Origin of the sequence: Dactylosporangium sp. NPDC006015 (genome assembly GCF_040614215.1) — a bacterium.
Lineage (GTDB): Bacteria > Actinomycetota > Actinomycetes > Mycobacteriales > Micromonosporaceae > Dactylosporangium > Dactylosporangium maewongense.
Genome location: NZ_JBEXUD010000003.1, coordinates 113,921 through 218,843 on the forward strand (window position 1 = coordinate 113,921; position 104,923 = coordinate 218,843).

85 protein-coding genes, 4 tRNA genes and 3 pseudogenes are annotated in these 104,923 nt (G+C 70.4%); 53 read left to right on the top strand and 39 right to left on the bottom strand.

Annotated features, from left to right (window positions below; genetic code table 11):
• The first annotated feature begins 130 nt into the window (after nucleotides 1–130).
• A complete protein-coding gene (locus ABZ321_RS06740) occupies nucleotides 131–2,029 on the top strand; it encodes an adenylyl cyclase (protein WP_344501232.1) in 1,899 nt (632 codons plus the stop codon).
• 175 nt (nucleotides 2,030–2,204) lie between these two features.
• Nucleotides 2,205–4,298, top strand: a complete 2,094-nt coding sequence (locus tag ABZ321_RS06745) for a sigma-70 family RNA polymerase sigma factor (RefSeq protein ID WP_354889835.1) — start codon at nucleotides 2,205–2,207, stop codon at nucleotides 4,296–4,298.
• A gap of 502 nt (nucleotides 4,299–4,800) precedes the next feature.
• On the opposite strand, the gene ABZ321_RS06750 is transcribed toward ABZ321_RS06745, so the two are convergent.
• The gene (locus tag ABZ321_RS06750; RefSeq protein WP_344501230.1) at nucleotides 4,801–5,208 is read right to left on the bottom strand and encodes a hypothetical protein; all 408 of its coding nucleotides are present in this window, start codon (nucleotides 5,206–5,208) and stop codon (nucleotides 4,801–4,803) included.
• Between the two features lie 45 nt (nucleotides 5,209–5,253).
• Here ABZ321_RS06750 and ABZ321_RS06755 point away from each other — a divergent pair, with 45 nt between their 5' ends.
• Nucleotides 5,254–6,132, top strand: coding sequence for a helix-turn-helix transcriptional regulator (locus tag ABZ321_RS06755; RefSeq protein WP_344501229.1), 879 nt, complete (start codon nucleotides 5,254–5,256; stop codon nucleotides 6,130–6,132).
• A gap of 62 nt (nucleotides 6,133–6,194) precedes the next feature.
• Here ABZ321_RS06755 and ABZ321_RS06760 read toward each other — a convergent pair whose 3' ends face one another.
• On the bottom strand, nucleotides 6,195–6,395 hold the full coding sequence (locus ABZ321_RS06760) for a DUF397 domain-containing protein (protein WP_344501228.1): 201 nt from the start codon (nucleotides 6,393–6,395) through the stop codon (nucleotides 6,195–6,197).
• Nucleotides 6,396–6,513: 118 nt separating this feature from the next.
• On the opposite strand from ABZ321_RS06760, the gene ABZ321_RS06765 reads away from it, so the two are divergent.
• Genes ABZ321_RS06765 through ABZ321_RS06785 form a run of 5 tightly spaced genes read left to right on the top strand, consistent with a single transcriptional unit; the run spans nucleotide 6,514 to nucleotide 13,147 of the window.
• Nucleotides 6,514–7,458: a BTAD domain-containing putative transcriptional regulator gene (locus ABZ321_RS06765; RefSeq protein ID WP_354889838.1), complete on the top strand. Its 945-nt coding sequence runs from the start codon at nucleotides 6,514–6,516 to the stop codon at nucleotides 7,456–7,458.
• A complete protein-coding gene (locus ABZ321_RS06770; protein WP_354889840.1) occupies nucleotides 7,455–9,683 on the top strand; it encodes a hypothetical protein in 2,229 nt (742 codons plus the stop codon). The genes ABZ321_RS06765 and ABZ321_RS06770 overlap by 4 nt, the downstream gene beginning before the upstream one ends.
• On the top strand, nucleotides 9,680–10,570 hold the full coding sequence (locus tag ABZ321_RS06775; protein ID WP_344501225.1) for a hypothetical protein: 891 nt from the start codon (nucleotides 9,680–9,682) through the stop codon (nucleotides 10,568–10,570). The genes ABZ321_RS06770 and ABZ321_RS06775 overlap by 4 nt, the downstream gene beginning before the upstream one ends.
• 35 nt (nucleotides 10,571–10,605) lie before the next feature.
• Nucleotides 10,606–11,805, top strand: coding sequence for an OmpA family protein (locus ABZ321_RS06780; protein WP_344501224.1), 1,200 nt, complete (start codon nucleotides 10,606–10,608; stop codon nucleotides 11,803–11,805).
• 13 nt (nucleotides 11,806–11,818) lie between these two features.
• Entirely contained in the window at nucleotides 11,819–13,147 is a 1,329-nt protein-coding gene (locus tag ABZ321_RS06785; protein ID WP_344501223.1) for a hypothetical protein, read from the top strand.
• A gap of 431 nt (nucleotides 13,148–13,578) precedes the next feature.
• On the opposite strand, the gene ABZ321_RS06790 is transcribed toward ABZ321_RS06785, so the two are convergent.
• Together ABZ321_RS06790 and ABZ321_RS06795 are read right to left on the bottom strand one after the other, a co-directional pair.
• A tRNA-Arg gene (locus ABZ321_RS06790) sits at nucleotides 13,579–13,651 on the bottom strand.
• A 44-nt stretch (nucleotides 13,652–13,695) separates the two neighbouring features.
• A tRNA-Ser gene (locus ABZ321_RS06795) sits at nucleotides 13,696–13,786 on the bottom strand.
• 182 nt (nucleotides 13,787–13,968) lie between these two features.
• Here ABZ321_RS06795 and ABZ321_RS06800 point away from each other — a divergent pair.
• Nucleotides 13,969–15,669, top strand: a complete 1,701-nt coding sequence (locus ABZ321_RS06800) for a hypothetical protein (protein ID WP_354889843.1) — start codon at nucleotides 13,969–13,971, stop codon at nucleotides 15,667–15,669.
• Nucleotides 15,670–15,672: 3 nt separating this feature from the next.
• Here the strand turns inward: ABZ321_RS06800 and ABZ321_RS06805 are convergent, their stop codons facing one another.
• From ABZ321_RS06805 to ABZ321_RS06815, 3 genes are read right to left on the bottom strand one after another with little or no spacing between them, the layout of a single operon-like run.
• The gene (locus ABZ321_RS06805; protein WP_354889845.1) at nucleotides 15,673–18,798 is read right to left on the bottom strand and encodes a S8 family serine peptidase; all 3,126 of its coding nucleotides are present in this window, start codon (nucleotides 18,796–18,798) and stop codon (nucleotides 15,673–15,675) included.
• A gap of 29 nt (nucleotides 18,799–18,827) precedes the next feature.
• The gene (locus ABZ321_RS06810) at nucleotides 18,828–19,565 is read right to left on the bottom strand and encodes a CPBP family intramembrane glutamic endopeptidase (RefSeq protein WP_354889847.1); all 738 of its coding nucleotides are present in this window, start codon (nucleotides 19,563–19,565) and stop codon (nucleotides 18,828–18,830) included.
• 57 nt (nucleotides 19,566–19,622) lie between these two features.
• Nucleotides 19,623–20,735, bottom strand: a complete 1,113-nt coding sequence (locus ABZ321_RS06815; protein ID WP_344501219.1) for a globin domain-containing protein — start codon at nucleotides 20,733–20,735, stop codon at nucleotides 19,623–19,625.
• Between the two features lie 245 nt (nucleotides 20,736–20,980).
• Here ABZ321_RS06815 and ABZ321_RS06820 point away from each other — a divergent pair, with 245 nt between their 5' ends.
• Nucleotides 20,981–21,427 (top strand): pyridoxamine 5'-phosphate oxidase family protein, encoded by a 447-nt coding sequence (locus tag ABZ321_RS06820; RefSeq protein WP_344501218.1) that lies wholly within the window; start codon nucleotides 20,981–20,983, stop codon nucleotides 21,425–21,427.
• 66 nt (nucleotides 21,428–21,493) lie between these two features.
• Here ABZ321_RS06820 and ABZ321_RS06825 read toward each other — a convergent pair whose 3' ends face one another.
• Complete coding sequence (locus ABZ321_RS06825; RefSeq protein ID WP_354889851.1) at nucleotides 21,494–23,047, bottom strand: peptide deformylase; 1,554 nt, start codon at nucleotides 23,045–23,047, stop codon at nucleotides 21,494–21,496.
• 358 nt (nucleotides 23,048–23,405) lie between these two features.
• Between ABZ321_RS06825 and ABZ321_RS06830 the strand changes: the two genes are divergently transcribed.
• The 5 genes from ABZ321_RS06830 to ABZ321_RS06850 all read left to right on the top strand — a co-directional run bounded on the left by ABZ321_RS06830 (nucleotide 23,406) and on the right by ABZ321_RS06850 (nucleotide 26,947).
• Nucleotides 23,406–24,197: a hypothetical protein gene (locus ABZ321_RS06830; RefSeq protein WP_354889853.1), complete on the top strand. Its 792-nt coding sequence runs from the start codon at nucleotides 23,406–23,408 to the stop codon at nucleotides 24,195–24,197.
• A gap of 94 nt (nucleotides 24,198–24,291) precedes the next feature.
• Entirely contained in the window at nucleotides 24,292–25,101 is an 810-nt protein-coding gene (locus ABZ321_RS06835; RefSeq protein WP_354890206.1) for an MEDS domain-containing protein, read from the top strand.
• 49 nt (nucleotides 25,102–25,150) lie between these two features.
• A complete protein-coding gene (locus tag ABZ321_RS06840; protein WP_344501215.1) occupies nucleotides 25,151–26,077 on the top strand; it encodes a sensor histidine kinase in 927 nt (308 codons plus the stop codon).
• Nucleotides 26,078–26,112: 35 nt separating this feature from the next.
• On the top strand, nucleotides 26,113–26,619 hold the full coding sequence (locus tag ABZ321_RS06845) for an NUDIX hydrolase (protein ID WP_354889855.1): 507 nt from the start codon (nucleotides 26,113–26,115) through the stop codon (nucleotides 26,617–26,619).
• Between the two features lie 142 nt (nucleotides 26,620–26,761).
• Entirely contained in the window at nucleotides 26,762–26,947 is a 186-nt protein-coding gene (locus ABZ321_RS06850) for a hypothetical protein (protein ID WP_354889857.1), read from the top strand.
• Nucleotides 26,948–27,057: 110 nt separating this feature from the next.
• Here the strand turns inward: ABZ321_RS06850 and ABZ321_RS06855 are convergent, their stop codons facing one another.
• A complete protein-coding gene (locus ABZ321_RS06855) occupies nucleotides 27,058–29,109 on the bottom strand; it encodes a carboxypeptidase-like regulatory domain-containing protein (RefSeq protein WP_354889859.1) in 2,052 nt (683 codons plus the stop codon).
• A gap of 184 nt (nucleotides 29,110–29,293) precedes the next feature.
• On the opposite strand from ABZ321_RS06855, the gene ABZ321_RS06860 reads away from it, so the two are divergent.
• The 5 genes from ABZ321_RS06860 to amcA all read left to right on the top strand — a co-directional run bounded on the left by ABZ321_RS06860 (nucleotide 29,294) and on the right by amcA (nucleotide 34,035).
• The gene (locus ABZ321_RS06860; protein WP_344501211.1) at nucleotides 29,294–29,647 is read left to right on the top strand and encodes a sterol carrier family protein; all 354 of its coding nucleotides are present in this window, start codon (nucleotides 29,294–29,296) and stop codon (nucleotides 29,645–29,647) included.
• Between the two features lie 184 nt (nucleotides 29,648–29,831).
• Entirely contained in the window at nucleotides 29,832–31,391 is a 1,560-nt protein-coding gene (purF, locus tag ABZ321_RS06865) for an amidophosphoribosyltransferase (RefSeq protein ID WP_344501210.1), read from the top strand.
• A 57-nt stretch (nucleotides 31,392–31,448) separates the two neighbouring features.
• On the top strand, nucleotides 31,449–32,603 hold the full coding sequence (gene purM, locus ABZ321_RS06870; protein WP_344501209.1) for a phosphoribosylformylglycinamidine cyclo-ligase: 1,155 nt from the start codon (nucleotides 31,449–31,451) through the stop codon (nucleotides 32,601–32,603).
• 159 nt (nucleotides 32,604–32,762) lie between these two features.
• Complete coding sequence (gene amcB / locus ABZ321_RS06875; RefSeq protein ID WP_344501456.1) at nucleotides 32,763–33,854, top strand: cyclophane-forming radical SAM peptide maturase AmcB; 1,092 nt, start codon at nucleotides 32,763–32,765, stop codon at nucleotides 33,852–33,854.
• Nucleotides 33,838–34,035, top strand: coding sequence for a multiple cyclophane-containing RiPP AmcA (amcA, locus tag ABZ321_RS06880; RefSeq protein ID WP_354889862.1), 198 nt, complete (start codon nucleotides 33,838–33,840; stop codon nucleotides 34,033–34,035). Before amcB ends, amcA begins: the two co-directional genes overlap by 17 nt.
• Before the next feature lie 138 nt (nucleotides 34,036–34,173).
• On the opposite strand, the gene ABZ321_RS06885 is transcribed toward amcA, so the two are convergent.
• Both ABZ321_RS06885 and ABZ321_RS06890 read right to left on the bottom strand, forming a co-directional pair.
• The gene (locus ABZ321_RS06885) at nucleotides 34,174–34,404 is read right to left on the bottom strand and encodes a DUF3073 domain-containing protein (RefSeq protein WP_033365009.1); all 231 of its coding nucleotides are present in this window, start codon (nucleotides 34,402–34,404) and stop codon (nucleotides 34,174–34,176) included.
• A gap of 197 nt (nucleotides 34,405–34,601) precedes the next feature.
• A complete protein-coding gene (locus ABZ321_RS06890) occupies nucleotides 34,602–35,660 on the bottom strand; it encodes a Glu/Leu/Phe/Val dehydrogenase dimerization domain-containing protein (RefSeq protein WP_344501207.1) in 1,059 nt (352 codons plus the stop codon).
• A gap of 99 nt (nucleotides 35,661–35,759) precedes the next feature.
• On the opposite strand from ABZ321_RS06890, the gene ABZ321_RS06895 reads away from it, so the two are divergent.
• Entirely contained in the window at nucleotides 35,760–36,599 is an 840-nt protein-coding gene (locus tag ABZ321_RS06895) for a hypothetical protein (RefSeq protein ID WP_344501206.1), read from the top strand.
• A 424-nt stretch (nucleotides 36,600–37,023) separates the two neighbouring features.
• Nucleotides 37,024–37,233, top strand: a complete 210-nt coding sequence (locus ABZ321_RS06900; RefSeq protein ID WP_033365012.1) for a BldC family transcriptional regulator — start codon at nucleotides 37,024–37,026, stop codon at nucleotides 37,231–37,233.
• Between the two features lie 117 nt (nucleotides 37,234–37,350).
• Here the strand turns inward: ABZ321_RS06900 and ABZ321_RS06905 are convergent, their stop codons facing one another.
• A complete protein-coding gene (locus ABZ321_RS06905; RefSeq protein WP_344501205.1) occupies nucleotides 37,351–37,731 on the bottom strand; it encodes a PPOX class F420-dependent oxidoreductase in 381 nt (126 codons plus the stop codon).
• A gap of 102 nt (nucleotides 37,732–37,833) precedes the next feature.
• On the opposite strand from ABZ321_RS06905, the gene ABZ321_RS06910 reads away from it, so the two are divergent.
• Both ABZ321_RS06910 and soxR read left to right on the top strand, forming a co-directional pair.
• A complete protein-coding gene (locus ABZ321_RS06910) occupies nucleotides 37,834–38,532 on the top strand; it encodes a glycosyltransferase family 2 protein (protein ID WP_344501204.1) in 699 nt (232 codons plus the stop codon).
• 5 nt (nucleotides 38,533–38,537) lie between these two features.
• Nucleotides 38,538–39,008: a redox-sensitive transcriptional activator SoxR gene (soxR, locus tag ABZ321_RS06915; RefSeq protein ID WP_354889865.1), complete on the top strand. Its 471-nt coding sequence runs from the start codon at nucleotides 38,538–38,540 to the stop codon at nucleotides 39,006–39,008.
• Here soxR and ABZ321_RS06920 read toward each other — a convergent pair.
• Nucleotides 38,989–39,939, bottom strand: coding sequence for an NAD(P)H-quinone oxidoreductase (locus ABZ321_RS06920; RefSeq protein WP_344501202.1), 951 nt, complete (start codon nucleotides 39,937–39,939; stop codon nucleotides 38,989–38,991). The two genes, soxR and ABZ321_RS06920, sit on opposite strands and share 20 nt — an antisense overlap.
• Before the next feature lie 101 nt (nucleotides 39,940–40,040).
• Here ABZ321_RS06920 and ABZ321_RS06925 point away from each other — a divergent pair, with 101 nt between their 5' ends.
• Both ABZ321_RS06925 and ABZ321_RS06930 read left to right on the top strand, forming a co-directional pair.
• The gene (locus ABZ321_RS06925; protein ID WP_354889868.1) at nucleotides 40,041–40,571 is read left to right on the top strand and encodes a hypothetical protein; all 531 of its coding nucleotides are present in this window, start codon (nucleotides 40,041–40,043) and stop codon (nucleotides 40,569–40,571) included.
• Nucleotides 40,572–40,737: 166 nt separating this feature from the next.
• Nucleotides 40,738–40,825, top strand: a tRNA-Ser gene (locus ABZ321_RS06930).
• Nucleotides 40,826–40,981: 156 nt separating this feature from the next.
• On the opposite strand, the gene ABZ321_RS06935 is transcribed toward ABZ321_RS06930, so the two are convergent.
• Nucleotides 40,982–42,193 (bottom strand): ISAs1 family transposase, encoded by a 1,212-nt coding sequence (locus ABZ321_RS06935; protein ID WP_354889870.1) that lies wholly within the window; start codon nucleotides 42,191–42,193, stop codon nucleotides 40,982–40,984.
• 462 nt (nucleotides 42,194–42,655) lie between these two features.
• On the opposite strand from ABZ321_RS06935, the gene ABZ321_RS06940 reads away from it, so the two are divergent.
• Both ABZ321_RS06940 and ABZ321_RS06945 read left to right on the top strand, forming a co-directional pair.
• Nucleotides 42,656–44,287 carry a PD-(D/E)XK nuclease family protein gene (locus ABZ321_RS06940; protein WP_354890209.1) on the top strand — a complete coding sequence of 544 codons (1,632 nt, stop codon included), beginning with the start codon at nucleotides 42,656–42,658 and terminating at the stop codon, nucleotides 44,285–44,287.
• A complete protein-coding gene (locus ABZ321_RS06945) occupies nucleotides 44,287–45,084 on the top strand; it encodes a hypothetical protein (protein WP_354889872.1) in 798 nt (265 codons plus the stop codon). Before ABZ321_RS06940 ends, ABZ321_RS06945 begins: the two co-directional genes overlap by 1 nt.
• Here ABZ321_RS06945 and ABZ321_RS06950 read toward each other — a convergent pair.
• A complete protein-coding gene (locus tag ABZ321_RS06950) occupies nucleotides 45,081–46,202 on the bottom strand; it encodes an ImmA/IrrE family metallo-endopeptidase (protein ID WP_354889874.1) in 1,122 nt (373 codons plus the stop codon). The two genes, ABZ321_RS06945 and ABZ321_RS06950, sit on opposite strands and share 4 nt — an antisense overlap.
• A 544-nt stretch (nucleotides 46,203–46,746) precedes the next feature.
• Here ABZ321_RS06950 and ABZ321_RS06955 point away from each other — a divergent pair.
• Both ABZ321_RS06955 and ABZ321_RS06960 read left to right on the top strand, forming a co-directional pair.
• Nucleotides 46,747–46,835 (top strand) — tRNA-Ser (locus ABZ321_RS06955).
• A 66-nt stretch (nucleotides 46,836–46,901) separates the two neighbouring features.
• Nucleotides 46,902–48,290 carry a Fic/DOC family N-terminal domain-containing protein gene (locus tag ABZ321_RS06960; protein WP_354889876.1) on the top strand — a complete coding sequence of 463 codons (1,389 nt, stop codon included), beginning with the start codon at nucleotides 46,902–46,904 and terminating at the stop codon, nucleotides 48,288–48,290.
• Nucleotides 48,291–48,489: 199 nt separating this feature from the next.
• Here ABZ321_RS06960 and ABZ321_RS06965 read toward each other — a convergent pair whose 3' ends face one another.
• The 9 genes and pseudogenes from ABZ321_RS06965 to ABZ321_RS07005 form a co-directional block, all read right to left on the bottom strand.
• Nucleotides 48,490–49,248 carry a 2-phosphosulfolactate phosphatase gene (locus ABZ321_RS06965; RefSeq protein ID WP_344501199.1) on the bottom strand — a complete coding sequence of 253 codons (759 nt, stop codon included), beginning with the start codon at nucleotides 49,246–49,248 and terminating at the stop codon, nucleotides 48,490–48,492.
• 2 nt (nucleotides 49,249–49,250) lie between these two features.
• Nucleotides 49,251–51,710: pseudogene (gene purL / locus ABZ321_RS06970) on the bottom strand (phosphoribosylformylglycinamidine synthase subunit PurL); the annotation flags it as partial.
• A gap of 11 nt (nucleotides 51,711–51,721) precedes the next feature.
• On the bottom strand, nucleotides 51,722–52,402 hold the full coding sequence (gene purQ / locus ABZ321_RS06975; RefSeq protein WP_354889879.1) for a phosphoribosylformylglycinamidine synthase subunit PurQ: 681 nt from the start codon (nucleotides 52,400–52,402) through the stop codon (nucleotides 51,722–51,724).
• Nucleotides 52,399–52,659 (bottom strand): phosphoribosylformylglycinamidine synthase subunit PurS, encoded by a 261-nt coding sequence (purS, locus tag ABZ321_RS06980; protein WP_344501196.1) that lies wholly within the window; start codon nucleotides 52,657–52,659, stop codon nucleotides 52,399–52,401. Before purS ends, purQ begins: the two co-directional genes overlap by 4 nt.
• A gap of 161 nt (nucleotides 52,660–52,820) precedes the next feature.
• Entirely contained in the window at nucleotides 52,821–54,239 is a 1,419-nt protein-coding gene (gene purB / locus ABZ321_RS06985) for an adenylosuccinate lyase (RefSeq protein WP_344501195.1), read from the bottom strand.
• A gap of 23 nt (nucleotides 54,240–54,262) precedes the next feature.
• Complete coding sequence (locus ABZ321_RS06990; RefSeq protein WP_344501194.1) at nucleotides 54,263–54,691, bottom strand: hypothetical protein; 429 nt, start codon at nucleotides 54,689–54,691, stop codon at nucleotides 54,263–54,265.
• Nucleotides 54,692–54,728: 37 nt separating this feature from the next.
• Nucleotides 54,729–55,295, bottom strand: a complete 567-nt coding sequence (locus ABZ321_RS06995; protein ID WP_344501193.1) for a helix-turn-helix domain-containing protein — start codon at nucleotides 55,293–55,295, stop codon at nucleotides 54,729–54,731.
• Between the two features lie 54 nt (nucleotides 55,296–55,349).
• Nucleotides 55,350–56,939 carry a sugar ABC transporter permease gene (locus ABZ321_RS07000; RefSeq protein WP_344501192.1) on the bottom strand — a complete coding sequence of 530 codons (1,590 nt, stop codon included), beginning with the start codon at nucleotides 56,937–56,939 and terminating at the stop codon, nucleotides 55,350–55,352.
• 33 nt (nucleotides 56,940–56,972) lie between these two features.
• A complete protein-coding gene (locus ABZ321_RS07005) occupies nucleotides 56,973–58,247 on the bottom strand; it encodes an acetyl-CoA C-acetyltransferase (RefSeq protein ID WP_354889882.1) in 1,275 nt (424 codons plus the stop codon).
• An 88-nt stretch (nucleotides 58,248–58,335) separates the two neighbouring features.
• On the opposite strand from ABZ321_RS07005, the gene ABZ321_RS07010 reads away from it, so the two are divergent.
• From ABZ321_RS07010 to ABZ321_RS07030, 5 genes are read left to right on the top strand one after another with little or no spacing between them, the layout of a single operon-like run.
• The gene (locus ABZ321_RS07010; RefSeq protein ID WP_354889884.1) at nucleotides 58,336–59,649 is read left to right on the top strand and encodes a 3-oxoacyl-ACP reductase; all 1,314 of its coding nucleotides are present in this window, start codon (nucleotides 58,336–58,338) and stop codon (nucleotides 59,647–59,649) included.
• A 1-nt stretch (nucleotide 59,650) separates the two neighbouring features.
• Nucleotides 59,651–60,487, top strand: coding sequence for a MaoC/PaaZ C-terminal domain-containing protein (locus tag ABZ321_RS07015; protein ID WP_354889886.1), 837 nt, complete (start codon nucleotides 59,651–59,653; stop codon nucleotides 60,485–60,487).
• A 43-nt stretch (nucleotides 60,488–60,530) separates the two neighbouring features.
• Nucleotides 60,531–62,894 carry a hypothetical protein gene (locus ABZ321_RS07020; protein WP_344501188.1) on the top strand — a complete coding sequence of 788 codons (2,364 nt, stop codon included), beginning with the start codon at nucleotides 60,531–60,533 and terminating at the stop codon, nucleotides 62,892–62,894.
• 27 nt (nucleotides 62,895–62,921) lie between these two features.
• On the top strand, nucleotides 62,922–64,079 hold the full coding sequence (gene rffA, locus ABZ321_RS07025; RefSeq protein WP_344501187.1) for a dTDP-4-amino-4,6-dideoxygalactose transaminase: 1,158 nt from the start codon (nucleotides 62,922–62,924) through the stop codon (nucleotides 64,077–64,079).
• The gene (locus ABZ321_RS07030; RefSeq protein ID WP_354889889.1) at nucleotides 64,076–64,654 is read left to right on the top strand and encodes a GtrA family protein; all 579 of its coding nucleotides are present in this window, start codon (nucleotides 64,076–64,078) and stop codon (nucleotides 64,652–64,654) included. Before rffA ends, ABZ321_RS07030 begins: the two co-directional genes overlap by 4 nt.
• Nucleotides 64,655–65,729: 1,075 nt before the next feature.
• Here the strand turns inward: ABZ321_RS07030 and ABZ321_RS07035 are convergent.
• The gene (locus ABZ321_RS07035) at nucleotides 65,730–67,808 is read right to left on the bottom strand and encodes a S9 family peptidase (RefSeq protein ID WP_354890211.1); all 2,079 of its coding nucleotides are present in this window, start codon (nucleotides 67,806–67,808) and stop codon (nucleotides 65,730–65,732) included.
• A 281-nt stretch (nucleotides 67,809–68,089) separates the two neighbouring features.
• Between ABZ321_RS07035 and ABZ321_RS07040 the strand changes: the two genes are divergently transcribed.
• Nucleotides 68,090–68,974, top strand: a complete 885-nt coding sequence (locus tag ABZ321_RS07040) for a hypothetical protein (RefSeq protein ID WP_354889891.1) — start codon at nucleotides 68,090–68,092, stop codon at nucleotides 68,972–68,974.
• Nucleotides 68,975–69,197: 223 nt separating this feature from the next.
• On the top strand, nucleotides 69,198–70,418 hold the full coding sequence (locus ABZ321_RS07045) for an FAD-binding oxidoreductase (RefSeq protein ID WP_344501184.1): 1,221 nt from the start codon (nucleotides 69,198–69,200) through the stop codon (nucleotides 70,416–70,418).
• On the opposite strand, the gene ABZ321_RS07050 is transcribed toward ABZ321_RS07045, so the two are convergent.
• Nucleotides 70,415–70,909: a GNAT family N-acetyltransferase gene (locus ABZ321_RS07050; RefSeq protein WP_354889893.1), complete on the bottom strand. Its 495-nt coding sequence runs from the start codon at nucleotides 70,907–70,909 to the stop codon at nucleotides 70,415–70,417. The two genes, ABZ321_RS07045 and ABZ321_RS07050, sit on opposite strands and share 4 nt — an antisense overlap.
• 105 nt (nucleotides 70,910–71,014) lie before the next feature.
• Here ABZ321_RS07050 and ABZ321_RS07055 point away from each other — a divergent pair, with 105 nt between their 5' ends.
• From ABZ321_RS07055 to ABZ321_RS07080, 6 genes are all read left to right on the top strand, one after another.
• Nucleotides 71,015–71,260, top strand: coding sequence for an acyl carrier protein (locus ABZ321_RS07055; RefSeq protein WP_344501182.1), 246 nt, complete (start codon nucleotides 71,015–71,017; stop codon nucleotides 71,258–71,260).
• On the top strand, nucleotides 71,244–71,993 hold the full coding sequence (locus ABZ321_RS07060; protein ID WP_354889895.1) for an SDR family NAD(P)-dependent oxidoreductase: 750 nt from the start codon (nucleotides 71,244–71,246) through the stop codon (nucleotides 71,991–71,993). Before ABZ321_RS07055 ends, ABZ321_RS07060 begins: the two co-directional genes overlap by 17 nt.
• Nucleotides 71,994–72,104: 111 nt before the next feature.
• Nucleotides 72,105–73,505: an AMP-binding protein gene (locus ABZ321_RS07065; RefSeq protein WP_354889897.1), complete on the top strand. Its 1,401-nt coding sequence runs from the start codon at nucleotides 72,105–72,107 to the stop codon at nucleotides 73,503–73,505.
• The gene (locus ABZ321_RS07070; protein WP_354889899.1) at nucleotides 73,502–74,548 is read left to right on the top strand and encodes an acyl-protein synthetase; all 1,047 of its coding nucleotides are present in this window, start codon (nucleotides 73,502–73,504) and stop codon (nucleotides 74,546–74,548) included. The genes ABZ321_RS07065 and ABZ321_RS07070 overlap by 4 nt, the downstream gene beginning before the upstream one ends.
• Nucleotides 74,549–74,580: 32 nt before the next feature.
• A complete protein-coding gene (locus tag ABZ321_RS07075) occupies nucleotides 74,581–75,768 on the top strand; it encodes an acyl-CoA reductase (RefSeq protein WP_344501178.1) in 1,188 nt (395 codons plus the stop codon).
• A gap of 53 nt (nucleotides 75,769–75,821) precedes the next feature.
• Nucleotides 75,822–76,790, top strand: a complete 969-nt coding sequence (locus ABZ321_RS07080) for a glycosyltransferase family 2 protein (protein ID WP_354889901.1) — start codon at nucleotides 75,822–75,824, stop codon at nucleotides 76,788–76,790.
• A 256-nt stretch (nucleotides 76,791–77,046) separates the two neighbouring features.
• On the opposite strand, the gene ABZ321_RS07085 is transcribed toward ABZ321_RS07080, so the two are convergent.
• The 7 genes from ABZ321_RS07085 to ABZ321_RS07115 all read right to left on the bottom strand — a co-directional run bounded on the left by ABZ321_RS07085 (nucleotide 77,047) and on the right by ABZ321_RS07115 (nucleotide 89,106).
• Nucleotides 77,047–78,006, bottom strand: coding sequence for a threonine/serine dehydratase (locus tag ABZ321_RS07085; RefSeq protein WP_344501176.1), 960 nt, complete (start codon nucleotides 78,004–78,006; stop codon nucleotides 77,047–77,049).
• Between the two features lie 75 nt (nucleotides 78,007–78,081).
• Complete coding sequence (locus ABZ321_RS07090; RefSeq protein WP_354889903.1) at nucleotides 78,082–79,047, bottom strand: TAXI family TRAP transporter solute-binding subunit; 966 nt, start codon at nucleotides 79,045–79,047, stop codon at nucleotides 78,082–78,084.
• Nucleotides 79,044–79,460 (bottom strand): roadblock/LC7 domain-containing protein, encoded by a 417-nt coding sequence (locus tag ABZ321_RS07095; RefSeq protein ID WP_344501174.1) that lies wholly within the window; start codon nucleotides 79,458–79,460, stop codon nucleotides 79,044–79,046. The genes ABZ321_RS07090 and ABZ321_RS07095 overlap by 4 nt, the downstream gene beginning before the upstream one ends.
• A gap of 5 nt (nucleotides 79,461–79,465) precedes the next feature.
• A complete protein-coding gene (locus ABZ321_RS07100) occupies nucleotides 79,466–82,180 on the bottom strand; it encodes a sensor histidine kinase (RefSeq protein ID WP_354889906.1) in 2,715 nt (904 codons plus the stop codon).
• Between the two features lie 152 nt (nucleotides 82,181–82,332).
• Nucleotides 82,333–82,722, bottom strand: a complete 390-nt coding sequence (locus ABZ321_RS07105; protein ID WP_354889908.1) for a hypothetical protein — start codon at nucleotides 82,720–82,722, stop codon at nucleotides 82,333–82,335.
• A gap of 88 nt (nucleotides 82,723–82,810) precedes the next feature.
• Complete coding sequence (gene pulA, locus ABZ321_RS07110) at nucleotides 82,811–88,546, bottom strand: pullulanase-type alpha-1,6-glucosidase (RefSeq protein ID WP_354889910.1); 5,736 nt, start codon at nucleotides 88,544–88,546, stop codon at nucleotides 82,811–82,813.
• A 104-nt stretch (nucleotides 88,547–88,650) separates the two neighbouring features.
• Nucleotides 88,651–89,106, bottom strand: coding sequence for a MarR family winged helix-turn-helix transcriptional regulator (locus ABZ321_RS07115; RefSeq protein WP_344501170.1), 456 nt, complete (start codon nucleotides 89,104–89,106; stop codon nucleotides 88,651–88,653).
• 84 nt (nucleotides 89,107–89,190) lie between these two features.
• On the opposite strand from ABZ321_RS07115, the gene ABZ321_RS07120 reads away from it, so the two are divergent.
• From ABZ321_RS07120 to ABZ321_RS07135, 4 genes are all read left to right on the top strand, one after another.
• Nucleotides 89,191–89,592: a hypothetical protein gene (locus ABZ321_RS07120; protein ID WP_344501169.1), complete on the top strand. Its 402-nt coding sequence runs from the start codon at nucleotides 89,191–89,193 to the stop codon at nucleotides 89,590–89,592.
• 542 nt (nucleotides 89,593–90,134) lie between these two features.
• Nucleotides 90,135–90,680, top strand: a complete 546-nt coding sequence (locus ABZ321_RS07125; protein ID WP_344501168.1) for a hypothetical protein — start codon at nucleotides 90,135–90,137, stop codon at nucleotides 90,678–90,680.
• A 37-nt stretch (nucleotides 90,681–90,717) separates the two neighbouring features.
• On the top strand, nucleotides 90,718–91,185 hold the full coding sequence (locus ABZ321_RS07130; protein ID WP_344501167.1) for a hypothetical protein: 468 nt from the start codon (nucleotides 90,718–90,720) through the stop codon (nucleotides 91,183–91,185).
• Between the two features lie 20 nt (nucleotides 91,186–91,205).
• Nucleotides 91,206–92,756, top strand: coding sequence for an aldehyde dehydrogenase family protein (locus tag ABZ321_RS07135; protein ID WP_344501166.1), 1,551 nt, complete (start codon nucleotides 91,206–91,208; stop codon nucleotides 92,754–92,756).
• A gap of 62 nt (nucleotides 92,757–92,818) precedes the next feature.
• On the opposite strand, the gene ABZ321_RS07140 is transcribed toward ABZ321_RS07135, so the two are convergent.
• Nucleotides 92,819–94,102 carry an MFS transporter gene (locus ABZ321_RS07140; protein WP_344501165.1) on the bottom strand — a complete coding sequence of 428 codons (1,284 nt, stop codon included), beginning with the start codon at nucleotides 94,100–94,102 and terminating at the stop codon, nucleotides 92,819–92,821.
• A gap of 65 nt (nucleotides 94,103–94,167) precedes the next feature.
• On the opposite strand from ABZ321_RS07140, the gene ABZ321_RS07145 reads away from it, so the two are divergent.
• The 3 genes from ABZ321_RS07145 to ABZ321_RS07155 are packed head-to-tail and all read left to right on the top strand — an operon-like array spanning nucleotide 94,168 to nucleotide 98,235.
• Complete coding sequence (locus ABZ321_RS07145) at nucleotides 94,168–95,151, top strand: helix-turn-helix domain-containing protein (RefSeq protein WP_354889913.1); 984 nt, start codon at nucleotides 94,168–94,170, stop codon at nucleotides 95,149–95,151.
• A 39-nt stretch (nucleotides 95,152–95,190) separates the two neighbouring features.
• On the top strand, nucleotides 95,191–96,954 hold the full coding sequence (ggt, locus tag ABZ321_RS07150; protein ID WP_354889915.1) for a gamma-glutamyltransferase: 1,764 nt from the start codon (nucleotides 95,191–95,193) through the stop codon (nucleotides 96,952–96,954).
• 60 nt (nucleotides 96,955–97,014) lie between these two features.
• Nucleotides 97,015–98,235: a DUF6596 domain-containing protein gene (locus ABZ321_RS07155; RefSeq protein ID WP_344501162.1), complete on the top strand. Its 1,221-nt coding sequence runs from the start codon at nucleotides 97,015–97,017 to the stop codon at nucleotides 98,233–98,235.
• Here the strand turns inward: ABZ321_RS07155 and ABZ321_RS07160 are convergent.
• From ABZ321_RS07160 to ABZ321_RS07170, 3 genes and pseudogenes are all read right to left on the bottom strand, one after another.
• Nucleotides 98,224–98,868: a LysE family translocator gene (locus ABZ321_RS07160; RefSeq protein ID WP_344501161.1), complete on the bottom strand. Its 645-nt coding sequence runs from the start codon at nucleotides 98,866–98,868 to the stop codon at nucleotides 98,224–98,226. The two genes, ABZ321_RS07155 and ABZ321_RS07160, sit on opposite strands and share 12 nt — an antisense overlap.
• Nucleotides 98,869–98,919: 51 nt before the next feature.
• Nucleotides 98,920–99,345 (bottom strand): annotated as a pseudogene (locus ABZ321_RS07165) (GNAT family N-acetyltransferase); the annotation flags it as partial.
• A gap of 175 nt (nucleotides 99,346–99,520) precedes the next feature.
• Nucleotides 99,521–100,105 (bottom strand): GNAT family protein, encoded by a 585-nt coding sequence (locus ABZ321_RS07170; RefSeq protein ID WP_354889918.1) that lies wholly within the window; start codon nucleotides 100,103–100,105, stop codon nucleotides 99,521–99,523.
• Between the two features lie 304 nt (nucleotides 100,106–100,409).
• On the opposite strand from ABZ321_RS07170, the pseudogene ABZ321_RS07175 reads away from it, so the two are divergent.
• Both ABZ321_RS07175 and ABZ321_RS07180 read left to right on the top strand, forming a co-directional pair.
• A pseudogene (locus ABZ321_RS07175) lies at nucleotides 100,410–102,200 on the top strand (family 43 glycosylhydrolase); the annotation flags it as partial.
• Between the two features lie 36 nt (nucleotides 102,201–102,236).
• Nucleotides 102,237–103,025 (top strand): alpha/beta hydrolase, encoded by a 789-nt coding sequence (locus ABZ321_RS07180; protein ID WP_354889920.1) that lies wholly within the window; start codon nucleotides 102,237–102,239, stop codon nucleotides 103,023–103,025.
• Here the strand turns inward: ABZ321_RS07180 and ABZ321_RS07185 are convergent.
• Both ABZ321_RS07185 and ABZ321_RS07190 read right to left on the bottom strand, forming a co-directional pair.
• On the bottom strand, nucleotides 103,022–103,207 hold the full coding sequence (locus tag ABZ321_RS07185) for a DUF3073 domain-containing protein (protein ID WP_344501158.1): 186 nt from the start codon (nucleotides 103,205–103,207) through the stop codon (nucleotides 103,022–103,024). The two genes, ABZ321_RS07180 and ABZ321_RS07185, sit on opposite strands and share 4 nt — an antisense overlap.
• Before the next feature lie 174 nt (nucleotides 103,208–103,381).
• Nucleotides 103,382–104,107: an SDR family oxidoreductase gene (locus ABZ321_RS07190; RefSeq protein ID WP_344501157.1), complete on the bottom strand. Its 726-nt coding sequence runs from the start codon at nucleotides 104,105–104,107 to the stop codon at nucleotides 103,382–103,384.
• A gap of 78 nt (nucleotides 104,108–104,185) precedes the next feature.
• Here ABZ321_RS07190 and ABZ321_RS07195 point away from each other — a divergent pair, with 78 nt between their 5' ends.
• Nucleotides 104,186–104,914: a TetR/AcrR family transcriptional regulator gene (locus ABZ321_RS07195; protein WP_354889923.1), complete on the top strand. Its 729-nt coding sequence runs from the start codon at nucleotides 104,186–104,188 to the stop codon at nucleotides 104,912–104,914.
• Nucleotides 104,915–104,923 lie beyond the last annotated feature (9 nt).

A 104,923-nucleotide genomic window follows, 5' to 3' on the forward strand; every position in this document is an offset into this window, starting at 1 on the left:
GATTTACACGGTAGAAACAACACGCTGGAGAGAGCGCTCTCACACGCGGACGCCGATGCGCCGCCGGCTCCTCCCACACCCCATCCACCGTGTACCTCACCCGCCCGCACGATCGAGAGGACGCACCCGTATGACGATCCAGTCCGAGCATTCCGTGAGGCGGTGGTCGAGCCGTCGCAACGTCGGCAGGGCGTTCGTGCTCAGCCTGGCGCTGACGACCGCCACCGCCTCGATGGGGACAGCGGCCGGCGCGACCCCGCCCGGGTTGAACGGCGGGTCGCAGGACCTGGGCCCCAACGTCACCGTGTTCGACCCGAGCACGCCGGTCAGCGAGATCCAGGCGAAGCTGGACGCGACCTACGCCAAGCAGGTCGACAACGAGATGGGCACCGCTCGGTACGCCTACTACTTCAAGCCCGGCACGTACGGCACGGCAGACCAGCCGCTGCAGTTCAAGGTCGGCTACTACACCGAGATCGCCGGCCTGGGCGCCAACCCGGGCGACGTCGTCATCAACGGCAAGGTCGAGGTGTACAACCGCTGCCTCGAGAACGGCGGCACCAGCAACTGCCTCGCGCTGGTCAACTTCTGGCGCACGCTGTCCAACCTGTCGATCAACGTCAACGGCAAGGGCCAGGACGGCTGCCGCGGCTCGGCCAACTTCTGGGCCGTGTCGCAGGCCGTCTCGCTGCGGCGCCTCAACGTCACGGGCGGCAACCTGTCGCTGATGGACTACTGCACCGCCGGCCCGCAGTACGCCAGCGGCGGCTTCATCGCCGACTCGAAGGCCGGGACGATCGTCAACGGCTCGCAGCAGCAGTGGCTGACCCGCAACAGCCAGGTCGACAACTGGTCCAACGGTGTCTGGAACCAGGTCTTCTCGGGCGTCGTCGGCGCCCCGGACGACTCGGCGTTCCCGAACCCGCCGTACACCACCATCGCGCAGACCCCGATCAGCCGGGAGAAGCCGTACCTCTTCGTCGACGCCAAGGGCAAGTACCAGGTCCGCGTCCCGTCGGCGCAGAAGAACACCAGCGGCATCTCGTGGGCGAACGGCCAGACCGCCGGCCGCACCATCCCGCTGTCGGACTTCTACGTCGCCAAGCCGGGCGACTCGGTCGCCAAGATCAACCTGGCGCTGCTCGCCGGTAAGAACCTGCTGCTCACCCCCGGCATGTACGACATCGCCCGCAGCATTGAGGTCCGCTGGCCCAACCAGGTGGTCCTCGGCATCGGGCACGCGACGCTGACCGCGGTCAACGGCGCCACCCCGCTCGACGTCGCCGACGTCCCGGGCATCATCGTCGCGGGCGTCACCATCGACGCCGGCCTCAAGGAGTCGAAGGTCCTGCTGCGCGTCGGCAAGGAGCACGGCTGGGGCTTCAGCGACCCGAAGAACCCGACCACGCTGTCCGACGTGTACTTCCGCGTCGGCGGCCCTCACATCGGCAAGACCGACACCGCGCTCGAGGTCAACAGCGACAACGTGCTCATCGACCACACCTGGGTGTGGCGCGGCGACCACGGCGTCGAGGGCTTCACCGGCGGCGTCAACGGCGACAACCAGCGCTGGGTCACCAACACCGGCCGCTACGGCGCCATCATCAACGGCGACAACGTGACCGCGACGGGCCTCTTCGTCGAGCACTTCCAGAAGTACAACACCGTCTGGAACGGCGAGCGCGGCACCACGATCCTGTACCAGAACGAGCTGCCGTACGACCCGCCGACGCAGGCCGACTGGATGAACGGCAGCGTCAAGGGCTACGCCGGTTACAAGGTCAACAACAAGGTGAAGACCCACAACCTGTACGGCGCGGGCGTGTACGTCTTCAACCAGAACAACCCGTCGATCCAGACCGAGAACGGCTTCGAGGCCCCGAACACTCCGGGCGTCAAGCTGCACCACATCATGACGGTCAACCTGAGCGCCGGCGTCATCAACCACGTCGTCAACGGCGTGGGCAACGCGGCCGACACCAGCATGATCGGCGTGCCGATCTACCTGGCGGACTACCCCGTCGCGTAACACCCGGCACCACCAACGGTGGGCTCATCGCGATCAGCGATGGGCCCACCGCTGTGTTTTCTGAAAGTTACGCCCGTCGCCGCTGGCCGCGACGGCGCTCCCTTTACACCCCGCCGAACGGCATGGAACCATGCGGCGGCGGTTGGGAGCGCTAACATCGCAGGCGGGAGGCCCGGTGGCCGAGACCATCGTCGAGACGGCCGAGCTCGTCGCGGCGGCCCAGGCCGGCGACCGGGCGGCGCTGGAGGAGCTGACCGCCGCGCACCTGCCGCTGGTGTACAACGTGATCGGCCGCGCCCTGAACGGCCACGCCGACGTCGACGACCTCGTGCAGGAGACGATGGAGCGGGTCGTGCGCAACCTGCGCGGCCTGCGCGAGCCGGAGCGGTTCCGCTCGTGGGTCGTCGCCATCGCGTACCGCGAGATCCAGCTCCATCTGCGCAAGGCCCGCCGGCTGGGGTTCCCGCGCCGGCCGGAGGCGCTCACCGAGGTGCCCGACCCGGCCGGTGACTTCGCCGAGCGCACCGTCACCGAGCTGGTGCTCACCGGGCAGCGCCGCGAGCTGGTCGAGGCGACCCGCTGGCTCGACGACGGCGACCGGCACCTGCTCGCGCTGTGGTGGCACGAGGCGGCCGGCGACCTGACCCGCACCGAGCTCGCGGCCGCGCTCGGCATCGGCCAGCCGCACGCCGCCGTCCGTCTGCAGCGCATGAAGGCGCAGCTCGAGACGGCCCGCGCGATCGTCCGGGCCCTCGCGGCGAACCCGCGCTGCGGGGGCCTCGCGACCGTCGTCGACGGCTGGAACGGGGTGGCCCGGCCGCTGTGGCGCAAGCGGCTGTCCCGGCACGTCCGCGAGTGCACCGGCTGCGGCGGCCACCGGCACGGACTCATCCCGCCGGAGCGGCTGCTGCACGGGATCGGCGCGGTCGCCGTGCCGGCCGTGTTCACGAAGGCGGCGCTGCCCGGCACGTCCCTGCTCGGCTCCCTGCAGCAGCTGTTCCAGCACAAGGCGGCCGCGGTCGCGACCGTGGCCGTGGTGGCGGGCGGCGGCTTCGCGTACGCGGTGTACGAGACGCCGGACGGGCGCGAGGCGCCGGCCGTGTCCGCGCCGCAGGCACCCGCCGCCCCCTCGGCCGCCTCCCCGGCGCCGCCGGCCGCCTCCTCCTCGACCCCGCCGGCCCGGACCACCGGCGAGATCTTCGTGTCACCGACCGGCGCGGACACCGGGGACGGCTCGATCGACCGGCCCCTGGCGACGCTCTCGGCGGCGGTCGCGCTGGTGCGGCCCGGCCAGACCATCACGCTGCGGGGCGGCACCTACCGGCCCGCCGACCCGGTCACCATCACGACCAGCGGCACCGCCGAGCAGCGGATCACGCTCACCAACTACCGCGACGAGGCACCCGTGATCGACGCCTCGCGCATCCCCGCCGACAAGTGGGCGATCACCCAGCGGGCGGACTACTGGACCGTGCAGGGCCTGGAGATCAAGGGCTCCCGCAGCCACGCGTACGTCTGCCTCTCCTGCAAGCACGACGTCTTCCGCCGCCTGTCCGTCCACGACAACGTGGAGTCGGGCCTCACCCTGCGCGACGACGGCACCGTCGGCAACCAGGTCCTGGACAGCGACTTCTACCGCAACCGCAACCCCGCCGACCAGGGCCAGACCGGCATCGGCCTGGGCGTGAAGTTCGGCGACGGCGACGGCAACCTCATCCGCGGCTGCCGCGCCTTCGACAACGCCGACGACGGCTTCGACCTCGGCGACTTCCGCAGCCCGGTGACGCTGGAGTACAACTGGGCCTTCGGCAACGGCGTCAACCGCTGGGGCGTGCGCGACTGGCAGAGCAACGGCAACGGCTTCACCCTCGGCGGCGGCAGCCCGCCCGCCGCGGCCGCGCACCGGCTGCGGCACAACGCCGCCTGGGACAACGTCCATCACGGCTTCACCGACAGCGGCAACCGCGCGGCCCTGCAGCTCACCAACAACACCGCCTTCCGCAACGGCGCCACCGGCTTCGCCGTGACCGACGCCCCGGCGACCCTGCGCAGCTCCGTGTCGATCGACAACGAGACCGCGGTCCGCGCCAACGCCGCCGTGCAGTCCAGCCGCAACACCTGGGACGAGGGCACCTGGACGAGGTCGATGTTCCGCACCACGGACCCGGTCACCGCCCAGTCCCCCCGCCCGCTCGACGGCTCCCTGCCCCCGACCTCGTTCCTGACCACCGGCAACGGCATGGGCGCCTCCATGTCCGGCGGCGACTGACCCCGCACACACGGAGACGCCCCGGCGATGCGGTACGCGGATCTACCGAACGCAATGCATCTGATATCGGCACGAGTGTGCTCCCGACCAATCGTGCTGTGAATGCTCTCATTAGGCCGGGAGTCCGGCTATCCAAGTTCAGTGCGTATCCGTCGGATTCAGCGGTGAGGCTCGACCATCAGGTGCCGACCTCCGTCAATCGACGACGCACACCGATGTCAAGTCCATGTTGCGTGCACTGCCAGGAGGACCAGCCGAATACTTCGTCGGCGAGTGGTCAACGAGTGGACTCGGACGGACTACGGACGGCGGCCGATCAACCGGGTTCGGCCCGGTATTGCTGTCGTGACGCCCATCGCTTGCGCCGGAACGGCCGAACCTTACTTTCGTGATGTTCAGTGAAGCTGAGGAAGTGCATCCACGCCTATGTAGCGAAGTCAAGGTGACGCGGGCCGCCGGCCTTTGCGCGGGGTCACCCCTCGCCAAGGCCGGCGGCGCACCATCAGCCGTGCCAGACGGTGAACACCCCCGCCACCAATGCGGCGACGATCACCCCGACGGCGCCGATGAGCGCGGTGACCACAGCTACCCGTCCGCCACGGCGTGGCGCCGGGGTCTCCACCTCGGCGCGCGGGGTGGCGTTTTCATGATCCGCGAGGCCACACACCGGGTGCGTCGTCACGTGTGCGTTGCGCGCCTGAATGACGAGAATCTCGCGCCCGAACACCTCACCGGCCTGGATCATGACCTCGCCGCCGGGCGGAACGGGGCCGAACGGCCCGGACCTGGCGCCCGACACTCGCCACGTGATCATCGTCGGCGGCGAGAAGCCCTCTTGACAGCTTGCATCAAAATGGTTCACTGTGAATCGACCTCCTGCTTGATTCATGATCGACGAATCGCCGCGCATCAAGGGATGCTGGCGAGGCCCCGTCGTTCGATCTTTGGAGAATTGGTGACAGAGCGTGGTTCCGCCTGGTCCCTGGACGAGCGCCGACGGCGCCTCGCCGAGGAGCTGAAGCATGCCCGCACCCGGTCTGGCCTGTCGGGTCGTGACCTCGGCAGGAAAATCGGGATGAGCCAATCGAAGATCTCCCGCATCGAAGCCGGCGTTTCCGTCCCGTCAATGCCTGAGGTCCAGGCCTGGGTGGATGCGGTTGGTGCGCCGGACGACCTGAGCGAACTGCTCCTCGCACTCACCGACGCCGCCCACGGCAGCATCCAACGATGGCGAAGCGAGCTGTCCGCCCAGGGCCACATCCAGGGCGAGATCGAGGAGACGGAGCGAGGGGCGGCCAGAATCCTGACGTTCCAACCTTCGGTCGTCCCCGGTCTCCTGCAGACGGCCGATTACGCCCGGCGTGTCTTCGAGTCGTTCGAGGAGGTGCCGTACGGACCTGACGATCTTGCCGAAGTCATCGCCGCCCGGCTCGACCGGCAGTTGCTGCTCTTCGACGACACACGGACTTTCCTGTTCCTCATCACCGAGGGCGCGCTGCGCTGGCGGCCGGGGCCGCCGATGCTGCTCGCCGCACAGCTGGACCGGATCAGCACGCTGAGCACGCTGAGCAACCTCACCATCGGCTTGCTGCCATACGCGACCCAAGCGGTGGTGCCCTACTCACACGCGTTCACCGTTTACGAGTCGACTGACGACGAGCTCGACGATCTCGTCAACGTCGAGATGATCCATGGCAATCTCCAGGTCCGGCATGAGCCGGATGTCGACGCGTATCGACGCCGTTGGGCATCGCTGAGTCGCCGCGCCGTGTATGGGGACGATGCGCGTCGCCTGCTGCACGACCTGATCGCGGAGATGCAGGCGGTTCAGTGAACGGGAACCCGCAGGCCGGGAGCCGGGGCGGACTGAGGGGGCCGCCCCGGCACCCATCCTGATCACGCGATGTCGAACACGCCGCGCTTCACGCCGGCGACGAAATCGCTCCACTCGCTCACCGTGAATGCCAGCACGGCCCCGTTCGGGTCCTTCGAGTCACGCACCAGGACCTGGTTGGCCAGCGTCGCAACCTCCACACAGGTGCCCGCGCCCTCGCAGGCGGTCCGGAACTGCGGCGTTGATGCCTGCTCATCGAACATTTTTCGACCTCTTTCTTGCGCTCTTTCTGTGATGGCGCCTGTCGCCGAGGTCGAATCTCCTGGGGAAATCTGTAACTCTTCTCCGCGACTCTCCACATGAGATCTGGAGGCGTTCTGTATGCATGTCGATGTCAGAGTGCTCGGCAAGATAAAGCTGTTCGTCAACGACTCCGAGGTGAATCTCGGCGACCGTAAACAGCGACTACTGCTCGCGAACCTGGCAATCGAGCGGCGGCTCGTCGAAAAGCCGCAGATCATTGAGCGGCTATGGCCGGAGGAAGAAGTTCCCGAGAACCCGGCGGAACTGGTCTACAACTACGTCAACCGAATCCGCGCCGCGTTCACCAAGGCGGGCGTGGACGGCGCAGCGGTCCTCGCCACCTCACACAACATCGGCTACGAACTCAAGGTCGCGGCTCATCAGGTCGACTACCACCGTTTCCGGGCCTTGCGGGCCCGCGCCGAAGTGGCTTTGATCGATCGCCGTGCAGACGAGGCGGCCCGACTCGGCCGCTTGGCGCTGGCCGAATGGGGCAGTCCCGCCGGCCTGCTCGGCGGCACGCCGCTGGAGCGTGAAGAACGCCAGTTACAAGGCCGAATCCGTGCCATGCAGCTGGACTACCGGGCGACGCTCATGCTCTGCCTGGACGCAGAGATGCGCTGTGGGCAACACCGGCGACTACTCCCCGAGTTGGCGTTGCTCGCTGCCGACGATTACGGCTCCGACGACCAGGAACTGGCCCGCCTGCGCATGCTCGCTCATTTCCGATCAGGCCAGAAGAAGGAAGCGATCATGGTGTACGTAAAGCTTGAGGACGTGCTCTCCGAAAAGCACGGAAGCAGCCCGGACGAGGAGACCAAGGAAATGCATCGGCAAATCAAGAAGGACGACGAGGCACTGAATCTCGAAGGTGCGGAAACCGTCGCTCACGCAGCAACCGGCGACGCGGCCGCCCAGGCCGCGCCAAGTTTCACCGGCACGAACGTCTACCAGACGGGTGAACACGCCAGGTCCTTCGTCGCGCAACACATTACATACAACGAAGGGTCTGATAACACGTGAGCGAGGCTCCGGACGAGGCCGAGTCGCCGGAGCCCGAGGACGTCGTATCCACACCGGACGTCGACCTCAGCGAGGGTGACTCCACCTCATTTGCCACGCAGTTCGGCTCGTCCGAAGAGAGCGCTGAAAAGACTCAGCCCGACGGATCCACGGAGGCGGATTCCGCACCGAACAAGCTGGAGGACGCCGACCCCGAGCCGGATGAGGACAGCACCGACGACCGAGCTGCGCAGGCCGACCGGCAACACGGCATTCGCAATCTGAGCATGATGACCGGTGACCGGGCACGACTGTTCCAGGCGGAACAGATCAGCATCTTCGGTGGCGAGAACTCCGTGGTTCCCCGCTCCGGCGAGGTGCCAGGGCATGTGCTCAGCAAGCTGGTCACCGCATACGTCCAGCCCTCCTGCGCGCAGCGGCTGCTCGACGCTCTGCGTGTCTCACCCGTGCAGTGCCTGGTCGGGCCGTCCGGTTCCGGCCGCACCACGGCCGCGATCGCAACGGCGGCCCGTCACCTGGAACGCGTGGGTCAGACCGCGCGGGGCAATGTGCACATCCTCGCGACCGACGACATCTCGAGTATCGACGGATCGGCGCTGCCCGAGGGCAAGGCGTTCATCCTCGTGCTGCCGGAGAGCGTCGCGGCACCCGACATCGCCTGGTTCGGGTCCATCGGCGCCGACCTTGAGCAGCGGCACAGCGTGCTGATCCTCGTAAGCGTCAACGAACCCAAGGGATCTGCCGCACTCAAAGCGGATTGGTTGGTGCCCTACACGCCACCGCCGCTGGACGCGATCTTCAAGAAGCACCTCGCAAGCCGACCGCCGTCCCGTGTCGACGCGTTATGTGCGCTTCCAGATGTACGCATGGCGCTGCAGCGCTGCAGGGTCCCACGGGACGCCGCAATGCTCGCCGCGGACGTTCTGGCAGACATGGCCAGCGGTCTGCCGGACCAGGAACTGCTGAAAGGCGAGCCCACGGCCAAACTCAGCCTGGCGCAACAGGAGCTCAACGAGGGCGAACTGTGGCACCGCATCCTGCTGGTGGCCACGGCGGTGATGTACGACCTGTCCGCGGGAACCGTGGTGCGTGAAGCGAAGCGGCTGGCCGAACTGCACGTCCCGAACGGCATCCAGACGGAAGTGCCGAAGGTCGACTGGTTCAACGGGCCGAGATACTGGTCGGCCTGCGTCGATCTGGTAGGAGACCAGGCTGACAGTGGCGCCGGGCAGATCTTCCGGCTGGCACATCCGAGGCTGGCCATCCCCCTGCTGGAAGTCATCTGGCAGGATCACGTTGGCGAGCGTGACGTACTGCTCGACTGGTTGTGCGGGCTCGGTGCGCATCCGATCAAGCGGGTCAGGGTCAAGGCCGCGCAAGCCGCCGCGCAGCTCGCGTGCTACGACTTCGACGTCGTGGTCCGTGAGGTCATTCACGTCTGGGCGCTCAACGGTGGATTTCGCACCCGGCAGTCGGCCGCGGTCGCGCTGGAAGCGTTGGCGGTCGCTGCGGAGGGCCGGTTCGCGCGACGTGTCCGGGGTCTGGTGCAAGGCTGGGCACACAGCAACAACGTCCGGCTCCTGGCGGCCGCGATGGCCGCCTACGGGACATTTCTCGGGGCGAAGGATCCGGACGAGGCGCTGGCCCGGATGGAGGAGATCGTCGGCGGCCGGGTTCGCCGGTGGGACGGCCGGCGCGACGCCTCCATCGATCACGTGGAGCGTGAGCTGGCCAATATCGTCCAGCGGGCGCTGCTGGACGTCTTCGCCGCGGGTGCCCAGGAGAAGGTCATCCAGGCCCTCGCCAGGTGGGCCGGGCTGCCCCACTGGCGCTGGCGGAAGGCGGCGGCGAGGTCACTGCTCGAGCTGGCCCGCAAAGAAGGTGCCAGCCGGTGGCCGCTGCTCATCGAGCTGACCAGTGTCCAGGACGACCTCTACGACGCGGTGCTGGCCCTGTGGCGCAACGCTCTGGACGCCGGGCAGCGGGACGAGGCGCCCTGGGAAGCGCTGCGGCGCTGGTGTGATCAAGCTGACGAGCTCCGCGGAGACCCGGCCGCCGCGGAGTCCGCCGCACTGACCGAAAAGCTCCTCGCCGATATCCGAGCCAGTAGCTCAGCCCTGGCCGACAACCTCGATTTCCACCAACGCATCTGGGCTTTTCGCAAAGCAAAGCGGCAGGTTGCCCGTTCCTCATCGCTGTCCCCCAATCAGGAGGAGACGCCATGACCGGCGTGTCATCGCACATCGACCCCTCCAGGCCCCGGCGCGGCCGGGTGAGGCGCTGGATTGGCCGAGTTCTGCGCAATCTGATCGGCGAGCCGCCCAACACATCGACGGGGGTCCCCCCGATTGACCTCCCGGCGACGCAGACCGTCAACCGCGTCAGAAGCGTGACGTTCACGACGCCCGCGAAAGGCGACTCGTACGACTTCTCCATCACTGTCGATCTCTGCTTCTGCGCCACCGGTGTGGCCGCCCCCGCTCGGCTCGACGCCAAACTCGACGCGCGACTGCCCGACCTCACCGCCGAACTCATGACATCGGCGCGCCCGATCGCCCGCGACTTCCCTCCGTTCCGGCCCGGTGCGGCCGAGCCACCCGTTTCCCGTGCGATCCAGCAGGCGGTGGAAGCGGCGTTGGCCGGCGTGCCCGACGAGGATGGCGTGTATCTCAGCTGCAGCGCGCGGGTCCGGGTCGACATGCCGGCAGAGGTACGAGAGCTGCAGAGGCTCGCCCTGGCGGAGCAGGTGAAGTTCGAATCGAGATATGAGCAGAGCGAGCAGTCCGCTCATCGCCTCGGCGAACTCCGCGAGGTGTGGAGCAAATTCATCAATGACGGGCTGCCCCAGTGGGTCACGCCGTACGCGATGGCCATGGCCCAGCAACCGGCGCAGGTCGCTCCACTGCTGTTCAAGTTGCGCGATGACCGCAAGGACGAAGCCGCGAAGCTGGTGGACGCGGTCGCCGCGGTCGCCGCCGGAGCCGATCGGATGGATCTGTTGGAGTTCGCGCTCGCCACCGACAGCGCCTTGAGCAAGACCTACGAGATTCTCGGCATCGCCTCCCCTCCTGCGGGCAGCAACTCGAATTTCGACTCGAAGGCGACCTCCTGATGCGACGGAAGATTGCGATCCTGCTGACCATCGCCGTGGTCGGCGGTGCCTGCTCCAAGAAGGACCTGCTCGGCGAAGGCAGCACCGCCCAGGACGCCGCCAAACGGCCCAGCGCAGAACGATGCGGGACCATCCTGAAGGCGCCCGCCGACGGTGTGAAGATCTCCGGATCCACCGTGTTGCTCGCCGACAAGTCCGCGTCGAGCTTCACCCGGCCGAACTCGGATCACCGCCAGGACTGGCTGGCCAAACTGGGCGCGCATGTGCCCACGAACGGGACGGATCTGGTGGCGATGGGCCTGTTCGGCGGAGCGGTCGACTGGAAGTTCCAGAAGGTGACGCCCGGCCGGAGCAACGACGCGGCGCGCACCCAGAACGACCTGGACGACGCCCGCAGCTGCCTGATCGGCGACATGGCCGATGCCATCAAATCGCCACCGACCAAGCCGCAGACGGACGTTCTGCGTGCCCTGGCCGAGGGCGCTGTCTACGTGAAGGACCGACCCGGCGCCAAGTCGCTGTACATCGCGACCGACGGGCTGAGCAACACCGGATGCGCGGATCTGCGGGGTGCGGACATCGGCGACCTGAGCGCCATACCCGCGATGGTGTCCGCCTGCGAACCGGAGCTGCCCAAGCTCGGCAAGGACTTCACCGTGCACTTCCTCGGCATCGGCAACGCCGCGGAGGGCTGGTCGGACATCAAGACACCGCAACGGACCTGGCTCGTCACCCTGTGGAAGGCACTGTGCGACGCCACCGGCGCGAACTGCTCCGAGCCGCAGTCGGCCAAGCCGGACAGCGTTGCCGACGACAACGCCGCACTCCTCTCCGACGAGGACGTGACCATGCCGAAGATCATCAACACACCCGGCAACCCGACCGTCCTGACGGTGCCGGCATCGCTCCTGTTCGACACCGACTCCTACACCTTGGCCACCGGACGGTCGCAGGACGCGCTGGACGAGGTGTTCAAACTCCTCGGGGCGCTGAAATACAGCCGCATCGAGGTCGCCGGCCACACCGACTCCACCGGGACACCCGAGCACAACCGGACCCTGTCCAGGCAGCGGGCCGACACGGTCGCCGGCGAGTTGCTCTCCCGGTCGTTCCACAACATCGAGCCGAAGGGCTATGCGTCGACGCGGCCGGCGTGCCCCGAGTTCACCAACGGTCAGCCCGACCGGGCGGGCATGGCCTGCAACCGCCGTGTCGAAATCATCGTCTATTCCTGAGTTCGGAGCATTGATGAGCGACGTTTCCCCTCTCGCGGTGCCCGAGCCGTTCGGACAGTGCTCGTCCGGCTGTGTCTGCGGAATGCGCGAATTGATCGCGCGTGAGCGAGAGCACGGCCCACGCGACGCCGACGAGGTCAATGCCCCGGAGATGCGGGCACTGCTCGGGGCGGTACGCAACGGGTACGAGACCGTGCGGTCAGACCCTCGGCTCATCGAGCGCCGCCATGCCGCTGTGACGAAGTACGGCCGCGCCCGCCGGCACCTCAACCGGATGCGTGTCTCGATCGGCGAGCAACAGGTCGGCCGAGCGGCGGCTGACCTTGAGCGAGCGCTGGACCGGGCAGCGACAGAAGGCCGGCGGCGGCCGGCGTGGCTGCGCTGGCTGCGCTGGCCGGTGGTCCTCGGCATCGGCCTGTTCGACGTCTGGTACTTCAGCCAGGTTTTCCGGTATCTCACCTCACAGACCGGCGACGCCACCGACGGCGGTCAGCACCGGCTGACGATGATCATCGAGACGGCTGTCGCTGTGTTGCCTGGGCTTGTGCTTGCAGTGGTGATCGCGGCCTCCGCCGAGATGCTGCTCCGCCCGCTGCACGCATGGCGTTCGGCAGCATTCCTACGTCCGGAGCCGCTGCAGAACGCCTCATGGATCGCCCGGCTGCGGCGCGGACTGGGCGCCGTGCACCGGGGACTCCTGCGACTGGCATGGTGGCTGCTCCCGGTCGGCTTCGTGGCATTCCTGCTCGCGGTCATCGCCTGGTGGTCGGCACTGCGGGCGGAATACCCGACGCCCCCGGACAAGTATCCTCTCGGCGCCGTGGTGGCGCTCATCGTGCTGCTGGCGGTGGGCACGATGGCCGTGAAGATCCTCGCCGACGACCCCGTCGCCGACGACGTCGCGAGTGCCCGGCGAAAGCTGTGGCGGTTGCGACTGACGTACTCGTTGAGGTCACGGCGGGCCGACCTGCTGATCGACGCCTACGACTCCGCCTGGAGCGACCTTCGAACGCTGCGCGACGACCTGCAAGGACTGCTCCGGATCAAGATGCTGTCGGCCTGGGAAAGCTTCATCCTCCGCGTACGGTCGCTGCATCAGATGACCGGCAATGTCACCGCAGCACCTTGGCCGACCGACGGCGATCGGCCGGGCATCACGCAGGAATTCACCGGAGTGTCCCAGCCGGCGCTGGAGTTCGGCCCGCTCATCGAGATCTGCCGGCTCATCGACGAACGGGACCCCGATGACCTGCGGACGGAGTTGCGCGCCCTCGGCGACCGGTACGCCGAGCAACTCGCCGCCGGTTCTCCGGCATCCCGGGAGGCCACCCCGTCCGGGTGACGAAGCCCGGTGCCGCCCGGCGCCAGCGTCTCTCACGATCGGGCCCGACGCCGACGCGTTGGCGTTCACCTTCGCCCTACCAGCGGGGCGATCGCCACCGCGTCGGTGTCGCGCACATGTTCCCGCCGCAGCCCAGCTGCTACCGCTCACCCACCGGCGCTGCGCCGACGCCACTGTCGCCCTGGTCCTGGCCGCCGCCCGGCACACCGCGAGCGGATCAAGGAGAAGGCTGCGAAGAACCGCCCAACTGGCGAAAGCAGACACCCTCGGGACAGCCGGCGTCTCGCCCGCGCAGGCGCCGCAGGTGAAGCTCATGGCGGCGCGAAGCGTCACGGAAGGCGATGACACCCGTGCGGCGCCCACCGTCCACAGGGGACGGAACGATGAAGGGCCCGAACCGCATCTCTGCAGCTCAGGCCCTGTCGATCAAGCGCGCCCGAAGGGACTCGAACCCCTAACCTTCTGATCCGTAGTCAGATGCTCTATCCGTTGAGCTACGGGCGCTTGGTGCCTGCCTAGTGTACACACCAGGTTTTACCGGTTTTGCGCGGAGGCTCCGGGATTCGAACCCGGGATGGGCTTTAAGACCCAAACCGCATTAGCAGTGCGGCGCCATAGACCGAACTAGGCGAAGCCTCCAACAACCCCTGTCGCCAGGAGCCGCCGTCCGAGGATACAGGGCCGGTGAAGGACCGGGCAAAGCGGGTGACCCCCCGGCGCGTCGGACCGGGCTGCGTGGTTTGCGTCACATCGTCCACCGGAGGACGTTTGCCTGGTCGCACGGCGGGTGCCATCGGCGTTGGCGCATTACGCTCTTGCGAATGGGAGAGGAACCGAAGTCCACCGAGCCTCCGACTTCCAACGAGCCACCCCACCGCCCACAGGTTCTCGGCGACACCTCCCTGCGGTTCGAGCCGCCGCCGCAGGAGTCCGTCCCGGAGACCCCGCCGGCGGCGGCTTCCCCGCGTCCGGCGACCACGCCGTTCGGCGCCCCGCCGCCGCCCGTTGTGGAGGCGCCGCGACAGACGGCCCCGCAGCCCCGCGTGGCGCGCCCGGCGGCGAAGCCGGTGACCCCGTTCGCCCCGCCACCGGTGGCCGGACCTGCGCAGCAGCCGAGGCCGGCGGCCGCTCCCCCGCCGGTCGCCGGGCCGCAACCGAGACCGGCGGCTTCTCCCACGCCCGTGACCGGGTCCACGAAGCAGCCGAGGCCGGCCGCCGCTCCCCCGCCGGTCAAGCAGGCGAGCCCTCCCGAGCCGCCGCCACCAGTGACGAAGGCCACACCGGCGAAGACCGCGCCCGCGAAGGCCACCGCCAAGAAGGCGGCACCCGCGAAGGTCGCGGCGAAGACGGTGCCTGCGGCGCGGACGTCCGAGCAGCTGGTGCCCGCCACCGAGCCTGCCCAGGTGACGCCCCCGGAGGCAGCGGCACCGGCGAAGAAGGCGGCCAAGAAGGCCGTGGCCAAGAAGGCGCCGGCGAAGAAGGCAGCGCCCAAAGCGGAGGTCGAGCCCAAGGCGGAGGTCGAGCCAGCACCGGAGACCACGCCCGCGAAGAAGGCTCCCGTCAAGAAGGCCGCCGTGAAGAAGGCGGCGGTGAAGGCGACCTCGACCCAAGAGGTCCTCTTCCCGGCACCCAAAGCGCCCGAGGCGCCCGCAGCACCCGAGCCAGCACCCGAGGCACCCGCTGCACCCGAGGCAACCGACGCACCCAAGGCAGCCGAGGCACTCAGGGAAGCCGAAGCACCCAGGGAAGCCGAAGCAGCCGAGCAAGCCGAAGCAGCCGAGGCGGCGCCGGTGGTGGACGAGGTGACGCTCGTCGAGGGGCGGGTGGAGGTGGTCGAGGCCGATCCGACCGACCTCGGAATTGCGGAGCAAGAGACAGAGAATGCACAGGAGCCTGCCGGGCGGGGGATCAATCCCGCGTACCTGCCGGAGCTGCTCGCCCTCGCCGCGGTCGCGCGGCTCGGGGAGGCGGCGCGGGAGCGGGCCGCCTGGTATGCGGCGAACTACCCCGGCGTCGACGGTGACGCGATCGGGCGGGCGGTGACGCGGGAGTTCGTGCGGCGGGCCAGGAGGCTGGGGATCGCGGCGGGGGCGGCCGGGTCGCTGGGGCTGGTGGTCGAGGCGGCCGGGGTCAACTGGCTGCACGCCAAGCTCGTCCTGCACCTGGCCGCCGCGCACGGGCACGATCCGCTCGACCGGGCGCGGGCGGCCGAGCTGCTCGTCCTGCAGCGGGTGTACGCGGAGGTCGCCACCGCCGAGGCCGCCATCATGGCCGCGGAGCAGGCGCAGCGGTCGCGGCGGGCCGGGCCCGGGGTGGGGGTCGCCAGGCTGGCGGGCCCGCTCGGCCGGACGCTCGGCGGCGGGCTGCTGCAGGCCGCCGGGGTCAGGATCGCCCGGCGTGCGGTGCCCGGGATCGGGCCGGTGATCGGGGCGGTCGCCGCGGTCAGGTCGACCGAGGCGATCGCCATGCGCGCCACCCGCTACTACCGGCGCAAGCCGGTCCCCACCCCCGACGGGCGGTAGGCGTCACCGCGGGGTGACCCGCGGCGACACCCCCGAAGCAGACCGCGAAGCGGACGGCGGCCGAACAGGCCCGGAAACCGAAACGGACGGCGACGGCCGCGCCGGCCTGGAAACCGAAGCCGACGGCGACGGCCGCGCCGGCCTGGAACCCGACGGCGACGCGCCAGGCGACACACCAGGCGACACACCCGGCGACACCGCAGGCGACACACCAGGCGACGCGCCAGGCGCCGGAGCGGGCGGCAAGGCGTCCGGGCCGACCGCGATCGTGGTCCAGGCCCGGGCCGCGGTGCCGTCGCCGAACTCGACCATGCCCAGGTAGCGCTTCGCGGGGTCGAGGTCGTGCCAGGCGGCGGTGAAGGTCACCGGCCGGCCGGGCTGGACCGCGGCCACCGGCGGCGTGACCGTGAGGTTGCCGGCCGGGTCGCCACCGACGAGGAACGTGTGCGCCACGACCGGCCGGCTGTCGGCGTCGGGTGGCGCGGCGAAGCGCACGACGTACACCTCGAACACCCCCATGGACGTGAGTGGGATCTCCTCGTCGGCGGTGGTGCCGTCGCTGCGGTCCACGAGCTGCCCGTCCTGATAGAGGTAGAGGTCGACGTCGGTGCCGGGGACGTGGTCGGCGGCGAACGTGGCCAGGCGGCCGAACTCGGCGCCGGGCGGCACGGTGACGGTGAACTTGAAGACGGCCGGGCCGGTGGCGGGCGCCGTGGGCACGAAGGCGGCCGTGCTGCCGACGAGGTTCTGCTGGTGGACGGCCGACGCGGTGAGGCCGAAGAGCTTGGTGGTGACGTTGCCGCTGTACCCGGCGGTGAGCTCGATCGCGGCGGTGCCGGCGGCGCCGGAGCCGGTGACCTCGCCCGGGCCGGCGAGCGCGACGGGCCGGGCGCCGATGGGGCTGCGCACGGTGTGGCCGCGCAGGTCGGTCCAGGTGAGGGAGCCGAAGGTCCAGACGCGGTACGCGGCGTCGGTGCGCCGGATGGTGACCTTGAAGGTGGCGGACTCGCCGGGTGCGACGGTCAGGGTGCTCGGCGTGACGGTGACGGCGAGCCCCTGCGGCGTGGTGACGGAGGCGACGTAGACGCTCGGCTGGGTGGAGACGTTGGTGACGGTGCGGACGACGGTCTGCGTCCCGGCCAGCGAGGCGACCGCGATCGACGGGTAGTTGAGGTCGCTGGGGTCGGCGCTGCCGACGGTCGGGCACCAGTCGCTGACGAGCTGCAGCTGGCCGATGGCGCACCCGTACCGGGCCCAGTCCTGCGGGCCCGACTCGTAGACCAGGCCGGGGTCGAAGGCCTGCGAAGGGCGGACGTGGCCGGAGCCGTAGTCGAGCGGGCTCGCGATCTTCCCGGCCCGCTGGATCATGCCGTCGGTGTTGTCGTGGACGCCGGCGGTGGTCATGAGCGCCGACTGGACGGCCGACGGCGACCAGCCCGGGTGTTCGGCGCGGATCAGGGCGGCGATGCCGGCGATGTGCGGGCTGGACATCGAGGTGCCGGACTCGCCGTCGAACAGGTTGCCGTGATGGCCGGCCGGGGACACGCCGGCGACGATGTCGACGCCCGGTGCGGTGATGTCGGGCTTGATCAGGTCGCCGCCGCCGGCGAGGGCCGGGCCGGCGGAGGAGAAGGCGGCCATGGCGGGCGCCCGCGGCACCACCATCGACACGGCCGAGAGGGAGGCGGTCGGGTTCGGGGTCGCCAGGTACGCCTTGATCGCCGCCCCGGCGACGTGGTCGACGTGGACGGTGGGGATGACGTGGTAGTCGGCGTTGAGCGAGTTCTCGCTCGGGTTGTAGAGGACCATGCCGACCCCGCCGGCGTCGCGGACGGCGATGCTCTTGTCGGTGCGCGGGTTGACGCCCCGCTTGCAGAGCACGATCTTGCCCTTGACCAGTGCCGGGTCGAGGGTGCCGGGGTAGCAGAGCTCGACCTTCTCCGCGTCGGCGGTCTTGAGGCCGGCCTTCACGGAGTCGACGAGCGGCGCGGACGGCACGGCGGGGCCCTGGCCGGCGCCGGTGTAGGTCTTGCCGTTGCCGAGGGTGACGGACTTGTCGGCGCCGCGGTCGTGGGAGCTGGCGGCGACGGTGGTCACCCAGGGCGCGTTGTGCGCGACGGTGGACTCGTCGGGGCCGCTGTTGCCGGCGGACGTGGCGACGAAGACGCCGGCCGCGGCCGCGTTGTAGAAGGCGAGCTCGACCGGGTCGACGATGAGCGACTCGGAGCCGGAGACGGAGTAGTTGATGACGTCGACGCCGTCGCTGACCGCGTCGTCGACCGCGTCGAGCAGGTCGACGGTGCCGCCGGAGCCCTCGCCGTCGGACTGCCGCCACAGGGCCTTGTAGACGGCGATGCGGGCGGCGGGCGCCATGCCGGAGATGGTGCCGACGGGGTCGCCGTTGATGGTGGCGGGGACGTCGGGCAGGCCGGCGGCGGTGGTCGCGGTGTGGGTGCCGTGGCCGTCGTAGTCGCGCGGGGAGTGGAACTCCGACTCCCAGCCGCCGAAGCCGCCGCCGTCGTAGAAGCGGGCGCCGATGACCTTGTTGTTGCAGGTGATCCTCTGCTGGGCGGTGCCGGTGCCCTCGTCGCACTTGTCGGTGCCGCCCCTGGCCCACTTCTTGTCGATGACGGCCTGGTCGGGGCGGGGCTCGGGGAGCGGGGCGAGGCTGGGGCTCTCCGGCCAGAAGCCCGTGTCGATGACGCCGATGATCATGCCCTCGCCGGCGCGGGACGGGTCGCCGAAGTGTTTGGCCCACGCCCCGGCGGGGCCGTCCAGGCCGAGGAAGCCGGTGGTGGAGATCGTGTCGACGGTGCGCCGCTCGTTGGGCCAGACGTGGCGCACGCCGGGGGTCCGCTCCACGCGGGCCTTCTGCTCGGGGGTGAGCGCGGCGGCGAAACCGTTGAAGGCCGACTCGTACACCGTGACCGTCCTGCGGATCCCGGCGCGGCGCAGGACGTCCGCGCGGCCGGCCCGGATCGCGCCGCGGGCGCTCTCCTGGCGCCCGGCCGGGTCGCCCTCCAGCTGCACGATGTAGAGCGCCGAGCTCGCCGCCTTGCCGGAGACCGCCACCGGCAGCGCGAAGACGGATGACGCGACGAGGGTGATGACGAGAAGGATTCGGCCCACACAAGCCAGACTAATTGTGGCAATTTGCCCTATCTCAGGAACCGCAAATGATCCTTGAGCAGGGCGTACCCCACGAACGACACGATGTCGAGGATCGTGTGCGCCACGATGAGCGGCATGACCCGGTTCGTCCGCCGGTAGAACCAGCCGAAGACCAGCCCCATGACGAAGTTGCCGATGAACCCGCCGAAGCCCTGGTAGAGGTGGTACGACCCGCGGATCGCCGCGCTGGTCACGATCGCCATCCAGGGGTTCCACCCCAGGTCCCGCAGGCGGGTCAGCAGGTAGGCGATCATGACGATCTCTTCGAGGACGCCGTTCTGCAGGGCGGCCAGGATCAGCACCGGCACCGACCACCAGTGCGTGCCGAGCGCCTCGGGCACGATCTGCGCGCTGATCCCCAGCTCCCGCGCCGCCCACACGAGGGCGAGACCCGGCAGGCCGATCAGGGCGGCGAGACCCACGCCGTAGCCGAGGTCGGAGCCCGGCCGCACGCCGAGGCGCCAGTCCTCGTGGTCGCGGCGCAGCAGGTACACCGCGAGCAGCGGCGCGACGAAGCCCAGACCCGTGTAGACCAGCTGGTATGCCAGGTCGAGCCAGGGGCGGTCCGGGGTGATCGACGGGTTGAGCGTCGCGGTCTGCTCGGAGAGCGGCTTCACGTAGGTGAGCCGGTCGATGATCGCCAGGATCGAGAGGATCGCGGACCTGCCGAGCGACACGCCGAGCAGCAGGATGACCTCGACGCGGACGGCACGCTTGTCGATCACGCGCGAAACTCTAGTTCGGCAGGGGCGCCGCCCGCACGAACGGCGCCCCTCCCGATGTTACGAGTCCCCGAAGGCGTCGTATTTGATCCGGATTGCGGGGACCTGCATTTCCGCGAGGGTGCGCAGGGTCGAACGCACCATCTGCGGCGAGCCGGAGACGAAGAAGTCGTGGTCGTTCCACGGGCCGTAGCGGGCGACCACGTCGGAGATCCTGCCGTGCTCCCCGGGGAAGTCGGGGTCGTCGGTGGTCGCGGCCACCACCGACAGCCACGGGTAGCGGGCGGCGAGCCGGTTGAGGCAGGCCAGGTCGTACAGGTCGTCGCGGTTGCGGGCGCCGACGAACACGTGCACCCAGCGGGTCCGGTTGGCCCGGGTCATCTCCTCGATCAGCGCCTTGATCGGGGCGAAGCCGGTGCCGCCGGCGACGCAGACGATGTCGCGGGTCGAGCGGCGGTCCAGGACCATCGAGCCCATCGGGGCGCCGAGCCGGATCATGTCGCCCGGCTGGACCTTCCGGACCAGCGCGGAGGACACCCAGCCGGCGCCGACGGCCCGGACGTGGAAGTCGATGGAGCCGTCCTTGCGCGGCGCGTTCGCCGCGGAGTACACGCGCCACAGCCGCGGCTGGTATTTGCATTCGACGCTGATGTACTGGCCGGCGCGGTACTCCAGCGGCTGGAGCGGGCGGCACGTGATGACGGCGATGTCCTGGTTGCGCCGCTCGTGGTAAAGCACCTCGGCGTGCCAGTAGGGCGGGTTCGTGGAGTCGGCCTCGGCGCCGGCGATCATCTTCTCGGCGATCACCGCGTAGGCGTCCCGCCAGGCCTGGTCGAACTCGTAGGTCCACTGGTCACCGGCGAAGGTGCGCAGGCCCTCCAACAGCGCCTCGCGGATGACGTCGTAGTGCTCGGGCCGCACGTGGAACTTGCGGTGGTCACGCCCGAGCGAGCGCAGGTACTCGTCGAACGTGTCGGGGTCGTCGACGGTCTGCACGGCGGTCACGATCGCGCCGAGAAGCCTGGAGCGCTGCACGTCCATCTGGACCGGGAAGAGGTCCCTCAGCTGCGGTTGGTTCAGGAACATACGCGCGTAGAAGTAGCTGGCGAGCTTGTCCTGCTGCTCCTCGACGAGGCTCCAACTCTCCTTCAGTAAACGCGACAGATCGCTCATCGGTGCCCTTCGCGGTCAAACGTAGGTGCCGTAGGACAGCCAGCGTCGCCACCAGGGAAGAACACGCATCGCACTGAGTGTGCGACGTCCCGTGTTCACCGATTCTTTTCCACTCGACGCGCCGGTACGAAGCACTGGACAGGTCGGCCATTCGGCTCAATCGCACTGACTGTCCGGCCGTCGCACACCACCGGTGTTTGGCTGGTGACAGAGCCAGCCGCCCATGGAGGTGCACCGTGCCGACCGTGTCCGATCTTTCGCGCGACGTGTCCAATGAGCTCGACGACCGGATGCAGCTCTTCATCCGCCGCCAGGAGATGCTGTTCGTGGCGACGGGCGAGCCGGAGGACGGCCACGACTGCACGTTCGTCACCGGCGGCGCCGGCTTCGTGCGGGTCCTTTCGGAGAACCGGATCGCGTGGCCCGAGTTCGGCGACGAGGGCCTGTCGGAGGCGATCACCGACATCGAGCGCGACCCGCGGGTCGGCCTGCTCTTCGTGGACTTCGCCCGCGGCGCGATCGGGCTGCACGTCAACGGCAAGGCGAAGGTGCTGGACGACGACGCGATGCGGCGCGCGTACCACTCGCTCCACCTGGATCCCGCGCTGGACCTGGTCGCCGACCGCCGCCCGGCGCGCTGGATCACGGTCTACGTCGAGTCGGCCTACATCTCCGCGGCGGGCGAGCTGTAGCGTCCCGCCCTTCCGGACGCCCGGGCCCGGGCGTCCGGACTTCGGGCGTCCGGCCCTTCCGGGCGCTCAGGCGTAGTGCCAGGGCTTGCCCGTCTGGCGGTACTCCGTCGTCGGCACGAGCGGCGCGTCGTCCTCCATCCGGTCCACGTAGAGCCGCCCGTCCAGGTGGTCGATCTCGTGCGCGACCAGGCGGGCCAGCGCCTGGTCGTACACCGTCGTCACCGTCGAACCGTCGAGCAGCTCGCTCTCCACGGTGATCCGCAGCGGCCGCCGCACCAGCCCGCGGACGTCGAAGAACGACAGGCACCCCTCGAACTGCTCGTCGGCGTCGGACGACTCCGCCACGACCCTCGGGTTGATCAGCACGATCTGCTCCGTGTCAGGGTCGGCCGCGCGGATCACCGCCACCGCCAGCCCCGAACCGAGCTGCGGGGCGGCGAGCCCCACGCCCTTCACGAAAGGGTGCAGCGCCTCGATCCGGTTCAGCGCCGTGGCCAGCTGCTCGATGACGTCCTCGGCCCGCGCCGACTCACCGGGCAGGTCCAGCCGCCGCACCGGCCGGTCGAGGCCGGCGTCGCCGCGTTGGATCACACCGGCCGCGCGCATGGCGTCACTCGAGGCCGGCTGCACGAAAGGGGGCTCCTCCCAGTCGTCCGGCTGCTCGACCGCCCCTTCCGGCCGGGTGCCCCGGAAGCGCCACTCCAGCCGGTAGCGGTCGTGCAGGGTCGCCTGCTCGGTGTGCCACGAGAAGACCGCCCGCCCGTCGACGGACAGCTCCTGCGTGATGGGGGTGCGCAGCGGCACCTCCTCCGCCGACAGCGACGTCTGCACGCCCCAGACGACCGGCCGCATCCGCGCCGGGAACTCGACCTCGATGGTGAGCTGCCGGGTGGGCAGGCGGACGGTGCGCTGGAACCAGTGGCCCCACTTCTCGACGCTGATGTGCCACGAGTACGCGATGGTGGTCCGCTGCCCCGGGTACAGGGGGAAGCGGCCCTGCGCGTTCTCGAACAGCAGCCACGCCTCCTTGAGCGCGTCCCGGTCGGTCTTGGACCGCCAGTCCATGGGCTCGCCGGCGCACGACGCGACCATCGCCAGCTCGTCCCACGACATGGGGTGGTCACGGTGATGGCGGTTGGAGCGCGCCGGGTCGTCCGGGTAGCGGTCCACGGAGATCCGCACCAGGTAGCGCGTGACCGGCTCGGTGCCGGCGTTGTACAGCGCACGGCGGACCGTGCACCGGTATTTGCCGTCGACGTAGGACAGCCGGGCGGTCTCCCGCTCGACGACCAGTCCCGTGCCGGGCGGCAGCCACTGGTCGGGCACCGGCGGGTCGCGGCCGGGGAGGCCGACCCGGCTGCGGGCGGTCGCGCGCAGCTCGTCGTACTCCTTGTAGCGCTGCCAGATGGCGCCGCCGCTCTGCAGGATCGCCTCGGCGCGCCGGGCGAAGTCCTCGGTGGGGCGGTGGCGGCGGGCCTCGACGTGGCTCACGTAGGAGGCGTCGAACCCCATGGCGGCGGCCAGCTGCTTCTTGGACATGCCGCGGTCGATGCGCCACCGCGCGAACTCCGCGACGAACGCCTCTGACGCCCGCTGCACGGGAGAGTCGCTCGAAGTCATGTCCGTCCCAGCCCCGCAGGGAGACGGCCCCTGCCCGATTCAGTGTCCCCGCGGTCGGCTGTCGAACAGGTCAAGCGGACAATTTGCCGACAAAAGGGTTGACAACGCCTTCCCATCGGCATTGATCAACGCTTGGGCATCAGCAGCCAGTCTGTGCAAAGTTACACAAAGTGACATCGGATAACGGACAATGTTGGAGTGGTTAGGCTTACCTAATCGCGGTATCGTGTGCGCTTGGCATGCACGTCTGGGGGTATCCGACGGTGGTGAGCACCGCACACACGCATAGGACGAGCGCCGCGCCGCGGCGTCCTCGCAGTGTGTCCCCCTGCCCGCCCGGCACCATCGGCGACCCAACGTGACCGCCCTCATCAGCCGGACGGCCGTCGATCCCCTGGCCCCGGTGATCGCCGGGCTGGCGCGGATGGGCCTGCGGCACGGAAAAGAATCACTCCAAGGGCTGTCCACCGGGCTGGTCCCGCCGCACACGCCCGGCTGGCGCGCCGCCGGCGAGCTGCTCACCGCCGAGGGCGTCCGGGAGTGGCTCGACGCCGCCGCCCGGCGCTGGGACGCGCAGCCGCACGCCGCCGCGGCCCTCGCCTGGAAGTGCTACTCGTACTGGCTGGCCCTGCCGGCTGTGATCGGGTTCACCGGTTCGCGGCGGGTACCGCTGATGACGCCGGATCACGTCCTGGTCCGGTTCTCCGACCGGCAGCCCTTCCTCACCCTCGCGCTGCGCCGGCCCGTCACCGCGGTCCTCGCCACCGACCCCATCGTCGCCACCGACACGCCGGGGCTGCTCATCGTCGACGACGAGGACGAGCTGCTGGGCGTCATGCGGCGCTCGCTCGTCGACGCCCACCTCGACCCGATGCTCGACGAGGTGCGCAAGCAGGCCCGCCTGGGCCGGCGGACGCTGTGGGGCTCGGTCGCCTCCGGGGTCTCCTACGCGATATCCCGCGGCCACGTCGCGCCCCCGGACGCCCTCCTCGACACCGCCCACCGCGTGCTGGCCGCGCTCGGCGCCGACGACCTCGTCGACCTCAGCGCCCGCGAGCAGGGCGGCCTCGACATCAAGCGGCGCACCTGCTGCCTCGCCTTCACCCTGCCCACCCCGAAGGTCTGCTCGAGCTGCTGCATCCGCGCCTGACATCAATTCCGGCGTCGATGGGTAAGTTGATGTCATCAACGACAGCGTCTCGACCAGACACACCAGGCACGTCCGCCTGGGCGACCACCTGTGCCTGCCGTTCGCGAGCGACCAGGAGCAGCGCGAGGTGGTGTCCGCCTACATCGCCGACGGCCTCGTCCGTGGTGAGCGCGTCCTGTACTACTCGGACCGGACCGCGCCGGGCGCCATCGACGCGTGGCTCGACCCGCGCGGCGTCGACGGGGCCCTCGCGATCGCCCGCGGCCAGCTCGAGGTCCGCCCGGCGGCCGACGACCGCTTCGACCCCGGCGTCCTCGTCGACGGCATCCGGGACGCCATCCGGGACGCCCGCGCCGCGGGCTTCCAGGGGCTGCGCCTCACCGGCGAGATGAGCTGGGCCCTGCCCGACACCGTCCGCCTGCACGAGTACGAGTCGGGTGTCGCCTCGACCGTCACCGGCTCCGACGGCGTCGCGGCGGTCTGCCAGTACGACGAGCGCCTCTTCGACAAGGCGGACTTCTCCGGTCTCGTCGCCCGGCACTTCGGGGTGATGACCATCGACCCGCTGCACGACGACCGCCGGCTCCGCATCGTGCCCACGTTCGCACCCCGCGGCCTGCGCGTCATCGGCACCGTCGACGACTCGACCGCCGGGCCGTTCGCCGAGGCGCTCGCCCACACCGCGGGATGGCCCGAGCCGATCGTCGTGATCGACCTCGCCGAGCTGCGCTTCATCGACGTCGCCGGCATCCGCGCCCTGGTCCGCGCCGCCGAGGCGCTGCCACCGGACCGGGCGCTGGAGGTGCGCCACCTCGCGCCGACCCTGCGCAACGTGCTGCGCATCGTCGGCTGGGACACCACTCCGGGCCTCACCATCGGGGACGCGGGGGTGCGGGCGTCGTGACGGGCCTGAAGCGCCGCGAACGGCGCCGGAGCACAACGGGGGCGACGTCGTGACCCTGATCCACCAGGCGCTGCTGTTCGACTCGCCCGAGCAGTTCCTCGCGGCGGCCGTGCCGTTCATCGTCGAGGGCGTGCACCGCGGCGACACCGTCCTGGCCGTGACCTCCACCCGCAACACCGGCCTCCTGCACGAGCGGCTCGACGCCGCCGCGGACCGGGTCATCTTCCTCGAGCCGTCCGGCTGGTTCGACTCCCCCGGGCGCACCCTCGACGCCCACCACCGCCGCATCGACGCCCTCGCCGGCGACAGCGCCGTCCTGCGGGTCATCGGCGAGCCGGTCTGGGCGGGCCGCGACGACCTCGAGACGTCGGAGTGGGGCCGGTACGAGTCGGTGGTCAACGTCGCGCTCGCCGACTCCCGCGCCTGGGTCATGTGCGGCTACGACAGCAGCGCCCTCGCCAGCACCATCGTCGACGACGCCCGCCGCACCCACCCGCGGCTCGCGGTCGGCACCGCCAGCGAGATCAGCGCCGACTTCGCCGAGCCGGCCTCCTACTACGCCGCCCACAACACGCCGCTCACGCCGTGCCCGGCCACCGGTGTCGAATGGATCCCGGTCCACCCCGACCTGGCCCCGGTCCGGCAGTTCGTCGCCGACCACGCCCCGCGCCTCGGCGTCGCGAACGACCGGGTCGACGACTACGTGCTCGCCGTCAACGAGATCGCCACCAACGTCCTGCGGCACGGCGGCGGCACGGGCGAGGCCCGCATGTGGGCGACCGACCGCCGGGTCATCTGCGAGATCACCGACTCCGGCACCGCCACCGGCAACTTCCTGGGTTTCCTGCGCGCCGGCCCGCACTCGGAGCGCGGCCACGGGCTGTGGATCGCCCGGCAGATCTGCGACCTGCTGGAGATGCGCACCGGCACCGCCGGCACCACCGTCCGCCTCCACATGCGGCGGGCGGTCTTCTGAGGGCGCAGCGGCGCGCCCCTGGTTGGATGGACCCCGTGACCGCTTCCTTCTTCGCCGCCGAAGGTCCGCCGGAGGCGGAGTTCCACCCCGGCATCGCCCGGCGGATGGCCCACAAGACGGTCGCCGCCGGCGCCCTGATCAGGGACCCCACCGGCCGGATCCTCTTCGTCGTGCCCAACTACAAGCCGTACCTCGACCTGCCCGGCGGCATCGTGGAGACGGGCGAGCCGCCGAGCGCCGCCTGCCGCCGCGAGGTCCTCGAGGAGCTCGGCCTCGACCGGCCCACCGGGCGCCTGCTGGTCGTCGACTGGACGCCCGGCCGCGGCCCCTGGAGCGACCAGGTCCAGTTCGTCTTCGACGGCGGCGTCCTCGACCCCGCCACCGATCTGCGCCCCGCCGCCGACGAGCTCACCGGCGTCCGGTGGCTCCCGCTGGAGGACGCCACCATCCGCGCGTCCCTGCACCGCCGCCTGTCATTGGCATTGACGGCACTCACCACCGGCGAGCCGATCCACGCCGAGATGGGCCACCGCCACCAGTAGCGTTACTCAACCCCGGGCACGCCCTACTCGCCCCCGAACGGGGGAAGCTGACCAGCGCAGGACCGGAACCGTTCGCATGCTGACGACTTCGTGTCCGACCGCGCACACTCTGTTGCGTGACACGGTTCATTGAGGAAGCAGCATGATCGGCCACACGCCCCGCCACCGGGAGCCCGGCCCGACCGTCAAGATGCTGCGCAAGGTGCGCTGGCTCCGGGTGATGCACCCGCGCCTGCCGGCACCGTCGGTGGTCGCCATGGACGCGGGTCTGGACCCCACCTGCGTCTCCCGGCCGTCGGCAGTCGCGCTCCCCACCCACATCACATAACCCGCCGACCGCGGGGAGGCCGACCTGTGCGACGGCCCGCCTTCCCCGGTCAGCGGCCGGCACGAAAAACGGCGCCCCTGGTGTCAGAGGCGCCGTTTGCCGGGTGTGTGTCAGTCGTCGAGCCAGTCCAGCGAGCGCCGGTTGCCGCCGTTGCTGCCGTTGGCGCCGCCGCGAGGGGCGCCCTGCGGGTCGCCGTAGCCGCCGCGCTGCTCGTAGTTGTCGTTGCCGGCCCGCGGGGGCTCGGGGACGCGCTCGTAGCCGTCGCGCTCGTAGCCGGCGGCGGGCTCGTAACCGCCGCGCTGCTCGTAGCCGCCGCGGCCGGCGTACGGGCCGTCGTAGTCGGCCTGGCCGTTGTAGCCGTTGCCGGCGCTCGGGCTGTAGCCACCGCCGGCGCTCGGGTAGCCGTCGCCACCGCCGCCGGGGCCGTAGCCGCCCTGGCCGCTACCGGCCGACGGGCCGTAGCCACCCTGGCCACCGCCGGGGCCGTAGCCACCCTGGTCGCCGCCGTACCCGTTGGCGCCGTTGCCGTTGTAGCCGCCGCCGGACGAGGGGCCGTAGCCGTTCTGGCCGCCGTCCGCGCCGTAGCCGTTCTGACCGCCATCCGCGCCGTAGCCGTTGGCACCGCCGGAGCCGGGGCCGTAGCCGCCGCCCTGGCCGCCCGCGTAGCCGTTGCCGGCGCTCGGCTCCCAGCGCTGGGTGGAGTCCGCGTACCCGCCGCCACCGCCGCCACCGCCCGAGGGGCCGTAGCCGGCCTGGTCGTTGTAGCCGTTGCCGCCGCCCGCGCCGTATTCGGGGCTGTAGGGGTCGACCGCCGGGCGGGACGAGGGGCCGTAGCCCGCCGAGGGGGCGCCCTGCGCGTAGCCGTCCTGGTCGTTGTACCCGCCGCCGTTCGCCGCGCCGTAGCCCGCACCGGCGGCCGCGGCACCGTAGCCGGAGCCTGCCCGCGGCAGGGGCGCGCCGTACGGGTCCGGCGGCACGTCGTAGTCGCTGGCGCGGCCCGGTCGCACGATCGCGGTCGCATCGTTCGCGGAGCCACGGTTGATCATCGTGGGCGAGCCGCCCATCGCGCTGACCATCGTCGGGTCGGCCTGGGCCTGGCGGTAGCCGGGGCGCTGGGCCGCGCCTCCGCCACCGCGCCGCGGGGCCGGCTCCTCCTCGAGGTCCTCTTCGTCGTCGTCACCGCGGCGGCGCAGGAGCAGCACGATCGCGACGATGCCGAAGATGACCAGGAGCGCGCCGAGCGCGATCAGGATGTACGAGGAATTGCTGCCGCCCCCGCTGGACGTGTTGGTCGTGTTCTGCGCGCCCGGTGCCGCGGCCGACTGCGAGTCCGCGTCGGCGGGCGTGGTCTCCTCCATGGACGGCGGCGCGATCGGGGAGGCCGTCGAGCCGATCGGCACCAGGGCGATCCTGTTGCCGGTGCTCCCCTTGCCCGCCTGCACGTTGATGTTCTTCGTCCCGGCGTCGTACCCGTTCATGGTGACCGAGATCGAGATGCCGCCCGGGGCGATGGGGTTGCTCTCGGTGCCGAGCCAGCGGTAGGCGCCGGCGTCGTTGGTGGTCGTCGAGCGGCTCTTGCCGGCGCCGTCCTCCATGGTGACGGTCGCGCCCTTGAGCGCCTTGCCGGTGGTCGAGTCGTTGACCGTCCCTGAGACCTCGGTCACCGTCTGCGTCGCCGGCGCGGTCGCCGCGGCCGCCTTCAGGGTCACCTTGATCGAGCCGTTCCCGCCGCCCTGGATCTTGAGCTGCCCGTTGACGTCACGCGACTGGCCGGCCGGGATCGAGCTCTGTGCGGGCGGGCTGAAGGAGACGGTGAAGCTCTTCGAGCCCTCCGCCGGCAGGTCGCCCGGCGCGACCGTGCACTCGAAGCCCGTCGAGGTGTTCGAGCACCCACCGGGCGTGTTCATCGAGATGCCCTGGTCACCGACCGGGATGTCGACGCTGAACTTGACGTCGTTGTTCGGAGGGGCGTCGCCGGTGTTCCGAACCGTGATCGTCGAGGACCCCGCGCCGCCACCGACGGTGATCGTCGCGCTGCTCGCACTGATGTTGAGGTTCGCCGCCGCGAACGCTGGTGCGGCTGTCGTGCCGACTAGAGCGCCCGTCACCAGTACGGCCGCCGCCCCCGAGCGGAGCAGCAAGGCTCGTAGGTGGGTAGTCACGTCCACACCCCTCCGGATCTTGACTTCACCCGAGCGTCTCTGCCGAGCATGTCTGTCGATGGTCCATCATGCGAGCGGGGCTCGCTTTGCATGGTGCGCCGCAGCAAACTATGCCTTGTCCACAGGGGTCGGCGAAAGGCGCAGGGTGTTGCGACCGGCCCACAGGCGGTCGTATCGTCCCGTCATGTCCACTCCGCACCGATATTCCGACACGGTGCAGACCGTCCTTGATGCGATGGATGCCGGGCTCGTTCCGGACCGGTTCGCGCTGCGTGACGCTGTGCGCGAGCTTCTCGCTGACCTGCGGTCCCGTGTTCCCGGCCGTTCGGTGGAGGTGCGGGTTCCTCCATACGGTGCGATTCAATGTGTCGAGGGTCCGCGTCACACGAGAGGTACGCCACCCAACGTCGTGGAGACCGACCCAGCCACCTGGCTGGAGATCGCCACGGGTCGGAAATCGTGGCATGAAGCAGTCACCACCGGGAAGATCCGCGCGAGCGGAGTTCGGGCTGATTTATCGGCCTATCTACCCTTGTAACTGCGCAATTCGTACGTGACACTGGTTACGAACCGCGCGTGAACTGTGGCTGTGCGTCATGCCGAATTCCTCGCGTACACTTTGGGGCGCGAAGGCGACCGAATTGCGGCGCCTATCAGGTCGGATTCCCCTCGACCCACACCGCCGACGAACCCCGACGAACTGCGACGACAGGAGCGGCAACGTGCCCCGAGGCGATGGCCGGTTGAGCCACGAGCTCGACCCCCAGCGTCCAGGTCCTCAGGACAAGTGCGGTGTGTTCGGCGTCTGGGCGCCGGGCGAAGAGGTCGCGAAGATGACCTACTACGGGCTGTATGCATTGCAGCACCGTGGCCAGGAAGCGGCCGGCATCGCGGTTTCCGACGGCTCAGGCGTGGTGGTGTACAAGGACCTCGGCCTCGTGTCGCAGGTCTTCGACGAGCCGACCCTGGCGAGCCTGCGCGGCCACATCGCGATCGGCCACGCCCGCTATTCGACCACCGGCGGATCCAACTGGGAGAACGCGCAGCCCACGCTGCGCTCCACCGCCCCCGGCGAGGACCGCGGCGGCACCACGATCGCCCTGGCGCACAACGGCAACCTGGTCAACACGGCCGAGCTGGCCCGCCGCGTCGCCGAGCTCGGCGAGCGCGACCAGATGAACTCGACCAACGACACCGCTCTGGTGACGGCGCTGCTCGCGGCCCGCCCGGACCTGTCGGTGGAGGCCGCGGCGCTGGAGGTGCTGCCGACCCTGCGCGGCGCGTTCAGCTTCGTGTTCATGGACGAGGACACCCTGTATGCGGCCCGCGACGTCAACGGCGTCCGCCCGCTGGTGCTCGGCCGCCTGGAGCGCGGCTGGGTGGTGGCCAGTGAGACCGCCGCGCTGGACATCGTCGGCGCCAGCATCGTGCGCGAGATCGAGCCCGGCGAGCTGATCGCCATCGACGAGCACGGCCTGCGCTCCACCCGCTTCGGCACCCCCGATCCCAAGGGCTGCCTGTTCGAGTACGTCTACCTGGCCCGCCCCGACACCACGATCGTCGGGCGCAACGTGCACGCCGCGCGCGTGGCGATCGGCCGCACGCTCGCCAAGGAGCACCCGGTCGAGGCCGACATGGTCATGCCGGTGCCGGAGTCGGGCACCCCGGCCGCGATCGGCTACGCGACGGAGTCCGGCATCCCGTTCGGCCACGGCCTGGTCAAGAACGCCTATGTCGGGCGCACCTTCATCCAGCCGTCCCAGACGATCCGCCAGCTGGGCATCCGGCTCAAGCTCAACCCGCTGCGCGACAACGTGCGGGGCAAGCGCCTCGTCGTCGTCGACGACTCTGTCGTGCGCGGCAACACTCAACGTGCGATCGTGCGTATGCTGCGAGAAGCTGGTGCGGTCGAAGTGCACGTCCGCATCTCGTCGCCGCCGGTCAAGTGGCCGTGCTTCTACGGCATCGACTTCGCCACCCGGGCGGAGCTGCTCGCCAACGGGCTCGACCTGGAGGGGATCCGCCGGTCGATCGGCGCCGACTCGCTCGGCTACGTGTCGCTGCCCGGCCTGATCGCGGCGACCGAGCAGCCGGCCAACCGGCTGTGCAGCGCGTGCTTCGACGGTCAGTACCCGATCGAGCTGCCGGCCGACAACGTGATCGGCAAGCACGTCCTGGAAGGTGTGGCGCGCGCTGCGGGGGCCGCTTCCACCACGACCGACGGTGGCGCGGTCAGCGTCGCCGCCAGTCCGGGCGGCTCGGGCGCACTGCTGCGCCCGTGACCCGCCCACCCGTAGCACCATGCGGTGGCCGCCGCCAAGGCAATCAAAGGGGAGAAAGTGACGCACGTGGATGAGCGCGCCGAGAAGGCCGGTGAGACCGGCCAGGGCAGCACCCCCGAGCGGCAGTTGTGGACCGCCGGTAACGGCAGGGGCCGCAGGCGCACCGTGACGTACGCCGACGCGGGCGTGTCGATCCACGCCGGCGAGAAGGCCGTCGAGCTGCTCCGCACCAAGGTGCACCGCACGCACCGGCCCGAGGTCATGGGTGACATCGGCGGGTTCGCGGGCCTGTTCCGGCTCGACCTCAAGAAGTACAAGAGCCCGATCCTCGCCTCGTCCACCGACGGCGTCGGCACGAAGCTCGCCATCGCCCAGGCCATGGGCATCCACGACACGGTCGGCATCGACCTCGTCGCGATGGTCGTCGACGACCTGGTGGCCTGCGGCGCCGAGCCGCTGTTCCTGCTCGACTACATCGCCTGCGGCGAGGTCGTGCCGGACCGGGTCGCCGAGATCGGCGCCGGTATCGCCGACGGCTGCCGCTACGCGGGCTGCGCCCTGCTCGGTGGCGAGACGGCCGAGCACCCCGGCGTGATGCGCCCGGACGAGTACGACATCTCCGGCACCGGCGTCGGCGTCGTCGAGGAGGACAAGATCCTCGGCCGCGACCGGGTCGAGGTCGGTGACGTCGTCATCGCCCTGCGCTCCTCGGGCCTGCACTCCAACGGCTACTCCCTGGTCCGGCACGTGCTGCTCGGCGCGGGCCGCATGCGCCTGGACAGCGTCATCGACGAGTTCGGCTCGCAGCGCACCCTCGGTGAGGAGCTGCTCACGCCGACCCGGATCTACGCGAAGGACTGCCTCGACCTCATCACCGAGAGCGAGGTCCACGCGTATGCCCACGTCACCGGCGGCGGCATCCCGGGCAACCTGGTCCGCGTCCTGCCGGAGAACGTGGACGCCGTCGTCGACCGTGCGACCTGGCGGCCGCAGCCCATCTTCGACCTCGTGCGCACCAAGGGGCGCATCGAGGACATGGAGATGGAGAGCACGTTCAACATGGGCATCGGCATGCTGACCGTCGTCTCCGCCGAGGACGCGGACCGCACCCTGGCGTTCCTCGCCGGTCGCGGCCTGGACGCCTGGCAGGTCGGCGAGGTCATCGAGGGCACCGGCCAGGTGCAGATGGTCGGCTCGCACACGCGAGGCTGACCGTCCCCCTGGGGATGCCGGAAGCTGTCGGAATAGGCGGGATTGGGGAAGTCTCGCCTATTCCGATCTCCAGGTCTTACCGCGGAGGGGGAAGAGACCTAGGCTGAAGCGACACGTCCCTACACCCAAAAGGAGGACGGGGCGGTGTCGTGGAGCGGCATGCGCGGCATCTCGCCGGTGCCAGGCTACGTCGTGATGCAGCCCACGACGTTGTGCAACCTTGACTGCACGTACTGCTACCTGCCGTTCCGGTCCCGCAACGACCGGATGAGCCCCGCCGTCGCGGGCGCGGTCGCCGCGTCGGTCAACGGGTGGGCCGCCGGCAACGACCGCTTCTCCGTGGTGTGGCACGGCGGCGAGCCGCTGACCGCCGGGCGGGTCGCGCTCGCCGAGCTGATGGCCCCGTTCGAGGGCGTCGAGCACCACGTACAGACGAACGCGACGCTCATCGACGACGACTGGTGCGAGTTCTTCACCGAGCACCAGATGCACGTCAGCGTCAGCGTCGACGGGCCACCCGAGCTCAACGACCAGCGGGTCGACCGGGCGGGCTCCCCCTCGTACAGCCGGATCCAGCGCGGCATCGAGACGCTGCGGCGGCACGGGATCCCCTTCTCGGCGCTCTGCGTCGTCAGCGCGCCCGGGCCGGGCCTCGCCACCCGGCTCTACGACTACTTCCTCGGCCTCGGCTGCGACGTCCTCGGGATCAACATCGAGGAGCAGGAGGGCGTCAACGCCCGCGCGAACGACCACGGCACCGCCGCGGTCCGCGGCTTCTGGGCCGAGCTCGTCGCGGCGTGGCGGCGCGACCCGCGCATCCACGTGCGGGAGATCGAGTGGACGCTGCGCTACGCGGGCGCGGTCCTGGCCGGCGGCGCCGACGGCGTGCTGCCCGCCGCGCTCGACCCGATCCCGACGATCGCCGCCGACGGGCGCGTCTTCCTGCTCTCACCCGAGCTGGCGGGCTTCACGGACGCGCGCTACGGCGACTTCTCCTCCGGCAGCGTCCTGCAGACCCCGCTGGCCGAGATCCTGGCCGGTGCGGCCGGCTCGGCCGGGTGGGTGCCGGAGTACCTGCGCGGCGTCGAGGCGTGCCGCTCGACGTGCGCGTACTTCGGCTTCTGCGGCGGTGCCCACGCGGCGAACCGCTACTTCGAGCACGGCAGGTTCGACAGCACCGAGACGAATCACTGCCGCAACAGCAAGATTTGCCTTCTGGAGGGAGTGCTGGACCATGCCGGAGCACGCTGACCCGGTCACCGAGCGCGTCCACGGAGCCGCTGACGGCCTCCGTGTGCTGCTCGACGAGGCCGCCGTGGCAAGGGCCGCCCGCTCGGAGGCGAGTGGTCAGGACGGCGCGAGCGCCGTCTGCGCCTGGAACCACTTCGAGAACATCCCGACCTTCTACAACTGGAACAACCGTCCCCGTTGAGGGCTGGTCCAGCAGCGTCAGGCTATGACCAGACACCCACGCGGTGTGCCGTCGAGAGAACGGCCACCGCGCGGGTGTCTCGGACATGACGCGGGCACGTGGGGTCGCCACGTGCCCGTCAGCCGGGTAGACCGATGATCAACGACTCCGTGAGCGCCAATCGCTGTCGCTGGAGGAGTCGTCGTAGTTACCGTCGTCCTCGTCGTCGGCCTCATCGTCGACTTGATCGCCGGATCCGGCGTAGTCGTCGTAAGACTTCGGGCTGCCCGCGAGCTCGCGCTGCAACGCGTCGAGGTCGGTGTTTGGGGAGTGATACTTCAACTCCCTGGCCACCCTAGTCTGCTTGGCCTTCGCACGGCCGCGCCCCATGGCTCGACCCCCTCGCACAGAATTACGGGGCAGCCATTACCGGCAGGCCCCGACAACGTCAGGCATCTCTCGTGGCTCTTACGGTACATGTCGAGGGCACCTTTCGGCATCTCGCCCCTGCCGACCAATTCGGTGGCGTTGCTTACCCGACCGGACCGGTTGGGTAAGCACCACCGTCGTACCGTGGTCGTCACGTCCTACAAGAGGATCGTACGGAGCCTTCCGACATCGGCCATCCGCCGTTCGGCGAGTCGGTCCGCGGCGGCCGCCGGCGGAACCCCCTCAGCCTCCGCGAGCTGCAGGATCTCCCGGGTGGTGTGGAAGATCCGGGCGGCCCGCTGCTGCGCCCGGGCGAAGTTGAAGCCTTCGATCTCGTCGGCCACCTGGATGACCCCGCCGGAGTTGACGACATAGTCGGGGGCGTAGAGCACGTCGCGCTCGGCGAGCAGTTTCTCCACCCCCGGGTGAGCCAGCTGGTTGTTCGCCGCGCCGGCGACGATCTTCGCGCGCAGCACGGCCACGGTCTCGTCGCTGAGCGCCCCACCGAGCGCGCACGGCGCATACACGTCCAGGTCGGCCGCGACGAGGTCTTCGCTGCTGTCGACCACGTCCACCTGCGGATAGGTGGTGCGGACCCACTCCAGGGCGCGCTCGTTGACGTCGGTCGCGACGATCGACGCGCCGTCCTCGATGAGGTGCTCGGTGAGGTGCTTGCCGACCTTGCCGAGCCCGGCGATGCCGACCCGCCGGCCGGCGAGCGTCGGGCTGCCCCAGCGGTGCTCCGCGGCAGCCCGCATGCCCTGGAAGACCCCATAGGCGGTAAGGACCGACGAATCACCCGCGCCGCCGTGCGACTCGGAGCGTCCCGTGACGAACCTGGTCTCCTTCGCCACGACGTCCATGTCCTGCACATAGGTGCCCACGTCGCACGCCGTGTAGTAACGACCGCCGAGCGACTGCACGAACCTGCCGTAGGCCCGCAGCAGCGCCTCACTCTTGTCCTTGTCCGGGTCACCCCAGATGACGGCCTTGCCGCCGCCGAGGTCAAGGCCGGCGAGCGCGTTCTTGTACGCCATGCCGCGGGAGAGGTCGAGCACGTCGTGCAGCGCGTCGTCCTCCGACGCATACGGGTAGAAGCGGGTCCCGCCCAACGCCGGTCCGAGCGCCGTCGAGTAGATGGCGATGATCGCGCGCAGGCCGGACGGCCGGTCGTGACAGTAGACGACCTGCTCGTGGCTGGTGGTGAAGACACCCATGGATGCTCCTGTGTCGGTGGGGGGCCCGATCCTCGTGAGACGGCGCCTGTACACCGACCCTAATACCGGTGGCCGACAGTTTCGTGCGACGATCGGCCCGTGCCGTCGCTCTTCGCGTCATATCTGCGGGTGTACGAGCCGCTGGCCGCTTTCGATCGCGACCACCAGCTGTACTGGCGTCGCTACGTCAAAGAGGGCCGGGCGGTCGCGCTGTCCGACGGCCCCGGGCGGCAGCGGACAGCGGTCATCGAGGCGCTCGGCGCCGGCTGGACGCGCCTGCCCGACCTGCCCGACGAGGCCTACGTCCTGGAGGCCGACGACACCCTGCTCGTCTGCCCGTGGAACCTGCGCATCCGGGTCGCCGAGGCGGCGCTCACCGCCCGCGACGGCGTGCCGAGCGTGATCGCCGACGCCTTCGTCCCGCCGGTGCTCGCCGGCCTGGCGCAGACCGTCGTCGACGACTGGCGCAGCGGCGACCACGTCCTGGAGCGCGGCATGCCCCGGGTGCACGAGCAGGTCGCCACGTGGGGGGTGCCCCTGCGCTGGTTCGTCTTCGTCGACCTGGAGGAGCGCGAGCTGTCGCTGCGCCCCGGGCGGCGGGTGCTGCGCTACCGCACCGAGATCTCCAAGGCCCGCCGGCGGGCGCACCGTGCCTATGCGGTGCTGCGCCGGGCCATCGGCGACGCGCCGATCACGGTCGCGGTCGAGGAGACGGCGCGCTGGCTGGAGGAGTTCCACTCCCGCTCGATCGTCGAGCTGGACTACGGCGGCCTGGTCGGCCTGCTGTCCGACGAGACCCTCATCGAGGACGACTCGCCGGGACTGGTGTCGGCGGGCCTGTCCAGCGTGGCCCGCGGCGACGCCGACGAGGCGACCGAGGTGTACGAGAAGCTGGTCGAGCGCTGGCGCGCCGTGCAGCTCCTGGAGCGCTGCAACTAACCCCGGTCCGGCCCTTTCCGGCCATCACACCCCGCACGCATGGCGTCGCGGGGTGTTTTGCCGTGGATTTCGATCACCGTAAATGTCCGAATCCCAACAACCACGAACGGGTGTCACCCTTCGCAACCGAATCGCTCCGAAGTGGTGTCCGTTATGGGTTATTGGGAGGACTTTGTGGGCTACCGCTCACCCGGTCGGGTGAGCTAGATTCGTATCGGCTCACCCACAGAGCGTCACATCCGGTCCCGCTTTATCCCATTTCGTGTCACCAAATTGGGAAAATTCACTTATTCATCATCCGTCCATACAGGGACCTTCAGCCGTTCGGCCCATGTCGGACATCGGGGACTAGCCGGACCATAGGAAACGCGTCGGCCGGCGGGACCCCGTCCGACGTTCCTGGGTACCTGTGGAGGAGTGACCGATGCCATCTCGCACGCATGAGCCTGAGCCGTTGCTAACACCGGCTGAGGTCGCGTCGATGTTCCGCGTCGACCCGAAGACCGTCACCCGATGGGCGAAGGCGGGCAAGCTGAGCGCCATCCGCACCCTCGGAGGCCACCGCCGCTATCGCGAATCCGAGGTGCGCGCGCTGCTCCAGGGACAGATCCCGCAGCAGCGCCAGGGCGACTGAGGCGCAACCCTACCTCGCGCATTCCTCCGGTGCCAAACGACACGCTTGTTCCCGCGACGCGCTCGGATCGTCACCCCCCGGTGATCCGGGCGCGTTGCTTTGTGCGGACACAGCCGTTCAGCCCAGCGTGATCCGCACCCCGACCGTGCCGTCCTCGCCGCGCCGCCGGACGCTCATCCAGACGAAGAGGCGGCCACGCAGGCCGTACTTGCGCTTGATGAGCTCGCGGGCGGTGCGGCCGCCGTCCGCGCCGAGGATCGTCGCGTGCCCCGGCACCGCCTCGCCGGTCGGCACTCCCCGGACCGTGCACGGCGCCACCGTCACCGCGCCGTCCCGGCGGATCCGCTTCACCTTGCCGGAGTCGGCGACGGTCCAGATCACCAACGCGTCACCGTCGGGCGCCACCCACACCGGCGTCGACACCGCGGTGCCGTCCCGCCGGAACGTCGTCACCGCGATGTACGCTTCGTCGCCCAGCTGCTTCGCCGCACTCGTCATAGGCCACACCGTACGTAGGTGCAAGCGCTCGTGGGGACATCACACGCGCGGGTGATGAAAGGCTAGTCTGATGGTCCCAACCAGAACTCTTCGGAGATCGTGATGAAGCTGTCGATCCTGATGCCGGTCTACAACGAGGAGGTCCGCGTCGCCGACGCCGTCAAACAGGCGCTCGACGTGGACTACCCGACGGAGACCGAGCTTGTCATCGTCGACGACGGCAGCCGGGACCGCACCGCCGAGATCCTCAACGGGCTGCACGACGAGCGCATCCGCGTCGTCATCCACCCGAGGAACAAGGGCAAGGGCGCGGCCATCCGCACCGCGGTCGAGCACGCCACGGGCGACTACATGGTCATCCTCGACGCTGACCTCGAATACGACCCACAGGACATCCCGAAGCTGCTCGAGCCGGTCCTCGACGGCCGCGCGACCGTGGTCTACGGCAACCGCACCTTCGGCAGCCACAGCTCCTTCTCGTTCTGGTACGTCATGGGCAACAAGGCCGTCACCACGGCCGCCAACATGCTGTACAACTGCTACCTCGGCGACCTCGAGACCTGCTTCAAGCTCATGCCCGTCGAGCTGTACCGGTCGCTGCAGATCAAGTCCGCCGGCTTCGGCATGGAGGCCGAGGTGACCGGCAAGCTGCTGCGCAACCGGCACCGTCCCTACGAGGTGCCGATCAGCTACCGCGCCCGCACCCGCGAAGAGGGCAAGAAGATCACCTGGAAGGACGGCGTCGAGGCGCTGTGGATCCTCTCCCGTGAGCGCGTCCGCAAGCCGTCGCACAAGCGCTGAGCCGTATGGCTGAGCTGCTCACGATCGGCGAGCTCTCGGCGCGCAGCGGGGTCGCGCCGTCCGCGCTGCGGTTCTACGAGAAGCTCGGCCTGATCCACTCCACCCGCACCGGCGGCAACCAGCGCCGTTACGAGCGCACCGAGCTGCGCCGGGTCTCGTTCATCAGGATCTCCGCGCAGGTCGGCATCCCCCTGGAGACGATCAAGGAGGCGCTGGCGTCGCTGCCGGCCAACCGCACCCCGACCCGCGCCGACTGGGCCCGGCTGTCCCGCAACTGGCGCGGCCACCTCGACGAGCAGATCGCGCTCCTGGAGCGGCTCCGCGACACCCTGACCGGCTGCATCGGGTGCGGCTGCCTCTCCCTGCGCAGCTGCACCCTCGCCAACACGGCCGACCGCCTCGCCTCCCGCGGCCCGGGCCCGGTGATCCTGACCGACCCTCCTACGGCCGACCCTTCTACGGCCGAGTCAGAATGATCTTGCCGAAGTGCTCGCTGGACGCCATCAGCCGGTGCGCCTCCGCGGCGTCCGGCAGCGGGATCCTGCTGTGCACGACCGGCCCGACGATGCCCTCGTCCATCAGGGGCCAGACCTCCTCCCGTACACCTCGGATGATCGCCGCCTTCTGCGCCTTCGACCTGGACCGCAGGGCCGTCGCGGACACGCTGCCCCGCTTCGCCAGCAGCGCACCGAGGTCGAGCTCCGCCTTGCGGCCACCCTGCATGCCGATCACCACCAGCCGGCCGCCCTCCTTGAGCGCCTTCACGTTGCCCTTGAGGTAGGCGCCGCCGATGATGTCGAGGATGACGTCGGCCTTCACCGTCTCGCTGAAGTCCTCCGCCGTGTAGTCGATCACCCGCTCCGCGCCGAGCTTCTTCAACGCCTCGTGCTTGGGCGCCCGGGCCGTCGTCACCACGTGCGCCCCGAGCGCCGCGCCCAGCTGCACCGCGAACGTGCCGATCCCGCTGCCGCCGCCGTGCACCAGCAGCGTCTCGCCCGGCTGGAGCCCCGCGACCTCGACCACGTTGGAGAAGACCGTCGCCGCCACCTCGGGCAGCGCCGCGGCGTCCTCGAGGCTCACGTTCCGCGGCACCGGCAGCACCTGCCCTGCCGACGCCACCGCCAGCTCCGCGTAGCCGCCACCCTCGATGAGGGCGCAGACCTCCTGCCCGGCCTGCCACTGCGGCGACCGGCTCTCGACGACCCGCCCCGACACCTCCATGCCCGGATACGGCGGCGCCCCCTCCGGCGGCGGATAGAGCCCCTGCCGCTGCAGCAGGTCGGCGCGGTTGACCCCCGCCGCACGCACCTCGATCAGCACCTCACCGTCGGCCGGCACCGGATCGGGCACCTCGCTCCAGCGCAGTACCTCAGGACCACCAGCCTGCTCGATCGTGATCGCGCGCATGCCACCCATTTTGCGCCACGCGATGATCGCGCATCCACGCCGTCCACATCGGCCCCGGCTCCGCCGGCGTCGTCCGCGTCGGCCCTGTCGTGGGTCCTGCCGTGGGTCCCCCCGTCGGGTCCGTCGTCGGCTGCGCGGTCGGTCCGCCCGTCGGCCCGGTGGTCGGCTGGGTCGTCGGCTCCGTCGTGGGCTCTGCCGTCGTCTGCGGCGTCTGTACAGCGGGGGCCCCGGCCCTCTCGACGCGCTTCACCGGCTTCTTCGCCGTCTGCACCGGCCGCTGCGGCTGCACGGCCCCCGGCACCGCCCGAACCGGCGGCGTGCCGAGCTCCAGGACCGGCTGGGGCGCGGCGGGCACCCCGTACATGTTGACGTCCACCACCGGCTCGGGCATCGCCATCCCCTGCTCGGCCCGCTGCGGCTGCGGCGCCGGCGCGCCCCGCTGCGGCGACTCCCACCCCGCCGCGCCGATCACCACCCCGAGCGCCGCCACCCCGACCCCACCCGCGACCAGCGCCACCAACGGATGCCTGACGATCCGCCGGTGCCTGGTGACGTACGCTGCCCGTGGATCGTTGAAGAAGAGATGCATCCCTACCGGCCCCCGCCCGTGGTGTGTCTGTCACTTCCCCTGAGTCTGCGCAGCTCCCACTAATGAGATGCGACATTTGGGACGGAGTGTCACGATGTCATCTGGTCGCGGTCGCCCAGTCCGCCACCGCCCCCAGGACATCCGGCCTCCCTCACACGGGTGACCACCACCGCCCCGGGGCGATCTGGCAGACTGTTCGACGTTCCGCTGGAGGGCTCGCCTAGTGGCCGATGGCGCCGGTCTTGAAAACCGGTGAGGCGTTCCGCGTCTCCGTGGGTTCGAATCCCACGCCCTCCGCAAGCGATCTGCCGATATGCCTGCTGAGCAGTTCAAACGCTGGCGGCAGGCGCCCTCGCACCTGCCGCCGGATGCCTCACTAGATCTCGGCCGTGCCCGCCCTGGCTCACCCGTCGTGCATGAGCTGTGCATGAGAGTCGCTCGCGTGACCCAGGGTCATTGCGTTGTCGGGTAGTGGCTGGTCACAGCATCGATGAGGTCGTGTGAGCGGCGGTCGGCTCGTCGGTTGGCGCGGGCGATGTTGGTGGCGCCGTGGACGCGGTGGTAGACGATTGCGGTGTTGCGCAGGGTGGCGATGACGGCGGGTCCGGTGCCGGTCCGGGCTTGATGTTGGTCTTCACGGAACGTGACGTCTCGGACGTGGTGGAGGCGGTTCTCGATGTGCCAGTGGCGGCGGATCCAGTCCTGTAGTTCGGCGGGTTGGGCGTCGGCGGCGGGTAGGGACACGGTCAGGTAGGCGGTTTCGCGGCTGGTCCGTCCGGCGGTGATGCGGGTGCGGGTGATCCGGACGGCCTGTTCGGCGTGTGGGAACGCGATCCCGCCGGGGGTGTGCAGGGTGATCGCTTTGACGGTGCGGGTCTCGCGGCGGCCGTGGCCGTGGTCGCGGGTGCGGTCCCCGGCCGGGACCTGTGCCCAGGGCAGTCGTTTGAGCTGGGCGTGCAGGGTTGGCTGGTTGGCCTTTACCTGGACGAGCAGGTGCGCGCCGCGGGTGGCGACCTCGGTGCCGTGCCGGGTCTGGGTGTGCAGGGCGTCGGCGACGAACACGACCCCGCCCGGGTCGCCGTGGACGGCTTGGACCGCGTCGAGCAGCGGCGCGAACGCGGGGATCTCGTTCGACTTCGCCTCGATGGTCACCTGGGCCAGGACGATGCCGGTGCTGGTGTCCAGTGCGGTGAGGAGGTGGACCTGGCCGCCGTCGGGGCGGCGGGCGCCTCGCAGGGTCTTGCCGTCCACGGCAATGACGGTGCGGTACCGGCGTGGCCGGTGCGGTGTCGGCCGGGTGCGGATGCGCAGCCAGCCGGCGAGGGCCTGGGCGAGCAGGCCGGCGTCGAGGCGGGTCAGCAGCCGCCACACCGTTGTGCCCGCTGGGAGCCGGCGATCGAACCCGAGCCGGGCCCGGGCATGTTCGTCGAGGTCGTGCAGCCAGTCGCTGATCGCGGCGAAGGACGACGCACCGGCAAGGACGGCGCAGACCGCAACGGTGAGCAGACTGACGAGCGGATACCGGATCCCGCGTGAGTCACGAGGGTCCGGGACTGCGGCGAGAGCGTGCAGCAGCCCGCCGTGCTCACGATCGGTGACTGGGTCAGGCGCGAAGTCCCCGCCTGGTGCGGTGACAGTCAGTGCGGGGATGAGGGATGATGCCATCTGCGGGTGAGGTCCTTGCGGTGGTCACGGGGCGTCGAGAACTCCATGATCACCGATGCGGCCTCGCCCGCTTCTTCGCCCCCGAGCAGCGGTACCTCACCGCATGAGCCCCTGCTCAGAACCTCGTCGCTCGACTATGCAATCGCCCTGCCTCGACTACGACAGGCTGAACCCGTACCTGGAAGAGAGCACGCATCCGCGAACGCTCACCGCGTACATAAGGCCCGAAGCGACACGACCATCAACCCGAGTGCGGCGCCGACTGCAACGTGGCACATACCGCGTCGGCGCCGCACCCGCCGGGAGATGCTCCTCCAATCGGGCAACCATGACGGCCGATCGAGCTCACCGCTTCCTCCTTCCGTGCATAGTCACCGGCCAGACGAATTCAGCCTTAGGGGCGACTACCACTGATGGGCTGCCTATGAGAAGGTGTTGGCCGATAGGTGGGAGGTCGTGGCAATGCCCGCATGGCAGCCAGAGGGTTTCTCCCTCTCGCCGGAAAATCTATTTAAGATTTCGGCTTCGGACGTCGATAACGATCAACTCTGTCCGCAACACGGTTTCGTGAAATCTCGATCCGGAACCAGTATTCTCGGAACTCATGGGTGGCGTAAAACCTACGACCCCGAGGATTTTCCTTTAAAGCGATTCTTGATTGCCCTATCCCGATATCACGCAAGGCGCACTCAAGGCGACTCGCACGATCCCGCTTTCGTGAAGGCCGAAGATGCCTATCGAGACTGTCATCCTGGATTGCTTTCATACCTAGGGAAGGCGCTTGAAAACTATCTGGACTTCTTAGATGCGCGGCAAAGTTTGGCTGGCGAACCGCTTGTCTATCTTGGCTACGATCATTCGGCACGCGTGACTCCGAAAGGAGCAATAGCGGCGTGGGCACCGATCTATCGAACCGCGACAGGCAAGGTAGAGATCCACAGAATAAGAGAACGAAAAATTGATCCCCAAGTAAGCAACTGGGACATCATGGCTGGCCACCTCGGCGCATCCATGGCAGCAGGCTACGTCCGATCAGTCAATGTCATTGAGGTCCTTCTCTACCGGGGTCGCGGCGGAACGGGCGAGGCTGTCAAGTTCCAGGACGCGGACCCTAGAATGCTTGCAGACTTTTATGGAGAGAAGGTTCGACCTCGGGCGCTTCAGATTGTTGCGGGAGGCGCTCCCCAGCCAGGCCGAGATTGTGCCAGTTGCCGAGTGACCGCCGTATGTAATTCCCTCATTCCGATGGACGGCGCGCTGCATCAGTACGAGACTGGGCCCTACACGCGCTCCGTGTCGGCTACCGACCTTGCCATTTACGAACGCTGTCCCGCTCGATGGTACCTGGAAAGAAAGCTCCGCCTCCCAGTTGATGTGAATTCGTATAGTAATCCCTCATTAAACCGTGGGCGGCTGGTTCATGGGTGGCTTCGTGAGGCTCACAAGCGAGGCGTTGCATGCACCCATCAAGACGTTCCTGACGTTGCTGATCGATTGTCCTCCGATATAGCTGGCAACCTAACCAATGAGGAGTACGAGAGCATTCTTCCGTTTCTCCGCAGTCATCTTTCTAGATGCCCCCTCCTTGCGGCGATCGAGGTGCTGCATACTGAGTCCGCAGTCTATGGATGGGATCAAACAGCCGACACCATCATTGCGTCTGCGCCTGACATCGTTTATCTCGACTCTGATGTATTAGTCATTCGGGAGACGAAGACAACGGATTCCGCATTACCTGCGGGGGGCAACGAAGCAAGGGAGATGTTCGATGGAGTGGTGTATTGGCTGTTGAACCTGGCCGAGCATGGTTGGGTTGCAAGCTACGGGGCGAGCTCCGGCGTTGTTGAGCTCGAAGTTTTGACACCCTCTGCGTCCGGCGTATTCCGGTACAGCACAGACGATATGAGTCTGATGGTGGTTGCAGAGACGCGAGTGAAGCATACGGTCGAAGGCTGGCACGAAGACACAAGCTGGCCCTCGCGGCCAACCGAGCATTGTCGAACCTGCCCCGTCGCCCTGTGGTGCCCCGATTCCGAAAATTATATTACGACTCCGGCGGCTAGAGGTGCGCCTATGGGAGGAGGTCTCTTCTAGTGGCAGAACTGTCCAGGCCCCCGGCAACTCCGTTGATCTTTGCACATAGGCGAGTCAGCAGCATTCCGGCGCGAGAGGAGATTAAGGAAGATCAACCTCATGCGTTCAACGGGAACTTATGTCCGCGTGGAAGCGATACAGTACAGGTACTGGTTGACACCAGCATTTTGATCGCCACGGGAGCGGCTCACAATATCAATGGTGTAGCTCGATTTGACGGTCGTTACGCCGGCCGCGCCTTCACAACCCAGGCGATTCGCGACGAGATCAACCACCGAGCTCTGAACGCGAATCCCAATATTCCGACGCTGGCGTCTGCCGCAAAACGGGCTAGAGACTACTTGGTGAAGTCCGGCCGTGTGCAGGTTCAGAACACCCCGCAGACCCGCGAATTCTTCAGCAAGATGCAGCTAATCCACACTAAGCTGAGAGAACTCGCGAAGGCAAGACAGCCTTCAGGCGTGACGAGCAGCGAGATGCAGAAGCATGCAGGCGAGGCGACCTTAATAGCCATTGCTGGCCTGTATTCCAACCCAGTGCTTCTTACAAATGACGGTGGGGCAAGTCTTGCAGCGGCAGCCGAGGATCCGTCAATCAAGTCCTTGCATTTCGGCGATGTGCTAAAGGAGTTTGTCTGTCAATCAAAGGGAGAGTTGTCACTAGACCAAGCAAAGCTGGCGTTTATCGCGGCCTGTGAGGCATCAGGCATTCCTTTTGAGGCGAAGCCGGAAGATGAAGACGACTTCTTTACGTGTGGCTTGACTGCAGGAGCCGAAGCATGTCTATTCTGCACCTAGAAGTTAGGATTTTCGCCAGGACTCCAGCCTTGCCGTTCTAGGTCGCCTAGAATCGACGATTCCGATTGCCCCAAAACACTCGCAACCAATGATGCCGGAACGAGTCGCTGCCTGTATAGCTTCAAGGCCGACTCAAGTAGCCAGACTGATGCACTCGGGTCGTGCTGCCCAGCGATCAATTGCTCCCATGCCGAACCGAGGCCGGTTTCTCTCATCTGGTCCTTGACCAGGTCGCGTCGCAATCCCTCAACGGACGTCTGGGAGATTAGCCCTTCGGCACTAAGAAAAATTAGCGCTGCGTCTCGACTTACACCGAAATGCATCATTAGTTCACAAAGCGACTTCCTGTGATCGCTTCGCGTCGAGTGATAGCGCCACACTCTGCTTGCGGAACCGGTTGGCATCAAGAAGTGTCGCGCGAAACTCTCGGCTCGACGCTCCACGTCGGTCCCGCTAGTTGCTGTCTCCTCATTGTTAATCGAGACGAGCCCTGAATCTCGATACAAAACATGGCACAGTTCGTGTGCCAGTGTGTACCGCTGGCGAGTCCAATAGTCGGCTACGCGAAGGACGATAGCTGCGTCCCACGAGCCCAGAGCCTCGTCGTGAACGGTGACACCGTGCAGCCCGTCCGGCATGTCGGTACTCAGCTCGACCGGCACTCCGAGGGATTCGACAACAGAAACCAGGTCGCCAATTGGGCCGGCGGCATCAATAATTCCAAGTTTGCCCAACATTGCGCGTACCTGCTGGGCGGTGTTCCTGCCAGCGATCGGGGCAAACTTATCATGAGATATGACTTGTCGAAGTTTCTCCAAAGCGGAGGTTCGGTACGCGCTATCTGACGCGTACCAAGAACCGATAAGCCTCCGCGCTTCAATCAACTCAACACCGCGCTTTTGCGCATCAGCCGATACCTGCGTTGGGCTTGCAAGCGTGCCGGCACGGAGTGCCACCCCGGAGCTGCGATCTGCATCAACCAAGCCGGACAGCACAGTGACAGGCAGCGAGACGAGCGACGACATCATCAAGTATTCGTGCATCGCTGGCTGCTGCTCGCCAGCGATCGCGTTCGCTATCCACGCTGGCTCTTCCCCGAACTCGGCGATCGCCTTCAACCGAAGGTCCTCAACGGTGTACCGGGCCGCTTCCAGTGCTTGAACAAGCGCCGCGTGCCACGCTACGTCAACCCTGTCGTCCACTAGTACCTCCATACCTCCGCGTCCACCCTACGGCCGTGCACGCTGGTGCGCAGTCGTCCGCTCGGCGATGACTCGTCGAGCGTTCCGTCAAGTCGTATGCGGAGCGCCAGTAGATACATAATAGAACATCTGTTCGAAGATCCCCAGTCTCGTCCGCGTCACGGTTCGCACTACCGAGTTGATAGGAATGCCCGATTTGGTCGACCTTGAGGATAACGAGCGATCTATGGCCGACGACTCTTGATCGGAACCAAGCCGAGCGCTCGGCTGCGAAGTTGCTGGCAGCTGCACCACTGGTGGCAGTTGAGCCCGTATGACGACGCGGGTCGCCTGGGCGCCTCGTTGAGTCAGGTGATGACCGCCGAACTCCAGGCAATTGATGAGGCGCTGCTGTTGGTGCTCGGCCTGGACTAGCCGGTTGTACCCGAGTCGTGTCGAAAGGTCTCATCTGGGCTGCGTTGCGGCAGGTCAGCGATGGTTCGGTCTCTGGTCTTGAAAACCGGTGAGGCGTTCCGCGTCTCCGTGGGTTCGAATCCCACGCCCTCCGCGCTGTAGTTCCCCCCAATGCTCGCTGCGCTCGCACTGCCAGCGCTTGCGCGCGGCAGCCTCACACGCATGCGCGCCGCATCCCGGTGCTGTCCGCCGTCTGCAGACACTCGTGTTGCCGGACCCAGGGTCCTGGCAGATGTCAGTGAACCACCACTTGTGTGCAATGCACTCCCGCGATGTTGCGGTTTACAGACATCGTGCACATGTCACACATCGCCAAGATGTCACACATCTTGCACTACACTGCTATGCGTGGATCTCGGAGCCTTCGAACCCCAGGCGCCAGGACGGCTTGTCCGGATCACTGGCACGGACCCCAGCCATGGGCCGTGGGAACATGCGGCGTTCGTGCCCGACCCCCTTCCTCGGACCTCTCCGGACCTCTCCGCTCGCACCTACAGAGCTGTGGCAGACGCACGTGCCGCCTTGGCCGCACTGGACAGCACGGCTCGCCGGCTGCCGAATCCACGCATCTTCCGTCGTCCCGCACTTCAAGCAGAAGCGCAAAGCACATCTGCCTTGGAGGGCACGTACGCACCGCTGATCGAGGTGCTCACCGCAGACGAGGAGCGACCACCCAATCTCGACCTGCGGGAGGTATTGAATTACGTCCGGATGGGTGACACGGCTTTCGGCCTGATTGAATCCGGGCAGCAGCTGACCGTGTCCATGTTGGAGCAATTGCAAGGCATTTTGATGCGCGGAACCCGGAGCGAGGGTGGCAACTCGGGAGCGCTTCGCGATCACCAGGTGGTCGTCGGCCAGCGAGAAGGCGCACACCCGACGGCACCCCGCATCCATTCCGCGCGCTTTGTTCCTTCTCCGCCCGGCCTGGACCTCCGAGCCAGCCTGCAGGATCTGCTGGACTGGATGGTCGACACAGAGATCGCGCACGAGATAGATCCGGTCGTCGCCGCAGCACTCGCGCACTATCAATTTGAAACGCTACATCCGTTTCACGACGGCAACGGCCGAATCGGACGGTTCATCATCGTGGTTCACCTGCTGGGCCAGCAGGTCCTGCTGGAACCGACGTTGACGGTTTCACCCTGGTTCGAAGCTCGCCGCTCAGAGTACTACGACCAGCTCCTGGCAGTCAGCACGCGCGGGGACTGGGACTCATACATCCGGTTCTTTGCAACCGGTCTCGGCTCATCAGCCGACACAACCCACGAACGTATGCTTGCCTTGGTTGAAGTACAGAAGTCGTTCAAGGAGCGAATCCGAAGGTCAACCCTTCGCGCAGACACGGCCCACACACTTGCGGACTACGCAATTGCGAACACCACATTTACGGTTCGGGCAGTGGAAAGCTATCTCAGCATCTCCTATGGACGCGCCAACTCACTCGTCAATCAACTGGTTCAACTAGGGATCCTGGCGCCGCTGGACTCCGTGGGCGCTTTGAACCGCCGATTTTATGCGCCCGAGGTGCTGGACGTCGTGATCGGCTAATAGCGAGGCGCCGCCTCATTCCGCCACGTCAGTGATCGACCTCCAGCGCACACCGCACCACAGCGACCACCGGGATGCGGCGCGCATGCGGGAGAGGCTGCCGCGCGCAAGCGCTGGCAGTGCGAGCGCAGCGAGCATTGGGGTGCGGGTGAGAATCCCCGCCGGGCCCCGCCGCGGAGCGGTGGGGGGAATTACAGCATTACTGCGCGGGGGTAAAAGACTGGCCGGTGAGGAGCGGGACGGTGTCGGAGGTGCCGGACTGGATGGCGAGGGTTACGTCGTCGGTGAAGCCGCGGGAGATGAGTTCCTGGCCGCTGACGCAGCGGCGGACCGCGGCTGGGACGTCGCGGACCGCGGCGAGGGCGGCGAGGGTGACCGCGGCCTCCACTGAGAGGGGTACGCCGTGCAGGGACAGGCCGTCCAGGACGGCGGCGGCGCCCAGGAGGTCCTCGACGCAGGGGCGGAGGGTGCCGTCGGGCCAGAGTTCGCCGGCGGCGACGACGCCGATGGGGGTGGACGGGGTGCCGTGGCCCTGGGAGTGCAGCCAGCGGGCCACGGCGGGCGCGTTGCGCAGGCAGGCGGCGATGACGGGGACGCCGGTGGAGGCGGCCGCGGAGCAGATGGAGGCGCCGTTGGGGGACGGCAGGACCAGCTCGGCCACGAAGGGGGCGGCCTGCAGGGCGGCCGGCGACAGGGACCACGGGGAGGCCGCGGAGACCTGCTTACGGCCGACGGCGACGGCGGCGCCGATGCGGTCGGCGTAGGCGCGGGCCTGGTCGCTCCAGGGGAACGGGTGGACCCGGATACCGCGGCCGACGGCGATGTCGACCGCGGTGGAGAACGACAGGACGTCGACGACGACCAGGACCGAGCAGACGCGCGCCAGCTCAGCGGCGCCGGCCGGGCCCCAGTCGAACCGGGCGCCCGAGCCGGGCTGGCTGAAGACGCCCTCGGTCATCGTCAGGCGTCGGGCTCGTCCGGCGCGGCGTCCGGGGAGGCGGCGACGGGAGCGCCGGACACCGCGGACGGCACCTCAGGCACCTCGGGCGCGGCGACCGGATCGAAGATCCCCGTCGTCGAACCGCCCGAAGAATCCGAAGAACCCGAATTGTCCGAAGAGGCGGAAGCGGAAGCCGGCGGCTCGTACGCGGGAGCCTCCGTCGACACCTCGCCGAAGAGCGACGGCAGCGTGCCCTTCCACGCGGAGCGCATCTCGTCCAGGGAGATCGTGAACTGCCCCCGCACGTCCAGCGCCCGGCTGCGGCCGTCGACCGTGCCGATGGTGGTCACCGGCAGGCCGTGCTGGGCGCAGAGCGCCGTGAACGCCTGCTCGTGGCCGCGCGGCACCGAGACCAGTGCCCGGGCCGTCGACTCGGAGAAGAGCGCGACGAACGGGTTCAGCCCCTCCGGCAGCGTGATGTTGGCGCCGTGGTCGTAGCGCAGCGTCGTCTCGACGAGGGCCTGGGCCAGACCACCGTCGGAGAGGTCGTGCGCCGAGGAGAGGTGGCCCCGCTCGCCCGCCTCGGTGAGGACGGAGGCGAGGATGCGCTCGCGGACCAGGTTGACCCTGGGCGGCTGGCCGCCGAGGTGGTTGTGCGTCACCCAGGCCCACTCGGAGCCGGACAGCTCCTCCTGCGTCTCGCCGAGCAGCATGATCACGTCGCTGTCGCCGCCGAAGCCCATCGGGACGCGGTTGCCGACGTTGGAGAGCACGCCGAGGACGCCGACGACCGGGGTCGGGTGGATGGCCTGCGAGCCGGTGGAGTTGTAGAAGCTGACGTTGCCGCCGGTGACGGGGATGCCGAGCTCGGCGCAGCCGTCGGCGAGGCCCCGGACCGCTTCGGCGAACTGCCACATGACCTGCGGGTCCTCCGGCGAGCCGAAGTTGAGGCAGTTGGTCACGGCGAGCGGCGTCGCGCCGGCGGCGGCCACGTTGCGGTACGACTCGGCGAGGGCGAGCTTCGCGCCGTTGTACGGGTCGAGCCGGGCGAAGCGGGCGTTGCCGTCGGTCGACAGCGCGATGCCGAGGCCGGTCTGCTCGTCGATGCGGATGATGCCCGAGTTCTCCGGCTGGGCGAGGATCGTGTTGCCCTGCACGTAGCGGTCGTACTGCTCGGTGACCCAGCTCTTGTCGCACAGGTTGGGGCTGGCGGCCAGGCGCAGCAGCGTCTCGCGCAGCTCCACGCCGGTGCGCGGCCGGGGCAGCGTCTCGGCCCGGTCGGCCTGCAGCAGGATCAGGTCGGCGGGCTCGCGCATCGGCCGGGCGTAGACCGGGCCGTCGTCGACGAGGGAGCCGGGCGGGACGTCGACGACGATCTCGCCGTGCCAGCTGATGACCAGCCGGCCGCCCTCGGTGACGCGGCCGATCGCGGTGGCGATGACGCCCCAGCGCTCGGCGACGCGGAGCACCTCGTCGAGCTTCGACGGCTCGACGATGAGGAGCATGCGCTCCTGCGACTCGCTGGCGAGGACCTCCTGCGGGTCCATCGAGGCCTCGCGCAGGGGCACCAGGTTGAGGTTGATGTCCATGCCGGTGCCGGCGGACGCGCTGGTCTCGGTCAGCGCGCACGTGAGGCCCGCGCCGCCGAGGTCCTGCACGCCGACGATGAGCTCCCGCTCGTACAACTCGAGGCAGCTCTCGATGAGCAGCTTCTCGATGAACGGGTCGCCCACCTGCACGGACGGGCGCCGGGCCGGGCCGTCGCTGTCGAAGGTGGCGCTGGCCAGCACCGACACGCCGCCGATGCCGTCGCGGCCGGTCTTGGCGCCGAGCAGGACCACCACGTTGCCGGGGCCGTGCGCCTCTTTGTTCTGCAGCCGGTTGACCGGCAGCACGCCGACGCAGAGCGCGTTGACCAGCGGGTTGCCCTGGTAGCAGGGGTCGAAGACGACCTCGCCGCCGATGTTGGGCAGGCCGAGGCAGTTGCCGTAGCCGCCGACGCCCGCGACGACCCCGGGCAGGACGCGCTTGGTGTCCTCGTGGTCGGCGGCGCCGAAGCGCAGCGGGTCCATCACGGCGACCGGGCGGGCGCCCATGGCGAGGATGTCGCGGACGATGCCGCCGACGCCGGTCGCCGCACCCTGGTAGGGCTCGACGAAGCTCGGGTGGTTGTGCGACTCGACCTTGAACGTGACCGCGATCTCGTCGGAGATCCGGATGACTCCGGCGTTCTCCCCGATGCCGGCCAGCATCAGGTCCGACTTCGGCGCCTTCTCGCTGAACTGCCGCAGGTGGACCTTGCTGCTCTTGTACGAGCAGTGCTCGCTCCACATGATCGAGTACATGGCGAGCTCGGACGACGTGGGGCGGCGGCCGAGGATCTGCTTGATCCGCTCGTACTCGTCCTCGCGGAGGCCGAGCTCCTCGTAGGGCTGCTCCTCGTCGGAGGTCTCCGTGGCGTGCGAGACGGTGTCGAAACCCGTTGTGGCGGTCATACACGAGCTCCCAGGTGTGCGAGCACGGACGTGAAGATGCCCAGCCCGTCGATCGACGGGCCGGTCAGCACCTCGACCGCGTGCTCCGGGTGGGGCATGATCCCGACGACGTTGCCGGCAGCGTTGGTGATGGCGGCGATGTCGTGCAGCGAGCCGTTGGGGTTGCCGCGGATGTACCGCGCGACGACCCGACCCTCGCCTTCGAGCTCGTCGAGCGTGTGCTCGTCGGCCATGTAGCAGCCTTCGCCGTTCTTGACCGGGATGACGATCTCCTGGCCGTGCTGGAACCCGCCCGTCCACGCGGTCGCGGTGCTCTCCACGCGCAGCGACTGGTCCCGGTTGCGGAAGTGCAGGTGCTGATTGCGGGTCAGCGCACCCGGCAGCAGGTGGGCCTCGCACAGCACCTGGAAGCCGTTGCAGATGCCGAGCACGGGCAGGCCGTCGCTGGCCGCCTTGATAATCGACTCCATCACGGCGGAGAACCGGGCGATCGCGCCGGCGCGCAGGTAGTCGCCGTAGGAGAAGCCACCCGGCAGGATGACGGCGTCGACGCCGTACAACTCGGAGTCCGCGTGCCAGAGCGAGATCGGCACGGCGCCGGTCAGGTGAACGGCACGGGCGGCGTCGCGGTCGTCGAGCGAGCCGGGGAACGTGACGACACCGATCCTGGCGGTCACTGCTGCTCGCCCTCGGCCGGCGTCTCCTCGACCCGCAGGGTGAAGTCTTCGATCACCGGGTTGGCGAGGAGCTTGTCGGCGATCTCGCGGGCCCGGTCGAGGTCGGCGGCGCCGTCGAACTCGATCTCGATCCGCTTGCCGATGCGGACGGATGCCACGTCGGCGACGCCGAGACGTGGCAGCGCGTTCGCGACCGCCTGACCCTGGGGGTCCAAGATCTCCGGTTTGAGCATGACGTCCACCACGACGCGGGCCACGGGGCACTCCTGACAGTTGAGTCGGGCGCTCGAGGGCGAGCGACACGAGCCTACCGGGCGGGGCTCCGCCGCAGATCACCGGCTCGATGACCGTGCGGCGAGGCCCGAAATATCGCCCGCCACGCATCTTAGCGGCCCGCTCCGCTGTCAAGATCTTCTGCTCACAGGATGGGCGGTGGCACGTAGCTTCCTGCCTGCGGGTGCTCCGCGACGACCGCCTCGATCTGCTCGATCACGGCACTGACCTGGGCGGATGCCGCCCCGACGAACTGCTGCGGGTCGGCCACCAGGGCGTCGATCTCGTCCTGGGTCAACCGTAGCCGCTCGTCGCCGGCCAGCCGCCGCAGGAGGTCGTTGTCCTGGATGCCCTTTTCGCGCATGGCGAGCGCCACCGCGACGGCGTGCTCCTTGATCGCTTCGTGAGCATCCTCACGGCCCACGCCGCGTGAGACGGCCGCCACCAGGACCCGCGTGGTCGCCAGGAACGGCAGGTAGCGGTCCAGCTCCCGGGCGACGACCGCCGGATACGCCCCGAACTCGTCCAGAACGGTCAGGAACGTGGCGAACAGCCCGTCGACGGCGAAGAACGCGTCCGGCAGCGCCACCCGGCGGACCACCGAGCACGACACGTCGCCCTCGTTCCACTGGTCGCCGGCCAGCTCGCCGACCATCGACAGGTAACCCCGGGTGATCACGGCGAGCCCGTTGACCCGCTCGCACGAGCGCGTGTTCATCTTGTGCGGCATCGCCGACGACCCGACCTGGCCCGGCTTGAAGCCCTCGGTGGCCAGCTCGTAGCCGGCCATGAGCCGGATCGTGGTCGCCAGGCTCGACGGCCCCGCGACCGCCTGCGCGAGCGCCGACACCACGTCGAAGTCCAGCGAGCGCGGGTACACCTGGCCGACGCTGGTCAGCACGGTGCCGAACCCGAGGTGCTCCGCCACCCGCCGCTCCAGCTCCGCGGCCTTCCCGGCGTCGCCGCCGAGCAGGTCCAGCTGGTCCGCCGCCGTGCCGACCGGGCCCTTGATCCCCCGCAGCGGATAGCGCCGCAGGAGGTCGTCGATTCGCCGGTACGCGATGAGCAGCTCCTCGGCGGCGCTGGCGAACCGCTTGCCGAGGGTGGTCGCCTGCGCCGCCACGTTGTGCGACCGGCCGACCATGACCAGGTCGTCGTACTGCCGGGCCCGCGCCGCGAGCCGGGCGAGCGCCGCCACCATCCGGTCCCGGACCAGCTCCAGCGACCTGCGGATCTGCAGCTGCTCGACGTTCTCGGTCAGGTCGCGCGAGGTCATGCCCTTGTGGATGTGCTCGTGCCCAGCGAGCGCGGAGAACTCCTCGATCCGCGCCTTCACGTCGTGCCGGGTGACCCGCTCCCGCTCCGCGATGCTGTGCAGGTCGACGTCGTCGAGCACCCGCCGGTAGTCCTCGACCACCCCGTCCGGCACCGCCACCCCGAGGTCCCGCTGCGCGGTGAGCACGGCCAGCCACAGCCGCCGCTCCAACCGCACCTTCTCCTCAGGCGACCAGATCGCCACGAGCTCCGGCGACGCATACCGACCAGCAAGCACATTAGGAATCACGTGCCCTATTCTCTCCCGCGGCCTCAGTACGGACTCATCTGGTCCAGCACCTTCCCGGCCAGTTCGATGATCGCGTCGACCTTGACCCGGTCGACGACCACCTCGTCCGCGGTCAGCGCCGGACGATCAGCCGCGGGGTATTCGGCGTCGTTGCGCCGCCGTCGCATCCGGTCGAACGGCCGCAGCACCCCACCCAGCGGTGGATCAACCTGTGCTCGAACCGCGTCGAGCACTGCGATGTGCCCACCAGCACGGGTCGGTCGGAGTCCCTGGTTTTCGAGCACCGCCGTCAGCGCCTTTCGCGCGGCGTCGTAAGCCAGTTGATACGCACCGATCGGGTCGACGGTCGCGATGACGCCTGCGGCGGCCAGGTGGCGGCGTGCTTGGTCGATCATGGCGTCGGCATGTTCGCGACTGGGCGGAACCCGCTCCAGCAGACCCTTCGTCAGCATGTCGTCGAGCGTCGAGCGTCCCTGCTCCCATCTCACGTCACACCGCCAGGTCGAGCTCGAAGAGTGGCCTGGTCTGGACCGACTGCAGAAACGGGTCGTCACCCGGCGCGGCCCAGGCCGCCGGTGTCACGATCCGCACGTTGACCTCGCGGCCGAGGCGGCGCTGTGCGGTGCCGGCGGCCTCGAACACGTCGTCGGGATCGGCGGCCCCGACGACGATGACGTCCAGATCACCGGGGACGGGGCCGGGCTCGCCCTGATACCGGGCGGCCCACGAGCCGTAGATGTAGGCGCGGTCGACGCCCCTGATCGGCGCGAGCAGTTCTCCCACTATGGCCATAGGGCCGAATGTTACCGCAAGCAGCTCCGTCAACGGACGAGTCACCACGGTCGACTGGTTGGAACGGATGAGCCGGAGGTTGCCCATCCGGCGTTCGAGCACAAGACCCGAGGAGACGAGGCGGTCCGCCTCGCGGCTCGCGGTCGCGTGCGAGACACCGAGGCGCCGCGCCAGCTCGATGAGCGAGAACTCGCCGTCCGGGTGCAGGAAGAGCCACGCCAGCAGCTCGCCCTGAAACGGCGAGCGCAGCAGCGGCAACAGCATCGACGAAGCTTGCACACCCTGCATATTAGCTTGCATGGTGTGCAAGTTCGCTGGTCACGTGCGGGGCGGGTGGTCGCGTTCGGGGAGGCCGACGCGCAGGGCGACGCGGTCCAGGTACAGCAGCTGCGCGGCGACCGCGGCCAGGAAGAGCAGGACGAGCAGCCACAGCGGGAGCAGCTGGGCGTAGGGCAGGGGGGCGTTCGCGCCGCCGCGCATGAACAGGGACTGCACGAGGGCGTTCTGCGCGGTCGGGTGGTCGCCAGCGGCGGTGACCAGGGGCCAGATCAGGTCCTGGGCCTGGACCAGCCACGTCGCCACGTACGCCAGCGCCAGCATCGGCAGCGCGGGCAGCAGGACGCCGGTCCAGGGGGCGCGGTGGCCCTCCTGCAGCAGGACCTCGCGGCGCTGGGCCTGGCCGCGGAAGAGCAGCGCCAGGATGAACAGGGCCGGGATCGCCACGCGGGACGGCGGGATGAGGCCGATGAAGGAGTCGAGGCGGTCGGCGGTGACGCCGGCGGCGAAGTTGCGCAGCGCGAGCGGGGCGGAGCCGACGAAGAGGAACAGGCCGAAGGGCAGCAGCAGCCACTCGCTGTGCCGGCCGAAGGGGCGCAGGCCGCTGATGCCGAACGCGGCCAGGGCGGCGACGGTGACCCCGACGAGGGTGGAGACGACCGGCGGCAGCCAGGTGTTGACCCAGGTGGAGGGGGCGCCGGGGCGGCCGGTCTCGGTGATGTGCGACAGCCAGGGGCCCAGGCCGGAGATGACCGTGCCGAGCGTGGCGAGCAGCAGGACGCCGCCGACGATCCACGGCACGACCGGCGGGGTCTTCTGCACGCGAGGGGCGGCGGGGTCCACCTCGAGGCGGGTGCCGGGCAGGATCACCAGCAGGGTGGCGGCGAGGCCGAGCAGGATCAGCGGCACGAGGAGCGTCACGGACGCGGCCGCGCCGACGCCGAAGGTCATCGTGCGGAAGGAGGTCTCGTACATGAGGCGGGCCGGGCTGAGGTCGGCCCTGGTGCCGAAGCCGCCGATGAAGGAGTACGTGAAGTCCTGCAGCGCGACCGCGACGACGGTGAGCACGGCCAGGCCGCCGACGACCAGCGCGGCGGGGATCGGGCTGCGGGTGGAGTCGAGGGTGCGGCGGCGCAGCGCGGCCAGGTAGGCGGTCGCGGCGAGCGCGACGACCAGGCCGAACGTGCCCAGCCAGTACGACGCCCGGGTGGACGACTCGCGCAGCGCGACGGCGATCGCCACGGGGGCGAAGGCCACGAGGGGCAGGGCGAGCGCGACCCGGGTGACCCACCGCGCCCACGTGCCGCCGGCGTGCGCGGCCCAGGCGATGGCCGGCGCCAGCAGCAGGACCAGCAGGATCGGCACGACGGCGAGGCTCAGGGTGAACCAGTGCGCGTCGGCGAGCCCACGCGAATACGCGGTGTCGTAGTTGTCCCAGCCGACGCTGTCGCCGCCCTCGGTCAGCCGCAGCCCGTTGAGCTTGCGGAAGCTGGACGTGACGGTCCAGTACAGCGGCTCGACGTAGGACGTCAGGAGCAGGACGAACGCGGGCAAGGTGAGGATCAGGCCGACGGCGACCTGCCAGCCGGGTCGGGGCGTCGGCGGCCGGAGCATCGTCGGCTGGATCGTCATGCGTCAACGATATGGGTGAATCAGGGCCGCCGCTCACCTGGACAGGATCGCGGTCACCCCTTGCCCGCCGGCGGCGCAGATGGAGATGAGGCCGCGCCCGGAGCCGCGCTCCGCGAGGAGCTTGGCCAGGGTCGCCACGATCCGGCCGCCGGTCGCGGCGAACGGGTGCCCGGCGGCGAGGGAGGAGCCGTTGACGTTGAGCCGGGAGCGGTCGACGGCGCCGAGCGGCTCGTCGAGGCCGAGGCGCTCCTTGCAGAACGCCGGGTCCTCCCACGCCTTCAGGGTGGCGAGCACCTGCGACGCGAACGCCTCGTGGATCTCGTAGAAGTCGAAGTCCTGCAGCTTGAGGCCCGTGCGGGCGAGCATGCGCGGCACCGCGTACGCCGGCGCCATCAGCAGGCCGTCGCCGCCGTGCACGAAGTCGACCGCCGCGGTCTCCGCCGTGTCGAACCAGGCGAGGACCGGGAGGTTGCGCGAGGCGGCCCACTGCTCGGACGCCAGGAGCACGACCGCCGCGCCGTCCGTCAGCGGTGACGAGTTGCCGGCGGTCATGGTCGCCGACTTCCCGCGGCCGAAGACGGGCTTCAGCGTGCCGAGGCGCTCCAGGGAGGTGTCGGGGCGCAGGTTCTGGTCGCGTTGGAGGCCGAGGTACGGCGTGACCAGGTCGTCGAAGAAGCCGCGCCCGTAGGCGGCGGCGAGCTGCAGGTGCGACGCGAGCGCCAGCTCGTCCTGGGCGGCCCGGGTGATCCCGAACTCCCGCGCGGTCAGCGCGGCGGAGTCGCCCATCGACAGCCCGGTGCGGGGCTCGGAGTTGCGCGGGATGTCGGGCTTGAGCTGGGTCGGGCGCAGCTTGCTGACCGCGCGGAGCCGCGCGCCGAGCGACCGGGCCCGGTTGAACTCCATGAAGACCCGCCGCATGTCCTCGTTGACGCCGAGGGGCGCGTCGGAGGTGGTGTCGACGCCACCGGCGATGCCGGCGTCGATCTGCCCGAGGGCGATCTTGTTGGCGACGAGGGTGACGGCCTCGAGTCCGGTTCCGCACGCCTGCTGGACGTCGTACGCGGGAGTCCGCGGGTCGAGGCGGGACCCGAGCACGGATTCACGCGTCAGGTTGAAATCGCGGCTGTGCTTGAGCACCGCACCCGCCGCGACCTCGCCGAGTCGCACTCCTGCCAGGCCGAACCGCGCCACGAGTCCGTCTATAGCGGCAGTCAGCATGTCCTGGTTTGATGCAGTGGCGTAGGCACTGCCCGAGCGCGCGAAGGGGATGCGATTACCGCCGACGATCGCCACTCGATTCGGGGCCATCGGATTCTCCTCCAGTGCGACGGGCAGGCCGGCGTTAGCCTACTCATGAGTAGGTTAGCGCGATTGTTGTGACTGGGGAGGCACTGCAATGTCCGATCGTTACGCCAGCTTCGCCCACTCGGGCGCCGGGAAGTTCTTCGTCAGGCGGCTCGGCCTGCCCGACCCGCCGAAGCTGCGGCGGCACGATCCGGGATCGTCGCCCGTCGACGGGCAGGTCGTGGTCAGCGGCGGCGGGCGCCTCGTCGAGCCGGTCCGCAAGCTGCTGGAGAAGCTGGGGGCGCCGTCGGAAGGGCCCACCGCGGCGCTCGTGTTCGACGCCACCGCCATCGTCGACACGGACGGCCTGCGCACCCTGTACGACTTCTTCCACCCGCTGATCCGCACGCTGCGCTCGTCCGGCCGGGTCGTCGTGCTGGGCAGCCAGCCGGAGCTGTGCGCCGACGCCCGTGAGGCCACCGCCCAGCGGGCTCTCGAGGGCTTCGTGCGGTCCGTCGGCAAGGAGGTCGGCCGGGGCGGCACCGCGCAGCTGGTCTACGTCGCGCCGGGCGCCGAGGAGGCGATCGAGTCGACGCTGCGGTTCCTGCTGTCGGGGCGTTCGGCGTACGTGTCGGGGCAGGTCATCCGGGTCGGGCCGGCCGCGATCGACGTCCCCGAGGACTGGGACCAGCCGCTCGTCGGCAAGACCGCGATCGTCACCGGCGCCGCCCGGGGCATCGGCGCGGCGATCGCCCGCGTGCTCACCCGCGACGGCGCGCACGTGGTCTGCCTCGACGTGCGCGCGGCCGGCGAGGACCTCACCCAGGTCGCCAACGAGCTCAAGGGCACCGCGCTGCAGCTCGACCTCACCGCCGCCGACGCGCCGCGGCGGCTCGCGGACTTCATCGCGACCCGGCACGTGCACGCCGACATCTTCGTGCACAACGCCGGCATCACCCGCGACAAGACGCTCGGCCGGATGGACGCCGCCCAGTGGCAGTCCGTCCTCGACGTCAACCTCGGCAGCCAGGAGCGGATCAACGAGGTGCTCCTCGCGGAGAAGCTGCTCGGCGGCAACGGCCGGATCGTCGCCGTCTCCTCCGTCTCCGGCATCGCCGGAAACCGGGGTCAGACCAACTACGCCACGTCCAAGGCCGGCGTCATCGGCCTCGTGCAGGCGCACGCGCCGGCGCTCGCCGCGGCCGGCCTGACCCTCAACGCGGTCGCGCCCGGCTTCATCGAGACGAAGATGACCGCCGCGATGCCCATGTTCATCCGCGAGGCGGGCCGCCGCATGAACAGCATGTCGCAGGGCGGCCTGCCCGTCGACGTGGCCGAGACCGTCGCGTGGCTGGCGCACCCGGCGTCCGGCGGGGTCAACGGCAACGTCGTCCGGGTGTGCGGGCAGAGCCTGCTGGGCGCCTGAGATGCCGGCTCCGCTCGACCGGATGCCCCGCCTGGGCCCCCTGTACCGCGCCGCGGCGCTACGGCGTGCGGTCGCCGCCGATCCCGTGCTGCCGGAGCGCGAGCTCACGGTCGAGGCCGTCACCGTCGACCGGGCGCACCTGGCGGAGTACAACCGGGTCTGCGGCTTCCGGCTCCGCGACGAGCTGCCCGCCACCTACCTGCACGCCGTCGCGTTTCCCCTGGCCATGGCGCTGATGACCGCGCCGGACTTCCCGTTTCCGGTGCTCGGACTGGTCCACGTGGCGAACCGGATCGAGCTCTTGCGTCCGCTGCCCTCCTCCGCCGCGTTTTCGGTGTCTGTACGAGCCGGCGCGCTGCGACCGCACGACCGCGGCACCCAGCTGGACGTCGTCACGACGGCGACGATCGACGGGAATCCGGTCTTCTCGGACACGTCCACCTACCTCCGCCGGACCGGCTCGGGAGCCTCGGCGGCTTCCGCCCGTCCGGCCGCCGAGCCGCCGGCGCCGAACGCCGTGTGGCGGGTGCCACGACGGGTAGGCACCGACTACGCGGCCGTGTCCGGCGACCGCAACCCGATCCACACCTCACGCCTGCTGGCGAAGGTGTTCGGCTTCCCCCGCACGATCGCGCACGGCATGTGGACGAAGGCCCGCTGCCTCGCCGCGCTGGAAGGGCGCCTGCCCGACTCGTACACCGTGGACGTCGCCTTCAAGACGCCGATCCTGCTGCCGGCCACGGTCGGCTTCACCGCGGTCGCACAGGGTGGTGGGTGGGATTACGGGGTGCATGATGGGCGTTCCGGCAGGCCGCACCTGACCGGAACCGTCAGGTAACCTGCTCAGCGCCAAACGCCATTGTCTCGGGGGGCTCAAGACCGTGCAGACGCCGACCGAAGCCACCGCACCCGCCGCGCCCTCGCCGAGCAGCTCCCCCGGCCCGGACCGCGGCCGGTGGCCCAGCGTCCTGACGTCCGGCTGGCTGCCCGCCGGGCTGCTGTGGCTGGTCACGGTCGCGACCCTGTGGTTCTTCGAGGTCCCGCCCGCCACCACGGCCGTGTTCACGCTGTACCTGGCGGCCGGCATCGCGCTGCCGGGCACGCTGTGGTGGCGCCTCCTCCACCGCGGCGGCGGGTTCTTCGTCGCCGACGTCGCGGCCGGCCTCGCGCTCGGCTACGTCGGCGAGGTCTTCGTCTACATCGGCGCCCGGCTGCTCGGGCTGCCGCTGCTGGTGCTCGCCTGGCCGATCGGCACGGTGGCGGTGTTCCTGCTGGTGCCGTCGCTGCGCCGGTACTGGCGGACCGCCGCCGACGCCCCGGTGCCGCCGCTGCTGTGGCGCTGGGCGCTCACGCTGATCGCCGGCATGACGCTGCTGTGGAGCTTCAAGTTCTACCGGCAGTACGGGCTGCGCTACCCGTACAACTCGACCCCCGACACCGACTCCACCTTCCACCTCGCGCTCCTCGGCGAGGCGAAGCACCACATGCCGATGGTGATCCCGTGGATCACCGACGAGCCGCTCTACTACCACTGGTTCGTCTACCCCGAGATGGCCGCGTCCAGCTGGGTGACGGGGATCGAGCCGCAGGTCCTGCTGCTGCGGCTGTCGGTGCTGCCGATGCTGATGGCGTTCGCCGTGCTCGTCGCCGTCCTGGCCCGCAAGGTGACCGGCGGCTGGTGGAGCGGCGTCGCGGCGAGCGTGCTGACCCTGTTCGCGCTGTCGCCCACCCCGTACAACTGGGTGGCCTGGGACTTCTTCGTGAACCTCGCGTTCAGCTCGTTGGAGGACGGCTCGTCGCTGCGGCTCACCGTGTGGACCGGCCCGACCCAGACCTTCGGCGCGCTGCTCATGGTGCCGCTGATGATCGTGCTCGTCGACCGGCTCCGGGCCCCGGCCCGGCAGTGGCGCGACCCGCGCGGCTGGATCCTCTTCACCCTCCTGCTGTGCGGGGTGATGGGCGCCAAGGCGATCTACCTGCCGCTGCTGTTCTGCGGGCTGCTGCTGGTCGTCGCCGTCGAGCTGGTCTTCCACCGCACCCTGCACCGCGGCGCCCTGATCGGCCTCGGCATCACGTTCGGCGGGCTGGTCTTCGCGCAGCTCGTGCTCTTCGGCGGCACCAGCCAGGGCACCGAGCTCAAGCCGTTCACCGCGCTCGTCGCCGGCGCCCTCGCGGGCACCACCGGCTACCGGGACAAGCTCGTCCTCGGCGTCCTGCTCATCTTCTGCTGGGTGTGCATCTGGGGCGGCCTCGCCGGCCTGGTGCGCCGCCGCCTGCCCGAGCCGGCGGTCGTGGCCATGATCGGGGTCGGCGTCGCCGGCGCCGCCGCCACGCTCCTGACCGGCCAGTCCGGCGACAGCCAGCGGTTCTTCGTCGAGGGCGGCCGGCCGTACCTCGCCGTCGCCGCGATCGTCGGCCTCCACGCGCTGCTGCCCGCCGGGCGGATGACCGTCCGCCGCGCGGGAGCGCTGATCGGCTTCGTCGTGCTCGGCATGGCGATCACCCAGGTCGTCATCCGCGCCGGCCGCACCGACGTGCCCACCGTCCACAGCACCGGCTCCGAGGCGGCGCTGACCCGCGCCGTCGTCCTGCCCTACGCGGCGCTCGCGGCCGCCGCGGTCGTCGTCGCGGTCGCGCTGCTGCTCGCCCGGCGCCGGCTGCCGGCGCTGCGGGGCATGACGGTCGCCCTGGTCGTCGCCCTGCTCGCGGGTTTCGCGATCAACACGACGTTCCAGAACTACTACCAGGTCCTCTGGGACTCGAACCACGCCGGCTGGAAGAACGTCGTCAACGCCAAGGGTGAGGTCATCGTCTCCAAGGGCGTCCTGGAGGCCGGCCGCTGGCTGCGCGACCACTCCGACCCCGACGACCTCGTCGCCACCAACGCGCACTGCCAGCTGTGGAACAAGGAGTGCTCGGATCTGCACTTCTCGATGACGGCGTACAGCGAGCGGCGCATGCTCGTCGAGGGCTGGGGCTTCACCACGACCGCCCACGTCGAGGCCGAGCGGCTCGGCATGTGGGTCGGATCCATCCCCTACTGGCGCCCCGAGATCCTCGCGGACAATGACGCAGCGTTCAGCAGGCCGTCACCCCAAACGGTGGGCATCCTGCGCGACCGCTACGGGGTACGCTGGCTGTTCGTTGACGAAAGCCAGAACAACGTTTCACCACAGCTGTCGACCTTCGCTACCGAACGTTACCGGTCGGGGGTCGTCGTGGTGTATGAACTGCCGTCGGCATGACCACACACCATTAGGTAGGCTCCAGCAGTGACCCCCACGAACCAGCTCGCCGTCCCATTCAACAAGGCCTATCTGACGGGTGCCGAGACCGGGTACATCCAGCAGGCAATGACGAATGGGCCGCTCACCGGTGACGGGCCCTACACGAAGCGTGCGAGCGCTCTGCTCACCGAGATCCTCGGCGCCAAGCACTCATTGCTGACCACCTCCTGCACGCACGCGCTGGACATGACCGCGCTGCTGCTGGACCTGGAGCCGGGCGACGAGGTCATCGTGCCGTCGTTCACGTTCTGCTCGACCGCCAACGCCTACGCGCTCCGCGGCGCCGTGCCGGTCTTCGTCGACTGCCGCCCCGACACGCTCAACCTCGACGAGCGCCTGGTCGAGGCCGCCGTCACCCCGCGCACCAAGGCGATCGTCGTCGTGCACTACGCCGGCGTCGCCGTCGAGATGGACGAGATCGAGGCGATCGCCCAGCGGCACGGCCTCGTGGTCATCGAGGACAACGCGCACGGCATCGGCGGCACGTACCGTGGCCGCAAGCTCGGCTCGATCGGCGCGATGGCGACCCAGAGCTTCCACGAGACGAAGAACGTGCAGTGCGGCGAGGGCGGCGCCCTCATCTTCAACGACGACACCTACTTCGAGCGCGCCGAGATCATCCGCGAGAAGGGCACCAACCGCGGCCAGTTCTTCCGCGGCATGGTCGACAAGTACCGCTGGATCGACATCGGCTCGTCCTACCTGCCGTCGGACCTGCTCGCCGCGTTCCTCACCGCGCAGCTGGAGCAGTTCACCGACATCCAGCGCCGGCGCTCCCACATCTGGGACAGCTACCACCAGCGCCTGGCCACCTGGGCCGCCGAGCACGGCGTCACCCAGCCGACGGTCCCCGGCGACCGTTCGCAGCCGGCCCACCTGTACTACCTGCTCCTGCCCGACCTCGAGAGCCGCCAGGGGATGCTCAAGCACCTCCTGGGCCACGGCGTCCTGGGCACCTTCCACTACCAGCCGCTGCACTTCGCCCCGGCCGGCGTGAAGTTCGGCCGCACCGGCCCAGGCGGCTGCCCCGTCACCGAGGACGTCGCCGACCGGCTGCTGCGCCTGCCGCTGTACGGCGGCATGTCCGAGGCCGACATCGACCTGGTCGTCACCGCGGTCGAGTCCTACAACCCGCGCGGATGACCGAAACCATGGACGGCGGCCCCGCCCTGCCCGACGCTCTCAACCTGGCGGCGCGGGGCAACACGCCACCGGCGGTCCCCGACGCCCGCGACGCCCGCCTCCCCGAGGCCCTCGACCTCGGGTCACGCCCCGGCGCCCCCTCAGCCGAGCCCGCCTCTGCTCACCGCTCCTGGCTCGTCCGCACCGCGATCGTGCTCTACAACGACCGCCGCATCCGTTACCTCGGCGTCGGCGGCGTCTCCGCGGTCACCTACTACGTCAGCTTCGCGGCCGTCTACCTGCTGACCCGCGACCACTGGCACTACCTGGTGCCCACGATCATCGCCAACTTCATCTGCGCCGTCTGCACCTACCCGCTGCAGCGCCACTTCGTCTTCCAGTCGAAGGGCCCGATCATCTCGGGCTTCCTGAAGTTCTACGTGGTCTGCCTGTGGGCCCTCGCGTTCACCATGCTCGGACTCCCCCTCCTCGTCGAGGTCTTCCACATCCCCGTCCTCATCTCCCAGGCGATCCTGATCGTCGTCGCCCCCCTGATCAACTACCAGCTCAGCAAGCTCTGGGCCTTCCGCCGCTGACCCCTCCCCAACCCGGTGCTCGAAGGCCGAACCCGCTCGAGATCACCGCGCCCGACGGCGCGGTGATCGAAGGATGGAACGGGTCGCGGGGACGGCCAGATCCATCCTTCGATCTTGCGGCGCAAGGCTCACACACTCGGGAGCACCGCGCCCGATCTCAAGCCAGCGCCACGATTGAGCCCACGGCAGTCGGGGCCGCACAGCGCCCGGCGGTGTGGTGATCAAAAGACGGATCCGGTCGCGATCACAGCCAGATCCGTCACTCGATCAAGCAGACGAACACCAAGCACCGACGCGACACCGCGGCGCCCGGCGGTGTGGTGATCGAAGGATGGAACGGGTCGCGGGGACGGCCGGATCCGTCCTTCGATCTTGCGGCGTCGGGCGAAGGTGTTGCCGGCGGGTGAGGTTCCACGCGTTCGGCAGGCTGGCGGCCGAGTTCGGCAGTCGGCAATGCTGCGGTCGTCCGGAGGCGTCGCGCCACTCTCGATCCGGCGGCATCGGCCAGCACACCCGAATCACCTGGCACCGGCGGTGCACCTGATGCAGCAGGCGGATTCCGAACGCGACGCAGCGGCACAGCGGCCGGCCGGATCACGGCGGACCGGGCCTCCGCTGCAACGGACGTGACCGGCGTGACGCTTGCCAAGCCGGACGGTCCAGATCAAGGTTCGCGACCCGGACCACTGACAGACTGGGTTTGCCCGCCTGTCCTACCGGACGGTCAGGCGCCGCTCGCCCGGCGCATGCTCTCGCCTGTCTTGCCCGAAAAGTCGGATCTGCCGGAGAAGCCAGGCGCGGCCCGCCCTTCCGGCGCAGCAGGACGTGCCCATCCGCTTGGCCGGATGAGTCAGGCGCAGGCCGGCCCGTTTGCCCAGCGATCGGGCGTAGGCCAGCCCGCCTGACCACCTGGCCTGCGGTCGGGCGCAGCCTGGCCCGCCTGCACACCTGCCTGCGAAAGGCGTGACCCAAGCCCGCCGCTGGGCGGGTGTGGCGACCTGCCCTGCGCCAACGACGGTCGGCCGTGCCCGCCCCAGGTGCGGGGCGGGCTGGCGGCGAAAGCGTTGGGCGGGCGTCAGGCCAGGCCTACGCGGTCCAGGACCCAGGCGGTGATGAACGCCTCCTCGCGCCAGGCGTCGTAGCGGCCGCTCGGGCCGCCGTGGCCGGCGCCCATCTCGGTCTTGAGCAGGACGTCGGAGTCGGGCGAGAGGCTGCGCAGGCGGGCCACCCACTTGGCCGGCTCGTGGTAGAGGACGCGGGTGTCGTTGAGGCTGGTCACGGCCAGGATCGCCGGATACGGGCGGGCCGACAGGTTCTCGTAGGGGGTGTAGGACTTCATGTACGCGTACACCTCGGGATCGGCGAGCGGGTTGCCCCACTCCTCCCACTCGGTGACGGTCAGCGGGAGCGACGGGTCGAGGATGGTGTTGAGGGCGTCGACGAACGGGACCTGGGCGACGATGCCCGCGAACGCCTCCGGGGCGATGTTGGCCACGGCGCCCATGAGCAGGCCGCCGGCGGAGCCGCCGCGGGCGACGAGCTTGTCCGACGACGTCCAGCCGGCCTTGACCAGGTGCTCGGCGCAGGCGACGAAGTCGGTGAAGGTGTTCCGCTTCGCGAGCAGCTTGCCCTCGTCATACCAGCGGCGGCCCATCTCGCCGCCGCCGCGGATGTGGGCGACGGCGAAGACGACGCCACGGTCGAGCAGGGACAGGCGCGGGATGGAGAACCACGGGTCCATCGACGCCTCGTAGGAGCCGTAGCCATACAGGACGGCGGGGGCCGAGCCGTCGCGGGGAGTGCCGGCGCGGGCCACGATGGAGATCGGGACGCGGGTGCCGTCCTCGGCGAGGGCCCACTCGCGGTGCTGCTCGTAGCGGGACGGGTCGAACTCGCCCAGGACCGGCTTCTGCTTGCGCAGGGTCAGCTCGCCGCTGTCGAGGTTGCAGTCGAAGACCGAGTCGGGCGTGACCAGCGAGACGTAGTGCAGGCGGAACGAGGTGGTGTCGTATTCGAGGTTGGCCTCGGGGCCCGCGGAGTAGATCGGCTCGGGGAAGGCGATGTCGTAGGACGCGGCGCCCTGCAGCGGCACGACCCGGATGCCGGTGAGCCCGTCGCGGCGCAGCGAGACGACCAGGTGGCCGGAGAACGCGTCGACGCCGAGCAGCCGGGTGCCGGGCTCGTGCTCGATGAGCGTCGTCCAGGCGCCGGGCGCGTCGGCGGACGTGTACGCCAGGGCGAAGTCCTCGGCGCCGTCGTTGTGCAGGATCAGGAACCGGTGACCGTGGTGCTCCACCGAATACTCCACGCCCTGTCGGCGCGGCGCGATCGACTGCGGCGGGCTGGTCGGCGCGTCGGCCGGGATGACCAGGACCTCGCTGGTGACCTTGCTGTGGATGTCGATGAGGATGAAGCGCTCGGAGCGGGTCAGGTCGACGCCGACCCAGAAGCGCTCGTCGGTCTCCTCGTGGACCACCACGTCGGCGGAGGAGTCGGTGCCCATGGCGTGCCGCCAGATCTTGTTCGGCCGCCACGCCTCGTCGATGGTGATGTAGAAGAGCGTGGAGCCGTCGGCGGACCAGGCCGAGCCGTAGAACGCGCCCTCGACGGTGTCGGGCAGCAGCTCGCCCGTGTCGAGGTCCTTGACGCGCAGCGTGAAGCGCTCGTCGCCGGCGAAGTCGGTGCTGTAGGCCAGGAGGCGGCTGTCGGGGCTGATGTCGAACGTGCCCAGGGCGAAGAACTCCGAGTCGCCCGCGAGGGCGTTGCCGTCGAGGAGGACGTGCTCGCCGGGCAGGGCGCCGCCGTCGCCGAGGTCGGGCGGGGCGGCCTGGCCGGCCTCCACCGGGACCCGGCAGTGGATGCCATACTGCTTGCCCTCTTCGGTGCGCGTGTAATACCAGAAGCCGCCCTTGCGGGTCGGCACCGAGAGGTCGGTCTCCTTGGTGCGCGACTTGATCTCGCTGAACGCCGTCTCGCGCAGGCTCTCCAGGTGCGCGGTCGCCGCGGTGGTGAACGCGTTCTCCGCCTCGAGATAGGCGACCGTGTCTGGGTCTTCCTTGTCCTGCAGCCAGAAGAACTCGTCGACCACGGTGTCGCCGTGGTGCGTCCGCTCGTGCGGAACCTGCTTCGCCGTCGGCGGCTGAACGCCCGTCACACCTGTAGTCACGCCCAAGACGTTACCCGTACCCCCCGACACTTTCCGGCGCCTCGACCCCTCAAAAACACCCGAGAGACACCGGGCGGAACACGCAACCAGGGGGTGAACTCGGCAGTCTGTCATGTAGGAGAAAGCGACGCCGGTACCGTCATGGTCTCGAAGTTCGGGCGAGCCCATGGAGGAGTGCGGTGCGGCGTCGCGGGGTGTTGCACATCGGGGTGGCGGGACTGGCAGCAATGCTGGTCCAAGCGTGCGCCGGGGAGTCGGATACACCTGACGTGAAGGGCGGCGCGGCGCCGGGCTCCTCCGACGCGGTCCAGCCGTCCCCCACGTTCGACCCCTCGGCGTACGTGCCCGCCGCCGTGCCGATCGCAGAGCTGAAGAAGCTCTACTCGTACGACTCCAAGGCGACGCTCAACGCCCAGCTGACCGACAAGCGGACGGGCGACGGCGTGATCCTGGAGGACATCACGTTCTCCGACACGAGGGGTCGCGAGGAGATCCCGGCCTACGTGCTGGGTCCGGAGAAGTTCACCGGCCGCCTGCCCGCGGTGGTGTACGCGCACGGCAGCGACGGCGACCGCGACACCCTGCTCAAGGAGGGGATGGCGCTCGCCCGGCTGGGGGCGCTGGTGTGCGTGCCGGAGCTGCCGCTCAAGCCGTCGGGCGACCCGGTCGCCGACAGCAAGGTGGTGGCCGACTCCGTGGTGGCACTGCGCCGCGCGTACGACCTGCTGATCCGCCGCTCGGACTGCGACGGGTCGCGAGCCGGGTTCGCCGGCCACAGCTGGGGCGCGGCCATGGGCGCCGTCCTGTACGGCATCGACTCCCGCATCACGGCGAGCGTCCTGGCGTCGGGGACCAGCCGGATCTCCCGGTGGATGGTCCGCAATCCGGTGCCGAAGGACTGGCACGCGTACCTGGACGCATTGTCGCGCTTCGACGCGCCGCCGTACACCCAGGTGACCGGCCGCAAGCCGATGCTGCTGCAGTTCGGCAAGCAGGACACCGTCGTCCCGGACGGCGAGCGCGCTGAGTTGCTGAACGGCGTGGCCGGGCCCAAGGAGCGCAAGGACTACGACACCGGTCACGATCTCGTCGGCTTCGAGGCCGCAGTCACCGACCGGGTGGCCTTCCTCCGGAAGCAGTTGCGACTGAAGTAGGGACCCACTACGCTTCGAACACATGTTCGATGTCGCTTGGTGCAGCATGTGCATCGTCCGCGGCCTCGCGCATATTTGAACGCGTCGTTGGGAAGGCCTGGATCACGCCCTGACCGGCGAGTCCTGGCTTCCGCGAATCCCGCCGGCGAGCACTTCCCCGTGTGGTCGTCTCGTCGGACGGTCCAGCTGACGCTGGGTCGTGAACAGGGAAGCGTGGGCTGCGGTGAGCGTGATCGAAGTGCTGGCGGAGGCGTGCGGGCCGGAGCACGTGTGGGAGGCCGGCCCGGCCGACAGGGTGGACGGCGTGCCGGCCGGCTGGGTGGTCGCGCCCGGCAGCGCCGAGGAGGTCTCCGGCGTGCTGCGCGCCGCGGCCGCCGCCGGGCTGTCGGTCGTGCCGTCCGGCGCCGGCACCAAGCTCGACTGGGGACTCCCGCCCGCGCACGTCGACGTCCTGATCGACCTCGGCCGCATGTCGGGCGTGCTCGACCACGCCCCGGACGACCTCGTCGCGACCGTCGCCGCCGGCACCCCGATGCGGGCGCTGCGGGCGCACCTGCTGCGGGCGGGGCAGCGGATCGCGCTCGACGTCGCGTCGCCCGGCGCGACCCTCGGCGGGGTCCTCGCCACCAACGAGGCGGGCCCGCTGCGCCACCGGTTCGGCACGCCGCGCGACCTGGTCGCCGGCGTGCGGGTCGCGCTCGACGAGGGCAGCCTGGAGCGGCACCTCGACGGGCACGACCTGGCCAGGCAGATCTGCGGCTCGTTCGGCACCCTCGGCGTCATCACGGAGGCGACGGTCCGGCTCGAGCCGACGCCGACCGCGCGGGCCTGGGTCGTGCGGCCGGTGTCTACCCCGCGCGAGGTGCACCAGCTCACGGAGGCGCTGGTCTCCTCGTCGCTCGGCGCCGCGGCGATCGAGGCCGACCTGCCCGGCGGCGCCGGGCGCCCCGCCGAGCTCGCCGCGCTGTTCGAGGGCAGCCGCGCCGGCAGCGCCGCCCGGGCCGAGGCCGCCGCGCACTTACTCGGCGGCGGCGCCTCGGTCGAGCCCGCACCGCCGGAGTGGTGGGGCCGTTACCCCTTCGACGCCGACGACGTGGCGCTGAAGATCTGGGGTCAGCCCAGTGAACTCTTCGCCGTCGTCTACGCCCTGCGCGACGCCGCCGGCATGCCGGTGCCGGTCCGCGGCTCGGTCGGCGCCGGCATCGCGCACGTGGCACTGCCTGCCACGACCCCGGCGGACCGGCTCGCGGGCATGCTCAACGCCGCCCGGACGGTGCTCATGGCCCGCGGCGGGGGCGGGTGCACGCTGCTGCGCGCCCCGGCCGACCTGCGCGAGCTCGTGGAGACCTACGGCCCGGCCCGGCTCTGCGACGCGTCCGTCCGGCTGAAGCTCGCCCTGGACCCCGAGGAGCGGATGGCCCCCGGCCGCCTGCCCGCGTGCTAGAGCGACTTCTCGGTCCAGACGACCAGCTGGTCCACGCCGTCGATCTCGGTGGCGTACTCCCGCTCCGGCACCTCTCTGAAGCCGAAGCGGCGGTGCAGGGCGATCACCTGCTTGTTCCACGCCAGGGTGCGGCCGCCGACGGACGTGAGCTTCATCTCGTCGAACGCGTACGCGACGGCGGCCTTCTCCAGCTCCATCCACGCCGGCAGCAGCTCACCGCGCTCCTCCAGACCGTCGACGTCGAGGAAGAAGCCCCACTCGGAGGTCCCGGCCGCCTCGTCGTGGTCGTTGAAGGTCACCACGCCGCAGTCGTTGCCCTTGTACGAGAAGATCAGCACCCGGCGGGACGGGTCGGACTGGACCTTCGCCCACCACTGAGCGTGACCCTCCGGTGTGATGAACGCTGTGTAGATGCTGGCGCCGCGCGTCTTCGGGTGATTGCGCCAGCGCCGAATGGTCTCGACGTCCGAATCGTCGGCTTCGCGCAGCACCGTGGTACCTCCCGTGGGCGGGCGTGTGGGCATTGAAAGACCGGCCAACGGTACACTCGCTCGCGGACGACAGCCGCTTACCCGATCGAACAGGACCTTGAGCTGATGAGCAACCTCGATCGTCTTCGTGTCGCCTTCCGCACCGCACTGGCACTGCCGGAGGACTACGACGTCGACAAGCTTGAATACCGAGGCATCGAGAAATGGGACTCGCTGGCGCATCTCTCCCTGGTCGGCGAGATCGAGGACACCTTCGACGTGATGATCGACACCGATGAGGTGATCGACCTCAGCTCCTTCGGCAAGGCCGTCGAGATCCTCGGAAAGCACGACGTTGAGTTCTCCGGCTGAGGGCAGGGTCGCTCTCGTCACGGGCTCCTCGCGCGGGATCGGCCGGGCCGTCGCGCGCAAGCTCGCTACTGAGGGCTACCAACTCGTCCTGCACGGCATGCGCGAAGGGTCGGCCAAGACCACGGCCGACGAGATCACCGCCGACTTCGGCATCGAGCCGCTCGTCGTGCACGGCGACGTCAGCGACGCCGCCGACGTCAAGGCCATCCTGCGGCTCGTCTTCGAGCGCCACCGCCGCCTCGACGCCCTGGTCGTCAACGCCGGCGTCCACGAGGCGGGCTTCCTCGGCATGATGGGCGACGCCGCGATCGAGCGGCTGTTCGCCGTCAACGCCGTCGGCGCCACGTACACGGTGAACGGCGCGGTCAAACTGCTGCGCCGGGGCACCGCACCCTCGGTCGTCCTGCTCTCCTCCGTCATGGGCACCGCCGGCTCGGCCGGTCAGGTCGTCTACGGCGCGACCAAGGCCGCCGTCGCCGGGTTCGCCCGCGCCGCGGCGAAGGAACTCGGACCGGCCGGCATCAGGGTCAACGCGGTCGCCCCCGGGTTCATCGCCACCGAGATGCTCGAGTCCCTCGACGACGCCGGCCGCGCCGAGCGGGTCGCCGCGACCGCGCTGCGCCGCCTCGGCGAACCCTCGGACGTCGCCGACGTGATCGCGTTCCTGCTCTCCGACGCGTCCCGGTTCGTCACCGGCCAGGTGATCGAAGTCGATGGCGGCCTGGTCGTATGACACACCGCGACGGCTCCCTATACGACAAATCGGACCATTTTTTTGGATCCTGTACGGTGAGAAGCATCCGTGTCCACCTCAACGGCATCAATGCGCCGCGGAGGTGACGCCATGACGTTGTTGCACCCAGACGCCAGACTGATCGACGCGGCGACCGGCGCCGAGCTCAGTGGCGTGCCGCTCCGCGAAGCCGTGCACGCCGCGGTCGCGGGGTTCGCCGAGATCACGCCCGGCGTGGTGTTCCTGCGCACGCCGACCACCGTCGAGGCGATCGTCCGCTACATCGGCGCGTTCGAGTCGGGACGCCCGCTGGCGCTGCTCGACCCGGGCCTGCCCGCCGAGATCCTCGCCGACTTCATCGAGCGTTTCGAGCCCGCCGCCGTCTGCGGCCCCGTGCCGCAGGACGTGCACAAGGGGTACACCCGCCGCGACGACGAACTGTGGGAGCGCGACACACCGTCGGCCGCCGTGCCGCACCCCGACCTGGCCACGCTGCTGGCGACGTCGGGCTCCACCGGCAGCCCCAAGCTGGTCCGGCTGTCGCGCACGGCGATCCTGGCCAACACGACCTCGATCATCGAGGCGCTCGGCATCACCGGCGCCGACGTCGCGGTGAGCAGCCTGCCGTTCTACTACAGCTTCGGCATGTCGGTGCTCAACACGCACCTCGCCGCCGGCGCGACCGTCGTGGTGGAGTCCGAGGGGCTGGTCGCGCGGTCGTTCTGGCCGGCGATCACGAAGTTCGGCGTGACCTCGCTCGCGCTGGTGCCGTCGCAGTACGAGATGCTGCGCCGCCTGCGGTTCGACCCGAAGCGTTACCCGAGCCTGCGCACGCTGACGCAGGCCGGCGGCCGGCTGCGGGCCGAGCTGGTGCAGGACTTCCACGACCGCATGGCGACCGTGGACGGGCGGCTGTTCGTCATGTACGGGCAGACCGAGGCCGCTCCGCGCCTGACCACGCTGCCCGCCGGACGGCTCGCGGAGAAGCTCGGCTCGGTCGGGCCCGCGGTGCCCGGCGGCACGCTCGCCATCCGGCTCGAGGACGGCACCGAGACCACCGCCCCCGGCGTCGTCGGCGAGGTGCTCTACCGCGGCCCGAACGTGATGATGGGCTACGCGGAGACCGCCACCGACCTGGCCCGCGGCGACGAGCAGGGCGGGCTGCTGGAGACCGGCGACCTCGGGCACCTCGACGAGGACGGCTACCTGTTCATCGACGGGCGGCTCAAGCGCTTCGGCAAGGTGTTCGGCGTCCGGCTCAACCTCGACGACATCGAGCAGCTGGCGGCCGCCACCGGCCCGGGCGCCGTCGCGGCCGTCGCGGGCGATGACAAAGTCATCATCTTCGTCGAAGGCGACGGGGCGACGGCCGAGGCCCTGGCGCCGCGGGTGACCGAGCTCGCCGACCGGCTGAAGCTGCACTGGTCGGGCTTCGAGATGCGCGGCCTCCCCGCCCTGCCGCTGCTCAGCAACGGCAAGGTCGACTATCGAGCGTTGGAGTCCGCACGATGAGCGTGTTCACCCTGTCGCAGCCGGACCGCGAGGCGCAGCTGCTGCCCCGCCTGGCCGAGCTGACCGAGCAGCACCGGGCGCGGGGCGAGGCGTACGCCAACATCCTCGCCGCGACGGGTCACGGCCCCGGGCGCTCGTACGAGCGGATCAGCGACCTGCCGTGGCTGCCGGTGCGGCTGTTCAAGACGCACCAGCTCAAGAGCATCCCCGACGACGAGGTCTTCAAGGTCCTGACCTCCAGCGGCACCACCGGCGACGTCAGCCGCATCTACCTGGACAAGGCCGCCGCGGCCGCGCAGACCAGGATGCTCGGCCAGACGCTGCAGGCGGTCCTCGGCCCGAAGCGGCTGCCGATGCTCATCGTCGACACGACCGCGATCATCAAGAACCGCCGCTCGTTCAGCGCCCGCGGCGCCGGCGTCCTCGGCATGATCACGTTCGGCCGGGACCACGTCTGGGCGCTCGACGAGGACAGCAAGCCCGACCTCGAGGCCGTCCGCGGGTTCCTCGCCAAGCACGGCGACAAGCCCTTCCTGGTCTTCGGCTTCACGTTCATGGTCTGGCTCTACCTGTACGAACTGGCGCGCGACAACGGCCTGGACCTCAGCAACGGGATCCTCGTGCACTCCGGCGGCTGGAAGAAGCTGGTCGACCAGCAGGTCGACAACGCCGAGTTCCGCCGCGCGTTCCAGGCCGACACCGGGCTGCGCAACATCCACAACTTCTACGGCATGGTCGAGCAGATCGGCGTCGTCTACCTCGAAGGCCCGGACGGCAACTCGCTGTACTGCCCTGACTTCGCCGACGTCGTCATCCGCGACCCGGAGACGTGGGAGCCGCTGCCGCCCGGCAAGCCCGGCCTCGTCGAGGTGATCAGCACGCTGCCGGAGTCGTACCCGGGCCACGTGCTGCTCACCGAGGACATGGGCGTCATCAACGGCATCGACGACGGCGCGTGGCCCGGCAAGCGCTTCTCCATCCTGGGCCGGCTGCCGCGCGCCGAGGCCCGCGGCTGCAGCGACACGTTTGTGGGTGCATCGTGAAAAGCGTCTTTCCCGAAATTTCCGATATTTCGGTGGATCGGCTCCTGGCGGAGATCACCGACGAGCCCGAAGGCGGGCGGCTGACCGTCGGCGACGAGCGGGTCCGGGACTTCCTGATCGCGTTCTCGCGGCGGCTGCTCAAGCCCGACCTCGCCCGCCGCCACCCTGAGCTCGGCTCGCTCGGCTTCTTCCTGCGCAAGGGCGAGCTGGCCCGCGCCGTCGAGCGCCTCGCCGACGGGGCCAACGGCCAGCGCCGTGCCCCCCGCGGCCTGGTGCTGCACTTCCCGCCGGCGAACGTCGACACGATCTTCGTCTACTCGTGGGCGCTGTCCGCCCTCGCCGGCAACCACAACATCGTGCGGGTCTCCGCCCGCGCCGCCGGCGCCGCGCAGACCGTCCTCGAAGCGCTCAACGACGTGCTCGCCGACGCCCACCCGGCGATCGCGCAGACCCAGCGGATGGTCACGTACGACCGCGACGACGCGATCACCGGCGCCCTCATCGGCGCCTGCGACCTGCGCGTGCTGTGGGGCGGCGACCAGTCCGTCAACCAGCTCCGCAAGCACCCGATCCAGCCGCTCGCCCGGGACCTCGCGTTCCCGGACCGGTCCTCGTTCGCCGCGATCTCCGTCGCCGGCTGGCAGAGCTCGACCCCTGAGCAGCGCCGGGCGGCCGTGGACGGGTTCGCCAACGACCTCTACTGGTTCGACCAGGCCGCCTGCTCCTCCCCTCGCGACCTCTTCTGGGTTGGCGAAGGCGGCGTCGAAGAGGCCCGCGCCGAGTTCGACGAGCTGCTCAGCGAGGTCGTCGTGCAGCGCGGGTGGGGCGTGGATCCGGCGATGGCCGTGGAGAAGTACGTCGCCACCTACGGCCTCGCCGCCACCGGCGCCGCCACCAAGATCGCGTTCAACGGCAACGCCGTCGCCAACGTGTCCCTCGCCGGCCTCGACGACCTGCAGCGGCACTGGCTCGGCGCCGGCACCATCTGCCACGTCACGGTCGGTTCGCTCGGCGAGCTCGCCCCGGCGATCCAGCGCAAGGACCAGACGCTCAGCCAGTACGGCTTCACCATGTCCGACCTCGACGACTTCGTCACCACCCTCGCCGGCCGCGGCATCGACCGGATCGTGCCGTTCGGCCAGGCGCTGACGTTCGCGGGGACCTGGGACGGCTTCAATCTGCTCCACGAGTTCACGCGCATCATCACGATCCAGGCCTGACCTCAAAACGGAGTACTCTCCTCCGTACACGGTTCTGTGAGGAGCTCCACAACGTGTCTCTGTCCGTCGTCGTCCCGTGCTACCGCTCCGCGCGTATCCTCCCCACGCTGGTCGAGCGGCTCAACGGCGTGCTTCCCGGCATCACCCCCGACCACGAAGTGATCCTCGTCGTCGACAGCACCGACAACACGTGGGACGTCGCCAGCGAACTCGCCGGCAAGTACGAGCACGTCCAGGCGATCCGCATGGCCCGCAACTACGGCCAGCACAACGCCCTCATCGCCGGCATCCGCGCCGCGTCGTTCGAGCGCATCATCACGATGGACGACGACCTCCAGCACCCGCCGGAGGAGCTGCCGAAGCTCGTCGACGCCCTCACCGACGACCTCGACGTCGTCTACGCGATCTCCGAGCAGGAGGAGCACAGCGCCTTCCGCAACCTCACCTCGTGGGGCGCGAAGACCCTGGTCATGGGCCGCACGATGGGCATTCCCAACGCCGATGTCCTCGGCGCGCTGCGCATCTTCCGCACGTTCCTGCGGGCGGGCTTCGAGCAGGTCAGCGGCCCGCACGTCTCCGTCGACATCGTCCTGTCGTGGACCACGACCCGCGTCGGCACCGCGACCGTCCGCATGGACCAGCGCACCGAGGGCCGCTCGGGCTTCACCTTCAAGTCGCTCATGAAGCACGCCGTCAACATGATCCTCGGGTATTCGACGAAGCCGCTGCGGCTCGTGACGTACCTGGGGTTCCTGATCGGCATCTGTGGCCTGATCCTCACGATCCGGCTGGTCTGGCTTTATGTCGTCGGTGACACGACCGTCGCCGGTTTCACCACCGTCGCGTCGCTGGTCACGGTCTTCTCGTCGGCCCAGCTGATCGGCATCGGCGTCCTGGGCGAGTACCTGGGCCGGGTGCACGCCCACGGCATGGGCCGCCCGACCTACGTCGTCCGCGAGCACGTCAACAGCCCGGCGGGCCGCCCCGCGAGCCACGCCGCGAGCCACGCAGACGTCGCCTGATCGAACACCGTCCGCCCGGCGCCCTCTACGGGGCGCCGGGCGGATTACGCATGGATGTCCCCAACCGGATGTCCCCAGCTGTGGATAACTCCCGCCGAACCTGTGGATGACTGTGCGCGGGGCTGTGGATAACCGTGTGGAATAAACGCGGAGTACACCCCGGATCCACCTGCGTGTAGGCGGTGTGAGACCTAGGACACGGGGGACCTGGGGAGATGATGCCCACAGGGGTTACCCACAGGCTGTGGATAACCGGTCAGTCGGTGAAGAGGCGGGCGGCCAGGCCGGGGTCGATGTTGCCGCCGCTGACGACGGCCACGGTGCGGCCGGCGGGGAGCTCGTCGCGGTGGTGCAGGACGGCGGCGGTGGCGGCGGCGCCGCTGGGTTCGGCGATGAGGCGGCCGCGGCGGGCGAGGACCTTCACGGCGTCGAGGATCTCGTCCTCGGCGACGGTCACGATCGCGTCCAGGTGGGCGCTGAGGTGCGCGAGGGTGAGTTCGGACAGCGGGGTCCGCAGGCCGTCGGCGACGGTGCTCAGCATGCGCTGCTCGGGCCAGACGCGCACGACGCCGGCGGCGAGGCTTTCGGCGGCGTCGGCGGCCACGGCGGGCTCGACGCCGATGACGGCGACGTGCGGGGCGAGGGCCTTGATCGCGGTCGCGACGCCCGAGGAGAGGCCACCGCCGCCGACGGGGACGACGACGACGTCGACGTTGGAGAGGTCCTCGAAGATCTCCAGGCCGACGGTGCCCTGGCCGGCGATGATGTCGGGGTGGTCGTAGGGCGGGATCAGGGTCAGGCCGCGCTCGGCGACCAGCTCACGGGCGACGGTCTCGCGCTCGGCCTGCCGGACGAGGATGACCTCGGCGCCGTAGCCGCGGGTCGCTTCGATCTTCAGGGGCGTCGAGACGTCGGGCATGACGACGGTGACCGGGATGCCGAGGGAGCGGCCGGCGTAGGCGAGGGCCTGGCCGTGGTTGCCGGAGGAGTGGGTGACCACGCCGGCGCGGCGGTGGTCGAGGTCGAGGCGGTGCAGGGCGTTGGTGGCGCCGCGGAGCTTGAACGCGCCGATCGGCTGGAGGCTTTCGGGCTTCAGCCACAGTTCGTCGGCCCAGGGGCACGGCAGGAGCGGGGTGCGAACCACGAGGCCGGAGATCCGCGCGGCGGCGTCGCGGATGTCGTCCAGCCGGACGAGGTGTTGAGCGGTGGCGGTCACGGGGTCATCTTGACAGCCCACGGGCATGATCACCCTCCTCGCATCCGGCGAATGAGAGATCCATAACGTCGATAATCAGCCGCTGCCGTAGAACCGCGCGGCGCCGGGGTGTAGCGGTACAGGGTCGGTGGTCACGGCGCCCGCTTTGTCGTAATTGGCGCCCTCAGGATGTACGCGGCTCAACTCGACCTGATAGTCGAACAGGATCTTGGTGAGGTCGTACGCGAGCTGGTCGGGCATGTCGGGCGACACCAGCAGGAGGTTGCCGATCACGATCGTGTCGACGTCCGCCGGCGTGTCGTAGGTGGACTTGGGGAGCTTGCCCGCCCCGTACACCGTGCCGTAGCGGAACGAGAGCGGCTTGAGCAGCTCGTCGAGCGGCAGCAGGGAGAACTGCCCGGGGGCGCTGGCCAGCAGGTCGGCGATGCCGGGCGTGGGCAGGCCGCCGGTGAAGATCAGCGCGTCGGTGGTGCCGGCCAGCATGCCCTTGGTCGTCTCCGGCAGGGACAGGCGCTGCCGGACGATGTCGGTGTCGGGGTTGATCCCGCCGGCGAAGAGCAGCCGGCCGGCGAAGACGTCGGCACCGGAGCCGGCGGAGCCGGTGGAGATCCGCTTGCCGCGCAGGTCGGCGAACTTCGTGACGCGCAGGTTGTTGCGGACCACGACCTGGGCGTAGCTGCGGTACAGCCGCCCCAGCGCCACGACCTTCTGCGGCCGGCCCTCGAAGGCGCCCTTGCCGGTCACGGCGTCGGCGGCGGTGTCGGCGATGCTGAACGCGACGTCCATGTCACCGGTCGCGACGCGCGTGATGTTCTCGCCGGAGGCGCCGGTCGCCTCGGCGCGTGCCTCGTAGCCGGGCACGTGCTTGGTGACGAGGTCGGCGTAGCCGCCGCCGAACTGGTAGTACACGCCGGTCGTGTTGCCGGTGGCGATGTAGATCCGTCCGCCGTGCCACAGGCCCGCGCCGGCGCGGGGCGGCGCCGTCGAGCCGCAGCCGGCCAGAATGGCGCACACGAGCAGGACAGCCGCGAGCCGCCTCACCGGAGCATCGCATCCCGCGGGAGGGGGTCGAGGGCGTCGGCGACCCGGTGGACGAGCATGGCCGTCTCGTAGCCGACCTGGCCGAGGTCGCAGCCGGGGGCGGCGAGCACGCCGAGCAGCGCGCGGTCGCCGACCGCCATGACGATCATGACGCCGCCGTCCATGTCGACGATGGTCTGGCGGACCTGGCCGGCCTGCATCACGCGGGCGGCACCGAAGGTGAGGCTGGCCAGCCCGCTGATGACGGCGGAGAGGTGGTCGGCCTGGTCCACGGGCAGGTCGGCGGAGCAGGCCAGGCGCAGTCCGTCGCCGGAGACGGTGATCGCGTGCGCGACATCGGGGACCTGCCGGGCGAAGCTGGCCATGAGCCAGTCGAGCTGGCCCGCGCCGGTCGGGTTCTGAGCGTCTGGCATCGCCATCATCGGTCCTTCTGTCCAAAGGTTGCGCTGTGGGTCGCGCTGTTGAAGCCGCCCGCGCTGGTCCGGCGGGCAGCGGCCGAGACACCTTCCGCGAACGCCGACAGCCGGGACCGGACGGCGTCCGGGTCGACCGCGTTGCTGCGGGTGGTTTGCGGCTCCGGGTCGGTCACTCCAGGTGCGAGCTGCGCTCCTGGGCGGCGGCGGGGCAGGCCGTCCTCGGTGGAGCCCGGGCCGCCGAGGGGGCTGGACGGGCCCCCCGGCCGTGGCGGCCAGGCACCCGGGGAAGGCTGTGGCGGGACGGACGGGACGGGTGGCCTGGGGGTGTCGCCACCGCTGCTGAGATAGGGGCGGAACCATGGTGCGGGCGCCCCGGACGGAGCCGGCTGGTGTTGCTGCGGTACGCGCGGCCGCCCCAGCGGCGCACCGACCGTCGAGGGCACGACGACCGGCGGCGGCCCGGGGCGGGGCGAGGCGGAGACGGGCACGCCCGAGATCGGCGCCGCCGACACCGGCGCAGGGGACACCGGCGCGGACACAGCGGACGAAACGGACGCGACGACGGCCGGCGCGGAGAAGACCGGCGAGACCGGCGGAAACGGCGGAAGTGCCGCAAGCGGGGGAGCCGACGGAACGGCGGCGGGGGGCGCGGACACGGCAGCGGCAGGGACTGAGGAGGCGGCGGCCGGTGTCAGCGCCGGCATCCGCTCCAGGGCCCGGTGCGGCAGCGCCACGTAGGCGACGGTGCCGCTGCCGGTGGCGTGCAGCTCCACCCGGATCCGGTGCCGGGCGGCCAGGTGCGACACCACGTGCAGCCCCATCGTGCCGGCCGCCGCGCTGCTCAGCGTCGTCGGCGTCGCCAGCCGCGAGTTGATCTCCGCGAGCCGGCGCGGCGCGATGCCGATCCCGCTGTCGTGGACGCGGATGATGGCGCCGTCGACCGTGGGCCGGGCGTCGACCCGGACCTGCTGCGTCGGCGGCGAGAACGTCGTGGCGTTTTCGAGCAGTTCCGCCAGGAGGTGGACGAGGTCACCCACGACCGGCCCGGTGATCGCCAGGTCGGTGGGCTGGATTTCGACCCGCTGGAAGTCCTCGATCTCCGACGCGGCGGCCGTGATGACCGCGCCGATGCCGACCGCCTGGGTCGCCGGGCGGCCCGGCTCGCCGCCGGAGAGGACCAGCAGGTTCTCGCCGTTGCGGCGCAGGCGGGCCGCGATGTGGTCGAGGGCGAAGAGGCGGGCGAGCACGTCGGGGTCGGTCTCGTCGCGCTCGAACTCGTCGAGGAGCCGCAGCTGCCGGGTGATGAGGGTGCGGATGCGCCGGGCCAGCACCTCGGCCATCCGTGACACGTCGACGCGCAGCTCGGCCTGCTCGCCGGCGAGGCGCAGCGCGGTGCGGTGGACGGTGGCGAACGCGTCGGCGACCTGGCCGATCTCGTCGTTGGTGGCGGCGATGCTCCGGGTGGCGGCGGCGGCCGAGGTGCCGGTCGGCATCGGTGCGCCGGCCGCGACGGAGTGGATCACGTCGGGCAGCTCCTGCCGGGCGACCGTCAGGGCCGCGGCACGCAGCCGCCGGAGGCGCCGGGCCGTCCGTACGGCCAGGGTGATCGCGATCGCGAGGGCGGCGAGACCGATCACGGCGGTGCCGATGAGGGTCGCCCACGCGCGCCGCTGGGCGGTGACGGCGATCTGCTCGGCGCGCCCGTCGAGCCGGTCGGACAGGTCGAGGCTGACGATGTTGAGCCGGCGGATGACGCCGGACTGCGCCACGAACCACGTGTCGGCGTCGACCTTCAGCCCGGCCGGGTCCTTTTCGGCGTTGCGGGCGGCGGCGCTGAGCTTGTCGGCCTTGTCGACGTCGAGGCCGCGGATCTCCTGGTCGTACACGGTGCGCCCGGCGCTGGTCGCGGCCCGCTGGAACTCGGCGGCCCGCTGGTCGCGCGCGCCCCGCAGCTCCGACATGGCGCCCAGGTCGCCGGGCTCGACGGCGCCGCGGGAGAACACCGCGCGCAGCAGGTCCCGCTCGAGGGCGGCGTAGTGCTCGACGGCCGCGACGGCGGCGACGGCCCGGGCGGCGTTGGCGAGCTCGATGTCGGCGATCTGCGCCGGCACGGCGTCCGCGATCGCCAGCAGGGCCTCGGCGAGCGGCCGGTACACGGGGTCGGTCATCAGCGTGATCGCGGGGTTCGTGTCGGCGGCCTCGCGGGTGGCGCCGAGCCGGCTGTAGATCTCGTTGACGGCCCGGACGGACCGGTCGAGGTCGGGCACGGCCTTGACCGCCGCGCGACTGTCGGCGAGGTAACGGGCCGCGGCCTGGTCGGTCCGCCCGCGCTGGGCGACGACGAGCGACATTCCGGCCTTGCCGCCCCGTTGCCGCAGTGCCGCGGTCTCGGCGACCTCGCGCTCCAGCTCGTGCACGAAGCTGACCGCGCTGGTCGCGGTGGATGCCAATGTACGAGCTCGCGCCGCGTCCCCGGCGGCGGACGTGGCGGTGGCGGCCTGGGCGGTGCTGAGGACGGCGAGCCCGATCATCGCGACGACGATGGGGGCGAGCAGCTGCGTACGGACCGACCGCAACCGGCTGGGCCGGGTCGCGCCGCCGCGCCGGTGCCCGGCGACCGAGGTGTCAGGCGCGCCCGATCGGCGCTGCCGACCGCCGCCGCCGATCGCGCGGGGCGAGTCGGTGCCGGTCGCTCGGGAGGGGCTGCTGCCTGCCAACCGTCATCCCCTACCGGTGGCGGGGGAGCAAGCTGTAGCCGGAAAGCTCGTTAAGGAACACGAAAGGGCACGCTACTGGAAAGGTGCTTCCCCGATAAGCCTTCATTCGCCGAACGGCGGCCGTCACAAGCCAAACGGCCCGCCGTTCGCGACTACGCGTGACGGCGCCGTCGCAGTACGAGGAAGGCGACCGCTCCGGCGATCACGACGACGACGCCGAGGCCGATCCACCCGGTCGACCGGCGGCTGGTCCCGGTGGTCGCTGCGGGGCTCGGGCTAGAGGTTGCCTTGACGCTCGGCGCCGGCTCCCCCGGCGTGCCGGTGGCGGCGGTCGCGGACGGCGCGATGGACCGGCCGGTCGGTTCGCGGAGCGTCGGCAGGTCGCTCAGCGCCGGCAGGGTCGACGGCGGCGCCCCCGGCTCGATGACCGCGGGCGGCCCGGGCAGCGGCGGCCCGGGTGGCGGCGACGGCTTGCCGGTCGCCCCGGCCAGCAGCGCGACCAGCAGCAGCCCGGCGGCGGTGAACGCCCGATGATGCCTCACACCGGACAAAACGGCACCGACCGCCCGGGCTTGAGGCTTTTCGGTGATCCGGTAGACCCGCGCGAGGTCTACCGGATCAAGAAAACGGTCAGGCGGGCCGGACGAAGACCGAGACGGTCCGCCCGGGGACGGTGAACGTGCCGTGGGCGCTGTCGAACGTGGCCTGGCGGGCGAGCGGGTCCGCCGAGGCGGCCTGCACCGGGTGGAGCACGAACCGCCCACCCGCGTAGGCGCCGACCGTCTGCGTCGCGGCGGCCGGGCCGGCGTTGAAGACCACCACGATCGTCTGGAACCGCTGGTCGAGGCCGCGGGCGTCCAGCGTCATCGTGATCACGCCGGGCGTCGCGGCCGCGCCGGACAGCGGGAACGCCATCCGCTGCTGGACCTGCGCCGCGGTGCCCAGCGAGAACGCCGGCGAGCTCGCCCGGATCGTCAGCAGCTCCTGGAAGCGGGCGGCGGCGAGGTCGACGGCGGCGCAGTCGGGGACGAGCGCCGGGTTCGCCAGCAGCGGCTGGGCGTAGGTCCACTTGTCCTGGTTGTCGGCGGCGGGCGGCAGGCCGGCGCCGAAGCCGTTGCCGGCCGCGCAGTCCCAGCGGATCTGGTTGAACCAGTCGCCGGAGTTGAACGAGTTGCGGTCCAGGGACTTGGAGCGCAGCCGGTCGGAGCCGGTGGTGACGAACCCGGTCCCCTGGCCGAGGACGGTCGTGGACAGGGCGAGCACCTGCAGCCTCGCCCGCTGCTCGGCGGTCGTGCCGGTCGGCAGCTTGTAGGCGAGGGCGTCGTAGAGGATCTCGTTGTCGTGGGCGTCGACGTACGTGACCCCCTCGGCGGGCAGGCGCGTGTAGCCGGCGGGTGAGCCGTTGTAGTCGACCTGCGCGCCGGTGACCCGGTGGCCGGTGGAGTCGACGAACTCGTAGGCGGCGAGGTTGCCGGTGAGCCCGACCTGGATCAGGTCCTGGTAGTGCAGGAGCCTGGCCCGCTGCTCGGCCGTGGTGCCGTTGGCCGGGTCGCCGTTGGGCGCGGTGTACAGGCCGGACGCGAACCCCTGGATGCGCGGGTCGCCGTCGAACGGGCCGCCGCCGCGGACCGCGTCGCGGAGCCGGTCGTTGAAGGTGCCGATGCCGGTGCCGGCCATGTTGGCCTGGGTCGCCTGGACGAAGCGGGCGTTGTCGGCGACCTCGCCGAAGTTCCAGCCCTCGCCGTAGATGAGGATCTTCTTGCCGTCGACGCCGTCCTTGCCGAGGGTCAGCTGGTCCAGCGCGGCACGCACGGCGAGGATGTTGGCCTTCGGGTGGTGGCCCATGAGGTCGAAGCGGAAGCCGTCGACCTTGTACTGCTTGGCCCACAGCACGACCGAGTCGACGACGAGCTTGCCCATCATCGCGTTCTCCGGCGCCGTGTTGGCGCAGCAGGTGGAGTTGGCGACGGTGCCGTCGTCGAGCAGCCGGTGGTAGTAGCCGGGCACGATCTGGTCGAGGACCGAGTGCGGGTCGGTGCCGGCGGCGGTGGTGTGGTTGTAGACGACGTCGACGACGACCCGCAGGCCGGCACCGTTGAGCCCGGCGACCATCTGGCGGAACTGGCTGATCCGCGGGGTGCCCTGCGGGTCGGTCGCGTAGGAGCCTTCGGGCGTGGAGTAGTGGAACGGGTCGTAGCCCCAGTTGTAGCCGTCCTGCTCCGCGATCTGGGCGACGCACGCCTGCTGCTGGCTGGAGTCCGGCGGCAGCGTGGTCAGGTCGCACGGCGGCTGCTGCTGGTCGGCCCGCCGCTCGGGGATCGTGGAGATGTCGAAGACCGGCAGCAGGTGCACGTAGGACGTGCCTGCCTTGGCGAGGTCCCGCAGGTGTGTCATGCCGGCCGACTGGGCCTGGGCGAAGGCGAGGTACGTGCCGCGCTGCTGTGCCGGCACGGTGGTGTCGGCGACGGAGAAGTCGCGGACGTGCAGCTCCTGGATCTGCGGCCGGGCCGGCACCGGCGGCTTCTTGACCGCGGACCAGCCGGGCGGCTGCAGGGCGGCGTCGGACAGGTCGACGATCTGACTGTGGGTGGAGTCGGCGGCGAGCGACACCGAGTAGGGGTCGGTCACCGACGCCGTCGTCACGCCCCGGACCGCGGGCTGCCAGGCGGTGACCCGGAACCGGTAGTAGCGGCCCTTCCAGCCGCGGTCGCCGGTCGCCGTCCAGACGCCGGTGTGCTCGTCGCGCTTCATCGCCGCCAGTACCGGCTGCGCTGACGGATCGTCGAAGAGCTCCAGCGCGACGTTCTGCGCGGTCGGCGCCCACACGCTGACCGAGACGCGCCCGCCCTCGAAGTGCGGGCCGAGCTTCGCGCCGACGGCGCCGACGTAGAGGTCGTCGAGCGCCCCGGCGACCTGCACGGCGCTGGCCTCGGTGACGGCGCCGGCGGCGTCGCGCTCGACGACGACGACCTGCCCGCGCAGCGCGGTGGCCACGGCGGCGCGGTCGCCGGTGACGTGGAACGCCTGGTACGCCCACAGGTGTGGGAACTTCGCCCGCTGCGGCTCGGACAGGCCGCCGGTGGCGCGCATCGGCAGGGCCTTCGCGACGCCGACGACCTGCCCGTCGACCACCGACAGGCCGCCGTTGGGCGCGGACAGCAGCTCGTAGGAGTGCCCGTCGGTGGGCCCGGACCGCCACGCGATGGTGTCGTGGTCGACCCACACCGCCTTCGCCTTGGTCAGGTCCGTGTCGGGGGTGCCCTGCGGCGGGATCGGCAGCAGGTAGCGCTCCTGCCCGGACAGGATCCAGACCTCGTGCCCGACGGTGACGAGGTCGAGCGCCTGGTCGGCGGGCAGGTCCTTGGTGTCGCCGTTGTGCAGGATGTAGTTGAGCGTCGTGGCGTTGTCCGCCAGCGGCACCCGGAACCGCGCGCCGAACGCGTCGCTGGCTTCGGGGAGCAGCGGGGCGCCCCAGTCGGTGGGGGTCGCCGCGCCGGTCCAGACGTGCAGCCCCCAGCCGGTGTAGTCGCCGGCCGGGCGGCGGTAGTGCAGCACGGCGGTGTGCTCGGCGGCGGCGCGGGTCGGGTGGACGGTCGCCTCGCCGGAGCGCACCCAGGCCTCGCCCTGCCGGCTCGGCAGGACGGACTGGTCGACGCCGGGGTCCTTCACGTCGCCCTTGTGGACGATGAAGTTGACCGGCTTGCCCGGGTCGGTCACCGGCACGTGCCAGAAGGCGCCGTAGCTGTCGGTGCCGTCGGGCGGGCGCGGCGCGGACCAGTCGGTGCCGGTGCCGGGTGCGAGGCCGTCGCCCCACAGGTGCAGGCCCCAGCCGGTGTAGTCGCCGTCGGGCCGCCCGTAGTGCACGGCGACGGTGCCGGTGGCCGCGGCCTGTGAGGTGTAGATGGTCGCGTCTCCTTGCTTGAGCCAGATCTCCGGCGTCTTCGTCGGGTCGAGCGAGCGGTCGACGGCGACGTCCTTCACCCCGCTCGAGTCGACCACGAGGAAGCCGACGTTCGCCGCCCCCGGCTTCAGCTTGACCCATGCGAAGCGCCCGAACGAGTCCTCACCGGCGAACGGGGCGCCGGCCGGCCACGTCATCGGCGTCTCGATGTCGCCCCACGCGTAGAGGCTCCACGGCTCATAACCGCCGGTCGGGCGCTGGTAGTGCACGACCGCGTAGTCGGGCGCGGCGGCGCTCGGCGGCGTGCCGACCTTCGCGGTGATTCTCGTCTCTGCGGTACGGCCGGAGCCGTCGCGCACGACCGCCTTGTACTCCAGCGCCGTGCCGGCGGGCAGCCCGTCGAGGTCGTGGGTGACGCTGTACGGCGCGGCGTGGTCGGTGCCGAGCAGCTTCCACGGGCCGTTGCCGACCTTCGCGGCGAACGTGACCGTGGCGAGGGGGTCGCCGGTGACCTCCGCCTTGACCTCGGTGGGGCCGGGCACCGGCTGCCCGGCGGCGGGCGCGACCAGCGTGACGGTGGGTTTCGCGGCCGGCTTCGCGATCGCGCCGCGGGCCTTGAACACCACGGTGCTCAGCGGCGGCACGTCCAGCTGCAGCCGGCCGTCCCCGGCGGAGGCGGCGATCGCGCCCGTGGACGGGTAGATCCGGTCGAAGGTGGCGCTCGCCATGGCCGTCGGGACGGTGACGGTCTGCGTGGAGGTGGCGTTGTTGGTGGCGACCAGGTACTCGACGCGCTGCTGGGGGTCGATCCGGGAGAACGCGAACACGCCCGCGCCCTGCGCCGCGTACCGGGTCACCTGCACGCCCTGTTTGAGCGCTGGGTGCGCCTGCCGCAGCTGGGCCAGGCCGGCGATCGTGCGGTAGACCGGGTGGCTCTCGTCGTAGTGCGCGACCGCGTGGGTGGTGTCGGTGCCGAGCAGGTCGTCGTCGAGGTAGTCGGGGGTGACGCTCGGGAACATGTCCTGCCGGGCGTCCTTGTCGCCGCCGGCGCCGGTGAAGCCCTGCTCGTCGCCGGAGTAGACGACCGGCTGCCCGCGGGTGAGGAACATCAGCTCGTGGGCGAGCTGGTCGCGGCGCAGGTGCGTGGCGGGGTCGGTGCCGCCGCCGGCGACGAACATGCCGATGCGGCCCATGTCGTGGTTGCCCAGGAACGTCGGCAGGGTGCCCGCGGTGGTGCCGGCCGAGGTGTACAGGTCGTCCTGCGCGTACACGCCGGCGAGCCCGGCCGCGGAGCCGCCGCGGGCCACGTAGTCGGTCGCGGCCTGCTGGAACGGGAAGTCCAGGGTCGCCGGCAGCCGCCCCTTGCGCACGTAGGTCGAGTCGAACCGCGGGTCGGCGTCGTACACCTCGCCGAACATGAAGAAGTCCCGCTTGGCGACCTTGTCGACGCCCTCGACGAACTGCGGCCAGAACTCCATGTTGACGTGTTTGGTGGTGTCGATCCGGTAGCCGTCGATCCCGGTGTCCTTGACCCAGTCGGCGTAGATCTTCGTCATCCCGCGGACGACCTCCGGGCGCTCGGTCCACAGGTCGTCGAGGCCGAAGAAGTCGCCGTACTCGCTGTTCTCGCCGCTGAACGTGGAGTCGCCGCGGTTGTGGTACATGAGCGGGTCGTTGAGCCACGCCGGCTTCTTGGCGGTCTTGTCCGCCTCGCTGCCGAAGACCGGGGTGTACGGGAAGGACTGCGCGTTGACCGGCGGGAAGCCGCGCCGCCCGTCGGCGAAGGCGCGGTCGTCGAACCTGTTGCCGGAGGCGTCCTTGTACGGGTAGTCCGTCTTGCTCCGGTAGGAGTACTGGTCCTGCGCGTACCGGATGACGTCGGCGGTGTGGTTGGTGATGACGTCGAGGTAGACCTTGATGCCCCGGCGGTGCGCGAGGTCGACGAGCCGCTGCAGGTCGGCCTTCGTGCCGAAGTGGGGGTCGATCTGGGTGAAGTCGGTGGTCCAGTAGCCGTGGTAGCCGGCCGAGACGTCGGCGCCGCTGCCCTGCACCGGCCGGTTCTTCAACACGGGGGCGAGCCAGATCGCGGTGGTGCCGAGGTGCTCGATGTAGTCGAGCCGGTCGATGACGCCCTTGAGGTCGCCGCCGTGGTAGAAGCCCTTGTCGGTGGGGTCGTAGCCCGAGCTCAGCCGGCCGCCGGACAGGCCGCCGGTGTTGTTGGACGGGTCGCCGTCGGCGAACCGGTCGGGCAGCACGAAGTAGAACTGTTCGGCGTGCTGCTGGGTGCCGCCGGCGAGGAGGCTGGCGATCGACGGCTCGTTCTCCCACTGGGGCACGCCGTTGGCGTAGCCGCTCGGTGTCCCCGCCTGCTCGGGCAGCGTCGGCACGCTGCCCTGCACCGCGGCCAGCGCGGCCACGGCGAAGGCCGCGGCGGCGATGGTTTGCGTGAGTTTCAGGCGCTTCATGACGGGGCCCCCATCTCGCGGCAGGCCGTGAACGTATCGACACACAATGATCGACACAAGGCGCAGTGCCCCGCCGGGGGTACTTCAGGGTTTACCTGAGGGCGTTACTTGAGGGAGGCCGTGATCGCTTCGCTGATCTTGCGCAGCTGCTCGACCTGCTCCTCGGTGAGGGCGTCGAACAGGTGCTTGCGCACCGTCTCCACGTGACCGGGCGCGGCCGCCTCGATGGCGGCGAAGCCGACGTCGGTCAGGTCGGCGAACTGCCCGCGCTTGTCGTCGTCGCAGTCGCGCCGGCGGACCCAGCCGCGGGCCTCGAGCTTGGTGACGGCGTGGCTGAGCCGGCTGCGCGAGGACCTGGTGAGGTCGGCGAGCTCACTCATCCGCCGGGTGCGCCCCGGCGACTCCGACAGCACGACGAGGATCTCGTAGTAGGCGTGCGGCATGCCCGCGTCGTGCTGCAGCTCGCGGTCGAGCCGGTCGATCAGCTGCGTCGCGGCGGAGTAGAAAGCACGCCAGGCGAGTTGTTCCTCGGCGTCGAGCCAGCGGGTCGGTGCGCTCACATCGCTCCCTCCAGGACTGCGTGCCTGCTCGAAAAGTCTTACTGATCATGCTGGAGAGTGCCAGCTTTTCCGGACGGGGGCGCCTTGAACACCTACGATGGCCTGGTCAACGACTATCTCCACGCGGTCGAGCAGGCGCTGCAGAACGTGCCCGCCGGCCGCCGCGCCGAACTGCTCGCCGACCTCAGCGACCACATCGCCGGCAAGCTCGCCGAGACCCGGCACGCCGAGCCGCACCCCGGGTCGGGCGGCCGTCCCCACGCGCCCGAGGACGAGGTCCGCTCGATCCTGGACCTGCTCGGCGACCCGGCGGACGTCGCGGCCGAGCTGGAGGCCGCCGAGCTCCCACCCGCCCGCATCGACATCAACCCGGGCCGCAAGCTCGGCGCCCTCATCTGGGTCCTCATCACCGTGGCCATGGTGTCCCTGCTCTGCATCGGCGTCGTCCTCGCCGGCGTCTTCCTCCTCTACACCGGCCGCCACTGACCCGGGCACTGACCAACGCCTGTCGAGGAGTGTCGATCTGGCCAGCGTCGATACAGGCGGTGCCGATCCAGACCGTGCCGATCGGGCAGGCCGGTCCACGCCGGAACTGAAGACGGCACACCGCCGGGTGTTGATCGGCGCGTGCGCGAGGCACAGAGCGCCGCCCCGGGTGCGGGGATCGGTGGAAGTCGGCCGGTGCGGGCGTCGTGAACCGGGCCGTGCAGCAGCGCCTGCCAGGCGGTGGACGGTCGCGGGGTCCGGCGAGACCCCGCGACCGCGGCTTGTCACCGACGCCGCCGGGCGGGACGCGCATTGCTGCGCGATCCGCCCGGCAGACCACCCGTCTGCGCCCTCCCCCTTGCTCCCCCAAGGCGAGGCAGACGTGCCGTCGGCTTCTGCTGGAACTGTCGGTGCGCGGCCACGCACCTGCTGCTCCAGACACCCCCCGTTGAAGCCTCTGGCTGGCGGGTCCAGATCAGCGTATCTAGACGTCTAGGTTCGCGCAATTGTTGATTCGAGGAAAAGTGGTCTAGATTTGCCGGGTGCGTGGCCGGCTTCTCCCAGTCGCCGATGGCTGGTATGAGTGGCGTCAGGAGCCGCCCCTGGCGCAGAGCGTCCGGGTGCGGGTCGGCGTCGCTGACGGTGGTCGGCTGGTGCTGACGGGGTTGCACATCGACGGCTCGCCGAGTGCGGACCTGCTCCGGGCGATCCCCGTCGGGCGGATCGAGGCCGCCGCCAACGCGCAGCTCGCGGTCGTCCACGAGTCGATCGACACGCCGCCGGTGCTCAATCCACGGGCGCGACCGGTCGCGCCGCCCGTCGCCGGTGACACGGGTTGGGAGATGGTCGAGCCGGCGCTGGCGGTCGCCCGTACGTCGCCCGCCGCGGCGAACCCGTCACGGGGACGGCCGGACGTCTTCTACCGCGAGGTCGCCGACGTCTACCTCGACTTCGCGCAGGACTCGCCCCGGCCCGCCTGCGACCTGGCCGATCGGCACGGGGTGCCGGTCAGCACCGCGCACCGCTGGGTCAAGGAGGCCCGCCGCCGCGGCTTCCTGCCCCCGGGGCGCCCCGGCAAGTCCGGGTGACCGGGTGACCGCGCGGTCATTCGATAGGGTGACAGGCGTGTCGATCGACGACGCCGTGCGCATCCGGGTGCACCACCTGCTCACCGACTACCTCGGCGGACAGGCGGTGCCCGCCGACCTGAGCGCCACCCCGGCCGCGATCCGCAGCGGCACCGCCGTGGTCTACCTGCGCCTGGTCGCCAACGATCCGCCGTTCGTGCGGGTCTTCTCGCCGCTGCTGCGCCGGCTGGAGTGCTCGCCGCGGCTGCTGACGGAGCTCAACGAGCTCAACGGCCGGCTCAACTTCGTCCGGCTGTTCTGGCGCGACGACTCGGTCATCGCGTCCTACGAGCTGATGGCCGAGACGCTCGACGCGACCGAGCTGAGCAACGCCTGCGACTGGGTGGCCGACGCCGCCGACTACTACGACGTCCGGCTGCACGACCAGTTCGGCGGCGAGCTGGCGTTCGCCCCGCCGCCCACGTCCCAGCACCCGGCCGACACGCCCCACGGAAAAATGTCGTAGCCCCACGGCAAGATGGGGGCATGAGCAAGCTCCTCGTCTCCACCGTCGGCGGCAGACCCCTCGACGCGCCCGGCGACGCCCGCTTCCGGTCCGTCGACCCGGCCCACCTCGACCAGGTCGTCGCCGAGGTCGCCCTCGCCGACGCCGACACGTTCGTCGCCGCCTGCCGCTCCGCCCGCCGCGCGCAGCGGGACTGGGCCGATGTGCCGGCCCCGGTCCGCGGCCGGGTGATCGCCAACCTCGGCCGGCTCGTCGAGGCCAACTTCGAGGCCCTCGCCGCGCTCGTGACGCGGGAGGTCGGCAAGACGACCGCCGAGGCCCGCGGCGAGGTCCAGGAGATCGTCGACACCTGCGACTTCTTCCTCGGCGAGGGCCGCCGCCTCTACGGGCAGACGGTGCCGAGCGAGATGCCCGACAAGCAGCTGTTCACGTTCCGCGTGCCGGTCGGGGTCGCCGCGATCATCACGGCCGGCAACTTCCCGGTCGCGGTCCCCAGCTGGTATCTGGTGCCGGCCCTGCTGTGCGGCAACGCCGTCGTGTGGAAGCCGGCCGAGTACTCCGCCGCCTGCGCCGACGCGTTCGCCCAGCTCATCCGGCGCGCGGGGGTGCCCGACGGGGTCTTCGACGTGGTGTTCGCCGACGGGGCGACCACGTTCGAGGGCCTGGACCGGGCGCTGGAGGCGGGGCTGGTCGACAAGGTCGGGTTCACCGGCTCGTCGGAGGTCGGCGCGCGGATCGGCGAGCTCGCCGGCCGGCACCTGCAGAGCGCCTGCCTGGAGCTCGGCGGCAAGAACCCGATGGTCGTCACCGAGGACGCCGACCTGGATCTCGCGGTGCACGGCGCGCTCTTCGCCGGGTTCGGCACGGCGGGCCAGCGCTGCACGTCGCTCGGCACGCTGATCGTGCAGGAGAGCGTCCTCGAGCCCTTCACCGCGAGGCTGGAGGAGGCGATCGCCGGCGCGCGCATCGGCGACCCCTCCGACCCGTCGGTGCTCTACGGCCCGCTGATGACCGACCGCTTCGCCGCGCGCTTCGAGGAGTTCCTCGGCTGGATCGAGGACCACCACCGGCCGGCGGGCCCGACCGGCAGGATCAGCGCCGCCAACCCGCGCGAGGGCTTCGTCGGCGACCCGGAGCAGGGCCTGTTCTACCATCCGGCGCTGGTCCACGGTGTACGGCCGGAAGACAAGATCTTCCAGCAGGAGACCTTCGGTCCGCTGGTCGGTGTGACGTCCTACGGCACGCTGGACGAGGCGGTCGAGCTGGCCGACGCGCCCGGCTACGGGCTGTCCGCCGCGATCTACACCACCGACCCGCGCAAGGCGTTCACGTTCCGCCGCCGCACCCGCGCCGGGATGGTCAGCGTCAACAACTCCACCTCCGGCGCGGAGGCGCACCTGCCCTTCGGCGGCAACGGCAGGTCCGGCAACGGCAGCCGCCAGTCGGGCGTCTGGGTGCTAGACCAGTTCACCCGCTGGCAGTCGATGAACTGGGACTACTCCGGCCGGCTCCAGCGCGCCCAGATGGACACGCTGGAGATCACCCCGGACCTGGACTTCCGCCTGGGCTGACGGTCCCGCCGAAGCACGGCCGTCACGCCGAAGCAGAGCCGTCACGCCGAAGCAGGCCGCCGCTACGCCGCGGCCACCGCGACCGGCGCGGGCGTCACGACCCCGCGCCGGGTGCGCAACAGCAGCAGCGACAGGCCGGCCGCGGCGATCGACAGCCCGCCCGCGACGTACCAGGCCAGGTCGTAGTTGCCGAGCCGGTCGCGCAGCAGGCCGGTGCCCGTCGCCGCGATCGCCGCGCCGAACTGGTGCGACGCGAAGACCCAGCCGAACACCACCGGGCCGGACGCGCCGAAGTACTCGCGGCACAGCGCGACCGTCGGCGGGACCGTCGCCACCCAGTCGAGGCCGTAGAAGAGGATGAAGACGACCATGCTCGGCCGCACCGTGGCGGCGAACAGCGCCGGGAGCACCAGCAGCGACGCGCCGCGCAGGGCGTAGTACCAGCCGAGCAGGACACGGCTGTCCATCCGGTCGGTGAGCCAGCCGGACGCGATCGTGCCGACGATGTCGAACAGGCCGACCAGCGCCAGCAGCGACGCCGCGACCGGCTCGGTCATGCCGTGGTCGTGCGCGGCGGGGATGAAGTGGGTGCCGATCAGCCCGTTGGTGGTGGCGCCGCAGATCGCGAACCCGCCCGCGAGCAGCCAGAACGCGGGCACCCGGGCGGCACCGCGCAACGCGCCCAGGGCCCGCCGCGCCGCGCCGCCCGTCGCCGGCGGTACCGGCGCCGCATCGGCATCGGTGGCGCCATAGGCGGTCACGCCCAGGTCCGCCGGGTGGTCGCGCAGCCGCCAGAGGACGAGGGGCACCACGACCAGCGCCGCGCCGGCCACCGTCAGCGCGGCGGCGCGCCACCCGTGGCTGTCGACCAGGAGCGCGAGCAGCGGCAGGAACACCAGCTGGCCGGCCGCGCCGCCGGCGGTGAGCACGCCGGTGACCAGGCCGCGCCGCTTGACGAACCAGCGGCCGGTGACCGTCGCGACGAACGCGAGCGCCATCGAGCCGGTGCCGAGGCCGACGAGCACGCCCCACAGCGCGATGAGCTCCCAGCTGTGCCGCATGAAGACCGTCAGCCCGCTGCCGGCGGAGACGAGCAGCAGCGCGTACGCCACGACCCGCCGGATCCCGAAGCGCTCCATGAGCGCGGCGGCGAAGGGCGCGGTGAGGCCGAACAGGAGCAGGTTGATCGACACCGCGAGGGAGATGGTCCCCAGCGACCAGCCGAACTCCTCGTGCAGCGGGTGCAGCATGACGCCGGGGGTGGCCCGGAAGCCCGCCGCGCCGACCAGCGCGACGAACGCGACCGCGGCGACCAGCCAGGCAGGGTGGAGTCGTTTCACGGTCATCATCCTTCTGGCTCCGGTACGCGCGGACGAGTGGCCCGGAAGCCATAGTGCGCAAGAATTGGGCCATGGGTAGGCATCTGGTGGCCGTCATCGCGCTCGACGGGGTCGTGGCGTTCGACCTCGGCACCCCGTCGCAGATCTTCGGCGCCGCCCGCGGGGACGACGGCCACCGCAAGTACAAAATCCAGGTCTGCACGCCGGGTGGGCTGCCGGTGCGCAGCGCGGCCGGCTTCCAGGTGCTGCCCGAGCACGGGCTGGAGATCACCGAGCGGGCCGACACGGTCGTCGTGGCCGGAATCCACCGCGGCGGGCCGGTCGAGGACGCCACCCTCGACCCGTCCGTCGCGGCGGCGCTGCTCGCGGCGCACGCCCGCGGGGCCCGGGTCATGTCGATCTGCACCGGGGCGTTCGTGCTCGCCGCCGCCGGCCTGCTCGACGACCGTCCGGCGACCACGCACTGGGGGTGGGCCGACCAGTTCCGGGCGCTGTACCCGCAGGTCAAGCTCGACCCGGACGTGCTGTTCATCGACGACGGCGACGTGCTCACCTCCGCCGGGGTCGGCGCCGGGGTCGACCTGTGCCTGCACGTGGTGCGCACCGACTTCGGCAGCGAGGTCGCCAACCGGGCGGCGCGGCGCAGCGTGGTGCCGCCGTGGCGGGAGGGCGGGCAGGCGCAGTACATCGAGCGGCCCCTGCCGCGGGTCACCGACACCACGACCGCACCCACCCGTGAGTGGGCGTTGCGGCGACTCGCCGAGCCGCTGACGCTGCAGGACATGGCCGCGTACGCCACGATGAGTGTGCGCACGTTCACCCGGCGTTTCCGCGAGGAGACCGGGGTGAGCCCGGCCCGGTGGTTGCTGCAGCAGCGGGTCGACCACGCCCGCGGGCTGCTGGAGAGCACCGACCTGGCGGTGGAGCAGATCGCCCGCCGGTCGGGGCTCGGCACGGCCGCGTCGCTGCGCCAGCACCTGCAGACCACGATCGGCGTCGCTCCGAGCGCGTACCGCCGCACGTTCCGGGTTGTGCCCGACGCCCAGGGGCGGTAGGCAGGAGGAGCGATCGCCGTCGATCCTCCGGGAGGCACCATGCGTAGACTGCTGTTGATCCCCCTTCTCCTCGTGCCCCTGGTGGGCGGACCCGCGGCACCCACCCTCGCCTCGTCCACCGGCCCCACCGCGACCGGGTACGGCGGCGCGGTGACCTCGGTCGACCCGACGGCCACCGCGGTCGGGCTGGACGTGCTGCGCCGCGGCGGCAACGCGGTCGACGCCGCCGTCGCGGTCGCGGCGACCCTCGGCGTGACCGAGCCGTTCTCCGCGGGCATCGGCGGCGGCGGGTTCTTCGTGTACTACGACGCCCGCAGCGGCAAGGTGTCCACCCTCGACGGCCGCGAGACCGCGCCGCAGTCGATGACGTCCACGGCGTTCGTCGACCCGGCGACCGGCCAGCCGTACGCCTTCCAGGAGGCGCGGGTCAGCGGCATCTCCGCCGGCGTCCCCGGCACCCTGGCCACGTGGGACACCGCGCTGCGCCGGTGGGGCAAGCGGTCCCTCGCCACCAACCTGCGCCCCGCCAGCGAGGTCGCGCGCCGCGGCTTCACCGTCGACCAGACGTTCGCGACCCAGGTCAGCGACAACAAGGCGGCGTTCGCGCAGTTCACGCCGACGACGGCGCTGTTCCTGCCGGGCGGGCAGCCGCCGGCGGTCGGCAGCACGTTGCGCAACCCCGACCTCGCCGCGACCTACGACCTGGTCGCGCGCCGCGGCATCGACGCGTTCTACGGCGGTGAGGTGGGCCGCGACATCGTGACGGCCGTCCAGCACCCGCCGGTCGCGGCGAACCCGTCGGTGCCGTGGCAGTACCAGATCCGCCCCGGTGGCATGACCCTCGCCGACCTGCGCGCCTACGAGGTCCGCCGCCCCGAGCCGACGCACATGGTGTACCGCGGCTACGACGTCTACGGCATGGCCACCCCGTCCTCGGGCGGCTCCACCGTCGGCGAGGCCCTGAACATCCTGGAGCGCTCCGACCTGGGCCGGCTCGACGGCACGCAGGCCCTGCACCGCTACCTGGAGGCCAGCGCGCTCGCCTTCGCCGACCGCAACCGCTACGTCGGTGACCACACCCCGCGCCCGCTGCTCGAGTCGCTGCTGACCAACGACTTCGCGGCGTCCCGCGCCTGCCGGATCGACCCGCTGCACGCCGCCACGAAGCCGGTGCCGCCCGGTGTACCGGGTGCCTCCTGCGCGACCACGGCGGGCGGAGCGACGGCGGACTTCGGCAAGTCGACGACCAACCTGACCGTCGCCGACAAGTGGGGCAACGTCGTGGAGTACACGCTCACGATCGAGCAGATCGGCGGCAACGGCATCGTCGTCCCCGGCCGCGGCTTCCTGCTCAACAACGAGCTGACCGACTTCAACTTCACCAACACCCAGGCGCCGGCCGACGACCCGAACCTCCCCGCCCCCGGCAAGCGCCCGCGCAGCTCGATGGCCCCGACGATCGTCCTGCAGCACGGCCGCCCGTTCCTGGCCCTCGGCTCCCCCGGCGGCTCGACCATCATCACCACCGTCCTGCAGATCCTGATCAACCGGATCGACCTGGGCATGACGCTCCCGCAGGCCCTGGCCGCGCCCCGCGCCACCCAGCGCAACACCGCGGCCGTGGTCGCCGAGCCCGCCTTCATCTCGGGCCCCGGCGTGGCGCTCGGCACCCTCGGCCACACGTTCACCCCCATGGCCGAGATCGGCGCCGCCACAGCGATCGAGTTCCTCCCCCGCGGCAAGCTCCTCGCCTGCGCGGAACCCGTCCGCCGGGGCACCGGCTCCGCCGGCACCGTCCACTGAGCCCGCGACGGCGGCGCCGCCCTCGTACAGGGCGGCGCCGCCGTGGGATCGTTGTTCTCCGTGAGTGTCGGGGTCGAGGAGGAGTTGCGGCGGCTGGCGCCGCAGGTGCTCGGGGTGCTGGTCCGGCGGCACGGGCAGTTCGACGCCTGCGAGGACGCCGTGCAGGAGGCGTTGCTGGCGGCGGCGCTGCAGTGGCCCCGCGAGGGGGTGCCCGAGCAGCCGCGCGGGTGGCTGATCACGGTCGCCTCGCGGCGGCTGACCGATCAGTTCCGCAGCGAGGACGCGCGGCGCAGGCGTGAGTTGTCCATCGCCGTTTCACATGAAACATCGGACCCGCCTGACATTTCCGACAAAGATGACACGTTGCTGCTGCTGTTCCTGTGCTGCCACCCGTCGCTGACGAGCGCGTCGCAGCTGGCGCTGACGCTGCGGGCCGTGGGCGGGCTGACGACCGCGCAGATCGCGCACGCGCTGTTCGTGCCGGAGGCGACGCTCGCGCAGCGCATCAGCCGGGCCAAGCAGAAGATCCGGGCCGCGGGTGCGGGGTTCAGCATGCCGCCGCCCGCCGAACGCGCGGGCCGCCTCCAGGTCGTGCTGCAGGTGCTCTACCTGATCTTCAACGAGGGGTACACCGCCAGCTCCGGCGACGACCTGCACCGGCCCGAGCTGACCACCGAGGCGATCCGCCTGACGCGGGAGGTGCACCGGCTCCTGCCCGACGACGGCGAGGTGGCCGGGCTGCTCGCGCTGATGCTGCTCACCGACGCCCGCCGGCCGGCGCGCGCCCTGCCGGACGGCACGCTGGTGCCGCTCGCCGAGCAGGACCGCGCGCTGTGGCACCGGCCCGCGGTCGCCGAAGGCGTCGAGCTGATCACGCGGACGCTGCCGAAGGGGCCGCCCGGCCCGTACCAGCTGCAGGCCGCGATCGCCGCGATCCACGACGAGGCCGGATCGGCGGCGGACACCGACTGGCCGCAGATCCTCGCCCTGTACCAGCTGCTGGAGCGGGTCGCGCCGAACCCGATGGTGACGCTCAACCGGGCCGTGGCGGTGGCGATGGTGCAGGGGCCGGGTGCGGGCCTGCGCCTGCTGGAGTCGCTCGACACCGACGAGCGCCTCGCCAGGCATCACCGGCTCGCCGCGGTCCGCGCGCACCTGCAGGAGATGTCCGGCGACGCGGTGGCGGCGCGCTCGTCGTACGAGCTGGCGGCCCGCCGCACGACGAGCCTCCCCGAGCGGCGCTACCTGCTGTCGAAGGCCGCCACGCTGTCAAACGGGTAGCGGCCGGGCCTTGTCGGTGGCGAGCTTGACCGCGATCAAGCCGAGCAGCGTGCCCGTCACGTACCGCTGCAGCCGCAGCCACACGGGACGCTTGGCCAGGAAGACCGCGATGCCGCCGGCGGCCAGGACGATGCCCGCGTTGACCACCATGCTCACCGCGATCTGCACCCCGCCGAGCATGAACCCCTGCGCCATCAGGTGCCCGGCGCGCGGGTCGACGAACTGCGGGATCAGCGACGCGTACATGATCGCGGCCTTGGGGTTGAGCAGGTTGGTCATCAGCCCCATCGTGAGCAGCTTGCGCGTCGAGTCCGGCGGCAGCTCGACCTGCGTGAACACCGACGTGCCGCCGGGCCGGACCGCCTGCCACGCGAGGTAGGCGAGGTAGGCGGCGCCGGCCAGCTTCACCGTCGTGTACAGCGCGGGGACCGTCGAGAACACCACCGACAGCCCGGCCGAGGCGAGCGTCAGGTAGACGAGGAACCCGGCGGCGACCCCGGCGAGCGAGATCATGCCCGCCCGGCGGCCCTGGGAGATGCTGCGGGAGACGAGGTACATCATGTTGGGCCCCGGCGTGAGCACCATCCCCAACGCCACCAGCGCGACCCCTGCCGCCGCCCCCACCGTGATCATGTTCCTCACGGTGTCAGGCCCGGGCGGTGCGGGTCGAGAGCCAATCGGCGGTCAGAGGCTCTTCACCCAGCGCCGCCACTCCTCCTGCGGCGCGTAGCCGGCCGCCGCCCACACCTCGTGCGCGAGGGTGTTGTCCTCCAGGACCATCGCGTCGACCCGCCAGGCGCCGAACCCGCGGAAGCGCTCCTCCGCCGCGGCCAGCAGCCGCGCCCCGATCCCCTGCCGGCGCCGTTCGGGGTGCACCGCGAAGCGGTACAGGTGACATCGCCACCCGTCGAAGCCCGCGATGAGCGACCCGACGATCTCGCCGCCCGCCACTGCCAGCAGCAGCGCCGACGGGTCCCGCGAGAGCAGCGCCTCGACGGCCGCGGTGTCGTCACCGCCGCGGTTCGTGCCCTCCGCCGCGATCTTCCAGAAGGCCAGCACCGCCGGGACGTCCTCGGCGGCGGCGCTACGCAGTTCGATGTCCACGCCGCCGACCGTACTGGCTGAGGGTCGCCGGCCGGCGGTCGTTTCTCACGCGAAGCCGGCGGCCCACCGGCGGTCGCTCTCAGGCGGAGCCGGCGGCCGGCCGGCGGTCGCTCTCAGGCGGAGCCGGCGGCCGGCCGGCGGTCGCTCTCAGGCGGAGCCGGCGGCCGGCTGGCGGTCGCTCTCAGGCGGAGCCGGCGGCCGGCTGGCGGTCGTTGAGGATGCGCTGGAACAGCAGCGAGTCCCGCCAGGCGCCGTCGAGGAACAGGTAGTCGCGGGCCGCGCCGATCCGCTCGAAGCCGTTCCTGGCCAGGACCCGCTGCGACGCGAGGTTGTCCACGTTGGTGCTGGCCTCGATGCGGTGCAGGCCGAGGTGCTCGTCGGCGAGGCGGCAGGCCGCGGCGACCGCCGCCGAGGTGAGCCCCTTGCCCTGTTCGGCCGCGTCGATCCAGTAGCCGAGGCTGGTGCTGCGGAACGGGCCGCGCACGATGCCGCTGAGCGTCACGCAGCCGAGGATCCGGCCGTCGCGGACGATCGCGCAGCCGAGGGCCTCGCCGGCCAGGTTGCGCCCGACCTGCGTCTCGAGCCGGTCCCGCTGACCGTCGAGCGTCCAGAAGGAGTCGGGCTGCATCGGCGTCGCGCGCCGGAGATGCTCGCGGTTTCGCTCCTGTACGTCCAGCAGGGCCGCGGCGTCCGCCAGCTCGAGCGGACGCAGCGTCGCGCCGCCGGGCAGCGAGACCGGCGCCGGGAGCGGCACAGCATCGACCATTGCGCCACCCTACAGCGCCTTCGTTCTGAGAATTTTTGTCAGAATACGTTGAGGCTTGTTGATTCAGGCGCTGGGACTGCCTTGACGTGATTGATGGTTCTGTTCAATATTTACCGAACATGTGGGAACCGCCACGCCGTCCGCGCCCGCCAGCGCGTCACCGTCGGAGCCGCCACCGATGTTCACCGCAGCCAAACGCCTTGCCGCCCTGACCGCCGCCGCCCTGCTCGGCAGCGCGCTCGCGCCCGTCGCGGCCGCCGCCGCGATCCCCGACTACACGACCGCCGAGGCGGGCAACCCAATCGTCGACGGGTGGTACGCCGACCCTGACGTCGCGGTCTACAACAACACGTTCTGGGTGTACCCGACGACGTCGAAGTCGTACGGGGAGCAGACCTACCTCGACGCGTTCTCCTCCACCGACCTGGTCAACTGGACCAGGCACCCCAACGTGCTCACCAAGGCCAACGTGTCGTGGGCCACGCAGGCGATGTGGGCGCCCGCCCCGATCCAGCGCAACGGCAGGTACTACCTGTACTTCGGCGCCAACGACATCCAGAACAACTCGCAGCTCGGCGGGATCGGCGTCGCCGTGGCCGACAACCCGGCCGGGCCCTACCGGGACGCGATCGGCCGGCCGCTGATCGGGCAGTTCTACAACGGGGCGCAGCCGATCGACCAGGACGTGTTCATCGACGACGACGGCCAGGCGTACATCTACTACGGCGGCTGGGGCCACGCGAACGTCGCCAAGCTCAACGCCGACATGACCAGCCTCGGCACGTTCAGCGACGGCAGCACGTTCAAGGAGATCACGCCGTCGGGGTACACCGAGGGCCCACAGATGTTCAAGCGCAACGGCAAGTACTACCTGATGTGGTCCGAGGGCGGCTGGACCGGCCCGGACTACTCGGTGTCCTACGCGATCGCGAACTCGCCGACCGGCCCGTTCACCAAGCTGGACAGGGTCCTCACCCAGGACGCCGCCGTCGCCCGCGGGTCCGGGCACAACTCGGTGATCAACGTGCCGGGCACCGACACCTGGTACATCCTCTACCACCGCCGGCCGCTGAGCGAGACCGACGGCAACCACCGGCAGCTCGCCTACGACCGGATGACGTTCAACGCCGACGGCACCATCCAGCGGGTCACCATGCGGGTGAAGGACAACTTCGCCGACGGCAACGCGCTGGGCTGGAAGACGTTCGGCGGCGCGTTCTCGGTCTCCGGCGGCAGGTATCAGGCTGGCAGCTCGCTCGGCGGCAAGGCGCAGCTGGACACCAACTTCGGCGACTTCTCCTACGACGCCGACGTGACCGTCACGTCCGGCGGTGGCGACGCGGGCCTGACCTTCCGGGTCAGCAACGCGGCCACCGGCGCCGACAGCTACAACGGCTACTACGCCGGCATCAGCCCCGCCGGACGGGTCGTGCTCGGCCGCGCCGCCAACAACTGGACCCAGCTGGGCACCGCGAACCTGACCGTCACCGCCGGCACCAGCTACCACCTGCGGGTCACCGCGATCGGGTCGTCGATCAAGGTGTACGTGGACGACATGACCAACCCGCGGATCAGCGTCACGGACGGCACGTTCGCGTCCGGCAGCGACGGGGTGCGGGTGTACAACGCGGCCGCGGCGTTCGACAACGTGGTGGTCGGGGCGCCGGTCGGCGCCGGGGTCAACGTCGCGCAGGGCCGGCCCGCGACCGGCAGCACGCCGTGCGCGGCGTCGGAGGGCCCGGAGAAGGCCGTCAACGGCAGCGTCAGCGGCGGCAACTCCGACAAGTTCTGCTCGTCGGGCGCCGGCGCGTGGCTGCAGGTCGACCTGGGCTCGACGCGTTCGCTGAGCCGCTTCGAGCTGGCGCACGCGCAGGCCGGCGGCGAGGCCGCGAGCATGAACACGAAGGCGTTCACGATCTCGGTGTCCAACGACGGCACCACCTGGACGCAGGTCGTGAACGTCACCGCCAACACTGCGGCGAACACCAGCCACCCCGTCAGCGGCGTCTCCGGCCGGTACGTGCGGCTCAACGTCGTGACGCCCACCCAGACGACCGAGGTCGCCACCCGGATCTACGAGCTGCGGGTCTTCTGAGCTTCCCGGGCGTCCATCGACGTCTAAGCTTCCCGGGTGTTCATCGACGTCGAAGACGGCTATCTCCACGCGCAGATCCGCGGCGAAGGCCCGGACGTGGTCCTGCTCAACGCCGGCGCCGCGGATCTGCGGATGTGGGACTCGACGGTCCCGTGGCTGGCCGGGTTCGCCCGGGTCATCACCTTCGACCACCGCGACATGGGCCTGTCGTCGCACGCCACGAGGCCCTACAGCGAGCTGGACGACCTCGCCGCCGTGCTCGACGCGTTCGCCGTGGATGCCGCGGTACTGGTCGGCGTGTCCGACGGGGCGCGCCGCGCGCTCGCCTTCGCCCACCGGTACCCGCAACGGGTGCGGCACGTGGTGGCGGCCGGCGGCGCGTTCGGCGACTTCCCCGACCCGAGCCCCGCGGAGTCCGCGGCGTACGCGGTCATGCGGGAGCACTTCGCCGGCATCATCGGTGAGGCCGACATCCATGCCTACGCCGCCCGCGACATCGGCGCGTGGGGCGCCGCCCTCGACGAGCCCGACCGGCGCCTGATGGTCGGGCTGCAGGTCGCGAACACCTACTGGATCCGGCTGCCGGAGTCGCTCGGCACCGAGCTCGACCCGCCGGTGAAGCACCGCCTCCACGAGATCACCACGCCGGTCAGCGTGGTCGTGGGCGGCCACGACTTCGCCGCCACCCAGCTGTGGGCCGAGCGGATCGCGTCGCGGACGCCCGGGGCGACCCTCACGGTCATCCCCCGGGCGGACCACTTCCCGATGCTGTCGGCCCCCGACCCCTTCCGGCGGATCGTCGCCGCCGCGGTGGGCGGCCGCTAGCGCGACGTGCGGTCGTCGCGGTCCGGGGTGTAGTAGTAGTCGCCCTGATCGGCGTCGTCGTGCTCCGGGGTGGGTGCACCGGCGAGCTCGTGCTGGAGGGCGGTGAGGTCGGTCGGCGGGGTGAAGTACTTCAGCTCCCGGGCGATCCGCGTCTGCTTGGCCTTGGCCCGTCCACGTCCCATGTCGGCTCCCCGTTTCCCGCGCTCCGGGAGGCGGTGGCAGTGCCGCGCCCGGGCGTCGTGACAACTTGAATTCGTCCTCGTGCCCGACACGGTACATCCCCGTCGCAGGTGTCGTCTGCCGGCGATGAGACAAGAGTCCGACGACACTGCGTGTTTACGGGTGCCGCCGCGCGGTCAGGCGGCCCCGCCGTTGACGTAGATCGTCTGGCCGTTGACCCAGCGGGCGGGTCCTGCCAGGGAAGACACGACCTCGGCGATGTCTTCGGGGGTGCCGAGGCGCTCCATCGGGTTCATCTTCGCCATGCGCTCGACCGTGGCGTCGTCCTTGCCGTCGAGGAACAGGTCGGTGGCGGTCGGCCCGGGCGCGACGGCGTTGACGGTGACGTCGCGGCCGCGCAGCTCCTTGGCGAGGATCGGGCTGATCGCCTCGACGGCGGCCTTGCTCGCGGCGTACGCGGCGTAGGTCGGCAGCGACAGCCGCGTGATCGACGTCGAGAAGTTGATGATCGCGCCGCCGCGGCGCACCCGGCGGGCGGCCTCCCGGCCGACGACGAACGTGCCGCGGATGTTGGTGCGGTGCACGCGGTCCAGGTCGTCGAGGTCGAGCTCGGCCAGCGGCGCCAGGACCATGATCCCGGCCGCGTTGACGACCACGTCGACGCCGCCGAGCTGCCGTTCCGCCGTGTCGAACAGGGCGGCGACGGCGCTCTCGTCGGCGACGTCCGCCTGTACCGCCAGCGCCCGCCCACCCTTGTCGGTGATCTCGGTGACGACGCTGTCCGCGGCGGCGGGCGCGTGCCCGTAGGCGACGACGACGGCCTGCCCGTCCTGCGCCAGCCGCAGCGCGACGGCCCGCCCGATCCCGCGCGACCCTCCGGTGACGACGGCAACCCTGTCCATGACGACCTCCCTGTTATCGCTGCTAACAACTTCACGTTAGCATTCACTCGATAACATGCAAGTGTTAGCGTTGTTACCGTGACCACTACCCGCGAAAAGATCGTCGAAGCCGCCGCGGCCCTGCTGAACGAGGGTGGCCGCGAGGCGATCTCGACGCGCGCGGTCAGCGCCGCCGCCGGCGTGCAGGCCCCGACCATCTACCGGCTCTTCGGCGACAAGCAGGGCCTGCTGGACGCCGTCGCGAGCCACGGTTTTGTGTCGTACCTGGGTGGCAAGATGGGGCTGCCGGAGACGGGGGATCCTGTGGAGGATCTGCGGAGGGGGTGGGATCTGCACGTCGCCTTCGGACTGGAGCACCCCGCCGTCTATACGCTGATCTACGGCGAGCCCCGGCCCGGCGTCGAGTCGCCCGCGGCGCGCGCGGCGGCCGAGGTGCTGGCGGGGCAGGTGAAGCGGATCGCGGCGGCCGGCCGGCTGCGGGTGAGCGAGGAGCGGGCCACGCACCTGATCCACGCGGCGGGATGCGGCATGACGTTGACGCTGATCGCGCTGCCACCGGAGGCCCGCGACCCCGCACTGCCGGTCCTCGCCCGCGAGTCGATCATCGCGACCGTCACAAGCGAGCGAGCGGCCGACGGCGGCGGCGATGCCAGCCTGGCGGGCGCCGCCGGGGCGCTACGGGCAGCGCTGCCGGGGGTCACGGCCCTGACCGGCGCCGAGCGTGCCCTGCTCGACGAGTGGCTGACCCGCCTCGCCGACTCGGGCCACAGCGCGGACGCCCGCCCCGGCGACCACACGACCGCCTGACCCGAAGCA

Excerpts from the sequence above, each read along its gene's own strand:
- ABZ321_RS07070 (WP_354889899.1), top strand. The coding sequence starts at position 73,502 with ATGAGCGTGTTCACCCTGTCGCAGCCGGACCGCGAGGCGCAGCTGCTG.
- ABZ321_RS06990 (WP_344501194.1), bottom strand. The coding sequence starts at position 54,691 with ATGCTGACGAAGGGTCTGCTGGAGCGGGTTCCGCCCAGTCGCGAACAT.
- ABZ321_RS06850 (WP_354889857.1), top strand. The coding sequence starts at position 26,762 with ATGATCGGCCACACGCCCCGCCACCGGGAGCCCGGCCCGACCGTCAAG.
- ABZ321_RS06965 (WP_344501199.1), bottom strand. The coding sequence starts at position 49,248 with ATGACCGAGGGCGTCTTCAGCCAGCCCGGCTCGGGCGCCCGGTTCGAC.
- ABZ321_RS06815 (WP_344501219.1), bottom strand. The coding sequence starts at position 20,735 with ATGAGCGATCTGTCGCGTTTACTGAAGGAGAGTTGGAGCCTCGTCGAG.
- ABZ321_RS06760 (WP_344501228.1), bottom strand. The coding sequence starts at position 6,395 with ATGTTCGATGAGCAGGCATCAACGCCGCAGTTCCGGACCGCCTGCGAG.
- pulA (WP_354889910.1), bottom strand. The coding sequence starts at position 88,546 with ATGAAGCGCCTGAAACTCACGCAAACCATCGCCGCCGCGGCCTTCGCC.
- ABZ321_RS07185 (WP_344501158.1), bottom strand. The coding sequence starts at position 103,207 with ATGGGACGTGGACGGGCCAAGGCCAAGCAGACGCGGATCGCCCGGGAG.
- ABZ321_RS07015 (WP_354889886.1), top strand. The coding sequence starts at position 59,651 with ATGCCGGCTCCGCTCGACCGGATGCCCCGCCTGGGCCCCCTGTACCGC.
- ABZ321_RS06910 (WP_344501204.1), top strand. The coding sequence starts at position 37,834 with ATGAAGCTGTCGATCCTGATGCCGGTCTACAACGAGGAGGTCCGCGTC.
- ABZ321_RS06960 (WP_354889876.1), top strand. The coding sequence starts at position 46,902 with ATGCGCGCCGCATCCCGGTGCTGTCCGCCGTCTGCAGACACTCGTGTT.
- soxR (WP_354889865.1), top strand. The coding sequence starts at position 38,538 with ATGGCTGAGCTGCTCACGATCGGCGAGCTCTCGGCGCGCAGCGGGGTC.
- ABZ321_RS06785 (WP_344501223.1), top strand. The coding sequence starts at position 11,819 with ATGAGCGACGTTTCCCCTCTCGCGGTGCCCGAGCCGTTCGGACAGTGC.
- ABZ321_RS06995 (WP_344501193.1), bottom strand. The coding sequence starts at position 55,295 with ATGCTGTTGCCGCTGCTGCGCTCGCCGTTTCAGGGCGAGCTGCTGGCG.
- ABZ321_RS07135 (WP_344501166.1), top strand. The coding sequence starts at position 91,206 with ATGAGCAAGCTCCTCGTCTCCACCGTCGGCGGCAGACCCCTCGACGCG.
- ABZ321_RS06740 (WP_344501232.1), top strand. The coding sequence starts at position 131 with ATGACGATCCAGTCCGAGCATTCCGTGAGGCGGTGGTCGAGCCGTCGC.
- ABZ321_RS06890 (WP_344501207.1), bottom strand. The coding sequence starts at position 35,660 with ATGGGTGTCTTCACCACCAGCCACGAGCAGGTCGTCTACTGTCACGAC.
- ABZ321_RS07010 (WP_354889884.1), top strand. The coding sequence starts at position 58,336 with ATGTCCGATCGTTACGCCAGCTTCGCCCACTCGGGCGCCGGGAAGTTC.
- amcB (WP_344501456.1), top strand. The coding sequence starts at position 32,763 with ATGCGCGGCATCTCGCCGGTGCCAGGCTACGTCGTGATGCAGCCCACG.
- ABZ321_RS07145 (WP_354889913.1), top strand. The coding sequence starts at position 94,168 with ATGGGTAGGCATCTGGTGGCCGTCATCGCGCTCGACGGGGTCGTGGCG.
- ABZ321_RS06860 (WP_344501211.1), top strand. The coding sequence starts at position 29,294 with ATGTCCACTCCGCACCGATATTCCGACACGGTGCAGACCGTCCTTGAT.
- ABZ321_RS06900 (WP_033365012.1), top strand. The coding sequence starts at position 37,024 with ATGCCATCTCGCACGCATGAGCCTGAGCCGTTGCTAACACCGGCTGAG.
- ABZ321_RS07005 (WP_354889882.1), bottom strand. The coding sequence starts at position 58,247 with ATGGCCCCGAATCGAGTGGCGATCGTCGGCGGTAATCGCATCCCCTTC.
- ABZ321_RS06940 (WP_354890209.1), top strand. The coding sequence starts at position 42,656 with ATGCCCGCATGGCAGCCAGAGGGTTTCTCCCTCTCGCCGGAAAATCTA.
- ABZ321_RS07160 (WP_344501161.1), bottom strand. The coding sequence starts at position 98,868 with ATGATCACGGTGGGGGCGGCGGCAGGGGTCGCGCTGGTGGCGTTGGGG.
- ABZ321_RS06765 (WP_354889838.1), top strand. The coding sequence starts at position 6,514 with ATGCATGTCGATGTCAGAGTGCTCGGCAAGATAAAGCTGTTCGTCAAC.
- ABZ321_RS06935 (WP_354889870.1), bottom strand. The coding sequence starts at position 42,193 with ATGGCATCATCCCTCATCCCCGCACTGACTGTCACCGCACCAGGCGGG.
- ABZ321_RS06905 (WP_344501205.1), bottom strand. The coding sequence starts at position 37,731 with ATGACGAGTGCGGCGAAGCAGCTGGGCGACGAAGCGTACATCGCGGTG.
- ABZ321_RS07140 (WP_344501165.1), bottom strand. The coding sequence starts at position 94,102 with ATGACCGTGAAACGACTCCACCCTGCCTGGCTGGTCGCCGCGGTCGCG.
- ABZ321_RS06800 (WP_354889843.1), top strand. The coding sequence starts at position 13,969 with ATGGGAGAGGAACCGAAGTCCACCGAGCCTCCGACTTCCAACGAGCCA.
- ABZ321_RS06775 (WP_344501225.1), top strand. The coding sequence starts at position 9,680 with ATGACCGGCGTGTCATCGCACATCGACCCCTCCAGGCCCCGGCGCGGC.
- ABZ321_RS07170 (WP_354889918.1), bottom strand. The coding sequence starts at position 100,105 with ATGGTCGATGCTGTGCCGCTCCCGGCGCCGGTCTCGCTGCCCGGCGGC.
- ABZ321_RS07065 (WP_354889897.1), top strand. The coding sequence starts at position 72,105 with ATGACGTTGTTGCACCCAGACGCCAGACTGATCGACGCGGCGACCGGC.
- ABZ321_RS06750 (WP_344501230.1), bottom strand. The coding sequence starts at position 5,208 with ATGCGCGGCGATTCGTCGATCATGAATCAAGCAGGAGGTCGATTCACA.
- ABZ321_RS07190 (WP_344501157.1), bottom strand. The coding sequence starts at position 104,107 with ATGGACAGGGTTGCCGTCGTCACCGGAGGGTCGCGCGGGATCGGGCGG.
- ABZ321_RS06885 (WP_033365009.1), bottom strand. The coding sequence starts at position 34,404 with ATGGGGCGCGGCCGTGCGAAGGCCAAGCAGACTAGGGTGGCCAGGGAG.
- ABZ321_RS07055 (WP_344501182.1), top strand. The coding sequence starts at position 71,015 with ATGAGCAACCTCGATCGTCTTCGTGTCGCCTTCCGCACCGCACTGGCA.
- ABZ321_RS06920 (WP_344501202.1), bottom strand. The coding sequence starts at position 39,939 with ATGCGCGCGATCACGATCGAGCAGGCTGGTGGTCCTGAGGTACTGCGC.
- ABZ321_RS07000 (WP_344501192.1), bottom strand. The coding sequence starts at position 56,939 with ATGACGATCCAGCCGACGATGCTCCGGCCGCCGACGCCCCGACCCGGC.
- ABZ321_RS06825 (WP_354889851.1), bottom strand. The coding sequence starts at position 23,047 with ATGACTTCGAGCGACTCTCCCGTGCAGCGGGCGTCAGAGGCGTTCGTC.
- ABZ321_RS07030 (WP_354889889.1), top strand. The coding sequence starts at position 64,076 with ATGACCGAAACCATGGACGGCGGCCCCGCCCTGCCCGACGCTCTCAAC.
- amcA (WP_354889862.1), top strand. The coding sequence starts at position 33,838 with ATGCCGGAGCACGCTGACCCGGTCACCGAGCGCGTCCACGGAGCCGCT.
- ABZ321_RS07095 (WP_344501174.1), bottom strand. The coding sequence starts at position 79,460 with ATGCCAGACGCTCAGAACCCGACCGGCGCGGGCCAGCTCGACTGGCTC.
- ggt (WP_354889915.1), top strand. The coding sequence starts at position 95,191 with ATGCGTAGACTGCTGTTGATCCCCCTTCTCCTCGTGCCCCTGGTGGGC.